This window comes from Amycolatopsis lexingtonensis (assembly GCF_014873755.1).
Lineage (GTDB): Bacteria > Actinomycetota > Actinomycetes > Mycobacteriales > Pseudonocardiaceae > Amycolatopsis > Amycolatopsis lexingtonensis.
Map to the genome: position 1 here is coordinate 8,908,671 of NZ_JADBEG010000001.1, position 113,549 is coordinate 9,022,219.

Consider the following 113,549-nt stretch of genomic DNA (forward strand, 5'->3'; position numbering starts at 1 on the left):
CAACTCCTGGAGTGCGGTCTTGCTGGCGTCTTTGATGGCTCCGAGGGCCTCTTCGGCCTGCGCGGGGTCCCGCCGGTGCAGCGCGGCGCCGGCCTGGACGTTGATCAGCGCGAGGTGGTGACCCAGGACGTCGTGCAGCTCGCGCGCGATCCGGAGCCGCTCGTCGGTGGCCCGCGCCCGGGCTTCGGCCTCCTTGGTCCGCTCGGCCTCGGACCGGTAGTGCGCGACGGCACCGCCCGCGACCAGCGCGACGAACCAGCCGGTCATGAGGAAGAACGCAAAGTTGTCGACGTGCCGCCCGGTCCGCGAGCTGATTTCCCCGACGGCGACGCCGGCCATCGCGGCGACGACGAGCAGCGCGGCTCCGCGGATCCGCCCGGCCGCGGCGGCGTTGAAGAGCGCGTACGCGAAGGCGAGGAGGACTAGCCCGTCCGGGTCGGTCAGCGGGTAGTAGAGGGCGCAGCTAACGAGCGTTAACCCGGCGACACTCAATGGGTACGTCCGGCGGAAGAACAGCGCGGCACAGCAGAGAACGGTGAGCACCCACCCGATCACGGCGTGGTGCGCGGGCTTGGCACCGTCGTTGAGGACGGCGAAGAGCGAGCCGACGAGCACGGCGACGGTGACCGCGAGCTCGGCCGCGTAGCGCCGCAACCAGGACATGCGCCGAGTTTAGGCGGCGTAACAAACGCTCTCGGGCCAGCGACTACGGCGGCATTGATTGCTGTTGCTAAGGAGTCGTCGTGAGCAAGAAACTGGGGTTGATACTGGCGGCCGGCCTGCTGGTCGCGGGCTGTGGCGCCGGCGCGGTGCCGCCGAGGGACACGGGGAAGATCGGGGTCCTCGACGCTCCGACGTCGACGTACCAGACGCCGGCGACCTCGGTCCCGGTCACGACCGAAGCGCCGGTGACCACTTCCGAAGCGGCCCCCGTCGCGACCGTGCCGACCACCCCGCAAGCGGCCGCGCCCAAGCCCAAGACCGCGCCGAGAACCACCACGCAGGCCGCGCCGAAGCCCGCCGAGTGCGGCGCCGACTACTACCGGAACTCCGACGGCAACTGCGTCCACCGGCCCAGCGACAACCCGTCCGGCGCGACGGCGCTCTGCAAAGACGGGACCTACAGCTACAGCCAGCACCGCTCCGGGACCTGCTCCGGACACGGCGGCGTCCGCACCTGGCTGTGACGAAACCGCCACTCGTACGGAAACCCGCCACCCCGTAGGTACAGTGCATTAAGTTGCATGATGCGTACTAACTACACACCGTGGGGGTGCTGGTGTCCCGTCCCGAGCGGTCCGGCCGCGCGATCGTCGTCGTGCTCGCTTCGTGCGGGCTCGTCGCGTCGTTCATGCAGACGCTGGTCGTGCCGCTGATCCCGGTCTTCCCGCGGCTGCTGAACGCCTCGCCGGCCGACGCGTCCTGGGTGGTCACGGTGACGCTGCTGGCCGCCGCCGTCATCACCCCGGTCAGCGGACGGCTCGGCGACCTCTACGGCAAGCGGCGGATGATCCTCGTCAGCCTCGCGCTGCTCATCGCCGGCTCGGTCGTGTCCGCGACGACGAGCGCGCTCGCGTTCCACATCATCGGGCGCGGGCTGCAGGGCTGCGCGATGGGCGTGATCCCGCTCGGCATCAGCATCATGCGCGACGAGCTCCCGCCCGAACGCGTCGGCGGCGCGATCTCGCTGATGAGCGCGACGCTCGGGGTCGGCGGCGCGATCGGGCTGCCGGTCGCGGCCATCGTCGCGGAGAACGCCGACTGGCACGTGCTGTTCTGGATGGCCGCCGGTCTCGGGCTCTTCTTCGCGCTGCTGATCGTCAAGTTCGTGCCGGAGTCGCCGCTGCGCACGCCCGCGCCGTTCGACTACTTCGGCGCCTTCGGGCTCGCCGCGGGCCTGGTCTGCCTGCTGCTGCCGGTGGTCAAGGGCGCCACGTGGGGCTGGACCAGCACGCCGACGCTGGGGTTCGCCGCGGCGGCCGTCGTCATCCTGCTGGCGTGGGGCACCTACCAGCTGCGCCGGCGCGACCCGCTGGTCGACCTGCGCGTGTCCGCGCGCCGCCCGGTGCTGTTCACGAACCTCGCGTCGATCATGGTCGGGTTCTCGATGTACGCCATGGCGTTGTCGTTCCCGCAGCTGCTGCAGGCGTCGTCGTCGACCGGGTACGGCCTGGGCCAGACGATGGTCGAGTCCGGACTGTCCCTGGCGCCGAACGGCCTCGTGATGATGCTGCTGTCGCCGGTTTCCGCGCGGCTCATCACCCGCTTCGGCCCGCGGCCGACGCTGATGACCGGCGCGCTGGTGATCGCCACCGGGTACGTCTTCGCGATCCTGCTGATGGGCAACGCCCTCGAGCTGATCACGGCGTCGGTGATCATCGGCGCCGGTGTCGGCATCGCGTACGCGGCGATGCCCGCACTGATCATGGGCTCGGTGCCGGTCACCGAAACGGCGTCGGCGAACGGCCTGAACTCCCTGATGCGCTCGGTCGGCACGGCGGTCTCCAGCGCGGTGATGGCGGCGATGCTGGCCCAGCTGACGATCACCGTCGGCGGGCTCCCGGTCCCGTCCCTGTTCGGCTTCCGGGCCACGTTCGCGGTGGCCGCGCTCGCCGCGCTGACCGGCGTGCTGCTCGCCGGGCTGGTGCCGAAGACGCGCACCGCGCCGGAGCTGGTCCCCGCCTAGTTCTTGCGCGCCACCAGCGCCAGCCCGCCGCACTCGGCCGGGTCGGCAGGCACGTCCGCGGGGTCGTCCGGCCGCCACTCGGGGATGAACACGACGCCCGGGTCGAGAATCTCGAAGCCGTCGACCAGCGCCCGCAACTCGTCGGCCGAGCGCGGGGTGACGGGGTTCGCGCTCTTCTGGTACATCGCCACGGCGCGGGCCGTGCCATCGCTCTGCTGCTCGTACGTCGCGGACGACAGCGCGAGGTAGCTGCCGGGCGCGAGCGCGTCGCGGTAGGCGGCGATCAGCCGGGCCGGGTCCCGTTCGTCCGGGATGAAGTGCACGAACAGCGCCATCACGACCATCACCGGCTGGTCCAGGTCCAGCATCATCTCGGTGATGTCATGTTCGAGGACGTCGTCGGGGAACTCGGCGTCGGCGTGCACCATCGCGGCGTTCTCGTTGTCCTCGAGGACGATCTCGCTGTGCGCGACGGCGACCGGTTCGTTGTCGACGTAGACGATCCGCGCGGTGGGGTCGACCGCGTGCGCCACCTCGTGCACGTGCCCGACGGTCGGCATGCCCGACCCGATGTCGAGGAACTGCCGGATGCCCTGGTCCATCCCGAACCGGATGACCCGGCGCAGCCACTGCCGGTTGAGCCGCGCCCGCTCCCGCGCGTTCGGCTGCACGGACAGCACCTGCTCGGCGAACATCCGGTCGACGGCGTAGTTCAGCTGGCCGCCGAGGATGTAGTCGTACACCCGCGCGGGGTTCGGCTTGTCGAGGTCGATACCCCGTCTGGCGTACTCGTCTTCGCTCACTGCGGCTCCTGTGATCAGGGTGTGCCGTGAGAATAGCCGGGCCGCGCCGCCTCGATCTTCCGCGCCACCAGCGCCAGCCCGCCCGAGCGCGCCGGCGGGTCCTCGAGCGGCTCGTCCGGGCGCCACTCCGGCGTGAACACCACGCCCGGCGGCAGGATCTCGAAGCCTTTCACGAGCGCGCTCAGCTCGTCGGAGGAGCGCAGCGTCAACGGCGTCCCGCTCTTCTCGTACAGCGAAACCGACTGCCGCGTCTCCTCGCCCTGCCCTTCCCACGTGCCCGAAGACAGCGCCAGGTAGCTGCCCGGCGCGAGCACCTCCGCGTAGCGGCCGATCAGGCTGGCCGGGTCGCGGGAGTCGGGGATGAAGTGCACGAACGCGGCCATGATGACCATCACCGGCTCGCCGAAGTCGAGCATCGCCTCGGTGGTCGGGTACTCGAGCACCTGTTCCGCGTACTCGGCGTCGGCCTGGACCATCACCGCGTTGTCGTTGTCCTCCAGGACGATCTCGCTGTGCGCGACGGCGATCGGCTCGTTGTCGACGTACACCACCCGCGACGCCGGGTCGACCGCCTGGACGACCTCGTGCACGTGCCCGACGGTCGGCATGCCCGACCCGATGTCGAGGAACTGCCGGATGCCCTGCTCCGCGCCGAACCGCGCGGCGCGGCGCAGCCACGCCCGGTTGGTCAGCGCCATGTGCCGCGCGTTCGGCAGCACCTCGAGGATCCGGTCGGCGAACATCCGGTCGACGGCGTAGTTGAGCTTCCCGCCGATCATGTAGTCGTACACGCGAGCCGCGTTCGGCCGCTCGAGGTCGATGCCCCGCCTCGCGTGTTCGTCTTCGCTCATCCGCCGCTCCCGGGCTCGGGGTGTGACGGGAGAATTACAGCAGTGGCGGCACCGCGGCGTCGATGAGGTGCGGACCGGGCTCGGCGAAGGCGCGCTGCAGCTGTTCGGCGAGCTCTTCGGCGGTGGTCGCCCGCGTCGCGGGAACACCCATGCCCTCCGCGATCTTCACGAAGTCCATGTCCGGACGCGAAAGGTCGAGCAGGTCGTTCGCCTTCGGTCCGCCCGACGCCGCGCCGACCCGCTGCAGCTCCAGCCGCAGGATCGCGTACGCGCGGTTGTTGAGCAGCACCGTCGTGACGTTCAGGTTCTCGCGCGCCTGCGTCCAGAGCGCCGAGATCGTGTACAACGCGCTGCCGTCCGATTGCAGGTTCAGGACGGGACGGTCCCGTCCCGCCACTGCCGCGCCGGTCGCGACCGGCATGCCGTAGCCGATCGCGCCGCCGGTGAGCGTCAGGACGTCGTGGCGCGGCGCACCCGCGGTCGCCGCCGGCAGCATCAGGCCGGACGTGTTGGCCTCGTCGGCGATGATCGCGTTCTCCGGCAGCAGCGCACCGATGACGTCGACCCAGTTCTGCGGAGTCAGCGGCCCGGTCGGCAGTGCGGGCCGGGACGGCTCCTGCAGCACCGGTTCGATGTCCGCGGCGACGAGTTCCGCGACTTCGTTCAGCGCGCGCGTGACGTCCTGGCCGACGGACGCGAGCGTGTGCACCTGCGCACTTTCCGGCGTAAGGTCGCTTGCCTTACCCGGGTAGGCGAAAAACGACACCGGCGCCTTCGTGCCCGCGACGACGAGGTGCTTGATCCCGTCGAGCTGGTACGCGACCTGTTCGGCGAGGTAGCCCAGACGCTCGATGTTCGGCAGGCCCGCACCGCGCTCCAGACGAGACGGGAACGTCTCGACGAAAGTCTTCGCTCCGGTCGCGGCGGCGATGCGGCTCGCCGCGCGCAGCCCCTCCTCGCGACACGCGCCACCGCCGATGAGCAGCGCGACCGGCTCGCCGGTGCCGAACACCGCGGCGACGTCCTTGACGGTCGTGGCGTCGACGGCCTGCGGCACGCGCGGCGGGATCGGCGCGCAGGTCTCGCCACCGTCACCCCACGAAGCGTCCGCGGGCAGGATCAGCGTCGCGACGCGGCCAGGCGCGTCCTGGGCCGCAGCGACCGCGGCGGCGGCGTCGGCCCCGACGTCCTTGGTGTGCTCCGAGCGCCGCACCCAGCCTTCCAGCGAGCCCGCGACGGCCTCGATGTCCGACTCCAGCGGGGCGTCGTACTGCTTGTGGTAGGTCGCGTGGTCGCCGACGACGTTGACGATCGGCGTGTGCGCGCGCCGCGCGTTGTGCAGGTTCGCCAGGCCGTTGCCCAGGCCCGGGCCGAGGTGCAGCAGCGTCGCGGCGGGCTTGTCCGCGATGCGCGCGTAGCCGTCGGCGGCACCGGTGACGACGCCTTCGAACAGCGCGAGCACGCCCCGCATCTCCGGGACGGTGTCGAGCGCTGCGACGAAGTGCATCTCCGACGTGCCGGGGTTCGCGAAGCACACCTCGACGCCGGCGTCGACCAGCGTGCGGATCAGGGACTGGGCGCCGTTCAGCTCACTCATGCTGTTCCTTCGGGGAAGAGAACGCCGGGGTTGAGGATCCCGGCGGGGTCGAAGCTCTGCTTGATCCGGCGCATCAGCTCGATCTTCGCCGGGTCTTCGAGTTCCTGGTGGTAGCTCGCCTTGGTGCGGCCGAGGCCGTGCTCGCCGGAGATCGCGCCGCCCAGCTCCATGGCGTACGCGAAGATGTCGGTTAACAGCTGCTTACGCTTGTCGGCGTCCTTGCAGAAGATCCCGAAGTGGACATTGCCGTCGCCGGCGTGGCCGCAGCCGAGCGCGCCCCCGCCCGCGGCCATCGCGAGCTCGCGCGACTTGGCGATGAACTCCGGCATCGCGGTCCGGGGCACGACGACGTCGATGATGTCGTCGGCGCCGGCCGCCTTCGCTGTCCAGAAGGCCTTCTCTCGCGCTTCGATCAGCTTCCGCGCGGCGGGGCCTTCGAGCACGTAGACGTCGGTCGCGCCGAGCTCGCCGAGCAGCTCTCCGACCGTCTCGACGTCCTCGTGCAGACGGTCGCCGTCCCGGTTCTCCAGCGCGACTACAAGGTAAGCCTCGCTGGTCTCGCGGATCTTGTCCGGGACGCCGAGCTCGAGCTTCTCGTTGTAGACGATGGCGGCCATCGTCAGGTTGTCGATGTACTCGAGGATGTGCGGCGCCAGCCCGCTGGAGAGGATCGCCGGTACGGCAGCCATCACCTGGGGGAGATTGCCGAACGGGGCGAGCACCGTGGCACCGTGGGACAGCCGCGGGTGCAGCTTGACGGTGATCTCGGTGGCCAGCGCGAGGGTGCCTTCGGAGCCGATGATCAGCTGCGTGAGGTCGTAGCCGGTGGAGATCTTCGACGTCTTGCCGCCGGTCCGGAGGATCTCGCCGGTGGGCAGGACGGCTTGCAGGCCCAGCACGTTGTTCCGGGTGACGCCGTACTTGACCGCGCGCATCCCGCCGGCGTTGGTCCCGACGTTCCCGCCGACGCTCGCGCTCAGTTCGCCGGGGTAGACGGTGTAGCTCAGGCCGGCTTCGGCGGTCTTGGCGTCGAGTTCGGCGAGCGTGACGCCGGGCTGCACGACGGCGACGTGGTTCCCGGTGTCGATCTCCAGGACGGCGTTCATGCGCTCGAACGAGATCAGCAGCCCGTCTTCGCGAGGCCGCGCGGCACCGGACAGGCCGCTCCCGGAGCCGCGCGCGGTCACGGGGATGTTGTGCTCCGAAGCCGCTTTCAGCAGCTCCGCGACTTCCTCGGCGGTTGCCGGCTTCGCGACGTACGCGGGCTTCTGCGGCTTCGCCGTCAGTGCCTCGTCGTGCGCGTAGTCCTCGGAGATCGCCTCGCCCGTGAGCAGGTTCTTGTCCCCGACGATCCCGGCCAGCTGTGCCGCCACGTCGCCCATCGAGAGTTTCTCCTCCGCGCCGTTGCTGTGGTTACCGCAGCGTAGTACGTACCGCCGGTACGCCGCTATGAAGGTTTTTCATGTTCGATGTGTGCTCGGTGATCGACTGGTTACAAGTGCCTGAATTTAGCTCAGGCTAAATCTCTGGTGGGTGACGCCGAGGGCGGCGAAGCTTCTCCCATGACCTCGACGTATACCTTCGAAGACGGCTTTTCCGTGCAGCGCCTCGGTTTCGGCGCCATGCGGCTCACCGAGTGGGAGCACGCACGCGACGGCGCCGAAGCGGTCGCCCGCCGCGCGGCCGAACTCGGCGTGACGTTCTTCGACACCGCCGACGCCTACGACCTGGGCCTGAACGAAGAGCTGCTCGCCCGCGCGCTGCACCCGTACCCGGGGCTGTTCGTGGCGACGAAGTGCGGGCACGCGCGTCCGAGCCGCGGTGAGTGGGTACCGCTCGGCCGGCCCGAATACCTGCGGCAGCAGGCCGAACTCTCGCTGCGGCGCCTGCGCGTCGAGCGCCTCGAGCTGCTGCAGCTGCACCGGCTCGACCCGCAGGTACCGCTCGCCGACCAGATCGGCGCGCTCGCCCGGCTGCGGGACGAGGGCAAGGTCGCCCGGATCGGCTTGTCGGAGGTGACGGTCGCGCAGCTGACCGAGGCGCGGGCCATCGCGCCGATCGCCAGCGTGCAGAACCGCTACAACCTGACCGACCGGGCGTCCGACGACGTCATGGAGTACTGCGAGCTCGAGGGGATCGCGTTCGTGCCGTGGCTGCCGATCGCGCGGGGTGACCACGCGACGGCCGGCGGGGTGCTCGGGAAGGTCGCGGCCGGGCTCGGCGCGACACCCGCCCAGGTGTCCCTCGCCTGGTTGCTGCGCCGTTCCCCGGTGGTGATCCCCATTCCCGGCACGTCGTCGATCGCGCACCTCGAAGAAAACTGCGGTGCCGCGGAAATCGAGCTTTCCGACGACGATTTCGCGAGGCTGGGCGAGCTGGCGTGAAAACGGCCCGGCCGCGGTTTCCCGCGGCCGGGCCGTCTGGTTCGGGCCTGGGTCAGACGAGCCAGCCGATGAGGTGCGCGAGGTGCGCCAGCGCGCCCGAGATGATGTCGTGGCAGTAGTGCGCGTGCTGGGCGAACGTCTGCATGGAATGGCTCCTTAGTGACTCAACAATGATTTCCCTGGAGATGCTCCGGTAAGAGCGGAGTCAGGTTTTCACCGTGCTGGCGAGCTGTCAAAGAGCCATTTTCGGACGTTCCCGGTATCGCGGAATCTTCCCATTCTAAACACGTAATCCCTTCGTGTTTGACGCCGGGGTGCTCATTTCGGCGGTCAGCCACTCTGGGTAGCAGGCGAGTCGATCATCACTGTCGGTGATTCCCGTCTTGATCCGGCATCCCGGGTATGCGGGTAGCTCGATCCGGTGATCACCGGCCACGAAAGGTGAGATCCCGACGATCACCCTTTCGGGTGGTGGCAAGCCGGAAAAAGGGGACGCCGGGCGCGGTGGTCCGCACCCGGCGTCCCCTTGGGGGAGAACGGAATCAGGCTCGCGCGAACGAGAGCGTCTCGCCCTCCACGCCCCGCAGCCATAGGTCCTGCGCGGCCGCCGCCATCTCGGCCAGGCCCTCCTCGATCGTGGCGAACACGTTGCCGGGCACCCAGCCCGCGTCGCCGTTGATCAGCAGGTTGTTGCGCCCGTAGAAGATCGCCAGGTCGGTCGCGCCCTGGTCGCTGTGCGCTTCGCTGTCGTCGTCGTAGCCGTACGCCGGGTTGCCGATCTCCCAGGCCTCGAACCCGAAGTAGACGACATCGCCGGGGATCGGCGTGATCGTCGGGTTCTCCCGCCCGGGCTTCGGCTCCGCGAACGGCGGCACGAGCGTGTAGACCTCGTTGCGCGCGTACTTCGCGTGGTAGGCCGAACCACTCTGCGGCAGCGCGTCCCATACCGCTTTGCACGTCCGCGGTGCCTCGTCGTCGAGCAGCCGGGCCCGGCAGGACACCCCGCGCTTGTCGAGGGTGATCGTGATGTACCGGGCCATGCTCAGCTCCCCGTGACGGACGCGACGACCTCGCCCCAGATGCGCAGCGCGTCGTCGACCTGTTCGGCGTTGACGACGAGCGGCGGCACCATGCGGACGACGTTCATGTACGGCCCGCAGGTGAGCAGCAGCAGGCCGTTCTTCGACGCGGTCTGCTGCGCGGCCGCCGCCGTCGCCGCGTCGGGTTCGCCGTCCGCGGTGGTGAACTCCGAGCCGACCAGCAGCCCGAGCCCGCGCACCTCGCCGATCGCCGGCGTCTTGTCCGCGATCACCCGCGCCCCTTCGAGCAGCTGCCGTCCGCGCTCGGCGGCGTTCTCCACCAGGTTCTCCTGCTGGATGACCTCGAGCGTCGCGATCGCGGCCGCGCACGAGACGGCGTTGCCGCCGTACGTGCCGCCCTGCGAACCCGGGAACGCCTTCGCCATCAGCTCCTGCGAAGCGGCGATGCCGGACAGCGGGAAGCCGCTCGCCAGTCCCTTCGCGATGAGCACGATGTCGGGGGAGACGCCGAAGTGGTCGTGGCCCCAGAACTTGCCGGTGCGGCCGAAGCCGGTCTGGATCTCGTCGACGACGAGCAGGATGCCGTGCCGGTCGGCGCGCTCGCGCAGACCCGCCATGAACTCGGTGTTCGCCGGGACGTACCCGCCCTCGCCGAGCACCGGCTCGACGAAGATCGCGGCGGTCTCGTTGGGCGCGCTGACCGTCTGGAACAGGAAGTCCAGCTCGCGCAGCGCGAACTTCGTCGCGGTCTGCTCGTCCCAGCCGTAGTGATAGGCGTAGGGGAACGGCGCGACGTGCACGCCCGCCATCAGCGGGCCGATGCCGGCGCTGAACCGCGTCCCGGACGTCGTCATCGACGCCGCCGCGACCGTCCGGCCGTGGAAGCCGCCCTGCATGACGATGACGTTCGGGCGCTTCGTCGCCTGCCGCGCGAGCCGCAACGCCGCTTCGACGGCTTCGCTGCCCGAGTTCGCGTAGAAGAGCGAGTCCAGCCCCTCCGGCAGGACGTCGCCGAGGCGCTTGGTGAGCTCGAGCAGGGGCTGGTGCATCACCGTCGTGTACTGCCCGTGGACGAGCTTGCCGATCTGCTCCTGCGCCGCGCGCACGACGTGCGGGTGGCAGTGCCCGGTGCTCGTGACGCCGATGCCGGCGGTGAAGTCGAGGTGGCGTTTGCCGTCGACGTCGTAGAGGTAAACCCCTTCACCGTGGTCGACCACGACGGGCGTTGCCTGCTTGAGCAGCGGAGATAGCTGGGCCATGGCAGCGTGCTCCTAGGTCGGTTGAGCGGGTTGTCGATTGTTGACAATATCCATAGCATGGCCCTCGGGACAACACGTGAGGAGCAGTCGGGATGAGCGCGAGCACCGAATCCGGCGTCGTCGACGCGGTCGGCAAGGAACTGTTCATCGGCGGCAAGTGGGTCGCCGCCGAGTCCGGGAAGACCTTCCCGGTGGTCGACCCGGCCACCGGCAAGGAGCTGTGCCAGGTCGCCGACGCCTCCCCGGCGGACGGCCTCGCCGCGCTGGACGCCGCCGTCGCCGCGCAATCGGACTTCGCGAAGATGGCGCCGCGGGAGCGCGGTGAGATCCTGCGCCGGGCGTACGAGCTGCTGATGAAGCGCCAGGAGGAGCTGGCGCTGCTCATGACGCTCGAGATGGGCAAGCCGCTCGCCGAGTCGAAGGGCGAGATCGCCTACGCCGCGGAGTTCTTCCGCTGGTTCGCCGAAGAGGCCGTCCGCATCGACGGCGGCTTCGCGACCGCCCCGAACGGCGTGGGCCGGTTCCTCATCACGAAGCAGCCGGTCGGCCCGACGCTGCTGATCACGCCGTGGAACTTCCCGATGGCGATGGGCACGCGCAAGATCGGCCCGGCGATCGCCGCGGGCTGCACGTCGGTGATCAAGCCCGCCGCGCAGACGCCGCTGTCGATGCTCGCGCTGGCCGGCATCCTCGCCGAAGCCGGGCTGCCCGAAGGCGTGCTCAACGTCATCACGACCAGCGACTCCGGCGGCGTGATGGAGCCGCTGATCCGCGACGGACGCGCCCGCAAGCTCTCGTTCACCGGCTCCACCGGCGTCGGCCGCAAGCTGCTGGAGCAGTGCGCCGACAAGATCCTCCGCACGTCGATGGAGCTGGGCGGCAACGCGCCGTTCCTGGTCTTCGACGACGCCGACATGGACGCGGCCATCGACGGCGCGATGCAGGCGAAGATGCGCAACATCGGCGAGGCGTGCACCGCGGCGAACCGGTTCTACGTGCAGCGCGGCGTCGTCGAGGAGTTCTCGCGGCGGCTGACCGAGCGCATGCAGGCGCTGCCGATGGGGCGCGGCACCGAGAAGGACGTCGTGGTCGGCCCGCTGATCGACGACAAGGCCGTCGACAAGGTCACGGAGCTGGTCAAGGACGCCACGGACCGCGGTGCGCGCGTGCTCACCGGCGGTGCCGGCGTCGACGGGCCCGGCCACTTCTACCAGGCCACGGTGCTCACCGACGTCCCGCAGGACGCGCGGCTGACGCACGAGGAGATCTTCGGGCCGGTCGCGCCGATCACCCCGTTCGACACCGAGGAAGAGGCGGTGGCGAAGGCGAACGACACCGAATTCGGGCTCGTCTCCTACGTCTTCACCAGCGACCTCAAGCGCGCGCTGCGCGTGTCCGAGGCCCTCGAAGCCGGCATGATCGGGCTCAACCAGGGCATCGTGTCGAACCCGGCGGCGCCGTTCGGCGGGATCAAGGCGTCCGGCCTCGGCCGCGAGGGCGGCACGGTCGGCATCGAGGAGTTCCTGGAGACCAAGTACATCGCGGTGGCCCTGTGACGACCTACCGCTTGGCGAGCATCCCCGGTGACGGGATCGGTGTCGACGTCACGGTCGAGGCCCGCAAGGTCCTCGACCGGGCGGCCGCCCGCTTCGGCTTTTCCTTGGAGTGGAACGAATTCGACTGGAGTTGCGAAAGGTACGCGCAACTCGGCGCGATGATGCCGGAAGACGGTGTCGCGCAGCTTTCGGCGTACGACGGGATCCTGCTCGGCGCGGTCGGCTTTCCCGGGGTGCCGGACCACGTTTCGCTGTGGGGCCTGCTGATCCCGCTGCGGCGCGCGTTCCAGCAGTACGTCAACCTGCGCCCGGTGCGGCTGCTCCCGGGCACGACGTCCGTGCTGGCCGGGCGGAAGGCCGAGGAGCTGGAGCTGGTCATCGTCCGCGAGAATTCCGAAGGCGAGTACTCCGCGATCGGCGGGCGGCACAACGCCGGGCGGCCGGACGAGTTCGTCGTGCAGGAATCGGTGTTCACGCGCGTCGGCGTCGAACGGATCATCCGGTACGCCTTCGAGCTGGCGCGTACGCGGTCTTCGCGCGTTTGCTCGGCGACGAAGTCCAACGGCCTGATCCACTCGATGCCGTTCTGGGACGAGATCTTCGCCGAGGTCGCCGCCGATTTCCCGGATGTCCACAGTGAACAGATGCACGTGGATGCACTGGCCGCGCGGATGGTTCAGGCGCCGGACCGGCTCGACGTCGTGGTGGCGTCGAACCTCTTCGGCGACATCCTGAGCGACCTGGCGGCCGCGATCACGGGTGGTCTCGGCATGGCGCCGTCCGGCAACATCAACCCATCGGGTGAATCCCCGTCGATGTTCGAGGCGGTCCACGGGAGCGCTCCGGACATCGCCGGACAGGGGATCGCGAACCCCGTGGCGCAGATCCTGGCGGCCGCGATGCTGGTCGAACACCTGGGCGAAACCGTTGCCGCACAAGCGATCCGCGCCGCCGTGGACCGCGTCCTCGACGAGGGCCGCGTGCGCACCCCCGACCTCGGCGGCACGGATACCACAGAACGGCTCGGCACGGCGGTGGCCGAAGCACTGGGCTGAGTTTTTGTCGGTGCCCTCCGGCACGGTGGCCACAAGCCCACCGAGGGGGAGGAGAAACCGATGTGCTGGCAATGTGAAAACCCGGATCGGCCACAGTCCGATTACCTGACGATGCTCCAGGAGAAGGTGGCCGACCGGGGCTGGCTCGTGCAAGGCGTGGAGGGCAACGAGCTGTATCCGCCGTGGGCCTACACGATCGGGCTCAGCGGGTACGGCCTGCCCGAACTGGTCACGACCGGCTTACCGCTCGAGGAAGCCGCCGAACTGCTCAACGACCTCGCGTCGCACGCGCTGCACGCGTCGCCACCCGAGCCGGGGGAGCGCATTCCGCTGCGGGACGGTCCGCTGGTCGAGGTCGTCCCGCTGACGGAGCCGTCGGCGCACCTGGTGTTCGCGGTCGCCCTGTACGGCCCGGAAATCCGTGCGCTGCAACTGGTCCACGCGGACGAGCAGGGCCGCTGGCCGTGGTCGCCCGACTTCCGCGACGGCAGAGGCGGCCAGCCGGTGCTGGGGGTGCGCCGTGCCGGCTGACTGCGCGTGCAGAGTGCCCAGGAACTGCTTCCCGATACCCGTGCCGGCGGTCCACGCGCGCGTGCCGTCCGGCCGGGTGGGGATGGTGACCGTCCGGCTGGACGAGCCGGCCTGGGTGGACGAGCGCGGTGCCTGGACGGACGAAACGGCCGGCCGGGCAGGGGAATCGGCCGCGTGGCGGGCCGAACCGGCGGCATCCGTGGACGAGCCGGCGGCGGCGGAACCGGCCGCGGACGAGCGGGCCGCGGCGTCGGAGGAATGGGCGGACGAGCCGGGCGACGAGGTGCGCGGGCCGTCCGTCACGGTCCGCGTGTCGCCCCTGCGGTCGCGCTTGGCGGCCTTCCGGTCACGCGTTTCCCGGTACCGGCGGCGCGTGCCCGTCCCGGAGGCTGGTGCCGGGCGCGAGCCGCTGCACCGCGTCCTCCATGTGCGCCTCGAGGAGTGCCAGCGCCGTCTCCTCGTCGCCGTCCCGCAGCGCCTGGATGAGCTTCGTGTGCTCTTCCACGCGTTCTTCGACCCGCTGGTAAGTGCCCTGCAGCGCGGTGAGGCACATCCGCGTCTCGATGAGGAGCGTCCGGGCCATCCGGACGAGCCGCTTGCTGCCGGAAGCGTCGATGAGGGCCTCGTGGAACTTGAGGTCCGCGGTGGAGAGCGCGTTCGGATCGTCTTCACTGGCGGCGGTCGCCATCTCCGCGACGGTGTGTTCGAGCAGGTCCGCGATCCGGTCACGGTCCCCGCCGCGCAGCGCGCGAAGCATGGCGGCGCGTTCGATCGCCGTGCGAGCTGCGTAAATGTCGTAGACGTCCCCGGGCTCGAGGTCGATCACGAACAGCCCGCGGTGCCGCTCGCTGCGCAGGAGTCCCTCGGAGACCAGATGCTGCATGGCCTCCCGGAGCGGCCCCCGTGACACCTGGAACCGTGCGGCCAGCTCGGTTTCGCCGAGCTGGGTCCCGGGCGGGAGGGCGCCGGTCATGATCGCGTCACGCAGCTGACGGGCGATGACGGCGGCCGTCGACTCGCGGCTGACCGGCTCGATCTCGGGCAGCATGCCCGGCGGCAGGGCCATGTCAGGCGCTCCCGTCCGGCAGATGCCGGAAGAGGGCGCCGAGCGAGCGGACGAGGCGGTGCCGCCCGGTCAGGCGCAGCCCCTCCCACACCGTGACCTGGTTGGCGGTCAGCACGGGCTTCTTCAGCGCGGCTTCGATGGCGTTGATCTCGGCGAGGGTCCGCATCGCGGTGTCCGGCACGAAGACGGCGTCGGCGTCGTCGTGGTCGTGGCGCACGGCGAGCTCGACGACGGCCTCCGGGCTCATGGCGCCGACTTCGGCGGCCGTGATGATGTCCGCGCTGGCCATGGACACGACCTCGATGCCGCCGGTCTTGAGGAAGTCGACGAACAGCCGGGCGATGTCGTCCGGGTAGCTGGCGGCCACGGCGACCCGCTTGACGCCCAGGGCGTGCGCGGCGTGCACGAACGCGAAGGAGGTGCTGGAGGCCGGGACCCCGGCGACGGCGGACAGGCGGTCGGCCTGGTCACGGGCGCCGTCCCAGCCGTAGACGAAGCTGCCGCTGGTGCAGGCCCAGATGATCGCGTCGGGCTCGTGCTTCTTGAGCAGCGCGGCGCCGTCGGCGAGGCGGCTTTCGCTGCCGAGGTCGAGCAGTTCGGCCACCGCGTGCTTGTCGGTGCCGTAGATGTGCTCGACCGCGAGCCGGATGTCGCCCTCGTCGGCGGCCATGCCGCCGAGCAGCTGCTCGGCCAGCCGGTAGTCGTCTTCGGCCGCGTGGTCGGGGTAGATGAAACCGATGGTGGTCACGGAACCTCCGGAGGGACGCAAATTGTCGACAATGCTAGAGGGGTGGTCAAGGAAAACCTTCACGACCTGCCGGGCGCTCCCCGACATGTTCGTCCACGTCGAAGTCGCTCCGGGCGCCGGGCGGGCGCGTTCTCTCAAGACACGTCACGAAGCCACTTCCCGGGTCCGACGATCGGGAGGCCCATCCGACGCAGGCACGCCCACATCGTCAGCTGGTTGGCGGTGAGCACCGGCTTGCCGAGCGCGGCCTCCAGCGGCTCGATCAGGTCGTAGGTGGGGAGGTTGGTGCAGCTGACGAAGATCGCTTCGGCCTCGCCGTGGTCGGCGGCGAGGATGCGCTCGGCGATGGTCCGGTAGCTGACCTTCCAGATGCCGCCGCCCAGCCCGAGGTGGTCGCTGGCGACCGTCTCGACGTTCAGCTCGCCCAGGAAGTCGTGCAGGGCCTGGGTGAGGTCGCCGTCGTACGGCGTAAGCACCGAGACGCGGTGCAGGTCGAGCTGGTGCAGCACCTCGGCCAGCGCGCCCGAGGTGGTGACCGCGTCCGGCGCGCCCGCGTCGCAGATCGCCTTCGTCAGCGAGCGCTCGTAGTCGACGCCGTTGACGAAGCTGCCGGACGTGCAGAGGTAGGCGACGACCTCGGGCTCGACGTGCAGGACGTCGCGGGTGGCGCTGGCCAGGTGGTGGCTGTCGCTGACGAGGCGTGCCATCTCCATGCTGACCGGCACCGGTTCGTACGGCGTGCGGGCGAGGTGGAGGGACACCTCCATCGGGACCCAGCGCCAGAGTTCGCGCTCCAGCGCGAGGTCGAACGGGGCGATCACACCGATGCCCCGCTGGGCCAGCGGGCCGTCGAACGCCAGGAAGTCGAAATCCAAGGCTCAGCCTCCGGAATACGTCTGCACTTGATGACACGTCCGGTGCTCCGGGGGTCGTTCCTCGGATTGTTGACAATCATACGAGCCGCTTTTACCGTGTCAACGTGATCGCCTCGGAAAACCAGGAAGCTCCGGTCCTGGCAGTGCTCTGTGGCGAGCACCGCCCACCGGACATGCGTGCTGTCGAATCCGGGGCGGTCGTGCGTTACACGGACGCCGCGGGTCTGGCCGAAGCGTTGTCCGGAGCGGACGCGTTGTTCGTCTACGACTTCCTCTCCACGGCCGTGCCCGGAGCCTGGCACGCGGCCGATCGCCTGCGCTGGCTGCACATCGCGAGCGCGGGCGTCGACCCGGTGCTGTTCCCCGGGCTGGTGGAAAGCGACGTGGTCCTGACGAATTCGCGGGGAGTCTTCGACGACGCCATCGCGGAGTACGTGCTCGGCGTCGTCCTCGCGTTCGCGAAGGACTTCGCGCGGTCGCACGACCTGCAGCGCGAGGGCCGCTGGCTGCACCGCGAGAGCGAGCGGATCGCCGGGCGCGAGGTGGTGGTCGTCGGCACCGGGCCGATCGGCCGGGCCATCGCGCGGCTGCTGCGCGCCGCCGGGATGCGGGTGAGCGGAGCCGGGCGCCGGGAGCGCACCGGGGACCCCGACTTCGGTGTCGTGCACGAGTCCGCGCGGCTCACCGAGGTGCTGCCGCACGCCGACTACGTCGTCGCCGTGGCGCCGCTGACCGAGCACACCAAAGGCATGTTCGACGCGCGCGCGTTCGCCGCGATGAAGCCGTCGGCGCGGTTCGTCAACGTCGGGCGGGGCGAGCTGGTCGTGACGTCCGACCTGGTCGACGCGCTCCGGAGCGGGTCCATCGCCGGCGCCGCGCTCGACGTGTTCGACACCGAGCCGCTGCCGCCGGAAAGCCCGCTGTGGACCCTGCCGGACGTGCTGGTCTCGCCGCACATGTCCGGTGACTTCGTCGGCTGGCGGAACACGCTGGTCGAAGTGTTCGCGGAGAACTTCCGCCGCTGGCGCGCCGGGGAACCGCTGCGCAATGTCGTCGACAAGACGCTCGGCTACGTGCCGTCGGGGAACCAGGGAGCCGGATGAACGACAGGATGCTGACCGCCAGTGAGCTCGTCGCCGCCTACGCGACCGGCGAGCTTTCGCCGATCGAGGCGACGCAGAACGCGCTGCAGGCCATCGAAGCCCGGGACGGCGAGTGCAACGCCTACTGCCTCGTCGACGCCGACCAGGCGCTGGAGCAGGCCAAGGCGTCCGAGATCCGCTGGCGGGACGGGAACCCGATCGGCTGGCTCGACGGCGTGCCCGCGTCGATCAAGGACATGTTCCTCACGCAGGGCTGGCCGACCGTCCGCGGCTCGCAGAGCATCAGCCCGGACCAGCCGTGGGACGTCGACAGCCCGGTCGCCGCGCGGATGCGCGAGGCGGGCCTGGTGCTGCTGGGCAAGACGACCACGCCCGAGATCGCGTGGAAGGGCGTCACGGACAGCCCGCTGTGCGGCATCACGCGCAACCCCGTCGACCCGTCCAAGACGGCCGGCGGGTCGAGCGGTGGCAGCGCCGCGGCGGTCGCGGCCGGGATGGGCGAACTGTCGGTCGGCACCGACGGCGGCGGCTCGGTGCGGATCCCGGCGTCGTTCTGCGGCATCGTCGGGCTCAAGCCGACGCACGGCCGCATCCCGCTGTACCCGGCGAGCCCGTTCGGGCCGCTCTCGCACGCCGGGCCGATGGCGCGCTCGGTGGACGACACCGCGCTGCTGCTGGACGTCCTGTCGATTCCGGACCACCGCGACCCGGCCGCGCTGGCGCCGCCGGTGGCGTCGTTCCGCGAGGCCGTCCGGCGGGACGTGCGCGGCCTGATCGCGGCGTTCTCGCCGACGCTCGGCTACGTCGACGTCGACCCGGAGGTGGCGGCGATCGTCGCCTCGGCGGTGTGCGCGCTGGGTGACGCGGGACTGCACATCGAGGAGACCGACCCCGGTTTCGCGGACCCGAAACCGGCGTTCGACATCCTGTGGTCGTCGGGCGCGGCGAAGCTGCTCGGCACGTTCCCGCCGGGCTCGGAGGAGCGGACTGACCCGGGCCTGCGCAAGGTCTGGGAGCTCGGCAAGACGTGGAGCGCGAGCGACTACCTCGACGCGACGGCCGAACGCGCGGCGCTCGGCATCCTGATGGGCGAGTTCCACACGCGCTACGACGTGCTGATCACCCCGACCCTCCCGATCGCGGCGTTCGAGGCGGGCCACAACGTGCCGCCGGGCAGCGGGCTGAGCGAGTGGCCGGAGTGGACGCCGTTCACGTACCCGTTCAACATGACGCAGCAGCCGGCGATCAGCGTCCCGGCGGGGCGGACGTCGGAGGGGCTGCCGGTGGGCCTGCAGATCGTCGGCCCGCGTCACTCGGACGACCTCGTGCTCGCCGTCGCGAAGCTGCTGGAGGAAGTGCGGCCCTGGTGACCCCCTTAGGGTGAACCGGCGGCCGGAGCGGGGAAAGCTGTGCCACTGTCGGCCGGGTGAACGCTGAAGTCTGGCGCTACGAACGGGCCATCGCGACCACCGACGCGACCGGGCAGCCCGCCCGGGTCGTGGTCGGGCTGGTCGAGCAGGGCGACCGCTTGTCGGCGGCCCTGCGCGTGGACGACGGCAAAGCCGCTCTCGTACCCCTGGAAATGGGTGGCGAGCTGCTGAAGGCGCTGCGCGAGACCCTGGAGAGCTGGTGGCGTCTCGACGGCCGCCGTGACCTGGCCCCGGAGCCCCGCGCGAGCCGTTAACCCAGGTCTGCCGGGCTCCGGCGCCGGCGGACCAGGCCACGCACCTGGGGGTTGACGGCTACGACCGCGGTCGCCGCGACGACCAGGGCCGCGCCCCCGAGGAGGGTCGCTTCGCGGCCGGCGTGCTCGGCCAGCGGGCCCGCGGCGATCTGGCCGAGCGGCATCGCGACGAACGAGCCGAGCATGTCGTAGGAGTACACCCGGGCGAGCTTCTCCGGCGGGATGTTCTCCTGCAGCGACACGTCCCACGCGACGGCGAACTGCTCGATCGCGACACCCGCGAGGAACATCGCGAGCAGCAGCGGCAGCAGGTACGGGGTCTCCCCGAGCGCGAGCATCGGCAAGGCATCGACCATGACGAGCGCGACGCCGATCAGGAGCATCCGCCGCGGCTGCCAGTGCGCCGCGATGACGCCGCCGAGCAGCGAACCGGCCGTCTGGACGGCCAGCGCGAGTCCCCAGCCGGTGCGGCCGAAGGTGTCGTCGGCGACCAGCGGGCCGATCACCAGCAGCGCGCCCGCGTTCACCGCGTTGACCACCATGAACTGCAGCACCACCAGCCACACCCACGACCGTGCGCGGAACTCCCGCCAGCCTTCGCCGAGTTCGGCGAGGGGACGGCTGCCGGGCACCCGTTCGCCGCGCGGCAGCCGGATCCGGCGGTACGCCAGCGCGGCGGCGAGGAACAGCACGGCGTTGCCGCCGAGCGCCCAGCCGGACCCGGCGAAGGCGACCAGGATCCCGGCGAGCCCGGCCCCGGCGATGCGGCCGACGTTGGAGAGCAGCCGGACCAGCGCGTTCGCCTGCGCGAGCTGCGACGCCGGGACGGTCAACGGCGTCAGCGAGGCGGCGGCGGGGAGGGAGATCGCCGAGACCGCGCCGTTGACCAGGCTGAGCCCGACCAGCAGCGGGATGGACGCGAAGCCGCAGAGGACGCTCGCGGCGATGGTGGCCTGGGTAAGCGCGGCGGCGGTCTCGGTGCCCTGCAGGATCACCGACCGCGGCAACCGGTCGGCCAGCATCCCGCCGAACAGCACGAGCAGCACGTTGGCCAGCGACCGCGCGCCGACGACGATGCCGAGGTCCACGGCCGAGCCGGTCAGGTCGACGACGGCGAAGGCGAGCGCGAAGGGCGCGACGGCGTTGGCGAAGTCGGCGAACGTCCGGCCGGTGACGAGGGCGCGGAAGCGGTCTTCGCGCAGCGGGGCGAGCAGTGGGATCACGGGACTGGTCCGATTCTGGGAGCGGGTGGTCGGGGATCGGGTGCGGAACAGTGGTTGCCGGACAGCGCGCTCATCGAGGCTCCGCCGAACCTGCCGTCAGCTCGAACAGGGCGACGCTCGCGCTGACCCGGACCGTGCCCGGCGTGCGGGGCGGCTGGGCCGCGTCGTGCAGCTCCCGGCTCAGCTCCGTCGCCTGCTTCAGCAACCGCGCCCACACCTCCGGGGCCACCCACAGCTCGGCGTCGGTCAGGGACGCCGGTCGCCGCCCGGCGCGCGAGTCCGCGCGGCGCAGCAGCTCCGTCGCGACCGCCTTCGTCAGCAGCCGCTCTTCGCCCGGGTCGCGGCTCGTGAGGCGCTTGCCCGACTCCGGGTCGTGCCGGTACCGCTTCGCGCGGCCGCCCCGGATCCGGACTTCCTCGGCCACCTCCAGCAGGCCCGCGTCGTGCAGGCGGCGGAAGTGGTAGCTGGTGTTCGCCTGCGTCTCGCCGAGTTCGCGCGCGGCTTCGGCGGCGCTCATCGCCGTACCCGTCAGGAGCGACAGGATGCGCATGCGGAGCGGGTGGGCCAGTACCCGGAGGTGGTCGTGGGGCATGGGAGCAGTCTGCCACCACTGTCAAAGAGTTATTTGGGGGTTTCGTTGGCCGGGATGAGCGGTGCAGTGGTCCGATGTCTGTGCTGTGCTGGACGCATGCGTACGACGATCTTGGGCCGCAGCGGCCTCGAAGTGTCGAAGATCGCCTTCGGCACCTGGCAGCTGGGCGGCGACTGGGGCGCGTTCGACGAGGACACCGCGTTCGCCGCGATCCACCACGCGCGCGACCTGGGCGTGAACTTCTTCGACACCGCGCAGGCCTACGGCCGCGGCCGCTCCGAGGTGCTGCTCGGACGTGCGCTCCGGCACGCGGACGACGTCGTCATCGCCACCAAGGGCGGCATCAACCCGCGCGCCGAACGGCCGCGCGACTCCCGCCGCGCGTGGCTGACCAAGGGGCTCGACGAGAGCCTGCGCAACCTCGGCGTCGAGCACATCGACCTCTACCAGGTGCACTGGCCGGACCCGGACACGCCGGCCGCGGAGGTCGCCGGGCTGCTGCAGGAGTTCGTCGACGCCGGGAAGGTCCGGCACGTCGGCGTCTCCAACTACACCGCGGAACAGCTACGCGCCTTCGACAGGACGCGGCCGGTCGAGACGCTCCAGCCGCCGTACCACCTGTTCCGGCGCGGCCTCGAGACCGATCCGCTGCCGTACGCCCGCGAGCACGACATCGGCGTCTTCGTCTACAGCCCGCTCGGCAGCGGCCTGCTCACCGGCGCGCTCACCCCGGACACGACGTTCGAGGCCACTGACTGGCGCTCGAAGTCCAGCGCCTTCCAGGGTGACAACCTGCGCCGGAACCTGAAGATCGTCGACGAGCTCAAGGCGTTCGCCACGCAGCGCGGCCTCGAAGTCGGGCAGCTCGCCATCGCCTGGGCGCTCGCCCGGCCCGGAGTGCACGCCGCCATCGTGGGCGCGCGCAGACCGGCGCACATCGAGGCGAGCATCGCCGCCGCCGATGTCGTGCTGACATCGGATGACTTGGCCGAGATCGACCGGATCGCCGCCGACGCCGTCCAGGTGGCCGGGGCCGCTCCCGAGGGCATCGTCTAGAGCGAAAACTCCGTGCCGTCCGGAGGCAGCAGGGCACCCGCGGCACGCGCGGCGGCGTGCTCCGCGGACGCCGGGTCCAGCACCGGGTTCGTGTTGTTGAGGTGGGTGAACGCCCAGGGCCGCCCGGCGATCCGGGCCAGGCTCGCGGTGATCGGCAGGTGCCCCATCGCGAGCTGGTCCGGTCCGCCGACGCCGGCCATTTCGTCCGGCGCGTAGAACGTCCCGTCCAGCAGGACGAGGTCCGCGTCCGCGACGAACGCGTCGAAGCCGGCGGGCCAGCTCTTCAGGCAGGGCGCGTAGACCAGCACGCCGCCGGTCGCGCGGTCCTCGATCCGGTAGGCGACCACCCACGGGCCGGTTTCGGTGGCGGAAACGTACTTCGGCTTCTTGTCGCTCACCGGCAGCACCCGGACCCGCAGCCCCGGCAGGTCCGCCGGGGGAGACCACGTCCAGCCGCCGTAGCCGTCGACGATCTCGCGGAACGGGGTCAGCGCCCGCAGCACCGCGTCCGGCGCCCACACCGGGAGCCCGCCCGCCTCGCGGAGCATCAGCAGGCCGAGCGAATGGTCGAGTTCGGCGTCGGTGAGCAGCACCCCGCGCAGCGGGATGTCCCGCGGGCCCGGTCCGGCGCGCAGCGCGGGCGTCCCGAGGATCTGCGCGCGGATGTCCGGCGAGCAGTTGAGCAGGAACCAGCCGTCGCCGTCCGCGCTGATCGCGACGCAGTCCTGCGTGCGCGGCGGCAGCCCGGCCGTGCACAGGCGGCACGCGCAGTTCCACTGCGGACAACCGCCGCCCGCCGCGGTGCCGAGCAGGATCACCTTCACCGGCGCATCACCATGTCCGCGACCGGAGGCCGGCTGAGCACCAGGTCGACGACGTCCCGCCGCGGCGACCGCGAGCACACCGGGTCGGTCGCCGCCGCGTCGCCGGTGAGCAGGAACGCCTGGCAGCGGCAGCCGCCGAAGTCGAGGCCGCGGCGGTCGCAGGTGCGGCACGGCTCGGTCATCCAGTCCTCGCCGCGGTAGGCGTTGAACGACTCCGAGCGGTACCAGATGTCGGCCAGCGACGTGTCCCGCACCGAGGACAACCGCAGGGTGGAGATCGCCGACGCCGCCGGGCACGGCAGCACGGTCCCGTCCGGTGCCACGGTCAGCTGCCGCGCACCCCAGCCGTACATGCACGGCTTCGGGTACGCCTCGTGGTAGTCCGCGACGACGTACACGATCTCCATGGTGCCGCGCAGCCGTGCGACGGCCGCGCGCACGATCGGCTCGGCGATGGCGAGCTGCTCGGCCGTCGGCATCAGCGCGTCTCGGTTGCGCAGTGCCCAGCCGTAGTACTGGGTGTTCGCGAGCTCCAGGCGGTCCGCGCCGATCCGCTCGGCCAGTTCGATGATCCCGGCGAGCTGGTCGTGGTTGCGCCGGTGCAGGACGACGTTGAGCGACAGCGGCAGTCCGGCGGCCTTGACCGCGGCGGCCGCGGCGAGCTTGTGGTCGAACGCCCGCGCGCCGGCCAGTTCGTCGGAACGCTCCCGTATCGACCCCTGTGCGGACAGCTGGACGTGCGCCAGTCCGCGCTCGACGAGTCCGGACAGCCGCGCGGACGTCAGCCCGAGTCCGGACGTGACCAGGTTGACGTAGCAGCCGAGCGAACTCGCGTGCGCCACCAGCTCGGGCAGGTCCGGGCGGAGCAGGGGTTCGCCGCCGGACATGTGCACCTGCAGCACGCCCAGCTCGCGTGCCTGGGACAGCACCGACAGCCAGTCCGCGGTGGACAGTTCGGCGTCCCGCTTGGTCAGCTCCAGCGGGTTGGAGCAATAAGGACAGTGCAGCGGGCAGCGGTGCGTCAGCTCGGCGAGCAGGCCCAGCGGCGGGGTCACGTCCATGCGACGACCCGCCGTTCGCCCAGCCGCGCCAAGACGTCGAGGACGTCCTGCTCGCGGACGCCGGTGTAGCGCTGCTCCAGCACCGCGGTGATGTCCGTGACGGTCCGGGCGCCGTCGCAGAGTTCGAGCACCGCGGCCGCGGTGGCGTTCGGCACGAGGACGCCTTCCGGGAACAGCAGCACGTGTGTTTCCCGGACGTGGTCGAACGACAATCGGACACCCCGCCGGAGCTGCGGCACCGCGCTCGCCGTGATCACCGCGCCGCCCGTTCGACGGCGTCCAGCATGGACCACAGGACATCGCACTTGAACGACAGTGCGGCGATCGCCCGGTCCTGCTGCTCGCGCGTCACGCAGTGGCGGACGACGATGTCGAGCGTGTCCTTGCCTTCGCCGGCGACCTTGTCGATGCGGTTGGTGAAGTAGGCGAGGTCCGCGGGCGCGATCCACGAGTAGTGCGCGAGCATGTCCGCGACGCGCTGCCGCATCAGGTGGCCGGCGAACATCTCGGTCAGTCCGGAAGCGACCGCTTCCCACCACGGCTTCGTGCGCGCGAAAGTCACGTACGCGTCGACGGCGAACCGGACCCCGGGGGCGACGTGCCGCTCGTCGAGCACCTCTTCGCGGTCGAGGCCGACCGCTTCGCAGAGCCGCAGCCAGCGTTCGGTTCCGCTGCTGCCGGCGCTCGTCCCGTCGTGGTAGACGATCCGGTCGAGCCACTGGCGCCGGATCTCCGGCAGCGGGCAGTTGCTGATGATCGCCGCGTCCTTCTGCGGCAGCACCTGCTGGTAGTACCAGCGGTTCGCGGCCCAGGTCCGCAGTTCGTGCGCGTCGAGCTCGCCCGCGTGCAGCCGGTGGTGGAACGGGTGCGCGCCCCAGTACCGGTGCGAAAGACCGCGCAGGGCCACGATGAACGCGCTTTCCGCGAGCGGCTCGACGGGCACGTCAGTCCGCCATGCGAGCCGCGTAGGCGGTGACCTCCATGGGGGTTTCGTATTCGACGAAGTCGGGAGTCGTCCACACCTCGGTCATTTTCCTGCTCCTCTCCCGGGAACTGATCGCCGTCACGGTAAGAGCGCGGCCGACCGGCTGGCCAGGGTTTGGCCCGGAGGTTCGGAAAGTTTCCTTCCGATGGCGCAGTGCGGTGCCGGTCAGCGGGCTACCGGACCGCCGCTTCCAGTTCGACCAGCGCCGTGTCGAGGTGCGTCAGGATCCGCTGCAGGTGCGGCACGCTCCGGCGGCAGCCGGTGACGCCGAAGTCGAGGTTGTCGCCGTTGCTGGTCAGCGTGATGTTCACGGCCTGGCCGTCGAGCAGCACCGACGCCGGGTAGATGCCGTCGAGCTGGGCGCCGTTCCAGTACATCTGCTTGCGCGGCCCGGGCACGTTCGAGATCACCAGGTTGAACGGCGGCCGCGTGTTGTTGACGACGCCCGGGATCGGCGAGACGCCGAGCTGCGCGACGTTAACCGCCGATAACAACAGTGTCTGCAACGGCGTCAGTTCCGAGAACAGCCGCTTGCCGTTGCGCATCGACTGGTGGATCGTGACGAGCCGCTTGCCCGCGTCCGGCAGGTCGGTGGCGAGGTTGCACAGCAGCGCACCGATGTTGTTGCCCGCCGCTTCGCCGGGATCGTTCTGGCGTCGCAACGACACCGGCACCATCGCGACGAGCGGCGCGTCCGGCAGCGCGCGCTGCTCGATGAGGTAGTCCCGCAGCGCGCCGGAGCACATCGCGAGCACGACGTCGTTGCGCGACACCCCGCCGGCGGTCGCCACCTTCCGGACCCGCTCCAGCGACCACGACTGCGCCGCGAACCGGCGCGCGCCGCCGATCGGCACGTTGAGCATCGTGCGCGGTGCCTGTCCGGGCAGCGTTAACGTGTGTTCACCGAACGCTTCGCGCGCGACCTTCATCGCGGCCGGCGCGAGGCTCGCGAGCTGGTTGGCGGTCTTGCCCGCGGTCTGCAGGAACGAGCGCGGGCGCTTGACGCGGCCTTCGCCGGGCTTGCGCCGGCTGCCCCACCACGGCGGGCAATCCAGGTCCGCGGGGTCGTCCGAGAGCGTGCCCTGCAGCTGGCGCAGCGCGGAGACGCCGTCCATCAGCGCGTGGTGGACCTTGGTGTAGACGGCGAACCGCCCGTCGGCGAGACCTTCGATGAGGTGGGTCTCCCAGAGCGGCCGGTGCCGGTCGAGCAGGGTGCTGTGCCAGCGGCTGGTGAGTTCCAGCAGTTCGCGGACCCGGCCCGGCTGGGGCAGCGCGGAGTGCCGGAAGTGGTAGTCGAGTTCGAGGTCGGCGTCGGTCGACCAGGCCACGTGTCCCATCGTGTTGACCGGACGGGCCGGGCGGCGCCGGAACACCGAGCGCATGTTGTCGGACTCGAGCAGGTTCCGGCGGATGTCGCGCAGGTAGTCCGGCCCGGCGCCGTCGGGTTTCTTGAACAGCTGCAGACCGCCCACGTGCATCGGATGCTCGCGCGTTTCGACGAGGAGGAACATCGAGTCGGTCACGGGCATCATCGCCATCGGGCATCACCTTCCGCACTCGGCAGGCCGACTCTACGCGCTCGGCCGCCGTGGGTGGATCACGTTCTACATTGGCGAGTATGACCGTCCGCGGGCCTGGGGAAACTTCGTTGCCACCGATGGCCGAATGCGTCGTGATCGGTGGCGGTGTGATCGGTGTGAGCTGTGCGTTCCGCTTGGCGGAAGCCGGCGTCGACGTCCTGCTCCTGGACCGCGGCGGGCTCGGCGAAGGCTCGACGGCGAAGGCCGCGGGCGGCATCCGGTCGTCGTTCACCAGCCGCGTGAACGTCGAACTGGGCCTGCGCGGGCTCGCCGCGTACAGCGCTTTCTCCCGCGACTTCGGCGTCGAGATCGACTTCCGCCGCGACGGGTACCTGTACCTGCTCACCGACCCCGCGGACGTCGACGCAATCGGACATTGCGCGGAGCTGCAGCGGGAGTACGGCGTCCGCAGCCACCTGCTCGACCCCGCGGAAGCGAAGGGTGTGCTCCCGCTGCTCGAAACGGACGGGATCGTCGCCGCGCTCTGGTCTCCGGACGACGCGAAGGCGACGCCGGACGCGGTCGTGCGGGGCTACGCGAAGGCGGCGCGGGCGTGCGGCGCGCGGCTGCGGGCCGGCGTCGAAGTCACCGGGATCGAACGGGACGGTGGCGTCCTGACGGGCGTCCGCACGACCGCGGGGTTCGTCCGGACCGGCGCGGTGGTGTGCGCGGCCGGCGCGTGGTCGGGGCGGATCGGCGAGCTGGCCGGTCTGGACCTGCCGGTGCGGCCGTTCCGGCGGCAGGTCGTGTTCACCGGGCCGGTGGCAGGGCTGCCGGAGTCGCTGCCGCTGACCATCGAGCTGCCGGCGGCGTTCTACTTCCACCGCGAAGGTGCGGGTCTGGCGATGTCCGTTTGCGAGGACGACGGCTTCCCGGGGTTCGACACGCGCTACGAGGCGGGCGAATGGCTGCCCCGGCTGGCCGAGGTGGCGGGCCGCCGGATCCCCGCCGTGCTCGACGCGGGGATCCGCACGGCCTGGGCCGGGTTGTACGAAGTCACGCCCGACCGCAACCAGATCGTGGGGGAAAGCGTCCTGCTGTCGCGGTTCCTCTACGCGACCGGTTTCTCCGGGCACGGGTTCCAGATGGGCCCGGCGGCCGGCGAGCTGATCCGGGACCTCTACCTGGGCCGGCCGACGGCGGTGGACATCTCGGGACTGGATGTCCGGCGGTTCGAAAGCGCCGATACCGCACCGGTCGAGCGCCACATCGTCTAGGGGTCGATTGCCAGATCGTTCAACGATCTGGCAGTATCCGCGCCGTGGCTGTGAGTGGTGCACGGGAGCTGGTGGACGCGCTGGAAGCGCTCGGGACCGAGATCGTTTTCGGCCTCCCGGGGGTGCACAACCTGCCGTTGTGGGAGGCGTTGTCCGAGACCGGCATCAAGCTCGTCGGGGTGCGCCACGAACAGACCGCGGGCTACGCCGCCGACGGGTACGCGCGCGCGACCGGGAAGCTCGGTGTCGCCCTCGTGACCACCGGGCCGGGCGCGGCCAACACGCTCGGCGCGGTCGGCGAAGCGATGGCTTCCGCGGCTCCGGTGCTCATCATCGCCACCGACATCCCGTCGACCCTGCGACGTCCCGGCGTCGTGCGCGGCGTGTTGCACGAGACCTCGGACCAGCAGGCCATGTTCGCGCCGGTGACCAAGGGCGGCTTCACCGTGCGGGCGGCCGACCAGATCGGCACCACCGTGCACCGCGCGGCGCGGCTCGCGCTGCAGCCGCAGAGCGGGCCCGTCTACCTCGGCGTGCCGACCGACTACCTGCGCGAGACGGTCCCGCACCGCCGTCCGCCGGCACCGCACCGCAAGCCCGACGTCGACGTTCCCGATCTCGCGCGGGCCGAGGCGATGCTGTCCGACGCGCGGCAGCCGCTGATCTGGGCCGGCGGTGGCGCGCTGCGTTCCGGGGCCGGCGACGCGATCGGTGTGCTCGCGGAGAAGCTCGCCGCGCCGGTGATCACCACCTTCGCCGCCCGCGGGCTGCTGCCGCTGGACCACCCGTGCCTGGCGCCGAACCCGGTGCACACGCCGGAGGTCGGCGAGCTGTGGGACGAGGCCGACGTCGTGCTCGCCATCGGCACCGACTTCGACGGCCTGATGACGCAGAACTGGCGGATGCCGAAGCCGCCCCGGTTGATCGCGGTCAACGTCGACGCCGACGACGCCGCCAAGAACTACGCGCCCGACCTGACGCTGGTCGGCGACGCGCGGTCGATCGTCGAACGGCTGCTGCCGAAGCAGCGGCCGGGGCTCGACGACATCACCCTGCGGCTGGCCGGCATCGGCCGCCGGGTGCGCCAGCGGATCCGCGACGAGGAGCCGCAGGCCTACGACTTCCTGTCCACTTTGGACGAAGTGCTGCCGACCGACGCCGTGCTGGTGTCCGACATGTGCGTCGCCGGGTACTGGGTCGGCGGCTTCCACCGGGTGCGGGCGCCGCGCAAGCTCGCCTACCCGATGGGCTGGGGCACCCTCGGCTACGGCTTCCCGGCGTCGCTCGGCGCGGCGGCGGCCGGCACCGGGCGGGCCATCTGCATCACCGGCGACGGCGGGTTCCTCTACGGCTGTGGCGACCTCGCGACGCTCGCGCAGGAGCAGCTGCCGGTCACCGTGGTGCTGGTCGACGACGGCGGCTACGGGATGCTGCGCTACGACCAGGACCGCGAGGGCGTGCCGCACCGCGGGGTCGACTGGGACAGCCCGGACTTCGTCGGTCTCGCGCGCTCTTTCGGCGTGCACGCCGACCGCGTGTCCGGCTTCGGGCGGGCGTTCCGGCGGCTGCTCGGCGAGTTCGTCGAGTCGGACGAGCCGAACGTGCTGGTGGTGAAGGCCAAGCTGAAGCCGCCGCTGAACACGTCGCCGCGGTGGTACCGGACATGAGGATCGGCGTCGACATCGGCGGCACGTTCACCGATCTCTGCGCGGTGGACGACGCCGGCATCGTCGCCGTCGGGAAGGTCCTGACCACGCACGACGGGCCCGCGCGCGCGGTCGAGGATGGACTGGCCGCGCTGCTCGCGGACGCCGGGATCGCCGCTACCGGCGTGACGCAGGTGGTGCACGGGACGACGCTGGTGACCAACGCGCTGATCGAGCGCACGGGTTCGCGCACGGCGTTGCTCGCCACCGCCGGCTTCCGCGACGTCCTGGAGATGCGCCGCGAGCACCGTTACGAGCTCTACGACCTGCACCTCGAACTGCCCGCGCCGCTGGTCCCGCGGCACCTGCGCTTCGACGTTCCGGAGCGGATCTTCGCGGACGGAGCCGTCCGGACCGCGCTCGACGAGACTTACGTTGTAAGGCTAGGGCGGGAACTGGCGGACCGCGGAATCGAAGCGGTCGCCGTCTGCTTCCTGCACGCGTTCACGAACCCCGCGCACGAACGGCGGGTGGCGGAGATCCTCGCCGAGGTCGCGCCCGGTCTGCGCGTCGCGCTCTCCTCCGACGTCGTACCCGAGATCCGCGAGTTCGAGCGCGCGTCGACGACGGTCGCGAACGTCTACGTCCAGGACCTCACCGAGCGCTACCTGCGCGACCTCGAACGCCGGTTGCGGCGGCTCGGGATCGCCGGGGCGCCGCACATCATGCTGTCCAACGGCGGCCTGGCGACCGTCGGCACCGCGGCCCGGCACCCGATCCGCATCCTGGAGTCCGGCCCGGCGGGCGGCGCGCTCGCGGCGGCCGCGGTCGGCCCGCCCGACCTGCTGGCCTTCGACATGGGCGGCACGACGGCGAAGCTGTGCCTGATCGCGGGTGGCGCGCCGCTGGTCACGCACCAGTTCGAGGTGGACCGGAAGTACCGGCTGCTGCCCGGTTCCGGCCTGCCGGTGCAGGTCCCGGTCACGGACATGATCGAGATCGGCGTCGGCGGCGGGTCGATCGCGCGCATCGACGCGCTGGGCTTGCTGACCGTCGGGCCCGACTCGGCGGGGTCCGAGCCCGGCCCGGTCTGCTACGGCCGCGGCGGCACCGCGCCCACCGTCACCGACGCCGATCTGGTGCTCGGCTACCTCGACCCGGGCTACTTCCTCGGTGGCGGCATGCCCCTGGACGCCGAGGCCGCCAGGGCGGTGCTCCGGAGGGCGATCGCCGATCCGCTCGGGGTGAGCGTCGAAGAGGCCGCCTGGGGTATCCACACCAGCGTCAACGAGGACATGGCGAACGCCGCGCGCGTGCACGCGGTCGAGCGCGGGCACGACCCCGCGAAGCTGCCGATGTACACCTTCGGCGGCGCGGGCCCGGTGCACGGCGCCGGTGTCGCACGGGCGCTCGGGGCGCCGTCGGTCGTCGCGCCGCCCGCCGCCGGCGTGCTGAGCGCGGCCGGGTTCCTCACCGCGCCGCTGGCGTTCGACTTCGTGCGCTCGGCCCGCGCGGCCGTGCACGAGCTCGCCTGGGACCAGGTCGACGCCCTGTTCGCCGAGATGGAGGCCGAGGGCGAAGCCCTGCTGGCGAAGTCCGGGGTCGCCGACGTGACGCACCGCCGGATCGCCGAGATGCGCTACGCCGGGCAGGGCTACGAGATCCGCGTTCCGGTGCACGGCGGCAGCTGGCCCGAGACGCTGATCGAGGAGTTCACCCGTACCTACCGCGCGCTCTACCGGCGGAGCGGACCCGAGGTCGGCGTCGAGGTGCTGAACTGGCGGGTCGTCTCGAGCGGGCCGGCGCCGGACGTCACCTTACGGCTTAAGGCACAGGCGACCGGGGGTGAAGCGCGCAAGGGCACCCGACCGGCGTATTTTCCGGCCGCCGGTAGATTTGTCGACACGGCGATCTTCGACCGGTACCGGCTCCGGCCGGGGACGCGGATCGACGGGCCGGCCATCGTGGAGGAACGCGAGTCCACAGTGGTCGTTCCGCCGGGAGCCCACTGCGTCGCCCGGGAAGACGCCGCGCTGGAGGTGACGGTGTGAGCGTCGACCCCATCCTGGCCGGGTTGTTCGGCAACCGGCTGCACTCGATCCTCGCCGAGCAGCAGAACGCGCTCGTCAACACGGCTTTCTCCGCCGTGGTGCGGGAATCGCTCGACCTGGCCTGCGCGGTGTTCGACTCCCGCGGCGAGATGATCGGGCAGTCCGTCGGCGGCACGCCGGGGCACATCAACGCGATGGCGACCGGCATGCACCACTTCGTCGCGGCCTACCCGCCGGAGACGCTCGAACCCGGTGACGTCCTGCTCACCAACGACCCGTGGCAGACCGCCGGGCAGATCAACGACATCACGGTGGCGACGCCGGTGTTCCGCGACGGCCGGGTGGTGGCCTGGTTCGCGTCCTGCTGCCACGCGCCCGACATCGGCGGCCGGCTGGTGTCCGCCGAAGCCCACGAGGTCTTCGAAGAGGGCCTTCGGCTGCCGATCCTGAAGTTCCTGCGCGCGGGCGAGGTCAACACCGATCTGGAACGGCTGATCCGGGCCAACGTGCGGACGCCGGAGGAGACCATCGGTGACCTGTACGCACAGGTCACCGGCAACGAGGTCGGCGCCGCCAGCCTGCTGCGGCTGCTCGACGAGCTGGGCCTCGACTCGCTCGACGAAATAGCCGCCGAGCTCATGGACCGGTCCGAAAAGGCGCTGCGGGACGCGCTGCGCGAACTGCCGGACGGCGTCTACACCAACGAAATCGCCACCGACGGCTTCGACGACGAAGAAGTCGTCCTGCGCGTGAAGGCCACTGTGGACGGCGACGAGATCCAACTCGACTTCGCGGGTTCGTCACCGCAGAGCCGGCGCGGGATCAACGTCGTGCTGAACTACACGCGGGCGTACGCGTCTTTCGCGGTCAAGGCGGCGATCTCGCCGGAGGTGCCGCACAACGCCGGGTCGTTCCGGCCGGTGCACGTCACCGCGCCCGAAGGCTCCGTGCTGAACTGCCTGCCGCCCGCGCCGGTCGCGTCGCGGCACCTCATCGGGCACTTCCTGCCCTCGCTGCTGATCGGCGCGCTGCCCGGCGCCGCGATCGCGCCGAGCGCGGACGCGCTGTGGATGACCATCTGGCGGGGCCACGGGTTCATGCTCAACGTCTTCCAGACCGGCGGCATGGGCGCCCGGGCGGGCAAGGACGGGCTCAGCACCACGGGATTTCCCAGCGGCCTGCGGTCGACGCCGACCGAGGTCATCGAGACGATGGCGCCGCTGGTCCAGTTTTCCCGGGAGCTGCGGGCGGATTCCGGCGGCGCGGGCCGGTGGCGCGGCGGACTCGGACAGGTGACCACGATGGGGTCACGCGGCGGGGATTCCTGGAGCGTGAACGGGAACGTCGACCGCGTGCGGGCCGCCGCGTCCGGAGTGGACGGCGGCGCCGCGGGGGCACCCGGACGGTTCGGGTTGCGCGAAGGTGCCGACCTGCCCGCGAAAAGCCGGGTGACACTGGCTCCCGAGTCTATTGTGGACGTCACGCTGCCCGGTGGTGGCGGCTACGGGCCGCCGCGCGAACGGCCGGTGGCGGCGGTCCTCGCCGACGTCGTCGAGGGGTACGTCTCGGTGGCGGCGGCGCGTGAGGTGTACGGCGTCGCCGTGCGGTACCTCGGGAGCCCGGACGCGCTCGTCCGGCTGCCCGAGGACTACGCGGTCGACGAAGAGCGGACAGCACGACTGAGAGCGGGGAAGTGACATGGGTCGGTTGGCCGGCAAGGTGGCGGTCGTCTTCGGCGGCGCGCGGGGCATCGGCCTCGCGACGGTCAAGGAGTTCCTCGCCGAGGGCGCGACGGTGTACGCCGCCGACATCCGCGAGCCCGCGGAAGAGATCGGCGGGTACCGGCACTCCACAGTGGACGCCACCGACGAGGCCGCCGTGGCCGCGTTCGTCGACGGCGTCCTCGCCGAGGCGGGCCGCGTCGACGTGCTGTTCAACAACGTCGGCGTCCACCTCGCCAAGCCGCTGGCCGACACGACGGTGGCCGAGTTCGACCACATCTTCGCGCTGAACGTCCGTGCCGCCTTCCTCGGCACCCGCGCCGTGCTGCCGCACATGATCGAGCAGCGGGCCGGGAGCATCATCACGACGTCGTCCAACGGCGGCGTGATGGGCCGCCCCGGCGACCCGGTGTACAACGCCACCAAGCACGCGTTGGTCGGGCTGATGAAGTCGGTCGCCGTCGCCCACGCGCACCAGGGCGTCCGGGCCAACACGGTGAACCCGGGCGCGATCGACACCGAACTGCTGCGCGGCACCCTCGCCTCGCCGGACGACTTCGAGACCAAGCAGCACCAGCTGGTCGCGAGCACGCCCGCGGCGCGCGTCGGCGAGGCTTGGGAGGTCGCGAAGGCGGTCGTGTTCCTGGCCAGCGACGAGTCGAAGTTCATCAACGGCGTCGTCCTGCCGATCGACGGCGCGAAGGCGGCGGGTGCCATGCCGGGCAACCGGTACAGCCTCGACTTCGACCTCGGCGTCGGGGTCGTGCCATGACCGTCGACGCCTCGGGGCTGGGGAGCGAGCGGCACCTGCTGGAACGCAGTGGCACCGCCGAACGGGTCGCGGCGATCCTGCGCCAGTACATCACCGACGGCGTCTTCGCCCCCGGTGAACGCCTGTCCGAGCCGGTGATCAGCTCGGCGCTGGGCGTCTCGCGCAACACGCTGCGCGAGTCGTTCCAGCTGCTGGCCCACGAACGGCTGGCCGTGCACGAGCTCAACCGCGGGGTTTTCGTGCGCGAACTGACCACCGACGACATCGAGGACCTCTACGTCGTCCGCCGCGCCACCGAGTGCGGTGCCCTGCGCCGCGCCGCCGAACTGCCCGCGGTGGACCTCTCCGGGCTGCAACGCGCGCTGGAGGACGGGCGGACCGCGGCCGAAGCCGAGGACTGGCTCGCGGTCGGCACCGCCAGCATCCACTTCCACCAGGCGCTGGCGGACCTGGCCGGCAGCGAGCGGCTGTCCGCGACGATGCGCCAGGTGCTCGCCGAGACGCGGCTGTTCTTCGTGCTCAACGAGAACACGCGGGAGTTCTACGAGCCGTTCCTCGACTACCACGAACGGATCCTGCGCGACCTGCGCCGCGGCCGGTTCGACGCCGCGGCGGCCTCGCTCGACCGCTACCTGCGCGACGCCGAAGCCCGGCTGCTGGAGCTGAGTTCGTAGGGGACGACGACGGTGACCGGGAACGGCCGCCGGTAGACCGTGACGCGGTAGATCCCGTCGGCGCCGGCCGACCAGCCGAGCCGCAGGACCGTCCGGACGACGGAACACACGGCGTACCCCGCCGGGGCGGGACGGGCTTCCGCGGGCGGCGGGACGGCGAGCAGCACGACGGCCACCGCCGCAACGGTCGTCACGCGTCCTCGGAGCACCAGCCCACTCAACCTTGAGGGCGGGCCGCACCGGAAAGGATTCGAGCCGGTTCAAATCCGCGTGAACCACTGTTAACGTCGGTCCGTGTTCACGCTGCGGGCCGATGCCGAGACGGTGGCCAGGACGCGGTTCTCGCCCTCCCTCGCCGCGGAGTCGCTGGCCTGGCTGAAGCTCACCGCCGACGCCGGCCGTCACCCGGTGTTCGGCGATCCCGGCCCGCTCGCCCGCGCGGCGCTCGCCCACCCGGACGTCGCCCTGCTGCTGGACCTGCTGCCGCGCGTCGGCGACGTCTACACCCCGGACCTGCTCACGCCGCAGCCCGGAACCGCGACCCGGCCAGGCGATCTGCTCGACGAGCAGATCGCGCGGATCGAGGCGACCACGCAGGACGTCCTCGAGGAGCAGGTCCTCGCCTACACGCAGGTCCACTGGAGCCGGCCGCTGCCGATCGGGGCCCGCCTGATCGCGGAGTCGGGCTCGATGCCGCGGCGGCTGGCCGGCGGCCTCGCCCGGTTCTGGCGGGACGTGCTGGCCGACGACTGGCCCGCCCTGCACCCGGTCGTCGACCGCGACATCGCTCATCGCGCGAAGACCATCGCCACCCACGGCGTCGGCGCGGCGCTCGCGTCACTGCACCCCACGATCGGCTGGGCCGGCGACGCGATCACCCTCGCCGCGCCGTTCGACGGCGAGGCCGACATCGCCGGCCGCGAGCTGGTCCTCGCCCCCGGCGTGCTCAGCTGGCCCGGCACGAGCATCCAGGTCGACGTGCCCGGCCAGGTCGTGCTCTGCTACCCCGCGCTCGGGGTCGGCACGGGCGCGGACCGGCCGCCCGGGCGGCTCGCGCCGGTGGTCGGCGAAGCCCGGGCGGCGCTGCTGGCCGACCTCGAAACCGCGCGGCCGACCGCCGAACTCGCCGCCCGGACCGGGTACAGCCCGGGCACCGTCTCCTACCACCTGAGCGCGCTGCACCGCGCCGGGCTCGTCAGCAAGGTCCGGGACGGGCGGTACGTGCTGTACCGGCGGACCGCGCAGGCCGTCGTCCTCGTGGAAGGGGCGCTCAGCAGGTGACGTTCGGCGCGATCCAGTCGGCGTACTCGCCGGCCGAGCCGTCGCCGGCGTCGTCGACCGCGATGGCCAGCTGCTGCACCCCGGTGACCGGGAGCGTCAGCTTCTGCGGCTTCACGCCGGGCCGGACGACCCCGGTCGCGTAGAGCTCGCGGCCGTCGCCCAGGACCCGGAACGCCACCGTCGCCTGCGGGCTCGAGACGTCGTCGACGCCGTACTGGACCGAGAACGACTTGCACGCGCCCCCGAGGTACAGCCGGATCACCGACGGCGCGTGCACGCCCACGCCGCTGTTCGGCTGGTAGCCGACCCCGCCGACCGACATCGCCCGCCCGTTGGCGACGCTGCCGCGTTCCACCGGGCCGGACCCGTTCTCGGAGTAGAGCCACGGCCGCGTCGACAGGTACGTCGTCGTGCCGGCCGGCGGCGCGGTCACCAGCGGCGCCTCGGCCGAACCGGTCGCGGTGCGCGTCCCGAGCACGCTCGTGTAGCCGCCGCTCGCGCCGACCAGCAGCTTCGCGGCCGGAGCCGCGGTCGGCCGCAGCGTGATCTCCCGCGTGACCGAACTGCCCGGCGAGACGTGCGGGACGTCGACCTCCGCGGGCCCGTCCAGCTGCCATCCGGCGGGGACGGTGAGCGCGTACCGCGCGTCGTCGATCGGGGTGTCGCCGTCGTTGGTCAGCGTGACCGTGCCGTCGACCGGCTGACCGGCCAGGAAGCCCTCCGGCAGCTGCACGTCCAGCGTCACCAGCGGATCGGCCGTCGACGGCTGTCCCGGCCACACGCGGAAGAAGACGCTGCTCAGCGCGGGCACGGACGCGCGCAGCGTGCCGGTGCTGGTCAGTTCGGTGCCGGCCCAGAGGTCGCGGACGCGGTAGGCGGGCGCCGCCGCGATGCCGGTCTCGGCGAGGTCGAACGGGATCGTCCGCGCGTACGAGCCGCGGTTGAGCAGCAGCACCGCGACCGAGCCGTCGGACATCGGCTTCGCCCAGACCTCGCCGTCGGACAGGTCGCGGACCTTGAAGCCCGGTGTGCCGGACCAGTCCTGGTCGACCGCGATCACGTCCCGGTTGGCGATCGTGTCCAGCGGGAACGACTCGTTCGGGATGAGCGGCGCGTTCATCAGCGCCCACAGCGAAAACTGCGTCCGCCGCGGGGCGAGGTCGAGGAAGCTGAAGTTGAGGTAGCCGGGATCGCTCCAGCCGCCTGGGCCGGTGAGCCCGGCGAGCGCGGGCTGCTGGTCGACCGCCTGCATCACGCTCGCGAGCGGCTCCGGGAGGTCGCTCGCGAGCTGCCAGGTGTGCGCACCCGCGCCGGGTGCCCACTCCCACTGGCGGTAGTTGTTCGACATCGTGTCGATCATCGCGAGCAGGATCGGCCGCCCGGTGCTCTTGAGCGCGTCACTCATCTTCTTGGTCGCCGCCGCGACGCCGTTCTCGCCGCCGCACGTGTCGTACGCGAGGTAGTCGACGCCCCAGGCCGCGAACGTTTGCGCGTCCTGTTCTTCGTGGCCGCGCGAGCCGGGCATCGCGCGTCCGCAGACCTGGTCGCCGGTTCCGCTGTACAGCCCGAACTTCAGCCCGTTGGCGTGCACGTACGCGATCAGCCCCGGCAGGTCCGGGTACTTCGCGGTGTCCGGGCGCAGCGCACCGTCGGCGCCGCGTGTCGGCTGCGCCCAGCACCCGGCGATGTTGACGTAGGTGTAGCCCGCGTCGCGCAGGCCGGTGCTCACCAGCATGTCGACGGCGGCGCGGACCTTGGCGTCGTCGATCCGCGGGCACTGGTTCCAGCCGCGCGACCACGAGATCCCCATCGGCGGGGTCGCGGCGATCGCGGGCTCGCCGGCGGTCGCGGGCGCGGCGACGGCGGTGGCGAGACCGAGGAGCGTGAGCAGCAGAACGCCGATTCTTCGCACGGCTTCCCTCCCCAGGAGCGTGGCAAGAGCTCCAGGGTGCATCGGGGGACGATCCGGGCATGAGGGGATAAGTGCCGTCCCCGGCCGGGTGACCGGGGACGGCGGGTGGTGCGTGATTTTCCCTTGCTCAGCAGGTGATCGCGGCGTCCGCCCAGTCGGCGTGGTCGTTGGTGTTGCCGTCGCCGCCGTCGGTCACGGCCAGCTCCAGCACCTGCACGCCGGCCAGCGCAGCTTCGAGCGGCTGAGCCTTGTCACCGGGGTGCAGGACGCCGGTCGCGGCGAGCTCCTTGCCGTCCCCGAGGATGCGGAAACCCGCGCTGCCGCCCGAATTCTCGTCGTCCAGGCCGACGAGCGCGCGGACCGACGTACAGGCCGCGCCGACGTAGACGCGCACGCTCGACGGGGCGTGCGCGCCGATCCCGTCGTCGTAGCCCACGCCGGCGATCGTGATCCGGTGCCCGTCACCCGCCGCGCTCTCGCCGTTGCTGGTCCCGCGCTCGACCGGGCCCCAGCCGTTGTCGGACGACATCCACGCGGCCTTCGACAACGCCGTCGTCCCGGCGGCCGGGCGCGTGACCAGCGGTGAGCTGCCTTCCGACGTAAGGCTGCGCTGGCCGTACAGCGTAAGGTAGCTCGCCTTCGCGACGAGCGTGACGCGCTCACCCGCGGGCGCGACCGGCTCGAACGTGACGTTCTGCTGCCACGTCCTGCCGGGCGCCACGACCGGCACGGTGAACGCGCCGGGGCCGCGCAGCCGCCAGCCTGCCGGGGCCGCGATGCTCGTGCGCACCTGCGCGATCGGCGTGCTGCCGTCGTTGGTGACCTTCAGCGTGGTGGTCAGCGGCCGGTCGGCGGGCACGTAGTCCGGGTTCGGCAGGGCGAGCGTCGTCAGCGGCGCGGCGGACGGCTTCTTCTCCGGCCGGACGCGGAACGTGGCCGAGCCGTGGGCCGGGACGGCCGCCCGGACGGTGCCCGACGTCTCGGTCTGGGTGCCGGTCCAGAGGTCGCGGACGCGGAAGCTGTGGCCCGCGAGGTTCAGCTCCTTCGCCGTCGTGGTCATCGCCGTACTCGCGGAACCGCGGTTGAACAGCACGACCGCGGCCGAACCGTCGGACATCGGCTTCGCCCAGACCTCGGTGTCGCCGTCGTCGCGGATCTTGTGGCCCTGCACGCCGGCCCAGTCCTGGTCCAGCGCGATGACGTCCTTGTTCTCGAGGATCGCCTTGGTGGCCGGGGTCATCGCGGGCAGATCGTTCCCGGCCAGCAGCGGCGCGTTCAGCAGCGCCCACAACGAGAAATGCGCGCGGTACTCGGCGTCGGTCATGCCGCCGTTGCCGACTTCGAGCATGTCCGGGTCGTTCCAGCCGCCGGGCCCGCTGTACTTCTCCAGGCCGACCTGCTGGTCGAGGATGCCGGTCAGGCTGCCCCAGTTGTCGCTGATGTCGCCGGTTGTCCGCCACAGCTGCGCGCCGGCGTCACGGCCCCACGTCCACGGGTCGTTCTCGCCCCATTCGCAGAGCGCGTAGACCATCGGACGGCCGGTCTTCTTGATGGCGTCGCCCATCTTCGTGTAGCGCTCGATCGCCGGGCGGCCCTGGTTGTTGCAGTTGTCGTACTTGAGGTAGTCGACGCCCCAGTCGGCGAACGACTGTGCGTCGGCCTCCTCGTGGTCGAGGGCGCCGGGCATCGTCTTCTGGCAGGTCAGCGTGCCCGCGCTGGTGTAGATGCCGAGCTTGAGGCCCTTGTCGTGGACGTAGTCGGCGAGCGCCTTGATGCCGTGCGGGAAGCGCTCGTGGTTCGGCTCGAGCTTGCCGTCGGCCGTGCGGTTCTGTTCGGCCCAGCAGTCGTCGATGTTGACGTACTGGTAGCCCGCGTCCTTCATGCCGGTCGACACGAGCGCGTCGGCGGCGCCGCGGATGAGGTTTTCGTCGATCTCGCAGCCGAACTTGTTCCAGCTGTTCCAGCCCATCGGCGGGCGTTCACCGACGCGCTGGGCGGCGAAGTACTGGGGTTCGGCGGCCGCGGGGGTGGCCGGTACGACCGCGACCACCGTGGTGCAGGCGGCTATCGCGGCCGCCATTCCAACAAGACGACGCATAAATACCCTCCAGGAGTGCGCAACTCTGCACAGACTCACTCAACAATCAACAGGACGGGAGTGACCGTCGTCTACGTCCGTTAGTAGGTAATCCATTTCCGGGGGTGCGCGAGGTAGAAAGGGGGCTGGCCGCCCAGTTCGACGAGGAGCCGCTGATGCCCGAAGGATTCCGCCCGCTCGACGGGATCAAGGTCGTCGACCTGTCCCGCATCCTCGCCGGCCCGTACTGCACCCAGTACCTCGGCGAGATGGGCGCGGACGTGGTGAAGGTCGAGCCCCCGGGCCACGGCGACGACACCCGCGGCTGGGGTCCGCCGTTCGTCGGCGACGAAGCCGTCTACTACCTGGCGGCGAACCGGAACAAGCGCGGGATCGTCCTCGACCTCAAGAGCGACCGCGGCCGCGAGGCGCTGCGCCGGCTGGTCGCGGACGCCGATGTGCTCGTCGAGAACTTCCGCCCGGGCACGCTGGAGAAATGGGGGATCGGCTACTCGTCGCTGGCCGAGTCGAATCCCCGGCTGATCCACGTGTCGATCACCGGGTTCGGGCAGACCGGGCCGTACCGCGACCGCGCGGGTTACGACCTGGTCGCCCAGGCCCTCGGCGGCGTGATGTCCCTGACCGGCGAGCCCGACGGCGCGCCGGCGAAGGTCGGGCTGCCGGTGGCGGACCTGAACGCGGGGACGTGGGCGATCATCGCCGTGCTGATGGCCCTGCAGGCGCGGCACACCACCGGCCGCGGGCAGTACCTCGACGTGTCCCTTTTGGACAGTCAGCTGGCGTGGCACGTTTACGCGGCGGGCGCGCACTTCTACGACGCGCCCCGCCCGCGGCGGATGGGCTCGGCGCACCCGAGCATCGTCCCGTACCAGGCGTACCACGCGGCCGACGGCTGGCTGATCATCGCGGTGGGCAGCGAGAAGCTGTGGCACGCGTTCTGCGGGGTGCTGGAGCTGGACATCGCTTCGGACCCGCGGTTTTCGTCGAACGCTTTGCGGGCCGCGCACCGCGATGAGCTGAACGCTCTTCTGGAACCGGTGTTGGTCACGCGCACGGTGGCGGAGTGGTCGAAGTCCTTTGACGCGGCGGGTATTCCGGCGGCTCCGATCAACGAGATCGACGACGTGTACGCGGATCCGTGGACGGCGGCGCGCGACCAGGTGGTGCGGCTGCCGCACCCGACGGTGGGGACGTACGTGGGGACGGGGTTTCCGGTGAAGGCGTCCGATACCCCGGCGCGGGCTTCGTCGGCGCCGCCGACGTTGGGGCAGCACACGGCGGAGGTGCTCGGGGAGCTGGGGTACTCGCCGGAGGAGATCGCGGAGTTCCTGGAGTGAGGTTCAGCTCGCCGTCGGTCTCCAGTGGAGAAAGTTCGCCCGGGCGGCGAGACCTGGACACCGGTGGGGCCGGCCTGTGCGTACCGGATCATGCGCCGGATGCCGAGCGGCTCGTCGGGAGTCCGGCGGAGCCACTTCTCGTAGCCGGTGCCGCAGCAGCGGCACCGCTGTTACGCGTTGCGGTGCCATCGCGGCCAGTCCGGCGGCTGGAACTGTGCACGATGGAGTGTTCGCGCTCACCGCTTCGCCCTGGTAGGGATGGGGGCAGGACTGAGGAGGACCGATGGCAGCACAGCACGCCCTGTGGCACCCGTTCGCCGACATGGGGGCGGTCGACGGCGACCGGATGGTCATCACGCGTGGCGAGGGGTCGTACGTCTGGGATGACGGCGGGCGGCGGTACTTCGATGCGACCGCGTCGCTCTGGTACGCGAACTTCGGGCACGGGCGGCCGGAAATCACCGACGCCGTCGCGAAGCAGCTGCGGACGCTCGACTCGTACAACCTGTTCGGCTACAACGCCAACGAACCGGCGATCGAGCTGGCGGACCGCGTCGCCGCGCTGGCGCCGGAGCCCGGCTCGAAGGTGTTCTTCGGCTCGGGTGGCGGGGACGTCATCGACACCGCCGTCAAGCTGGCGCGGGCGTACTTCGCGCACACCGGGCGGCCGGAGAAGGTGCACGTGATCGGCCGGGCGCAGGGGTACCACGGCACGCACGGCTTCGGCACCGTGGTCGGCGGCATCCCGGCCAACGCGGCCGGCTTCGGTCCGCAGCCGCCGGACTTCTCGCACGTGCCGTACGACAGTGCGGCGGCGCTGGAGGCGGAGATCGAGCGCGTCGGGGCGGCGCGCGTGGCGGCGTTCTTCTGCGAGCCGGTGATCGGCGCGGGCGGTGTGCTGCTGCCGCCGGACGGGTACATCGAGGAGGTCGCGGCGATCTGCCGCCGCCACGACGTGCTGTTCGTCGCGGACTGCGTGATCGCGGCCTGGGGCCGGCTCGGCACCTGGTTCGGCATCGACCGCTGGGCCGTCCGGCCCGACATGATCACGACGGCGAAGGGCATCACCGGCGGCACGATCCCGCTGGGCGCGCTGATCGTGGCCCCGCGGGTCGCGGAACCGTTCTTCACCGGCGCGCCGGGCGCCCCGATCTTCCGCCACGGCGCGACGTACGCGGGCCACCCGGTGGCGTGCGCGGCCGGCCTGGCGACCCTGGACATCTACGAGCGCGACGGCCTGATCCCGCGCGGCCGCGAACTCGAGAAGCCACTGGCCGACGCCGTGTCGGGCGTGAGCGGGCACCCGCTGGTGGCAGAAGTCCGCGCGGGGCTCGGCTTCCTCGCGGCCGTCGAGCTGACGGCGGAGGTCATGGACGCCGACCCGGGCGCGCCGGTGAAGCTGCAGCGTGCCTGCCGGGACGAGGGTGTGATCGTGCGGAACCTCGGGCGCGGGGTCGCGGTGTCACCGCCGCTGATCGCGGCCGAGCCGGAGCTGGACCTGCTGGCGGAGGCGCTGCCGAAGGCCTTGGACCGGTTGGCCGCCCAGCGCTGAGGGACGCGCGCCGGCGGCGGCCTCCGGTCCGCCGCCGGCCCCGCACCTCACGAAATGCAGAACTCGTTCCCCTCCGGGTCCGCCACGGTCACCCAGCTGTGCGGCCCCTGCCGCCCCCGGTGCAGGTACGTCGCCCCGCGGGACGTCAGCTTCTCCAGCGTCGCCTCGACGTTGTCCGCCCCCACCCAGACGTCGATGTGGAGCCGGTTCTTCACCGTCTTCCCCTCCGGGACCTCCTGGAAGAGGATCCGCCGTGGCGGCCCGTCGGGTGGCGAGTCCGGATGCCGGATCGCCGCGCCGGTCTTCCAGACCAGCGACCCGCGGTAAGTCCGGGTTTCCTCCTCCTTCGCGTACCCCTTCGCGATCATCTCGCGGATGAAGCCTTCGTCCGTCGGTTCCACGGACCAGCCGAGCGTCTCGGCCCACCAGTCGGCCTGCACGTGCGGGTCGGCCGAATCCACCACTACCTGGAAGTCATGCGCCATACCGGCACGTTAACGACCGAGTCCGACATTTTCCGGAGCGCCGGGTCCTCGGGGACGACCGTGAAGCGCCACTTGTCCACGCCGCCGCCCATGATTTCGGCGTACCGGCGGGCGCCGTCGGCGTTGGCGAAGCGGACCTGCTGGCCGTTCGTCAGGTGGGTGATCTTGACCGCCACAACAACCTCCCGAAGTCTGTGGGCCGGCCCGCGGAGCTTCCCCCTCCGGGACCGGCCCGCACAGTAGAACACATGTTCGACCGTGCGCGCCAGTGCATCCCCCGGCTAGGGGAGAAATCGGCAAAACTCCAGGTCAGAGCGGTCGGATCATCGCGACACGCGGCCAGGCGTCCAGGCCGCGGGCCGCCTCGGCGCCGCGGATCGCGCGCAGCCCGTCGCCGATTTCACCGTCCGGGAGGACGTGGAACCGGAGCCGCTCGTAGTAGGGCGCGTTCCACGGCACGGCGGCGAACGTCGTGAGCGTCAGCGCCGGCAGATCGCGGGCGAGCGCCCACTCGGCGAGCGCTTCGATCAACGCGCGGCCCAGCCCGCGCCGGGCGTGGGCTGGGTGGACCGAGACCTGCTCGATGTGCCCGTGCCCGTCGACGACCTCCGCGACGAGGTAGGCGACCGGCCGGTCGTGCTCGTCGACGCTCACCCACGCGCGGCCGTCGGACTGGTACACCGCCAGTTCCGCGACCGACCCGGGGTCGTCGTCGGCGATCGCCGTCATGCCGATGTCGCGGAAGAGGCTGCCCGCCTCGCGTTCGATGTCGATCAACGCGGGCAGGTCGTCGGGGCGCGCGAGCCGGATCACCCGGTCATTCCTACGGGCTCGCGCGGGATTCTCACAGCGAATAAGACGAGATCGTCCGCTGGATCCGGATCGCGTACTCCTGCAGGGCGCTGATCGCGGTGTGCCGGGCGTCCTCGGTGATCCGCGCCGCCGGGCCGGCCATGCTGAGCACCGTCGGCCGCCGTCCGTAGGCGTGTACCGGGACCGAACACGCCCAGACGCCTTCGTCGATTTCTCCCGAGCTGACCGAAAACCGGTTCTCCAGCGCGTGCTTCAGCTCGTCGCGGATGGCGGTACCGCGCTGCTCAATGATCGACGGCAGCCGCCGGTCGCGTTCCATCTCCGGCAGCAGGGCGAGCAGCATCTTGCCGGACGCACCGAGCCCGAGCGGCATCGAATGCCCCGGCTCGAACGTGAACCGCATGGCGCGGTCACACTCGACGCGGTCCGCGCACACGGCGGCGTCGCCGAACTGCTGAAACAGCATCACCGTTTCGCCCAGCTCCCGCGCGGCCTCTTCCATCGACGGCCGCGCCAGCCGGACGAGGTCGTTCGCCAGCTGCGCCGCCCGCGCCAGCGGCATCACCTGGCTGGTCAGGTGATAGTGCCCGGCCCGGCCTTCTTCGAGCAGCTGCAGCTCCTTGAGCAGCGCCACATAGCGGTAGGTCGTCGCGACCGGGCTGCCGATCGTCGCGGCGAGCTCGGCGACGCTGGCCTCCCAGCGGCTTTCGGAAAAGGCGAGCAGCAGCTGCAGGACCTTGCGGGAACTGCTGGCACCGGGGGTGCGGCGCGGCGCGGAGGTGGCGGGACCGTCGACGGCACTGACGGCAGGCGTCATCATGACCTCTCGGTGAGACAAAAACGACCTTCGCTATCACACGGGGTGAATAAATTAGCACGTTGTGTTAAACGAAAGCCAGTAATCCGCCACCCGGGGATACCGCGGTTCAGAGCGTGAGGAACTCGCCCGGTTTCGTCACGACCGGTGACTCGACGTAGAGCCCGCGGTACTCGTCCTGGATCCCGGAGTTGTGCACCTGCAGCGCCAGCGGACCGGTGCGGCCGGCGGTCTGGTCGGTGAACCGCAGGACCTCGACGCCCTTGCACGTGACGGCCGTTCCGGTGAGCGGGCAGCACACCATGCGCGCCACTCCGGTGGCCGCGTCCCCGATCAGCTCGCACTGCGCCCACTTCTTGATGTCGATCGTGGGGTGGGACAGCTGCTTGAACAGTTTCCCGCCGCCGTCGTTGTGGCCCGGCCGGTAGTCCCAGTGCCCGCCGTTCGGCGGCTGGAACTGGATGGCGCTCAGCGCGTCGCGAATCGGGTCGGTGGTGCCCCAGATCAGCACGGTCGGTTTGTGGTTGCCCTTGACCTGCCGCACATTGAATATCCACCGAAACGTGCCGACCTGCTGTTTGTTGTAGTACAACCAGCCGCGCGCGGTGCCGTTTCCGTGGATGACGCCGTTTTTCGCCGACCACAGACCGGGCTTGGACGACGTCCAGGCGGTCAAATCGGCACCGTCGAACATCGAGACCAGATTCGGGTCGCCGTACGGGTTTTCCGCGGCCGCCGCGGTGGGCGCGAACGCCGACGCCGCGACGATCCCCGCGGCGAGCACGCCGAAGAACTTCCGGAACATCCTGCCGTCCTTTCGTGAACGCGATGGACCCAGCGTTTCGGACGGCGGATTTCACGCTACGAGCCGCGGCCGCCAGGCGTCAACCGCGGTCCCGCTCACCGGTCAGGAACGGCGTCAGCAGCCCCGGGACGGCCTGGTCGGCCAGCGCCAGCCCCTCGGCCTCCCCGACGTCGAGCACGCGGTACTTCCCCTTGCCCGCGGCCACCGGCGCGATCACCGTGACGAGGCCGGCGCGGCGCTGGAAGTACGAGCGCTCGACGACGATCCCGGTCATCCCGTCGCAGCGGACGGCCGCCGTGCCGCGGTCCAGCGAGCCCGAGCGCGTCACCAGGTAGCGGCCGGTGAGCGCGTGGCCGAGGCCGCGGTAGCGGTCCCAGCCGACGAGCGCGGCGAACGGCAGCAGCACGAGCGCGGCCTGCCACGGCCAGTCCGGCAGCGCGCCGAGCCACGCGAGGCCGTAGAGGGCCGCGGCCAGGAGCAGCACCCCGACGACGGCGCGTGAGATCCGTCGGTACAACGCCCGGCGCGGGTGCGGGGTCAACGGCGTCGCGGCCGGATCCTCGCCGAGCACCTCGGCGACGACTTCGTGCGCCTTCGCCAGCGGCGCGGGCGGGAGCAACAGGCCACCGCCCTTGTCCGCGCCCTTGCCCTCGCGCAGGCCGCCGGCGATGGCGACGACGCGGGCGCCACCGGCCAGCCGCAGCGGCAGCGGCTCGCGGATTTCGACGCCCCGCAGGCGCTCCTCCTCGATCGACACCGACCGCGTCGTGATCAGCCCGCGCCGGATGTGCAGCGTGCCGGCGGGCTCGCGGGTGAGCCGGAAGTTCCAGAACGAGAGCACGTACCCGCCGACCGACAGCACCGACACGAGCACCAGCAGCCCCGCGGCGGCCAGCACCAGGCTCAGCCACGTCGGGGTGTCGGTGAAGTGCCCGACGACCGTCTGGACCAGGGAGAACTGGATCGGGTCGAAGTGCAGCTCGTGCGCGAAGTGGTAGACGGTGCCGACCACCGCGCCGACCACCGCGAGGCCCGAGAGCGTGAAGGGCGCGTACCGCAGCCACTTCTTGTCGACGGCGGCCACGAGCTGCTCCGGCGGCGCGGTGACCTCTTCGGAGGGGGCCGCGGCCTTACGATGTAAGAGCAGCGTCCGCAGCCGCTGGGCCTCGGCGACGGTGACGGCGTCGAGGACGAGTTCGTCCTTGCCCGGTCCCTTCCCGTGCGAGTGCCGCCCGGTGCCGATCCGCGCCGCGGCGAGGGAGAACAGCCGGTGCTTCGGCTCGGAGGTGACGTCGACCGTGCGGATCCGGTCGCGGGGGATCGCGCGCTGCTTGCGCAGCAGCAGCCCGGTGTGCCACTCGACCTGCGTCGCGGTGATCCGGTAGCGCGAGGTCAGCACGTGCGAGACGCCGGTGCACACGGCGATCGCGGTGAACGCCAGGCCGATCCACTGCCACGGCTCGCCGTGGCCGAACAGCAGCGCGCCGAGCAGCACCGGCAGCGACTTCGCCAGGTCCAGCACCGGCCGGATGAGCAGCATGCGCCGGTCGAGGCGGTGCCACGGCGCGTCCTGCGTGCCCTCGGCGGGTGGGGTCACGACGGTCTCGACGCTGCTCATGTCGCGTCCCCGCGCATGGCCTGGGTCGTCTTCGTCAGCTCGTCGGCCAGCTCCAGCGCGCGGCCGTGAGCCAGGCCCGAGATGCGCAGCGGCCCCGCCGCGGACGCCGTCGTCACGGTGATCTTCGCCAGCCCGAACAGCTGCTCGAACGGGTCGCGCTCGATGTCGACGGTCTGGATCCGCGAGACCGGCGCGATCCGCCACTCCTGCTTCAGCCAGCCGGCCTGGGTGTAGACGGCCTCGGCGGTGACCTCCCAGCGGTGCACGCGGTAGCGCCACTGCGGCATCACGACCAGGTGCAGCGGCGCGAGCACGCACGAGACCACCAGCGTCACGCTCAGGAACGACGGCGGGTCGTCGCTGGTCACGACGATGACGGTCTGCAGCCCGAGCAGCACGATCCAGAGGATCGCGGCGGTCGCCGTCCAGTAGCCGATGGCCCGGCGGCTCACCCGGTGTGCGGGCGGCCGCAGCCGCAGCGCCGTGTTCGTGGTGTGGTCGGTCACCCCTCAAGCGTGCCCGATCGGGGACTTGCGCGCCCAGGACACTTGTCATGATGCCGATCCGGTCCGGCCTCGATCGCATGGCGTTACGATCGGCGGCACCGTCGGAGGAATGGAATCCCCGCACGCGTGTGTTGTGCTTGAAGGATTGTCCTATAAGCAAGCAGGAGGACCCGGTGGGACTCGATCCCGACGACCTGTACGAGGTGGACTCGGACGTCCCCGACCTGACCGGTGCGGTGCTCATGCACCACTTCGAAGGGTTCATGGACGCCGGTTCGGCGGGCCGTCTGCTGGCGGAGCACCTGCTGACCGGCGAGCACCGGGTGGTCGCCCGCTTCGACGTCGACCGGCTCATCGACTACCGCTCGCGGCGGCCGACGATGACCTACGCGGTCGACCACTGGGAGGACTACGACGCGCCCGAGCTGGTCGTGCACCTGCTGCACGACACCGACGGCACGCCGTTCCTGCTGCTCTCCGGCCCGGAGCCGGACCACGACTGGGAGCGGTTCTGCCGCGCGGTCCGCAACCTCGTCGAGCGCTGGGGCGTCCGGCTGACCGCCGGCTTCCACGGCATCCCGATGGGCGCGCCGCACACCCGCCCGCTCGGCGTCACCGCGCACGCCACCCGCCGGGACCTGGTCGGCGAGCACCAGCCGCTGCCGAACCGGCTGCAGGTCCCGGGCAGCCTCGCCGCGCTGCTGGAGTACCGGCTCGGCGAGTGGGGCCACGACGCCGTCGGCTTCGCCGCGCACGTGCCGCACTACCTGGCGCAGTCGACGTACCCGGCCGCGTCTCTCATCGTGCTCGAAGCGCTGAGCCGCGCGACCGGGCTGAGCCTGGCCGAGGGCGAGCTGCGCGAGGCCGCGGAGCTCGCCGACGCCGAGATCAACCGGCAGGTCGCGGAGTCCGACGAGGTCGCCGACGTCGTCCGTGCGCTGGAGCGGCAGTACGACACGTTCGTCGAGGCTTCGGAGAAAGGCTCGCTGCTCGCCGAGTCGGTCGAGCACATGCCGACCGCGGAGGAGCTCGGCTCGCAGTTCGAGCGGTTCCTGGCCGAGCAGAACGGCGGCGACGGCCCCGAGCGCTGATGGCGCGCTACGACGAGATCGGGATCGGGTACGCGCTGGGGCGGCGCACCGACCCGCGGTGGCTCGCGCCGGTCCTCGACGCGCTGGGTGCGGCGCGTTCCGTGCTCGACGTCGGTTCCGGGACGGGGTCGTACGAGCCGCCCGGCCGCCGGGTGGTCGCCGTCGAGCCGGCGGCGGAGATGATCCGGCAACGCCGTCCCGGCGCCGCGCCGGTCGTGCGGGCGGTCGCGGAGGCGCTGCCGTTCGCGGCCGGGACGTTCGACGCCGCGCTGGCCGTGCTGACCGTGCACCACTGGCCGGACTGGCGCCGGGGCCTCGACGAGCTGCGCCGGGTCGCGCCCCGGCAGGTCGTCCTGGCCTACGACACCGCGCTGCACAACGACTTCTGGCTCGTGCGGGAGTACGTGCCGGAGGTGGCTGCGCTCGAGCGGTCGCGGCCGTCGGCGGCGGAGATCGCGGACCACCTCGGCGCGTCGTCGGTGCTCCCGCTGCCGGTGCCGTGGGACTTCACCGACGGGGTGTTCCCGGCGCACTGGCGGCGGCCGGAGGCCTACCTGGACCCGGCGGTGCGGCGGTCGTGCTCGGCGCTCGCGCAGACGTCGCCCTCGGCCGTCGAACGGGGGATGGACCGGCTGCGGGCCGACCTCGAATCCGGCCGGTGGCACGCGGACCACGCGGAGCTGCTGTCGCTGCCGGAGTGGGACGCGGGCTTCCGGCTCATGGTGGCGGCCAGCTAGCCAGCTTCCCGACGGCCTCGGCCGTCCGGCGGAAGCCGTCCTCGCCCAGTACCGCCCGCAGCCGCGCGTTGAACTCTTCGACCTCGGGCGCGACGCGGGCCAGCGCGGCCTCGCCCGCCGCGGTCAGCTCCAGGACGATCGCGCGGTGCTCGCGCGGGTGGGCCCGCTTGGCGACCAGGCCGGCGCCGGTGAGCCGGGTGACCATCGCGGTCACCGCCGACTCGCGCTGGCCGAGGCGTCCGGCGAGGTCCCGCTGGGTCAAGCCGCCTTCGCGGACCGCGAAGAGGGCACCGAGCTGGGCCGAGGTGATGCCCGCGGCGGCGGCCAGCCGGCGGTCGGCGTCCACGCGCAGGCGGTGGGCCGCCTGCTGGAGCAGGAAGAACAGGCGCTGGTCGGGTTCGGGCACGCCCCGATCTTGACAGGCGGCGGACCATCGCGCCATTCTCACTTCACTAGTGAAGTGAGGGGTCCATGCTCGACATCGAAGCCGCCCGCCGGGGTCTCGCGAGCCAGCCGTTCAGCCGCCTCCTCGGCGCCCGGTTGACCGAGTTCGGCGACGGCGCCGCCACGCTGGAGCTGGACATCCGCGACGAGCTCGAGCAGCAGAACGGTTACCTCCACGGCGGGGTGCTCGCATACGCCGCCGACAACGCGCTCACCTTCGCCGCGGGCACGGTGCTCGGCCCGGCGCTGCTCACCGCCGGCTTCACCATCGACTACCTGCGCCCGGCGGTGGGGGTCACGCTGCGGGCCCGCGCCGTCGTCGTGCAGGCCGGGCGGTCGCGGGCCACCTGCCGGTGCGAGGTGTACACAGTGGACGGCGACGGCGGGACCACGCTGTGCGCCGCCGCGCAGGGGAGTGCCCGGCTCCGCGCCGGGGCGTCAGGTATCGTCCCGGGATGAACCTCGCGAAAAACCGTTCCTCCGTAAGGAAAACCCTGGGCAAGCTGCTCCACGCGCTGGCCTCGAAAGTGCACGACCCGTACACCGATCAGCTGAACCGGATGGCTGTGGAGCTGCGCGAAGAAGTGGTCCGCCAGGGTGACCGGGTCCTCGATCGGGTGGTGGAGTTCGAGATCCGCAGCCGCCGCGACATCGTCTACGCCGGCGATCAGGACGCCGCCCTCGAGAGCAACGTCTTCGCCCGCGAGCACCTCGTCGGCTCCCGGCACTTCGGCAAGCCGAAGGAGACCCTCGAGTACGCGCTTTCCCTGGCGCCGCAAGGCGGCATGGCGCTGGAGTTCGGGGTCGCGTCCGGCAACACGCTGCGGACCATCGCCCGCGCCCGCGGCGGGCGCGAGGTCTACGGCTTCGACTCCTTCGACGGGCTGCCCGAGGCGTGGCTCAACGGCATGCCCGCCGGCGCGTTCGCCCGCGACGACCTGCCCGACGTCCCCGGCGCCGAACTGGTCGTCGGGCTCTTCCACGACAGCCTGCCCGGGTTCCTGGCCGAACACGAAGGGCACGTCGACTTCCTGCACGTCGACGGCGACCTCTACAGCTCCGCCAAGACCGTGCTCGACCTCTGCGGGCCGCGGCTGCGCGCGGGCAGCATCGTGCACTTCGACGAGTTCTTCAACTTCCCTGGCTGGAAGCGCCACGAATACCGCGCCTGGACGGAGTACGTCGAGCGCACCGGCGTCGAGTTCGAATACGTCGCCTACACCTACAGCGACAACCAGGTGACGGTGAAGATCACCAAGCCCTAGCCGTGGCAGCCTTCCTCGTTCAGCGGGCCGATCGAGGGGAGGATCAGCCCGCACAGGTAGCCGTCGACGAAGCGGCCGGTGCCGGCGATGTTGGTGCCGAGCCGGACCAGTGGCGCGAACCCCTTGATGCCGGCGGCGAGCGCGTCCTGGTTGCGCTGCAGCATCGACGTCAGCTGGTCGAGCTGGGTGAGCAGCGGGCCGACCTGGGCCTCGTTTTCGTTGATCAGCCCGGAAAGTTCGGTGGCGAGTTCACGTGAGCCGTCGAGCAGCGTGGTGATCGCCTGCTCCCGGGCACTGACTTCGGAGAGCAGCTGGTTGCCGTCGGCGAAGAGCCGCTGGACGGCGGCGTCGCGGTCGACGAGCGTCTGCGACACCGTCCTGGTGTTGGCGAGCAGCGTGGCGAGCTGGTGGTCGCGGGAGGCGAGGGAATCCGACAGCCGGGACAGCCCGGTGAGCGCGGCGCGGACGTCCTGCGGCGTGTTCGCGAGCGTCGCCGAAAGCGTGTCGAAGCTCTTCGCCAGCTGACCGGTGTCGATCTTGTCCACAGTGGACGAAAGCTCGCCGAAGGCCGCGAGGATGTCGTACGGGACGCTGGTGCGGGACCGTGGGATCGGCTGCCCGGGGTCGAGCGTGCCGTCGCCCTCCGGGTCGAGCGCGAGGTACTTCTGGCCCAGCACGGTCTTGAGCCGGATCGCCGCGCCCGTCGCGTCGCCGAGCCAGGCGTCCTTGGCCTTGAAGGAAACCAGCACGTGGTCGCCGCGCAGCTTCAGGTCCGTGACGCGGCCGACCTTGACCCCGGCGATGCGGACGTCGTTGCCCGCGAACAGGCCGGCCGCCTCACTGAACTCGGCGGAGTACGTGGTGCCGTCGCCGATCACGGGCAGGGACCGGACGTTCATCGCCGTCACGACGCCCAGCGCCAGCACGGCCAGCCCGGCGATCGCCGTCCTGACGGGGGCGTCGGCGGCCCGGCGCGGTGACATGGCGTCGAGGGTGACGCACACCACGCCGGGCCGCCAGCCGAGTCCCCCGATGAGACGAAGATCGCCGGCTCACGCGGCGGTGAGCGCGGGGTACTCGCGGTACTCGATCGCGTTGGCGGCGCGGTCGGTCATCCAGGTGAACACCTTGCCGAACAGCCGGGTGCTGATCATCCGGTAGGCGCGGTTGCGGCTGCGGATCTTCGCGACCGTCGGCGGGGCGAGGAAGTTGCCCGAGCCCTTGCCGTTCTTCTGCCCGACCGTCGCCGGCTTGCGCAGCCGCTCTTCGTACTTCGCGAACGCCGTCACGTGGTCGCCGCCCGCCGCCGCGAGCTCGCCGGCCAGCACCTGCGCGCCCATCATCCCGAGCCCGGTGCCGGAACCGCCCGGCCCGGCGCACCACGCGGCGTCGCCGAGCAGCACGACCCGGCCCTTCGCCCAGCGGTCGAGGTGGATCTGGCTGATCGAGTCGACGTAGAGGTCGTCGGCCGCGGGCAGCGCCTCGAGCAGCTTCGGCACCTCCCAGCCGGTGTTCGCGAACAGCCGCGCGACGAGGGCGCGCTGCTCGCCGGGGGAACTGCGGAACTCGACGCCGTCGGCCGCGAAGACCAGGCTGACGTGCAGCTTGCCGGCCAGCCGGTGGCTGCCGACCGTCACGCCGCGGCCGGGCTCGTTGTACATGACGCTGGTGTGGTCGAGCCCGAGGTGGTTGGGCGCGGTGAAGCCGGCGATGCCGAAGCCGAGGTCGTGCCGGAAGTCCCGCTCCGGGCCGAACGCGGCGGCGCGGACACCGGAGTGCACGCCGTCGGCGCCGACGACCAGGTCGAACTTCCGCGGCGCGCCGTGGCGGAAGGTGACCTCGACGCCGTCGGCCGTCTCGGTCAGCGCGGTGACGCGGTCACCGAAGACATATTCGGTGTCGTCCTTCGTGTGTTCGTAGAGGATCCGAGCGAGGTCGCCACGCAGGATCTCGACTTCGCCGCTCCACGCGGCGCCGGGCACGGTCAGCGCGGGCCGCGCGTCGAGGCCGAGCACGGTCTGGTCGCCCATCGCCGTTTCGCACCGGCGGATGTCGGCCAGCACGCCCATCGCGGCCAGCAGCTTGACCTGTTCGCCGCGGAAGTCGACGGCCTGGCCGCCGGGGCGCAGCGCGGGGGCGGCCTCGACGACGGTGACGCGGTAGCCGCCGCGGTGCAGCCACCAGGCGGCGGTCGGGCCGGCGATGCCGGCGCCGGAGACGAGCACGGTCTTCATCGGGGGTTCCTCTCGGTCGTGGTGACCCGAGAGTGCGCGGCGCCGCTGACGGCCCGCGCACGGTTCGCTGACCGTTCGGCCGGTGGGCCGGGGTCCGAGTGGCTAGCATGGCGCGGTGGACCGTTCCGCCGCAGACCGGATCCCGCAGGACGGCGACGAAGCCGTCGAGGCGCGCATCCTGGGTGCTGCCGCGCACCTCATCGCCGAAGAAGGGTTCGGCAGGCTGAAGATCGGTGCTGTCTGCGCGCGCTCCGGCTACGCGCGGTCCGTCATCTTCCAGCACTTCGGCGACAAGGAAGGGCTGGGGAAACGGCTGATCGAGTTCGCCGTCGAAGAGTTCACCAACTCCTACAGCGAGGCCGTCGCGGCCCGGACCGGGGCGGCCACCGCGACGCCGATGGACATGCTGCGCGCCCTGCTCGACATCATCTTCGAGCTGATCCGCACGATGCCGACGCTCAACCAGGCGTTCCTCGCGCTCTGGGGCGACGGCGCCGCGGAGTACTCGGCCCTGCGCGGCACGCTGACCGAGGCCGACCGCCGGTTCCGGTTCGCCATCGCCCAGACCGTGGCCAGCGGCGTCGCGGACGGCTCCATCACCGGCGTCCGAGACGCGGACGCGTACGCCTCGGCGCTGCTCGCCCAGCTCCGCGGCATCTCGATGCAGGCGCTGATCGACCCGGACGGCATCGACCTGCGCGGCCTGCGCGCGGAGCTGGAGAGCGGCGTCGACCGGCTTTCCGCGGGGTTCCGCGGCACGCTTTAGAGCGCGAACACGATGCTCCGCAGCACGATGACGCCGATGAAGACCAGCGTGAAGGCGAGGTCGAGCGAGATCCCGCCGATCCGCACCGGCCGCACGACCCGCCGGACGGGCCCGATCACCGGCTCGGTGGCGGCGTAGGCGAGCCCGCGCGCCCGCCGCGCCCACGGCGGCGTGTCGGCGACCGCACCGACCCAGTCCAGCACCATCCGCGCGACCAGTACCAGCAGGTACAGGCTCAGTGCGAACCCGAGCAGCGTCCACAGGGCACCCATGGTTCCTCCCGTTCTCCCTACCCCGAGAACGCACGGACGGACCCGGAAAGTGCCGGATCCGTCCGTTTCACAGCTTTTCAACAGGAACGCGTCAGCCGAAGGTGACGACCAGCCGGCCGTCCGAGGCGAAGGACCACCGCAGCGTGCCGCCGTACGACGAGCACCGGGACCCGTTCGCGCCGGTCCAGAACTGGTTCGAGCTGTCGGCGTTCCCCACGGTCTTGTCGTTCGACCCGCTGACGGCGAACCGGCACGAGGTGTTCGTGCGGAACACCGAGGTGCCGGTGTCGAAGGAGAAGTTGCGCTCGGCGTTGTCGATGCCGACGTTGTCGGAGACGGTCATCGTGCCGGGGTTGCTGTTGTAGGTGAACCCGTGGTGCCCGTTCCGGTAGGCGATGTCGCGCCGCACGATGTGGTCGACCGCGATCTTGTCCCCGCCGAGCTTGAAGCCGTTGCGGTCGCCGTTCGTGTTCACCGTGCCGTCGCTGAGGGTCCCGTTCGAATAGGCGAGGGAATCCTCGATGGTGACCGGGCCGATCGGGCCGGTGTCGGTCTTGGTGTAGAGGTCCCAGCCGTCGTCGATGTTGTTGTGCGAGACGTCGTAGCGGAAGACGTTGCCGGTGCCGGAGGTCAGCTTCGAGGCGAACCCGTCGGCGTCCTCCCCGTCGGAGTCGGCGTTGTCGTGCGATTCGGAGCTGACGACGAGGTTGTTGGACGGCCATTGTTCCTTGGGGGTGTCCGACGCGATCCGCGAGATCTGCAGCCCGGAATCGCGGTTGAAGCGAGTCACCACGCGTTCGACGACGTTGTTGCTGCCCCCGACGAAGATCCCGTTGTCCCCGGCCCGCTCGACGACGATGCCGGCGACGCGCCAGTACGACCCGTTCAGGGCGAGGCCGCGGTTGGCCGGGTCTTCGGACATGGCCGAGAAGTTGAGCACGGGCGTCTCGCCGGCGTAGGCGGAGAGGGTCTTGCGGGCGCTCGAGCTCCCGCTGTTGGCGGGCGGGATCGTGACGGTTTGCGAGTAGTTGTAGGTGCCGCCGCGCAGGGAAATCGTGCCGCCCGCGCCGATCTTGGCGATCGCGGCGGGGAGGGTCAGCGGATCGGCGAGCGTGCCGGCGGCGGAGTCCTTGCCGTTGGGGGCGACGTAGAGGGTGGTGCCCGCTTGGGTGCCGCCGGTGGTGAACTCGGCGTAGTCGATGTTGGGCAGCCCGCTCGCGGTGGTCGGGCTGAGCCGGACCGAGCTGCTGTTCGCGGGCAGTGGGATCGTCTGCGAGGCCCAGGTCGACCAGGAGCCGGTGGCGGGGAAGGTGAGGGACTGGGTTTTGACGCCGTCGACGAGGACGTCGGCGGCCCGGGCGCTCGTGGTGCCGTTGGCGAACCGGACGACGGCGCTTTCGGCGCCGGCGGTGGAGAACTGGACGTAGGCGCCGACGGCGTTGTCGCCGTTGCAGAAGCCGGTGCCGGAGTAGCCGGGCCAGTTGGTGTCGACCGTGCCGGTACAGGTGGCGGCTTCGGCTTCGACGCGTTGGGTCGCTGCTGTGGCCGGGGTGGCGGTGGCTGTCGCTGCGATGAGGGCCGCGGTGGCCGCCAGTGTTGCGTATGAACTCATGCACGCCTCCTCGTTGAGCCGGATTTCAGAGGGTGAGAGCGCTCCCGGGATACCGTCGGTTTCCGTTGGGGCGTACGGTATCACCGGGGTGGTGGGGATGGGGTGGGCCAAGTGGGTTGCGCTGGATGAAAACGCTTTCAGTGGAGTGCTGAAAGCGCTTTCTTTGTTTCGGGTTGTGTGGTGGTGGGCTTGCGAACCAGGTTGGGCTAAGGGCTGTTGTCGCCGAGGACGCGTTCGCGGCGGGCGCGGGTGTCTTCGTCCAGTTCGCGGGCCCGCCGGTGCTCGCCGAGCCTGCTGAGGGTGATGGCGAGGTTGTGGGCGGAGGTGAGGGTGTCGGGGTGGTTCTCGCCGAGGATGCGTGTGCGGCGGGCGAGGGTGTCCTCGTTCAGTTCGCGGGCTTGTTGATGCTCCCCCAAGTCGCTGAGGGTGATGGCGAGGTTGTTGGTGGAGGTGAGGGTGTCGGGGTGGTTCTCGCCGAGGATGCGTGTGCGGCGGGCGAGGGTGTCCTCGTTCAGTTCGCGGGCTTGTTGATACTCCCCCAAGTCGCTGAGGGTGATGGCGAGATTGTTGGCGGAGTTGAGGGTGTCGGGGTGGTCGTCGCCGAGGATGCGTTTGCGGTGGGCGAGGGCGTGTTCGTGCAGTTCGCGGGCTTGCTGGTGCTCGCCCAGATCCCCCAAATCGACGGCGAGGCTGTTGGTGGAGGTGAGGGTGTCGGGGTGGTCCTCGCCGAGGATGCGTTTGCGGCGGGCGAGAATGTCCTCGTCCAACTCGCGAGCCCGTTGGTGCTCGCCCAAGTTTGTGAGGTCGTTGGCGAGGTTGTTGGTGGAGTTGAGCGTGTCGGGGTGGTCCTCGCCGAGGATGCGTTTGCGGCGGGCGAGAATGTCCTCGTCCAGTTCGCGGGCTTGTCGATATTCGCCCAGCAAGCTGAGCTTGGCGGCGAGGTTGTTGGCGGAGTTGAGCGTGTCGGGGTGGTCCTCGCCGAGGATGCGCTTGTAGCGGGTGAGGGTGTCCTCGTTGAGTTCGCGGGCCCGTTGTCGGTGTTCGCTCAGCATGCTGAGCGCCATGGCGAGGCTGTTGGCGGAGGTGAGGGTGTGGGGGTGATCATCGCCGTATGCGTCTCTGGCGAGTGTGTACGCGCGTTCCTGCAGGGGCAGTGCGGCGCGGGCGTTGCCGCGGGCCTGGAGGTAGAGCCCGGCGTAGTTGAGCAGGTGCCTGATTTCCGCGGTCAGCCTGTGCGGCGCGCGTTCCGGCTCGCAAACAGTGAGCAAGTGCGGCAGGAGCGCCTGCCATTGGGGCCAGCTGGACGGGTTGTTCCACGGATCGTCGGGTACACCGTCGTACAGCAGGCGGACCGCGATGGCGGGCCAGCTGGCGTCCGGGTCGTCGCCGTCGTGGCGGGTGCGTGCCCGCAGCAGCGCGGCGGGGACACGGTGGAGCTGGATGGTCGTGGTGGTTACCTCGGCCATACCCCGGCTACGCAGCGCTGTGGTGATCTCGGCGAACGCCAGCGGGTCTCGTGCGGCCTCGCCTGCCTGATGGGTGAGCAGGGTGAGCGGTACCTGTTCGGGAGCCAGCCAGGCGACCAGGGTCAGCGTGTGCAGCGCCGCGGGATTCTCGTCAGCGAGCTGGTCGAACGACATCGTCCACGCAGCGGCCACCGAGACCGGGTAGCTGCTGCCCTTCTCGTGCCGGGCCATGAGTTCGTGGGCGCGCTGGGCATGCAGGTCGAGATAGGTATCGGCAGTCCAGCCGGTAGCCGCAAGGAGACGCGAAGCCTGGTCGACAGCCAGCGGCAGGTCGCCGAGGGTATCGGCGATGCGGTCGGCATCGGTGTCACTGAGCCGGGCACAGCGAGCTTGCAGCAGCTGGACGGACTCCGGACGGGTGAACTCCCGCACCGGCAGAGCGGCGCCAACATCGTCCCAGTCCGGGTTCCGGGACGTGATGATCACGTGCCCGTCCCCACCCGGCAGCAGCGGGCGAAGCGCAGCGGGGTCTTCGGCGTTGTCGAACACCACCAGCCACCGCCCCCGCGACTCCAAAGCCCCGCGCAACCGGGCCAGCGCGACCGCGGGCGAGTCCTGCTCGGTGGCCAGGTCCAGCGCCTGAGCGAGGTCGACCAGATGCCCGGCGACGAGATTCGGGTCTTCCGACGGGACCCACCAGGCCAGGTCGTAGTCCCCGGCGTGCCGGTGCGCGTATTCGATCGCCGTGGTGGTCTTGCCGACCCCGCCCATCCCGTTCAGCGCCTGCACCACCGCGGGCCGCCCGGAACACAGCGCCGTCCGCAGCCCGGCCAGCAGCTCGTCGCGGCCGGTGAACGTGACGCTTCGGGCAGGGATGTTCGAGATCCGCCCCGCCGGCATCGACTGCTGCCGGGGACGGGCGACGCGGGTCAGCGCCTGCAGCAGCTTGGTCTCCAGCTGACCCGGCGAAGACACCTTGGTGACGGTCAGGCCGCTGTCGTGCAGCCGCTGCCGGAACGCCTCCTGCCGAGGCCCGTACTTCAGGTCCCGGATCAGCGCCGGCGGCCCCTCGGTGTCCTCGGCCAGCACGAACACCAGCCGTTCCATCCCGGCGGCGCTGGCGATCTGGAACTCCTGCTCGGTGTAGGACACCTCCGGACGGTCCCGCACCGGCATGCCGTACCGGAACCCGGCAATCAGCACGTAGACGTCGGCCTCGGCCAGCATCTCGCGGTCCAGCTGCTCCGGTGTCGCGTCCCGGGCGGTGAAGGACGACATGTCCACCACCGCGTCGCCGGCCGCGGCCACCGCTTCCTTCGCCGCCGCCACGAAGGACCGCGGCTTCGGCCACTCGCCCAGCTCGCTGGTGTGGCTGAGGAACACCCGCCTCGCCTGCTCCTCGCCCGCCACCGCCCGCTCCCTCGCGCCGCCGCTACTCGGGAACAGTCTCCCCGATGCGCGCGGGCGTTACCGGGTCAGCTCGGACGTCGCTGGGTCGTGACGCCCCGGCGGATGTCGCCGGGCAGCGGGCGGACGCGCTGGAGGTCGCGGCGGTTGGTGGAGCTGAGCTGCCACGGGACGCTGGTGACCATGACGCCCGGCTCGAACAGCAGCCGCCCCTTCAGGCGCAGTGAGCTCTGGTTGTGGAGGATGTTCTCCCACCAGCGGCCGACGACGTACTCGGGGATGTAGATGCTGACGACGTCGCGGGGGCTGGACCGGCGGAGGCTCTTCACGTACTGCACCACCGGCCGGGTGATCTCCCGGTACGGCGACTCGAGGACCTTGAGCGGCACCTTCACCCCGCGTTTCTCCCACTGCCGCTGGAGTTCGCGGGTGTCGCTGTCGTCGACGTTGACGGTGATCGCGGTGAGGGTGTCGGGCCGGGTGGCGCGGGCGAACGCGACGGCGCGCTGGCTCGGTTTGTGCAATGTGGACACCAGCACGATCGCGTGGACGCGGCTGGGCAGCAGTTCGAACTCGTCGTCGGGCTGCAGTTCTTCGCGCACGTGGGTGTAGTGGCGGTGGACGGCGCGCATCAGCCCGTAGAGCAACGGGATCGCGATCACGACGAGGTAGGCGCCGTGGGTGAACTTGGTGACCAGGACGACGACGAGGACGATGGCGGTGAGGGCGGCGCCGAGCGCGTTGATCAGCCGTGAGCGGTGGGCGGCCCGCCGGTCGCGGGCGTCGGTGGTGTCGCCGAGCACCTGGTTCCAGTGCTTGACCATGCCGACCTGGCAGAGCGTGAACGACGTGAAGACGCCGAGGATGTAGAGCTGGATGAGCCGCGTGGTCGAGCCGTCGAAGGCGAAGATCAGGATGCCTGCCACCAGCGACAGGGCGATGATGCCGTTGGAGAAGGCGAGCCGGTCGCCGCGGGTGTGCAGCTGGCGGGGCAGGTAGCGGTCCTGGGCGAGGATCGAGGCCAGCAGCGGGAAGCCGTTGAACGCGGTGTTCGCGGCCAGGATCAGGATCAGCGCGGTGGCGGCCTGCAGGACGAAGAACAGCACCGTGTGGTCGCCGCCGAACACCGCGGCGCCGATCTGGCTGATCACCGTGCGCTGCGGGTCGTTCTCGCAGTTGCCGGCGAAACCGGTCAGGTCGCAGGTGTTCTCGGCGATGTGCACCTTGGTGATCAGGGCCAGCGCTGTGATGCCGCCGAACATGACGACGGCGATGGTGCCCATGGCGGTCATCGTGCGGGCCGCGTTCAGCGCCTTGGGCTTGCGGAACGCGGGCACGCCGTTGGAGATCGCCTCGACACCGGTCAACGCGGTGCAGCCGGACGCGAACGACCGCAGCAGCAGGAAAACCAGGGCGAAGCCGGTCAGCCCGACCTGTTCGGGGCGGACGTCGTAGCCCGCGCTCTCGGCCACCGGCGCGTGCCCGGTCACCGTCCGGGCGAGGCCGACGACGATGAGCAGCATCACCGAGGCGATGAACAGGTACGTCGGCGCGGCGAACGCCCGGCCGGACTCGCGGATGCCACGCAGGTTCATCGCCATCAGCACGACGATGAAGCCGAGGTTGAGCGCGATCCGGTGGTCGTTGAGCTCCGGGACGGCCGAGATGATGTTGTCCACGCCGGACGCGACCGAGACCGCCACCGTCATGATGTAGTCGACCATCAGCGCCCCGGCGACGACCAGCCCGGCGCGGCTGCCGAGGTTGCGGGAAGCGACTTCGTAGGACCCGCCACCGCTGGGGTAGGCGCGCACCACCTGCCGGTAGGAGATCACGACGACGGTCAGCAGCACGGCGACGCCCAAGCCGACCCACGGCGCCAAAGTGAGGTAGGCCAGGCCGCCGATCGAAAGGATCAGCAGGATCTCCTGGGTGGCGTAGGCCACCGAGGAGAGCGGGTCACTGGCGAAGATCGGCAGGGCGAGCCACTTCGGCAGAAGCGTCTCACCGAGCGTGTCGCTCCGGAACGGCCGTCCGAGTACCAGCCGTTTGAGCCATGACGTGGGTGCCGGCACACACCGCAGCGTGCCTCTTGCGGCGGGGAGCCGGCGTAGGGAAAACGTCAAGATCCCGGCATCGGCGTAGGGAAAACGTAAGTGTTTCCGGGGTTGTCGTCAGGTTCTCGTCAACGACGCCGGAACCTCGAGACGAAACGGCCTGCTTGCGAATGTGTGACGCAGCAGACCCAGATACCCCCTGGGGGTAGTTGCACTGCCGGGCTGGCGGAGCCTAAAGTCGCTCCAGCAGATACCCCCTAGGGGTACTTACTGGAGGGATGGTTCGTCATGGCTGACACCGGTTCGAGGCGGTGGTGGGCGCTCGGCCTCATCGCGCTCGCCCAGTTCGTGGTCATCATGGACACGTCGATCATCGGGGTCGCGCTCCCCGAGATGCAGCACGATCTCGGCTTCTCGCCCGGCGGTCTTTCGTGGGTGTTCAACGCCTACGTCATCGCGCTCGGCGGGTTGCTGCTGCTCGGCGGCCGGCTGTCCGACCTGTTCGGGGCGCGGCGGCTCTTCACGCTGGGCTGGGTGGTCACGCTCGCCGGCTCGGTGGTCGCGGCGTTGGCCGGGACCGCGTGGGTCGAGCTGCTGGGACGGGTGCTCCAGGGCGCGGGTGCGGCCCTCATCGCGCCGTCCGCGCTCACGTTGCTGATGGTGCTGTTCGGGTCGCGGCCGCGGGAGCTGACGAAGGCACTCGCGCTCTACGGCGCCGCCGCGCCCGCGGGCGGGACGGCCGGGGTCTTCCTCGGTGGCGTGATCACCGAATGGCTTTCGTGGCCGTGGATCTTCTGGCTGTACGTCCCGATTTCGCTGGTCGCGATCGTGGCGACCGGACGGCTGATGCCCGCGGTGCCCGGCAAGCGCGGCTCGGTCGACGTCCTCGGGGCCGCGACCGTGACGGCGGGCCTCGCGGTGACGGTCTTCGCCGTGGTCCGGGCGCCGCAGGTGGGCTGGGGTTCCTTCGAGACGCTCGGGCCGCTGGCCGGCGGTCTCGTCCTGCTCGCGCTCTTCGTCGTGCTCCAGCGGGTCCGGCGGGTGCCGCTGGTGCGGCTCGGGATCTTCCGGACGCCGAACCTGGGCGGCGCGAACCTCGCGCAGTTCCTGCTCGGCGCCGCGTGGATCCCGATGTGGTACTTCCTCAACCTGTACCTGCAGCAGGTGCTCGGTTACGGCGCCTTCGCCAGTGGCGCGGCCCTGCTGCCGATGACCGTGCTGATCGTCGTGCTCATGGTCGCGGTCGCGCCGAAGCTGATCGCGAAGCTGGGAGCGAAGACGATGATCGTCGGTGGGTTGTGGGCGCTGGCCCTCGGCCTGGTGTGGTTGTCGTTCGCCCGCCCGACCGGCACCTTCGTCGTCGACGTCCTGCCGGCTTCGCTGGTCGCGGCGCTCGGTCAGGCGCTGGCCTTCATCCCGTCGCTCGGGACGGCGATCTCCAGCGCGAAGCCCGAAGAGGGCGGTCTCGCGGCCGGCATCGTCAACACCGCCTACCAGGTCGGGTCCGCGCTCGGCCTGGCGGCGATGACCGCGGTCGGGCTGTCGTTCGGCGCCGACCGGCACGACGACCCGGTCGTGCTGACCGGCGGCTTCTCGGCGGCTTTCCTTGGCGCGGCAGGAATCGCTCTGATCGGCGGGTTCCTCGCCATGGCCGCGCTGCGCACCGGCAAGCGCCCGGCGGAAGTGCCGGCCGGGGAGGCTGTCGCGCAGTGACGGCTCGCGGACCGTTGAGGAACGATCGTTCTTGACTGATCGTTCCTCAACGGTCTACGGTCGTGTCATGGGCAGGCCGAGGGCATTCGACGAAGACGAGGCGGTGCGCGCCGCCGTGAGGCTGTTCGGCGGCCGCGCGTACGACGGGGTGTCCGTCGACGACCTCGTCACCCACCTCGGCGTGCACCGCAACAGCCTGTACAAGACGTTCGGCAGCAAGCGCGGTCTCTACCTGGCCGCCCTGCGCCGCCACCTCGCCGACGACGTCCGCCCCTTGGCCGAAGCGCTCGCCGGGGCACCGGATGCCGCGACCGCGCTGCGGCTCGTCACCTCGGCCGACCTCGGCCTGCTGCTGCTCGCGGCGGCCGAACGGGCACCGGCCGACGAGGAGGTCGCCGCCGAGGTGGCCGCCGCGTTGGCCGCCGTCGACCAGGCGATCGCCGACGCGCTCGGCATTCCCGCCGACCTGGCCGCCGCCCTGACGGCCGCCGCGCTGGGCATCCTCCTGCGCGGCAACCCCGATGGTGCCGCCTCGGCGCTGACCCAACGACTCGATCCCCTCGACTGACAAGGAAGCAACAGACATGGCACTGGTTCACATCGACGGCGACGACCTCGTTGTCGTGATCGAGGGTCTCGACAAGCTCTGGGCCCTCAAGAGCAGCCTGACCATCCCGCTGGCCAACGTCCGCGGCGCGACCGCGGACCCCGGCATCGCCGCCGATCCCAAGGGGATTCGCGCGCCGGGCGCCCGCGTGCCCGGTGTGATCACGGCTGGCACGTTCCACCTCGACGGGGAAAAGGTCTTCTGGGACGTCAGGGATGCGTCGAAGGCCGTCGTGATCGAACTCGCCGACGAGCGCTACGCCCGCCTGGTCCTCCAAGTCGACGACCCGCGCACGACCGTCGAGCTGGTCGAGAACGCCCTGCGCTGAAAGAGACGAGCCGATGCTCTCCCACCTCACCGCCGTCGTCACGTCGCTGGCCGTCGTGACCGCCACCCCGGCCCACGCGGCGCCCGGCCTCGTGCCCGCCGCCGACCGCGAGGTCGTCTTCACCGTCGACGGGACCGCGACGTACGGCACCCTGCACGTGCCCGAACACCTTGCCGGGCAACGGATGCGCGCCGCACTGCTGCTGCCCGGCAGTGGACCCACCGACCGCGACGGCAACCAGCCGCACGCGACCCCGGGCACCCTGGCGCAGGTGGCCGGCGCGCTCGGCGGCGACCGGGTCGCCACGCTGCGCTTCGACAAGTACGGCACCGGCCGCACCGGGCTCGGTGCCTACGGCGGCCACCCGGAAGACCTCGACTACCCGGCGTTCGTCCGCCAGGCGAAGGCCGCTTACGAGGTGCTGCGCGATCAGCCGGAGACCGACGCGCACGCGCTGATGGTTCTCGGGCACAGCGAAGGCGCGATGACCGCGTTGCTGCTGGGCGGCACCGTCCACCCGCGCCCGGTCGGCCTGGCGCTGCTGCAACCGCAGGCGATCCGCCTGCTGGATCTGGTCGCACTGCAACTGCACGCCCAGACCGCTGAGGCAGAGTTCACCCCGGAGCAGCAACGCGTTATCGACGCGGCGATCGACGCCGCCGTCACCGCCCTGCGCGAACACCGGCCGGTCGACACCACCGACCTGCCGCCCGCACTGGCCCAGCTTTTCACTGCCTTCCAAGGGCCGAACGGCCGGTTCGTGGAGAGCGACGACGCCGTCTACCCATCGGACACCGTCGCGGCCCTGCGGCCGGGGACCAGGGTGCTGCTGACTTGCGGCACGAACGACGTCCAGGTCCCTTGTGTCACAACGGATGCCCTGACGGCCGCCTTGCGTCGCGCGCACACCGGTGGGCCGGGCCGGGTGCGACTGTCCGAAGTAGACCACCTGTTGCACGACGCCGACCACCCGGACACCCTTGCCCCGGCCGTGCTCGACGCCCTGCACCGGTTCGCGGGGCGCTGATTTCCGGCTCCTGAGCAGTTCGATGAGGCCTCCCGCGCCATCCTGAGCGCGGGAGCCTTCTGCTGTCCGCCCCCTTGCGGGCCAGGCCGCGGTCATATACTTTACGGCCGTAAAGTTTAACGACCTGATCGATCCGCTGAAGGGAGTTCGGCGCATGATCGAGGAACGCGACACCCGGGTCACCATGCGGGACGGCACGCGGCTGGCGGTGGACGTCTACCGCCCGGACGAGCCGGGCGAGTACCCCGTTCTCTACGCGAGTGCGTTGCACAACAAGGACATCCAAGGTCCCGACATCGCGGACGTGCTGCCGCCCCAGCCCGCGCACGCGCCCCTGTGGTTCGGGCCGATCGAGGCCGGGGACACGCGGCAGTTCGTCGCCAACGGCTACGTGCACGTCATCGCGCAACCGCGTGGCTCGGCGAAGTCCGAGGGGTACTACGGCGAAGAGGACACCGACCACTACGACCTGATCGAGTGGATCACGCGGCAGCCGTGGTCCGACGGCAACGTCGGGATGGTCGGCATCTCCGGCTACGCGGGGGAGCAGTGGCGCGCCGCGGCCCAGGGGCATCCGGCGCTCAAGGCGATTTTTCCTTACGACGCTTGCAGTGCGTACGGCGGGATGTTCGGGTTCCGCGACCTCCACCCCGGCGGGGTGCTGCACACGTTCCCGTACCTGCTCGACGTGTTCAGCACCGTGCACGAGCCGCGGGACCGGCCCGGGCCGCTGCCGGACGAGGAAGAGGCGCTGTGGCGGGAGGCCATGGCGAACCCGGACTTCAAGCAGTACGTCAACCTGTACAACATCCTGACCCAGAAGGGACAGCGCACGTTCGTCATGTACCACGCCATGACCCACCCGTGGGAGGCGGACGGCGTGGTCGAGCAGGCCGAGGAGACCTTCGAGAAGATCAAGGTCCCCTTCTACACCGGCTCAGGTGCCTACGCGTACACGTACAAGCTCCACTGGCTGGGCGCGCAGCACTACTTCCGGAACGTCGACCAGCCGAAGAAGCTGATCTTCACCGGGCCGGCGCACGTCGAGCGGCCGTTCCACCAGTACCACGACGAGATCATCCGGTGGTACGACCACTGGCTCAAGGGCATCGACACCGGCATCATGGCCGAGCCGCCGGTGCGCTACTGGCTCATGGGCCGCAACGAATGGCGCACAGGCGAGGACTGGCCGCTGCCACAAACGGAATGGACGAAGTTCCACCTCGGCGCCTGGGAGTCGCTGAGCGTCGAACCCCCGCGACCCGCGGCCGAGTCCGCGCGGAAGCCCGACGTCTTCACGCAGATGCCGCTCACCAGGACGAAGACGGTCGAGCGCCTGCGTTATCTCAGCGAGCCGCTGGCAGACGACCTGACGGTGGTGGGTCCGATCAGCCTTACGCTGTACGCCGAAATCGACAAGCCGGACACGAACTGGATCGTCGTCCTGAAGGACGTGGGTCCGGACGTGTCCGTGCGCACGGCGCGTGAAGGCGAACGCGACCTGCCCGCGAACCTCCCTGAACGGGAGCTGACCCGTGGCTGGCTCAAGGCGTCGTACCGCGCGCTGGACGAGGAGCGGTCCACGCCCTGGGAGCCGTTCCACAAGCTGACCCGTGACTCCGTCGCGCCGGTCGAACCGGGCGAGGTCGTCGAGTACCGGATCCAGATCCTCGCGACCGCCAACACGTTCCGGGCCGGGCACCGGATCTGCCTCGAGATCACCAGCATGGACGTCCCGACCGGAACCGGCGCCATGAGCGGCGTCGAGTACATCCCGTACCACGTCACTCGCAGCGAGACCGTGACCCACCGGATCTACCACGACGCCGACCGGCCGTCGCACCTCCTGCTCCCCGTCATCCCCGAAACGGCCTGATACCAGTGAAGGAGCGCAGCATGAGCAGTGTTCGATTCGAGCGGCAGGGCGGCATCGGCCGGATCCTGCTCGCGGACCCGCCCCACAACCGCGTCGGCACCCGGTACGCCGCCGACCTGCGCGACGCAGTGCACGCGGCCGGAGAAAGCGCTATCCGCGTGCTCGCTGTCGTCGCGGAAGGACCGAACTTCAGCCTGGGCGGTGATGTCCGCGAGTGGCCGGGCCAGGACGGCAACTGGTTCCGCACCTTCGTCCGCGACGTCCACACGTCGTACCGGGCGATCGAAGCCTTGCGCGTGCCGACCGTGGCGGTCGTGCGCGGCCTCGCGTTCGGCGGGGGCTTCGAGCTGGCGCTCGCCTGCGACTTCCTCGTGGCCGCCGACACCGCGGTTTTCCGGTGCGTCGAGGTCACCACGGGCATGCTGCCGGTCGCCGGCGGCCTCCAGCGGCTGGCCGAACGCGCGGGCCGGGCGCGTGCTCAGCGCTTCGCCACTCTCGGCGAGCCGATTTCCGGCACCCAAGCAGGGGAACTCGGGATCGCCACGCACGTGGTCCCCGAGTCCGAACTCGACGCCGAGGCCGACGCACTCGTGCGACGCCTCGCCGTCGGACCGACGCGCTCGTACGTCGCCACCCGGACGTTGCTCAAGGTCTGGTCCGGCGGCGGCGTCGCGGCCGCGGACGAAGTGGTTCTCGACGTGGCCATGGAGCTGTACGACGGCCCGGACGTCCAGCGCGGTTTCGTCAACACGGCCAAGGCTTTCGACGCCGGCGTCGAGCCACCCGAGATCGCGTTCGACGGCCGGTAGGTTACGGGAGCCGGGCCGTCTTCGGTGTTAGGGTTCGGCATGGCATCGAGAAGCACGTCCGCCGCCAAGAAGGGGCCGGACGCTTCGACCGGGGCCGGACGACCACGCCGGCGCGCGGAGCAGCAACGGTCCCAGGCCACGCGCGTGACCATCCTCTCCGCGGCTTTCGCCGAGTTCGCCGAGAAGGGCTTCGAGACGGCCAGCATCCGCGGCATCGCCGACCGCGCGGGCGTGCAGCACCCGTTGATCACGTACCACTTCCCGAGCAAGGACCTGCTGTGGCGCGCGACGGCCGAGGCCACCTTCGCGCGGATCAGTCAAGAGTGGGACGAGCAGGCCGTCCGCGACGCGGACCTGGACCCACTGGAACGCCTGCGCGCGGAGTACGGCGTGCTGTTCCGCCACACGGTTCGCTTCCCGGATTTCCACCGCTTCATGCGCCAGGAGGCGACCACCCACAACCCGCGGCTGCGGTGGGCCGCGGACACGGTCCTCAAGCCCCTGCTCGACCGGCTGCTGCCGCAGATCGCGGCCGCCCAGGACCAGGGCCTGCTGCCCGAGGTCGAGCCGATCCTCTTCCACTACATGATGGTCAGCCTCACGGCCACCCTGTCGGAGTTCGGCCCCGAGATGCAGGTGACGAGCGGCGTGCCGGCCGACCGGCCGGACGTCGCCGACGCGTACTGGAACCTGGTGGACCGGATCGTGTTCGCGGCCGTGGACCAGTCCCGCGACTGAACCGGGAACGCTTACGCTTCCCGCACGAGCGGACGAAGCAGAAGCTCGATCAGCCGGTGCTCGAGATCGGCATCGTCCGCCACCTCACGACGCAGCGCCCTTCCTGCGACGAACGTGACGAGCGACCACGCCGTCGTCGTGGGATCGAAGTCCTCGCGCAGCTCGCCGGAACGACGGCCCTCGGCCAGTAGTCCGGCGAACTCGTCGACCACCCGCCGGACCGCGGCCCGGGCGGCGGTCCGGACGACCGGATCGGCGCCCGACGTGGTGCCTTCGGTGAACAGGACCCCGACCGATCCCGGTGCGTGCATCGCGTCGAGGTGTTCGGGTGCCAGGAGGTGCCGAAGGGTCTCGGCGACGGGTTGCCGGGTGGCCCGGATGCCGTCCAGCATGGCGACCGCCACGGTGGTGGCGCGTTCCAGCACGGCCGCGAACAGCTCTGCCTTCGAGCCGAAGTTCTGGAAGATCACGGGCTCGCTGACCCCGACGGCCGCGGCGATCTCGGCGGTTTTCGTGCGCTGGTAACCGCGTTCGGCGAACACCGCGGTCGCCGCGGCGAGGATCGTCTCCCGGCGCTGCTCGGCGGTCAGCCGGGTCCGGCCTGCACTGCGAATCACCCGGTCATCGTATCGGCCTTGCCGAGCGGACTTAGTTGCGACTAAGTTGTGGGCATAACTTAGTCGTCACTAAGTAGCGAGGTGTGCGGATGAAACTCCGAGAAGCTCTGATCCATGGCGGACGTCGTGAAGAGGGTGTGGTCGTCACCCGGCCACGGCTGTACGAGGCCGCGCTCCGCGTCGCGTTCGTCGGACGTGCTCGCGTGTTCCGGACGTTGGTGGCCAACTCCGGAGCGCGGCCGGGTGACCGCGTTCTCGACGTCGGCAGCGGCAGCGGGTACCTGGCCCGGATCGCGGCGAAGGAGGTCGGCGCGGGCGGATCCGTCCTCGGGGTCGACGCGTCGGCCGAGATGGTCGCCTACTCCCGCCGCACCGTGCCGGCGCCCTCATGCCGGTTCGAAGTCGGAACGGCGCAGTCGCTGCCGTGCGCCGACGACGAATTCGACGTCGTGCTGTCCAGCTTCGTCATCCACCACCTGCCGGACGAGGACCAGGTCGCCGCCATCGGCGAAATGCGCCGCGTGCTGCGGCCCGGCGGACGGCTGCTCCTGGCCGATTTCAGGCCGCCGCGCTCGCGGCTCGCCCGGCACCTCGTCGGCGCCCTCACCGGCTCCCGCATGCTGGACAACCCCGACGGGCGGCTGGCCGGGCTCGTCCGCGCCGCCGGGTTCACGGTCCTGGACGCGGGTGATCTCCGGATGATCCACTACGTCCTGGCCACGACCTGACGACTCGCGGCGCGAACATGAAAGAGGAATGAAGAGGAAAGTGTGCCCTCGGCAGGATTCGAACCTGCGACACCTGCCTCCGGAGGGCAGTGCTCTATCCCCTGAGCTACGAGGGCCCATCGCTGGGCGACTTCGAAAGCTTAGCGCATCCCCCGAGCCCCTCGCGCGCAGGTTCCCCGACCCGCGTTCTCCCAGGTCAACGCGATGAAGTTGATCGGCTCCGCGGACCGTCGCTAGCGTGGGAACCCCACCCGAAGGAGCCGTGATGGCCGAGCCGTTCCAGGTAGCTCTCGACGAGAGTGATATCGCCGATCTGCGGGAGCGGCTGCGGCGGACCCGGTGGCCCGAGGCCGAAACCGTGACCGACTGGTCGCAGGGGGTGCCGCTGGCCTACGTCAAGGAGCTCTGCCGGGACTGGGGTGAGGAGTACGACTTCGGGTTCGCCCGGCGGCTGAACGTCTTCCCGCAGTTCCGGGCCACCGTCGACGGGGTCGGGGTGCACTTCCTGCACGTCCGGTCCGAGGTGCCCGGCGCGCTGCCGCTCGTGCTCACCCACGGGTGGCCCGGGTCCGTGGTGGAGTTCCTCGACGTGATCGGGCCGCTCACCGACCCCGAGGCGCACGGGGGTGATCCGGCCGACGCGTTCCACGTGGTCGTGCCGTCGCTGCCCGGGTTCGGGTGGAGCGACAAGCCCGCGCTGAAGATCCCGCGCGTCGCGGCGCTGTGGGACGAACTGATGGTGTCGCTCGGCTACGACCGCTACGGCGCACAGGGCGGCGACTGGGGTGCCGCCATCACCAACTCGCTCGCGCAGGTCGCGCCGCCAGGGCGGGTGGCCGGCGTGCACGTCAACTTCGCGCCCGTGCGGATTGACCAGGGCGACCTGACGCCCACCGAGGAGCGGGCGCTCGCCGACCTCCAGGAGTTCCGGCGGACCGGGAGCGGCTACTCCGCCGAGCAGGGCACGCGGCCGCAGACGCTCGGCTACGGGCTCACCGACTCGCCCGCCGGCCAGGCCGCCTGGATCGTCGAGAAGTTCTGGGCCTGGACCGACCACAAGGGGCACCCCGAGGACGCCGTCGACCGGCAGAAGATCCTCGACGACATCTCCGTTTACTGGTTCACCGCGACGGCGGCGTCCTCGGCGCGGATGTACTGGGAGAACAACGACCGCGATCCGTCCACGGTGGACGTGCCGGCCGGGGTTTCGGTGTTCCCCAAGGAGATCGTGCGGCCGTCGCGGCGGCAGGCCGAGCAGCGCTACACCGATCTGCGCTGGTTCGAGGAGCTGCCCGTCGGCGGGCACTTCGCCGCGCTCGAGCAGCCGCGGCTGTTCGTCGAGCAGGTTCGCGGGTTCTTCCGGCTGGTTCGCGAAGTGTGACGAATCCACCAGGCGGGAAGCCCCGCCTGGTGGATTGGTCGTGACCGTCCTCCGGGGTAGCTTTCCGAGTGGGTGAACTTAGGCTGCCCTCTGTTGCACATATGCGCATCTCACTATATGTTTGCGGCGACGGTGAACCGGGAACGGAGGCGGTATGGGGCAGGGACACGGCCACGGGCACGCGATCGCGCCGGCGAGCGCGTCGGGCCGGTACGTGCGGAGCCTGACCATCGCCCTGTCCATCGGCGCCGGCTTCATGGTCCTGGAGTTCGTCGTCGGCTTCGCGACCGGCTCACTGGCCCTGATCTCGGACGCGGCGCACATGTTCACCGACGTCCTCGGCGTCGGCATGGCCCTGACCGCGATCATCCTGGCGCGCCGCAGCGGCCCCACGGTCAGCCGCACCTTCGGCCTCTACCGCGCGGAGGTGCTGGCGGCGCTCGGCAACGCCGTCCTGCTCTTCGGGGTCGCCGGGTACGTGCTGATCGAGGCCTTCGGCCGCATCGGCGACCCACCGGCTGTCCCGGGCCTCCCCGTCCTGCTCGCCGCCGCGGCGGGCCTGGTCGCCAACATCGTGTCGTTCACCGTGCTGCGCGCGGGCGCGAAGGAGAGCCTCAACGTCCGCGGCGCGTACCTCGAGGTCGTCGCCGACCTGATCGGCTCGGTCGGCGTCCTGATCAGCGGCGCGCTGACGCTGCTGACGGGCTGGCGCTACGCCGACCCGATCATCGGCGTCGCGATCGGCCTGTTCGTGCTGCCCCGCACGTGGGTGCTGGCCCGCCGCGCCCTGCGCATCCTCTTCCAGCACGCACCGCGGGGCGTGGACGTCGGGGCGATCAACGCGGAGCTGGCGGCGTTGCCGGGCGTGGCGGACGTGCACGACCTGCACGTCTGGACGCTCACGTCGGGCATGGAGGTGGCGTCGGCGCACTTGACGCTGGCGCCGCCCGCGCAGCAGTCGGACGTGCTGACGGAGGCGCAGAATCTGCTGGCGTCGCGGTATGCGATCGAGCACGCGACCTTGCAGGTGGAGGCGCCGCAGTGTGCGCGGCGCTGCCAGGAGCTTTCCTGGTAGCGCAGTAACGCCCGCGCGGACCGTGGAGACTGTTCCAGGGTATTGGCGGCGCGAGAGGGGTGCGGGCGTTGGTGGTCGGGGAGTCTGCCGAGCAGCACGTTCGGCCGCCTGCGCGTCGGGTGTTCCTGAGCCACACCAGTGAGCTTGCTGAGTGGCCGAAGCCGCGGTCGTTCGTCGCAGCGGCGAAGGACGCGGTGGCTGCGGCCGGGGACGCGGTGGTGGACATGTCGGCGTTCACCGCTCGGGACGCGACACCGGAGCAGCTGGACCGCGAGATGCTGGCCGAGGCTGACATCTATGTCCTGATTGCGGGGTTCCGCTACGGCACGCCGGTGCGGGACCGCTCGGAGGTGTCCTACACCGAGCAGGAATTCCAGATCGCCACCACCGCCGGCATGCCGCGGCTGGTGTTCGTGCTGGCCGAGGACGCCGAAGGGCCGCCGGCGCTGATCCGGGACCTGGAGTACGGGGCCAGGCAGGAGGCGTTCCGCAAACGGCTGCCGGACAGCGGCCTCACCATCACCATGGTGTCCTCGCCCGCCGAACTGGCGACCAAGCTGGAGCGGGCCCTGACTCGGGTCCCCCGCTCTCGGCGGGAGTCAAAGCTTGTCGGCCGGATCTCCAACATCCCCGCTCGCACAGTCACCTTCACCGGCCGCGACGAGCTGCTGACCAGCCTGCGGGATGCGTTGTGTTCCGGGCAGCCGGCGGTGGTTCAGGCGCTCAACGGGATGGGCGGGGTCGGCAAGACCACCACCGCGATCGAGTACGCCCACCGCCACGCCGAGGACTACGACATGGCCTGGTGGGTCCCATCCGAGGATCCTGACCTCGTCATCGGTCACCTCGCTGACCTAGCCCAAGCCCTAGACCTGGCCACCGGGCAGGACTCACCCGCGGTCGCGGTGGCCCGGTTGCGCGGGGCACTCCAGCTCCGCAGCCGGTGGCTGGTGGTGTTCGACAACGCCGTAGACCCCGCCGCTCTGCGACCGTTGCTGCCCGTCGGCAATGGGCACGTGATCATCACCTCCCGCAACCCCGAATGGCACGACATCGGCGCCGCGCTGTCGGTGCGGGAATTCAGCAGGCCCGAGTCGGTCCAGCTGCTGCAAACCCGCTGCCCCCAGCTCACTGAGTCCGACTCGGACCGCATCGCTGAGGCCCTGGGCGACCTGCCCCTGGCTGTCAGCCAGGCGGCGCGGCTCCTGGCGACAACCAACCTGACCGCCGAGGGCTATCTCGAGCTGGTTGCTGAGCGCGTCCATGACCTGATGGCCCGCCACGAGGAGGGCGGCAGCTATCCTGTCTCGCTGGCCGCGGCGTGGACGGTGTCGTTCGACCAGCTGGCCTGTGACCACCCCGCCGCATTCAAGACGCTGACGATGGTGGCATGGCTCGCTCCCGAACCGGTGCCGCTGACCTTGCTCACCCACCAGCAGGGCGACGCTGAGGCCACTGCGCGGGATCCATTGGCCTTCGCCGACGTCACTGCCGCCCTGCGCAGTCGGGGGATGGCCGAGGTCACCACAACGACCATTCAGCTCCACCGGGTCCCCGCCGCACTCCTGCGGGAACGCGCCCACGACGACCTCACCACTGCGGACGACCCAGACTCGACCTGGCCAGTCACCGCGGTCCGGTTGCTACACGCGGGTCTGCCCGACGATCCGTGGAGCAACCCGCCGAGCTGGCCGCGCTGGCGGGAGCTACTACCGCATCTGCTCTTCGTGTGTGATCCCCAACGCGCATGGCAGCCGGTTGCCGAGGACGTCGCCGAACTGCTCGACCGCACCGCGACCTACCTCCAGACCCGCGGTGACCTCCGCGCCGCACTGCCGCTGTTTCAGCGGGCCTACGCACTTCGCAGGGATAGCCTCGGCGAGGACGATCCCGACACCCTTATCTCGGCCTGCAATCTCGCGCTCAACCTTCGGGAGTTGGGTGAGTATCAGCGCGCCCGTGAGCTGGACGAGAGCACCTATGCCCGCTACAAGCGCGTTCTTGGTGACGACCACCCCCACACCCTCGTCTCCGCCAGCCATTTTGCCGCCGACCTCCGGGAGTTGGGCGAGTATCAGCGCGCCCGCGAGCTGGACGAGGAAACCCACGCCCACTTCAAGCGCGTCCTCGGCGATGACAACCGCGACACCCTCACCTCAGCCTGCAATCTCGCCGCGGGCCTCCGGGCGTTGGGTGAGTATCAGCGCGCCCGCGAGCTGAATGAGGACGCCTATGCCCGCTACAAGCGAGTTCTCGGTGACGACCACCCCCACACCCTCATCTCCGCCAGCAATCTCGCTGGCGACCTCCGGGCACTGGGTGAGTATCAGCGCGCCCGCGAGCTGAATGAGGACACCTACGCCCACTTCAAGCGGGTCCTTGGTGACGACCACCCCGATACCCTTATCTCGGCCAGCAATCTTGCCGGCAGCCTTCGGGAGTTGGGTGAGTATCAGCGCGCCCGCGAGCTGGACGAGGACACCCACGCCCGCCGCAAGCGCGTCCTCGGAGATCACCACCCCGACACCCTCGTCTCGGCCGGCAATCTCGCCGCTGACCTCCGGGCACTGGGCGAGTATCGGCGCGCCCGTGAGCAATAGGTGCTCCAACAGATACTTTGAGCAGACTGAGGTGCCCAACGGACACGTTCAATGCGTGCCCAAACGCCTCCGGCCATGAGTTCCGGAGCCGACACCCACGCAGGCCAGGGGTTGAGTCCTGACCTCGCAGAGTGCTGCCTTCCGGAGGCAGGTGTCGCAGCCCGCCAGTCGATGAGCGCCGGTCTCCAGCGGCCGGGCTGCACCGCGCCCGGCGCTGATCAAGGAGCCCGGGAACGTCCCGCGGGGTGCGCACGTCGTTGCCGTGAACTATCCTCGCAGCGGAATCCGCACTTTGCTTGATCACCCATCCTCCAGAATGCAAGACCTCGGCCGAAATGCGCAACAATGAGGAATAGCTCGGCCTAATGGCGGTACTACCGTCTTTTCATGACGCAAACCGTGACGAAGAGCACGACGGTCAGAACGCGGGCGATGGGGGTGCTGTTCACCGGGGCCGCCGCGTTGAACACCGCGGTCACCGGTGCGACGACGGTCAGTACCCTGATCGCCTCCGATTCGCACGGGGACGGGTGGAGCGGCATTCCCAACGCGGCGGTCGTCGCCGGGACCGCCTTCGGGGCCGTTTACCTCGGGGTGCTCATCGGGAAAAAGGGTGCGCGGACCTCGTTGAAACTGGTTTACGGCGTGGCCGCGTTCGGGGGGCTCGTCGCTTTCCTCGGCGGGGTGTTCGCCAATCTTCTTCTCCTGCTGCCCGGCCTCGCCATGCTCGGGGTCGGGAACGGCGCCGCCGGGCTGGTCCGGTACACCGCCGCCGAGCTTTATCCGGCCAACCGGAAGGGGCTCGCGCTCTCCATCATCGTTTGGGCCGGCACCATCGGCGCGATCGCCGGGCCCGCGCTGCTCGAGCCGGCCGCCGCCACCGCCGGGTTCTTCGGGCTGCCGAGCACCTCCGGGGCGATCGGTTTCGCCGCGCTGCTGTGCACCATCGCGCTCCTCGCCAGTGCGACCATGCCGAAGACGGCCTTCCCCGCCCAGGGGCCGCAGCGGCCGCGGCTGACGCTCGCCCGTGTGGCCGCCGCGCTGAAGCGGCGGGTCGTGCTGGTTCCGCTGGTGTCGATGACCGCGGCGCACGTGACCATGGTGACCGTCATGACGATGACGCCGCTGCAGCTGCACCGGCAGGGGCACGGCCTCGAGGTCGTCGGCTACGTGCTCAGCGCGCACATGATCGGCATGTTCGCACTGGCCCCGCTGTCCGGGAAGATCGCCGACCGGATCGGCGGCCGGGCCACGATCACCGCCGGCGTGGGCGTGCTGGTGCTCGCCGCGGTGACGGTGATCGCCGCGCCGACGTCGCACACCGCCGGGCTGCCGCTGGCGCTGTTCCTGCTGGGCTACGGCTGGAACCTGGTGTTCGTCGGGTCGAGCGCCCTGCTGAGCCGCAGCCTCCAGGACGACGAGCGCACCCAGCTGCAGGGGGTCATCGACGCGCTGGTGTGGAGCGCCTCCGGGCTCGGCGGCATCATCGCCGGCGGCTTGTTCGGCCTCGGCGGGTACGCGCTCGTGGCCGGCGTCGCGGCCGTGCTCGCGCTCACCCCGCTCACCCTGGTGGCCCGGCGGAGCTGAGTCAGGGGAGCGGCTGCGCGCCCCGGGCGGAAAGCATCAGCTTCATCTGGTCCATCTCCGCGCCCTGCGAAGTCAGAATGCTCCGCACCAGAGCCTGCAACGCCGTCAGGTTCGAATGCGCCGCCGCGTACTGGGCCATCGACGTGCCGCCCTGGTGGTGGCGGAGCATCAGCTGGAGGAAGTACACGTCCAGCTGCTTGCCCGACAGCGAACGCAGCTTCGTCAGCTCCGCCTCGGTCGCCATGCCCGGCATCAGCGGGCCGGCGCCGGGGTTGAGCGACGACGTGCCCATCGACATGCCGTCGTGGCCCTGCATCGGCTCCGTCATCCACTTCATCGGGGCGCCGATCGGCTGCTCGGGCTGGTCCCACAGCATGAGCCAGCCCTTCATGCGGCCGACCTGCTCCAGCTGGGTGCGCTCGACGTCGAACGCCAGCTGGCGGATCTCCGGGTCGGTCGAGTGGTCGCGGGCCCAGCCGGCCATCGTGACGGCCTGCAGGTGGTGCGTCGACATGTCCTGGGCGAAGCCGACCTCGACGGACCCGGCTGCCGGGGTGGCAGCCGGGGTGTCGTCGATCGCGCGGGTCAGGAACATGCCCGCCGTCGCGCCGATCAGCAGGACCGCGAGGAGCGTCCCGCCGATGATCACCCAGCGCGACCAGGTGGGCTGCTCCTCGGCCTCTTCGGAACTCACTTGGTGGGCGTGCCCGACGCGGGTGCGGACGGCTGCTGGCCCATGCCGCCGTTCTGGTCGGCCTGGGCGTTCGGCGTGCCCTTGTAGTCCATCGGCTTGGCGTCCGGGCCCGGCTTCGACGGGTCGAACGGCGGCGGGTTGTCCGGGTCGAACTGGCCCGCGCCGAGCGCGTCGCAGGAAGCGCCGACCTCGGGGTAGACGCCGTTCGGGTTGCTCCGCAGCGCCGCGATGAACTCGTCGATGCGCGCGTCGTCGGCCTTGTCCACCTTCAGCTGGTGGCCCCACGACTGCAGCGAGATCGGCTTGTCCAGGCCCGGGTACGGCGACAGCATCGTGTACGGCTTGCCCTCGACGCGGACCTTGAGCAGGTTCAGCGCGTCACCGGTGACCTGCTGCGGGTTGTAGGCGATCCAGACGGCGCCGTGCTCGAGGGCGTGCACCATGTTCTCGGTGCGGACGGCGTTCGGGTACACCGTGCCGGTGCAGGTGGCCCAGTACCCGTCGTGCGGGCCGCCGAACGGCGGGGTCTTGTCGTAGGCGACGCGCTCGGTCGGGAGCACGTGCACGCTGCCGGTGTAGTTCGCGGTCACCACGCCGGGGATGCGCTTGGAGGGGTCCGGGTCCGACGCCGTCGGCGCGAAGGACGCGGCGGCCTCCTCGCGGCCGGACTGCTCGCGCTTCGGCGCCGACGCCACCATGTAATAGGTGATCACGGCGGCGGCCAGTGCGACGATGGCCACGACGGCGATGATCGTGCCCCAGGGCGTGCCCTTCTTGCTCACCACGGAACCGCGGGCCGCCTTCACCGCCGACCCCTTTTTCCGAGTTGTCCCGTTCGCCATGGTCCCGCGTTCTCCCTCTGGTGGCTGCGGACGGATTCCCGCCCGGGCCAGTGTAGAGACCACGCGTCTGATCACCGTTAACGCCTCACGTACCCACCCGCCGTGACGTGGCCGAGACCGATGAAAGCTCCCCACCAGGGCACACCTAGAATTCGACGAGTGACTCCCGCCGCTCTCGCCGACCTGGTCCGCAGCTCCGCCGTGCAGGTGCTCGCCGCACGCGGCATCGACGACGCCGTGCTGCCGGAGCAGGTGACCATCGAACGCCCGCGCAACCCCGAACACGGCGATTACGCGACGAACATCGCCCTCCAGGTGGCCAAGAAGGCCGGGCTGAAGCCGCGCGACTTCGCCGAGGCGCTGGCCGAGGCGGTCTCGGCGGACGACGGCGTCGCCTCGGCCGAGGTGGCCGGGCCCGGCTTCCTCAACTTCCGGCTCGCCGCGGCCGCGCAGGGCGACATCGTGCGCCAGGTGCTCGAGGCCGGCGCCGCGTTCGGCCGCGGCGACGCGCTGGCCGGGACCAAGATCAACCTGGAGTTCGTCTCGGCGAACCCGACCGGCCCGATCCACCTCGGCGGCACCCGCTGGGCCGCGGTCGGCGACGCGCTGGGCCGGGTGCTGGGCGCGCAGGGCGGCGAGGTCACCCGCGAGTACTACTTCAACGACGCCGGTGCCCAGATCGACCGGTTCGTCCGGTCCCTGATCGCCGCCGCGAAGGGTGAGCCCGCGCCGGAGGACGGCTACGCGGGCGGCTACATCAACGACATCGCCGCCGAGGTCATCAAGGCCGAGCCGAGCGCGCTGTCGCTGCCGGAAGAGCAGCGGCACGAGACGTTCCGCCGGATCGGCATCGAGCTGATGTTCTCCGAGATCAAGCAGAGCCTGCACGAGTTCGGCACCGACTTCGACGTCTACTTCCACGAGAACTCGCTGCACGAGTCGGGCGCGGTCGACGCCGCCGTCCAGCAGCTGAAGGACTCCGGGAACCTGTACTTCGACGAGGGCGCCTGGTGGCTCAAGTCGTCGGAGTACGGCGACGACAAGGACCGCGTCGTCATCAAGCAGGACGGCAACCCGGCCTACATCGCCGGCGACCTGGCCTACTTCAAGGACAAGCGCAACCGCGGCTTCGACCTGTGCATCTACATGCTCGGCGCGGACCACCACGGCTACATCGCCCGCCTCAAGGCCGCGGCCGCGGCGTTCGGCGACGACCCGGCCACGGTCGAGGTGCTGATCGGCCAGATGGTCAACCTGGTCAGCGACGGCAAGCCGGTGCGGATGTCCAAGCGCGCGGGCACCGTGATCACCATGGAGGACCTCGTCGAGGCCGTGGGCGTCGACCCGGCCCGCTACGAGCTGATCCGCTACTCGGTGGACTCCACTTTGGACGTCGACCTGGACCTGCTGCGCAAGCACTCCAACGACAACCCCGTCTACTACGTCCAGTACGCGCACGCGCGGCTGGCGTCCCTGCAGCGCAACGCCGCCGATCTCGGCCTCAAGTCCACTTCGGACGTCGACTTCGGACTGCTGACCCTGCCCGCCGAGGGCGACCTGATCCGCACCATCGGCGAGTTCCCGGAAACCGTGCGCCGCGCCGCCGAAATGCGGGAGCCGCACCGGATCGCGCGCTACCTCGAAGAACTCGCGGGCGCCTACCACAAGTTCTACACCGTGGGCCGCGTGCTGCCCATGGGCGACGAAGAGGCGACCCCTCTGACGTACGCCCGGCTCGCGCTGTGCGAGGCCGCCCGCCAGGTGCTGGCGAACGGCCTCGCCCTCCTCGGTGTCTCCGCTCCGGAACGGATGTAAGAAATGGCGCACCCCGCGGGCCCACGGCACGCCGACGTCTACACCCACGCCGACACCTCCGGGCTCCAGCCGTCCGGGGTCGAAGAGCTCGACAAGCTGCCCGCGAAAGTGTGGCCGCGCAACACCTTCCGCGCCGCCGACGGCGTTGTCCGGATCGCCGGCGTCGACGTCCGCGAGCTGGCCGAGCAGCACGGCACGCCGCTGTTCGTGGTCGACGAAGCCGACTTCAAATCCCGGTGCGCGGACTACGCCGAAGCGTTCGACGACCCCTCGCTCGTGCACTACGCGTCCAAGGCGTTCCTCTCCATCGAGATCGCCCGCTGGGTGGCCGAGCAGGGGCTGAGCCTGGACGTCTGCAGCGGCGGCGAGCTCGCCGTGGCGCAGCGCGCGAACTTCCCGGCCGAGCGGATCACCTTCCACGGCAACAACAAGTCGCCCGCGGAGCTGGAAGCCGCGGTCGTCGCGGGCGTCGGCACGGTCGTGCTCGACTCCTACTACGAGATCGCGCGGCTGAGCGACATCGCCGCGCGCCACGACGTGGTGCAGCCGGTGCTGATCCGGGTGACCGTCGGCGTCGAGGCGCACACCCACGAGTTCATCGCGACCGCGCACGAGGACCAGAAGTTCGGCTTCTCGCTGGCGTCGGGCGACGCCGCCGAGGCGGTCCGCCGGGTGCTCAACGCGCCTTCGCTCAAGCTGGTCGGCCTGCACAGCCACATCGGTTCGCAGATCTTCGACGCCGACGGCTTCGAGGTGGCCGCCCGCCGCGTCGTCGGGCTGCTCGCCGACCTGGCCAAGGAGCACGGCACCGAGCTGCTCGACCAGCTGAGCCTGGTCGACCTCGGCGGCGGGTTCGGCATCGCCTACACCGAGAAGGACAACCCGCCGCCGCCGGCGCAGATGATCACGCAGATCCGCGAGATCGTCCGCAAGGAGTGCGCGTACGCGGGCCTGCCGGTGCCGCGCATCGCCGGCGAGCCGGGCCGCGCGATCGCCGGTCCGGGCACGATCACGCTCTACGAGGTCGGCACCATCAAGGACGTCTCGCTCGGCGACGAGTCGGCGCGGCGGTACGTCAGCGTCGACGGCGGGATGAGCGACAACATCCGGACCGCCCTCTACGACGCGGTGTACGACGTCCGCGTGGTGTCCCGGTCCGCTGGCGACAACGAGCAGCCGGTGCAGGCCGTACTGTCCCGGGTGGTGGGAAAACACTGTGAGTCCGGCGACATCGTCGTACGAGACTGCTGGCTGCCCGACACCCTGGCTCCCGGCGACCTGCTGGCGGTCGCGGCGACCGGCGCCTACTGCTACTCGATGGCGAGCAGCTACAACCGGCAGCCGCGCCCGGCCGTGGTCGCGGTGCGCAACGGCAGCTCCCGGCTGCTGCTGCGGCGGGAGACGACCGACGACATGCTCCGCCTGGAGGTCTGAACACAGTGGCTGCCCCTGAGGAACGCCCGGCCATCCGCGTCGCCCTGCTCGGCTGCGGGACGGTCGGCGGCGAGGTCGCCCGGCTGCTCACCGAGCAGGCCGGCGAGCTGGCCGCGCGAGCGGGCGCGCCGGTCGAACTGGCCGGCATCGCCGTGCGCCGCCCGGACAAGCACCCCGAGCTGCCGCCGGAGCTGCTGACCGCCGACGCCGAGCAGCTCGTCACGTCCGACGACGTCGACGTCGTGGTCGAGCTGGTCGGCGGGATCGAGCCGGTGCGCGGCTGGCTGCTGGCCGCGCTGAAGGCCGGGAAGTCCGTGGTCACCGCGAACAAGGCGCTGCTCGCCGAGCACTCGGCCGACCTGTTCGAGGCCGCCGACGCGGCGGGCGCCGACCTCTACTTCGAGGCCGCGGTGGCCGGCGCCATCCCGCTGCTGCGCCCGCTGCGCGAATCGCTGGCCGGTGACCGCATCACGCGCGTGATGGGCATCGTCAACGGCACCACGAACTACATCCTGTCCGCGATGGACTCCACCGGCGCCGGCTACGCCGAGACGCTCGACGAGGCCAGCCGCCTCGGGTACGCCGAGGCCGACCCGACCGCCGACGTCGACGGCTACGACGCCGCGTCGAAGGCCGCGATCCTCGCGTCGCTGGCGTTCCACACCCGCGTGACGGCCTCGGACGTGCACCGCGAGGGCATCGCCGACGTCACCGCCTCCGACCTCGCGGCGGCCCGCGGGCTCGGCCGCACGGTGAAGCTGCTGGCCATCTGTGAGCGCGTGATCGACGACGACGGCGTCGAGTCCGTCTCGGCGCGCGTGCACCCGGTGATGATCCCGCGCAGCCACCAGCTGGCGGGCGTCGGCGGCGCGTTCAACGCCGTCTACGTCGAGGCGGACGCGGCCGGCGAGCTGATGTTCTACGGCCAGGGCGCGGGCGGCGCGCCGACCGCGAGCGCGGTGCTCGGCGACCTCGTCGCGGTGGCCCGCAACCGGGTCGCCGGCGGCCGCGGCCCGCGCGAATCCGCGCACGCGGCGCTGCCGGTGCGGCCGATGGGCCAGACGCCGACCCGTTACCACGTAAGCCTTTCCGTCGCCGACCGCGCCGGCGTGCTCGCGCAGGTGGCGCAGGCGTTCGCCGGGCACGGGGTGAGCATCGCGGCCGTGCGGCAGAGCGACGTCGGCGACCGCGCGAGCCTGGTCGTCGTGACGCACCAGGCCCCCGACGCGGCCCTGCAGTCCACTGTGGACGAGATCGCGAAGCTCGACGTCGTCCACGAAGTTGTCAGTGTCATGCGGGTGGAAGGCGAAGACCAGTGAGCAGCCAGGCCTGGCCGGGGATCATCGAGGCGTACCGGGACCGCGTCCCGGTCCCGGACGGGGCGCGGGTCGTCACGCTCGGGGAGGGCAACACGCCGCTGCTCCCGGCGCACCACCTGTCCGAGCTGACCGGCTGCGAGGTGCACCTCAAGGTCGAGGGCGCGAACCCGACCGGCTCGTTCAAGGACCGCGGGATGACCGTGGCCATCACGCACGCGCTGGCCAGCGGCCTCAAGGCGGTGATCTGCGCGTCGACCGGCAACACGTCCGCCTCGGCCGCCGCCTACGCCGCCCGCGCGGGCCTCACCTGCGCCGTGCTGGTGCCCCAGGGCAAGATCGCGATGGGCAAGCTCGCCCAGGCCGTGCTGCACGGCGCGCGGATCCTGCAGGTCGACGGCAACTTCGACGACTGCCTCGAACTGGCACGCAAGACCGCGGCCGACTACCCGGTCACGCTGGTCAACTCGGTCAACCCGGTGCGCATCGCCGGCCAGAAGACCGCGGCCTTCGAGATCTGCGACGTGCTCGGCACCGCGCCGGACATCCACTGCCTGCCGGTCGGCAACGCGGGCAACATCACCGCCTACTGGGCGGGGTATTCGGAGTACGCGGCCGACGGTGTGGTGAAGAACACGCCGCGGATGTTCGGCTTCCAGGCGGCCGGTGCGGCGCCGCTCGTGCACGGCGAGCCGGTGGCCGACCCGGAGACGGTCGCGACCGCGATCCGGATCGGCAGCCCGGCGTCGTGGACGGCCGCGGTGAAGGCGAAGGAAGCGTCCGACGGGCTGTTCGAGGCCGTCACGGACGAGAAGATCCTCGAGGCCTACCGGCTGCTGGCCGGGCGCGAGGGCGTGTTCGTCGAGCCGGCGTCCGCCACGAGCGTGGCCGGCCTGCTGGCCACCGCCGCCGACGGCAGGCTCCCGAAGGGGTCCCGCGTGGTGTGCACCGTCACCGGGCACGGCCTGAAGGACCCGCAGACGGCGCTGGCGGGCAACGTCGAGGTCGAGCCGCTGGCGGTGGACCCCTCGGCCGTGGCGGCGGCGCTGGACCTGCGGTGAGCACCGGCTTCAAGGTCACCGTCCCGGCGTCCACAGCCAACCTCGGGCCGGGTTTCGACGCCTTCGGCATGGCGCTGGGCCTGCACGACGTCGTCGAGGTGTCGGTCACCGGCAGCGGGCTGAAGGTCGAGGTCGTCGACGCCGGTGCCGGCGGGGTCGCGGACGTCCCCACCGACGAGACCCACCTCGTGTACCGCGCGATCGAGCGGACCTGCGGGCACCTCGGCGTCGAGGTCCCCGGCCTGCACCTGCGCTGCTTCAACGCGATCCCGCACGCCCGCGGCCTCGGCTCGTCCGCGGCCGCGGTGGTGTCCGGGGTGGCCGCCGGGTACGCGCTGGCGGGTCGCGAACTCGACGCGTTCGAGGCGCTGCAGCTGGCCGCGGGCTTCGAAGGCCACGCCGACAACGCCGCCGCGAGCCTGTTCGGCGGGCTCGTCCTGGCCTGGTGCGAGGGCGGCGTGTTCCACGCCGAGACGCTCACGCCGCACCCGTCGATCCGCCCGGTCGTGGCGGTCCCGTCGGTGCGCTCGGCCACCGCGACCACCCGCGGCCTGCTGCCCGCGGTCGTGCCGCACGCGGACGCGGCGCACAACGCCGGCCGCGCCGCGCTCGCCGTGCACGCCTTGACGGCCAAGCCGGAGCTCCTGCTCGCGGCCACCGACGACCGGCTGCACCAGAGCTACCGGGCCCCCGCGTACCCGGCCACCACCGAGCTGGTGGCGACGCTGCGTGCACAGGGAGTGGCCGCCGCGGTGTCCGGCGCCGGTCCGACGGTGCTCGCGCTGACCACCGCGGGAATACTCCCGGCGGGGACCGGCGTTGAGGGTTTCGACGTCTTCGAGCTGCCCGTGGATCTCGCGGGTGTGCAGGTTGCGGCTCAGTAAAGGGTGGGTCACGTGCCTGCCGCCGGGGCCGCCACGCGGGGGGTGGTTGTTGCACCCGGCACCCGCGCGGTCTACCCTCGGGGGCGTTCGATCACCGTGCGTTTCCGCACCCGATGCCGGTCCTCTGGGATCGCATCCTTCGTTGATCCGCCGAATCCGCACCGCCTGGCGAGCGGGGTAACGCGGATGAACGCAGGCGGGTTCTCGGTTTCGGCGGTGCCGAATTCCGTGTCCTCCGTTTGGAGGACGCAAACCCCTTTGGTGGAGGCGCTCCAGCTGTGTTCCGCACGGCCGAAGAGCTCGTCTCGCGTATCGGGGAGCAGATACGCCGGTTCGCGATCAGAAGCGAGCGGCAGTCCGCTGATCCACCTGGAGGCGTGGATCGGTCAGGAAGGACATGTGTGAGCAACACCGATCTTTTGAGCGACGTGAGCGGCACGGCCGAGACGAACGGCACCGCCCCCGCTCCCAAGCGGACGGTCGGCGGGCTGACCGGTAAGACCGTCGCCGAGCTGCGTTCGCTGGCTGGGGAACTCGGCGTCGGCGAGACGACGGGCATGCGCAAGGGCGACTTGATCGCCGCGATCCGCGAGCGCCAGGGCAAGTCGCGCAAGCCGCGTGCGGCGGCCGAGACGCTGCCACTGGAGGGCGTCGGCGACGCTCCCAAGGCCGCGGCCCCGAAGGCCGAGGCGCCCGCCGCCCCGGCCGAGACCAAGCCGGAGCCGAAGGCCGAAGCGCCGTCCGCGCCATCGTCGGACGCGCAGCCGCAGGCCGAGCGCCCGCAGCAGGACAAGCAGGACGCTCCGCAGGGCCAGGACGGCCAGCCCGAGGAGGGCGGCCGCAGCCGGCGTCGCCGCGGCTCCAACCGCGCCGCCGGAGCCCCGGACGGCCAGCAGCAGGGCGACCGCCAGCAGGGTGGCGACCGCCAGCAGGGTGGCGACCGGCAGCAGGGTGGCGACCGCCAGGGCCAGGGCGGTGACCGCCAGCAGGGCGGCAACCGCGACCAGCAGCGCCAGGGCGGCGGCAACCGCAACGACAACCGCCAGGACGGCAACCGCCAGCGCAACCAGCAGCAGGACGGCGGCAACCGCGGCGGCCAGGACAACCGCGACAACCGCGCGCAGCAGCAGGACGACGACGAGGAAGGCGGCCGTCGCGGCCGTCGTTTCCGCGACCGTCGTCGCCGCGGCAGTGGCGGTGGCCAGCGTGACGGCGGTTCGCCGGACACCGAGATCCGCGAGGACGACGTCCTGCTGCCCGTGGCGGGCATCCTGGACGTGCTCGACAACTACGCGTTCGTGCGGACCTCCGGCTACCTCGCCGGCCCGAACGACGTGTACGTCTCGCTGTCACTGGTCCGCAAGTACGGCCTGCGCCGCGGTGACGCCATCACCGGTGTCGTGCGCCAGCCGCGCGAGGGCGAGCAGCAGCGGCAGAAGTTCAACCCGCTGGTGCGCGTCGACTCGATCAACGGCCTGGAGCCCGACGAGGCCAAGCGGCGCCCGGACTTCACCAAGCTGACCCCGCTGTACCCGAACGAGCGGCTGCGCCTCGAGACCGAGTCGCACAAGCTCACCACCCGCGTGATCGACCTGATCATGCCGGTCGGCAAGGGGCAGCGCGCCCTGATCGTGTCGCCGCCGAAGGCCGGCAAGACCACGATCATGCAGGACATCGCGAACGCGATCTCCACGAACAACCCCGAGTGCCACCTGATGGTCGTCCTGGTCGACGAGCGTCCGGAAGAGGTCACCGACATGCAGCGCTCGGTGAAGGGCGAGGTCATCGCCTCGACCTTCGACCGGCCGCCGTCCGACCACACGTCGGTCGCGGAGCTGTCGATCGAGCGGGCCAAGCGCCTGGTCGAGATGGGCCACGACGTCGTCGTGCTGCTCGACTCGATCACGCGGCTGGGCCGCGCGTACAACCTGGCGGCCCCGGCGTCCGGCCGGATCCTGTCCGGTGGTGTCGACTCGACCGCGCTGTACCCGCCGAAGCGGTTCCTGGGCGCGGCGCGCAACATCGAGAACGGCGGCTCGCTGACCATCTTCGCCACGGCGATGGTCGAGACCGGCTCGACGATGGACACGGTCATCTTCGAGGAGTTCAAGGGCACCGGTAACGCGGAGCTCAAGCTCGACCGGAAGATCGCCGAGCGCCGCGTGTTCCCGGCCGTCGACGTCAACCCGTCGGGTACCCGCAAGGACGAGCTGCTGCTCTCGCCGGACGAGCTCGCGGTCACGGTGAAGCTGAGCCGGGTGCTGCACGCGCTCGACTCGCAGCAGGCGATCGACCTGCTGATCTCGCGGCTGCGGAAGACGAAGACGAACGTCGAGTTCCTCATGCAGGTCTCGAAGACCGCCCTCGGCGGCAACGAAGACGACTGAGCTGTCCGTGAAGGCCTCCTTACCGGCGCCGGAAGCCGGTAAGGAGGCCTTCACGGCGTTCGGAATACCTGGTCAGCGGGGTGCGTTCCAGTGAGCGTCTGCCCGTCTGGCAGAATTACCCGCTGAAGTCCGGCACCGGTTCACCCCGCGAGAACGACTGGGGACCCGGAGCCAACGAGAGAGGACACCATGAAGAGCGGTATTCACCCCGAGTACGTGGTCACCGAAGTGAACTGCGACTGCGGCAACAGCTTCACCACGCGCAGCACCAAGACCAGCGGCAACATCCACGTCGAGATCTGCTCGAACTGCCACCCGTTCTACACGGGCAAGCAGAAGATCATGGACACCGGTGGCCGGGTCGCGCGCTTCGAGGCTCGCTACGGCAAGCGGCAGAAGAAGGACGCCGACGCCAAGTAGCTTTTCCGACGACGCCCACCTGCCTGAGCGGGTGGGCGTCGTTTTTTGTCTTTTACCCGGCCTGAGAGGTGGCAGAGGTGGATTCGAGCTCGCTCAAGGGGCTGCTCGCCGAACACGCGGAGCTGGAGCGGCAGCTGGCGGACCCGGCGGTGCACGCCGACCAGGCGCGCGCCCGCAAGCTCGGCCGCCGCTACGCCGAGCTGACGCCGGTCGTCCGCGCGGTCCACGAACTCGACACCACCCGCGACGACCTCGCGGCCGCCCGGGAGATGGCTTCGGAGGACGCGGAGTTCGCCGCCGAGGCCGAAGAGCTCAGCGCGAAGATCCCCGACCTGGAGTCGAAGCTCACGGAGCTGCTGCTCCCGCGCGACCCGTACGACGGCTCCGACGTCGTGATGGAGATCAAGTCCGGCGAGGGCGGCGAGGAGTCGGCCCTGTTCGCCGGCGACCTCCTGCGCATGTACTTGCGCTACGCCGAGCGCCACGGCTGGAAGGCGGAGGTCCTCGACTCGGTCGACTCCGACCTGGGCGGCTTCAAGGACGTCACGCTGTCGATCAAGACGAAGGCCGCCGACGTCGACGGCGTCTGGTCCCGCCTGAAGTTCGAGGGCGGCGTCCACCGCGTCCAGCGCGTGCCGGCGACCGAGTCCCAGGGCCGCATCCACACCTCCGCGTCCGGCGTGCTGATCTACCCGGAGCCCGAGGAGGTCGAGGTCGAGATCGACCCGAACGACCTGCGCATCGACGTCTTCCGGTCGTCGGGCCCCGGCGGCCAGAGCGTCAACACGACCGACTCCGCGGTGCGGATCACCCACCTGCCGACCGGCATCGTCGTGTCGTGCCAGAACGAGAAGTCCCAGATCCAGAACCGCGCGCGTGCCCTGCAGGTCCTGCAGGCGCGGCTGCAGGCGATGGCGGAGGAAGAGGCGGCGGCGAAGGCCTCGGACGCCCGGCGGTCGCAGGTGCGGACGGTGGACCGCTCGGAGCGGATCCGGACGTACAACTTCCCCGAGAACCGGATTTCGGACCACCGGGTGAACTACAAGGCGTACAACCTGGACCAGGTCCTGGACGGCGACCTGGACGGGGTGCTGGACGCGCTGGCGACCGCGGACCGCGAAGAGCGCCTGGCGGCTCAGTCGGGCTGAGGTCCGCGCACCAGCCAGCACAGGCAGAACGGGTGCCCGGCCGGGTCGGCGTACACCTGGAAGTCGTCCCCGCTCGTGGCCCCGCTCGCCTGCTTCAACACCCGCGCGCCCAACGCCATCACGTGGTCGTGCGCCTCGGCGAAGTCTTCGACCCACAGGTCCAGGTGCACCTGCTGCTTCGTCCCGCCGTCGGGCCACTCCGGCGCGACGTGGTCGGGCGCGAGCTGCACCCCGATCCGCGGGGCGCCGTCGACCATGACCATGTGCCAGTCGCCGTCTTCGTCGACCTCGCCGCCCAGCACGCCCGCCCAGAAACGGCTCTCGGGCGCGAGGTCGGCGGCGTCGAACGTGACGACCTGGTACTTGATCCGCATCAGCCGGCCCAGAAGCCGGTGATGAAGCGGAGGTAGATCGCTGCGCAGATCAGCGCGTTCGCGTACAGGACCACGTGCACCGCGCCGCGCAGCCGCGGGCGGCGCTCGCCGAACAGGACCAGCGCCACGTACATGACCAGGCACGGCAGCAGGTAGCGGTGCACCGACACCACGTTGCTGTTCACCGTCAGCAGCACGATCGACGCGAACCCGAACAGCGCGAGCGGGACGCCCTTCGACCGCAGGGCCACCAGGACGTAGACCGAGGACGCGAACAGCAGCCCCAGGCCGATCATCGGCAGCACGTGGCTCATCAGCGTCCACTCGCTCATCGGGGCGTCCCCGAGCAGCGCGTGCCCGGTGATCTTGGCTTCGCCCCAGAGCGTGGCGAGGAAGTTCGGGGCGAACTTGTGGTACGCCCAGCTCTTCGCGCCGTCGAGGGCGTGGAAGCTCGCCAGCGCGTCCCCGGTCTGGAGCTTCATGTAGAGCATCACGCCGCCGAGGCCGAGGAAGGCCGCCGGGAACCACAGCAGGTGCCACGACAGCAGCCCGCGGGGCTTCCAGCCCTTCGACCGCCAGAACTCCAGGAAGCACAGGCCGACGAACAGCACCGCGGTGACGCGGGACGCCGTCAGCGGGACGAGCGTCAGGCCCATCCACAGCCATTGGCGGCGCAGCGCGAACAGGTAGGCCCAGAAGCCCAGCGCGCAGAACACCGCCTCGCTGTAGAACGAGTGCAGGAAGAAGGCGGCGGGCGCGGTGAGGAACGCCGCGACGACCAGCCACGGGGCCCGCTCGCCGTCGAAGAAGTGCCGGGCGATCTTCAGCAGCGCCACCGCGGCCAGCCAGGTCGCCGCCAGGTTGACCACGAAACCGGCGACGAGCAGGCCGAGCGCGCCGAAGCTGACGGTCTGCACCAGCCAGACCAGGATCGGGAACACCGGGTAGAAGGCCCGCGTCGGGACGTAGTCGCCGGTGTAGGCGTGCCGGGCGATCTCGCCGTAGTCGCCGGCGTCCCAGCGGTAGGTGTGCGACAGGAGGCTCAGCGTCGAGCCGATGCCGGTCTTCGGGAGGCCTTCGCTGGTGGGGCCGGACGACCCGAACAGCCAGGCCACGGCGATCAGCACGACGTTCCAGGCCAGCACGATCGCGAAGACGCGGGCGTAGTCGCCGTTCACCCAGGCCCAGCGGTCGTGGCGGGCCACCTCGGAGCGTTCGGGCGCCACCTCGCCGGTCGTCTGCGGTGGGACGGCGGTGCTAGTCATGGGAAACCTCCGGGACCGGCGTCCCGGCCCGCTGCCGGAAGACGATTTTGTGGTAGAGCACGTAGTTCCAGACGAGGCCGACCGCGATCCCGGCGAACTTCGGGACCAGCACGGGCACCCCGGGGAGTGCCTTCGTGACGGCCAGGATGACCAGCGCCTGCACGACCCAGAGGCCGAACGCGGTGACGCCGAAGAACAGCAGTGCCTGGCGGCGGACGTCGCCGTCCTTCGCCCGGAACGTGAAGGTGCGGTTGAGCGTGAACGACAGCAGCATGCCGGCCGTCGTCGAGGCGAAGTTCGCCGCGAACAGCGGGACGCCCAGGGAGACCAGCAGCGCGTAGCCGAGGGCGTCGACGAGCGTGTTGCCGATCCCGACGATGCCGAACCGCAGCTGGGTGGGGGTGATGAGCTTCATCGGGCGACGCTCCGGCTGTCCTCGGGGACCCCGGTCCGCACCGCCGCCACGGTGTACAGCGGCCGGTTCTGCACCTGCGAATACGTGCGCCCGATGTAGCTGCCGAGCACGCCGAGCATGATGATCTGGATGCCGCCGAGGAAGAACATGGCGATGGTGATGAACGCCCAGCCGGGCACGGCGGTTTGGGGAGCGAGCAGCTTGACGCCGACGACGTAGAGCACGCCGAGGAAGCTCAGCAGCGAGATCAGCGAACCCATTCGCGTGATCATCCGCAGCGGTGTGGTGGAGAAGCCGAGGATGCCGTCGGCGGCGAAGCGCAGCATTTTGGTCAAGGGGTAGCCGGTGACTCCGGCGTGGCGTTTGTCGCGGTCGAAGAGAACGGCGGTCTGGCGGAACCCGACGTAGCTGACCAGCCCCCGAAGGAATCGATCGCGCTCGCGGTACTTGCGCAGCTCGTCGACGACCTTGCGGTCGATCAGCCGGAAGTCCCCGGTGTTCTTCGGGATGTCGACCGCGGCCATCTTCCGCAGGAACCAGTAGAAGGCGCTCGCGGTGAACTTCTTGAACGGCGAATCCCGGCGGGATCGGCGTTGGGCGTAGACGACGTCGTAGCCCCGCTCCCATTCCTCGAGCAGTTCGAGCGCGACTCGCGGCGGGTCCTGGAGGTCGCTGTCCATGATCACCACGGCGTCCGCGTCGACCAGGTCGAGCCCGGCGGTCACGGCCATCTGGTGCCCGAAGTTGCGGGACAGCTCGACGACGGTGACCCGGGCGTCGCGGGCGGCCAGCTCGGTCAGCCGCTCCAGCGAACCGTCGCGGCTGCCGTCGTCGACGTAGAGGAAGCTGAAGTCGTACCGCTCCGCCAGGGGTGCGGTGACGTCGTCGACCGTGCGGTGGAGCAGGTCGATGTTCGCTTCCTCGTTGTAGATCGGGAAGACGAACGCGACCCGGCGGCGCACAATCGGCTCGATGGCCACTGCGGGACTCCCGTGGGTTCGGCGCGGGCGGCCCGTCGATCAGCCGAAAGCCCCGCTGTGGAGCTCGTATCGTAGAGAGGACGGCTGGGGCGCCCCGCCGTTGCCCGCCCGCATCACCGGACCGCCGGCTCCTCGGGCTCGCGGAACGCCTCGAACACCTCGGTCGCCGGCTCCTCGTCCGGGGCGGGCTCGACGGCCGGCCGGGCGGGACGCGGGAAGAAGCTCAGGACCCCGAACACGAACGCCAGCACCGTCGGGAACAGCGTCAGCAGCTGGTGCTTCACGCCCTCGACGCCTTCGCCGAGCGCCGACAGCCCGAACTGGCCCACCGCGAACAGCAGCAGGAAGAACACCACGATCCCGTACTCGCGTCGCGACCGCCGGAACGCCCGCACGCCGGCCCAGCCGATCAGCAGCCAGAACGGGACCAGCACGAACAGCCCCAGCGGCGCCGCCAGCGCGGACAGGCCCGAGAACACCGGGACGCGGAACTCCTGCGCCATCGGCGGCAGCCCGGACGTGTCGGCGAAGCTGCCCAGCCGCTCCGGGCGGGCCGTCAGCGTGTCGACCGCGCCCTGCTGGAGGATCTGCAGCGTGCGCTGCGGGTGCGAGGCGTAGTAGCTCACCACGTTGCGGCGGCTGATCTTGTCGCGGAAGCCGTTGTAGTCCGCGTCCTTCCACGGGCTCGCTTCCCACCAGCCGGTGCCGATGAACTTCTTCGCGCTCGGCGGCAGGCCCAGGGCGGCCAGGTCGGCGTCCGTGTCGTGCTTGCCGTCCACGATGCTGTCGAACACCACGTGGTACATGTTCGCTTCGCGGTACTCGGCGTTGGCCGGGTCGCCGTGGGACTGCACCGCCGCCGTCCCCGCGCCCACGACCACCAGCACGCCCAGCGGCAGCAGCCACCGCGCCCGTCCCCGGGCCCCGAGCGGCTTGACCAGCACCAGCGCCAGCACGAACAGCGGGATCAGCAGCAGCGTCTGCGACTTCGCGTTGATGCCGATCAGCGCGCCCACGACGGTCAGCGCCGCACCCCAGTACCGCCACGCGCCCGTGCGGTGCATCAGCAGCAGCCCGCCGGCCATCAGGAGCATCCCCAGGAAGCCGGCGCCCTCGCTGAGCACCGAGGCGAAGTAGCCGAAGAACGCCGAGTCTGCCATCACGAGCAGCAGCAGGAGAGTGGCGATGAGGCGGTTGCGGGCGCTGAGGTCGAGCGCCAGAACGGTCGCCGCGACGCCCACCGCGACCAGTACGGCCGTGATGGCGCCGAGCACCAGCAGGTTGAGCTCCGCCGACGAGCCGAGCACCTTCCCGAGCTTGCTCGCGAACCAGTCGAGCCACGCCTGGCTCGAGATGTAGTCGCTCTTGCAGCCCTGGCCCGGCCCGTAGCTGAAGTGCACGTAGAACTCGGGCTTGATTTCGGGGTGCCGGCCGCCGAGGTCGCACAGCAGGCGCCAGCCGTCGCCGTTGTCGGCCATCCCGACCGGCCTCGGCACGAGGAACCGGATCAGCAGGACGCCCAGGGAAAGGACGAAGACGCCCAGGCCGAAGCGCAGTTCACGGGTTCGCACCCGGAACAGCGTACGAGATCACGCAGAGTCGGCGGGTGCTGCACCGGGAACGGGCGAAACCGGGCGGTTCCGGAACACGACGTAGTGGTAGAGCAGGTAGTTCCAGAACAGCCCGACGACGATCGCCGCGCCCTTCGGCACCAGCAGGTTGATGCCCGGGAACAGGCGTCCGACCAGCCAGATCACGAAGAACTGCACCACCCAGAGCCCGAACGCCGTCACGCCGAAGAACAGCAACGCCTGTTTCCGGATGTCGCCGTCCTTCGCCCGGAACGTGAAGTTCCGGTTCAGCGTGAACGACAGCAGCATGCCCGCCGTCGTCGAAATGAAGTTGGCGACGAACGTCGGGACGCCGAGCGTCGCCAGCAGCGCGTAGCCGAGGGCGTCGACCAGGGTGTTGCCGATCCCGACGATCCCGAAGCGGACCTGCGTGGCCGTGACGAACCTCATCGGACGGCGCTCCGGTCGGCGGCGCCGGTGCGCACCGACGCCACCGTGTACAGCGGCCGGTTCTGCACCTGCGAATACGTGCGGCCGATGTAGCTGCCGAGCACGCCGAGCATGATGATCTGGATGCCGCCGAGGAAGAACATCGCGATGGTGATGAACGCCCAGCCGGGCACCGCGGTCTCCGGCGCGAACAGCTTCACGCCGACGACGTAGAGCACGCCGAAGAAGCTCAGCAGCGAGATCAGGTACCCCATCCGCGTGATCATCCGCAGCGGCGTCGTCGAGAACCCGAGGATGCCGTCGGCGGCGAAGCGCAGCATCTTCGTCAGCGGGTAGCCGGTGACGCCGGCGTGGCGCTTGTCGCGGTCGAAGAGAACGGCGGTCTGCCGGAACCCGACGTAGCTCACGAGGCCGCGCAGGAACCGGTCGCGTTCGCGGTACTTGCGCAGCTCGTCGACGACCTTGCGGTCGACCAGCCGGAAGTCCCCGGTGTTCTTCGGGATGTCGACCGCGGCCATCTTCCGCAGGAACCAGTAGAACGCGCTCGCGGTGTACCGCTTGAACGGCGGGTCCTGCCGCGACCGGCGCTGCGCGTAGACGACCTCGTAGCCCTCTTCCCACTTCTCCAGCAGCTCGAGCGCGACTCGCGGCGGGTCCTGGAGGTCGCTGTCCATGATCACCACGGCGTCCGCGTCGACCAGGTCGAGCCCGGCGGTCACGGCCATCTGGTGCCCGAAGTTGCGGGACAGCTCGACGACGGTGACCCGGGCGTCGCGGGCGGCCAGCTCGGTCAGCCGCTCCAGCGAACCGTCGCGGCTGCCGTCGTCGACGTATAGGAAGCTGAAGTCGTACCGCCCGGCCAGCGGCGCGGTGACCTCGTCGACCGTGCGGTGCAGCAGGTCGATGTTCGCTTCCTCGTTGTAGATCGGGAAGACGAACGCGACCCGGTGGCGCGTGGTCGGCTCGGTCGGCACTGGCGCTCCCGTGGGTCGGCGTCTCGGGCATCCTAGGGTTCGGCGACGGCCTCGGCGAACGTGGTCATCCGCTGCTCGAAGGTCTCCGCCGGGCCGAAGTGGACGGCCACCGCGTCCGCCCCCGCCAGGATATACGCGCGGAATCGCGCGGTCGCGGAGTCGAGATCGGTCCCGTCCCAATCCATTCTGGCGGTGACCCGTGTTTCGCGGCCGTTTGTCATGGCCGTGAGCTTTCCGGCGCGCTCGCCGACCTCGGCGGGGGAGAGCCCGGCGCTGAACCAGCCCGCGCCGACCCGCACGGCCCGGCGCAGCGCCGCCGCGGAGTTGCCGCCGACGGTGAGGGGCACCGGCTGGCCCGGTCGCGGCTCGAAGTAGCCGCCGCCGGGGCCGCGGCCGGTGCGGAACAGCTCGGCGAGCAGGTCCAGTGACTCGTCGGTCCGCTTGCCGCGGGTGCCGAAGTCGACGCCGACCTCGGCGAACTCCGGTTCGTTCCAGCCGGCGCCGACCCCGAGGTCGAACCGGTTCCCCGACAGCCTCGCCAGCGTCGCGGCCTGCTTGGCCAGCGCGAACGGCTCCCGCAGCGGCAGGATGAGCACCGCCGTCCCGAGCCGGATCCGGCTGGTCACGGCGGCGAGGTGGGCGAGGGTGACCAGCGGCTCGTGGACCCCGCCGAACACCTCGCCGAAGGGGCCGGGCGGGATCAGGTGGTCGGGCAGCCAGGCGGCGCGGAAGCCGAGCTCTTCGGCGCGCCGGGCCAGGCTGGCGATCCGGTCGGGCCCGACGTGCGGCTGTTCGTTCGGCAGGACGACTTCGAGGTCCCGGAAATGTTCGGTCATGCCGCCGACGTTAGGCATTCACATCGGTGTGAAGGTCAACCTTTCAGGGGGTGGGAGTGCGGATCGGCGAGCTCGCGGAACGCACCGGCGTCAGCACGCGGCTGCTGCGCTACTACGAGGAGCAGGGCCTGCTCGCGGCGTCGCGCGACGGCAACGGCTACCGCGCCTACGACGAGGGCGCCGTCGTGCGGGTCCGGCAGATCCGCCGCCTGCTCGCGGCGGGGCTGAACACCGAGGTGATTTCGTCGGCGCTGCAGTGCGCGAGCGGCGAGGAGGCGCACCTGGACCTGTGCCCGGAGCTGGCCGGCCTGCTGCACCGCGAGCTGAGCGCGATGGACGACCGGATCAGCGCGCTGCAGCGGCGGCGCGGCGAGCTGGCCGGGTACTTGTCCGCCGAGCGCTGAGGGCGCCTCGATACGCTGGACGGCGTAGGACCGGCGCGTGTCCTCACGGGGGAGTTCCGCCTGGTGTGCCAGGCTTGACGAGGTGAAGGACGACGAGTGAACCGGCAGCCGCTGCGCCTGGCCATCATCGAGGCCACCCGCATCCTCGAGCGCGCGGGCGTCGCCTCGCCGCGGTTCGACGCCGAGGTGATCGCCGCGCACGTGCTCGGGGTCGAACGCGGCCGGCTGCCGATGGTGCCGCTGGTCGACCCGCCGGTCATCGAGGCCATCGGCCAGCTCGTCCAGCAGCGCGCGAAGCGGATCCCGCTGCAGTACCTGACCGGCTGGGCCGCACTCGGCGAGATCACCGTCGCGGTCGGCGCCGGGGTGTTCGTGCCGCGGCCGGAGACCGAGCTGCTGCTCGAATGGGGCGTCAAGTTCCTGCAGGGCCGGGAGTTCCCGGTGGTGGTCGACCTGTGCACCGGGTCCGCGGCGCTGGCGCTGGCGGTCGCGCACGCCCGGCCGGACGCGGTGGTCTACGCGGTGGACGTCGACCCGCAGGCGCTGGCCTGGGCCCGGCACAACGCCGACGTCCACGCCGACGCGGGCAACACCCCGATCCGGCTGTACTCGGGCGACATCAGCGACCCGACGATGTTCGCCGAGCTCGACGGCCTGGTCGACCTGGTGCTGTGCAACCCGCCATACGTCCCGGAGGGCACGCCGGTGCCCCCGGAGGTGGCCGAGCACGACCCGCCGCGTGCGGTGTTCGCCGAGGAGAGCGGCCTGGCGGTGATCCGCCACGCGATCGCGGCGGGCGCCCGCCTCCTGCGCCCCGGCGGCGGCCTGGCCATCGAACACGACGACACGCACGGCTCGGCGGTCCCGGCGCTGGTGCGGGCGCGGCGGGTGCTGACGGGGGTCGAAGACCACGCGGACCTGACGGGACGGGCCCGGTTCGTCACCGCGCGCCGGCTGGGCTGAGCGGTGCGGCGAAGGTCTTGAATGAGTCATTCAGGACCTCCGAAGACCTGAATGACTCATTCAAGACGCCACCGGCGCCGCAGTCCGGAGGGGACCCACCCAGCCGGGTGAGCCCCCTCCGGAGCGTCGTCAGAAGCCGAACGCCGTGCAGCTCGCCGTCGCCGTCTTCGACGGGTCGCTGATCGAGGTCGCCGTCAGCTTCACCCGGGCCGCGAGGTCGCCGCCCTGGTCCCGCTTCGCGTACGCCGGGACCTTCACGTGGCCGCCGAACTTCGCCGTCGTCAGCTCGTTCGGGAGGCGGACCGCCCAGCCGCGGGCGTCCGTCGAGACGCTCAGCCGGTAGGTGTCCGTGTCGTACGGCGCCTGCGCCCCGCGGGACGAGCCCGTGTTGAGCAGGCCGAAGTCGCAGGTCGCGAGCCCGCCGCGGGCGAACGCCGGCGGGGCCGGGGTCACGGCGGCGCCGCGCGCCTGGCTGCCCGAGCCGTCCAGCGAAGCGACCGTGACCGTGTACGACAGGATGCCCTGGCGGTCCCGGGCGAGATCGGTGATCAGGAACCGCAGCCGGTTGGCCTGGTCGGTGTACTCGTACGGGCTCGACGCCTCCGTGCCCGCCTTGAACAGGGCGTCGTTGAGCTGCCGGTAGTCGCCGATGGTGATCTTCACCGGCGTGCCGTCCGGCTTCGTGTAGTCGGTGATGCCGATGTCCTGCGGGTTCGCGTCGATCACCCAGTCGAAGGGGGCGTTGTCCTTGTTCTTCGTCTTGGTGATCATGACGCCGGAGTCCGGGGCGAACGAGTCCGCGCCCATCCGGTCGACGACCTCGACGGTGTAGTTGTCGTAGCCGCCGCCGTCGCAGAACGGGTCCGTCGCCCGGTCGCACTTCGGCGCCTTGTCCCCGCCGGTGAGCTTGATGTTCAGCCCCGTGAACGCGCCCGGCTGCGCTTCGGCCTCCCGCGCGGTGATGCGCGCGGACACCGGACCCGTCTTGGCGAGGTCGTTCCGGTCGAGCTGCAGGACGTCCGCCGGGTCGACGATGCCGAGCTTCAGCTTGTTGCGCAGCTGGTGCTGGGCACCCATCGAGCTGCCCTGCGTCGCCGGGATCTGCCAGCGCGTGTGCGGGCCGCCGGGACCGTTGAACGTGCCGCGCGACAGCATGTCCCACGGTCCGCTGTAGCTGCGTGACGGCGGGACGCCGAACGGGTTGTTGTAGTTGTCGCCGATGCCCAGGATGTGGCTGAACTCGTGGGCGTAGGTCGACTGGCCAGAGCTTTCCGCCTGCACCGAGCTGCCGTCCTGGGCGTTGGGCCAGATGCTGGCGGCCGACGCCCACGACGTCCACGGCACGTACCGCGTCGCCGCGTAGTTGGGCAGGTCGTGGTTCGGCGGTCCGAACGCGTCGGGCACGTTCTCCTTGGTGCCGAACTTCATCTCGCCGAACTCCTGCCAGGTCGAGCTCTCGTCCTGGCCGGCGGAGAGGTAGAAGACGAAGTCGAACTGCTTCGCGGTGTCGCCGACGTCGGCGCGCCAGGCGTCCCCGGCGTCCTTGCGGATGTCCCGCGCGCAGTTCGCGCCGGGCGGGCAGGCGCCCGGCTGGAACTCCATGCCGTACTCGTAGGACTTCCCGGGCATCCGGTACGGCCCGAACGCGGTCAGCTGCACGCCGAACCGGCCGCCGGAGTCCTCCATCCAGTACTCGTTGATCGTGTGCCCGTTGTTGAGGGCTTCGGGCTTGTTGAGGAAGTCCTGGTAGTACTGCGCGACGTTCGCCCGCGGGATGTCGGCCGCGGTGGGCGCGGGGTTGCCGAACACGGTCGAGCGGGCGGGGCGCGTGACGACGAAGTCCTGGTCCGGGTAGTCGGCGAGGACGACGGCGCCCTTGAAGGTGCGCTGGGTGGGCTTCAGCGAGGGATCGGCCCAGTTCGTGCCGGGGACCTTCTTGTAGTCGGACCAGGTCATGTGGTCCTGGTTCTCCCACTGCGCGGCGTCGATGGGGGCGGGCCAGCCACGGGTGAGCGGCTCGGCCGCGGCGGTGCCCGCGCCGAGCCCGGTCAGCAGGGCGGCCGCGGCGAGCAGGGCGAGCGCCTTCGGGGTTCTGGAACGCATCTGCGGCTCCTTCACTGGGAACCCACGGGGTTGGAAGGTTCCCGGTGATCGACCGTATTGAGCCACGCTGTCCCGGTTCTGCCTCGCGGCGAGGTTTACCCGCTTGCCCCACGACGAAAGTCTGGCCGGTTGTCAGGGCCGGAGCCGGAGGTCGTGAACGACCCTTTCCTGTCGTTCGGCGAGGTGAACGACTCGTTCACCGCGGCAGGGCCGGCGTCTTGAATGAGTCATTCAGGACCTCCGAAGACCTGAATGACTCATTCAAGACGTGGGGCGAGCGAGTCACCGGCGGCAGGGTGGCCTGGCCGCGCGACTTTGCCGGGCCCGTCGTCCGGCGAGGTGAACGACTCGTTCATGACGCACGGACCGGGGTGCGCCGAGCCGGGACCCGGACGGCAGGCGCTGTGGACAACTCCGGCCGCGCGGACCGGGAGCCCCGGAAACTGTCGGTGCCCACCGGTAGCGTGGAAGACGGGGGCGCCCCCGGCGGCCGGTGTGACGCGGCGAACGTCCCCGTCGGCGGCCGGACTACTCTTGGGCGCCATGAGCGTGGTCTACGACTGCAGCAAGCGCGACACCCGGGCCGACGGGCTGGCCGCCGCGGCGGGTGCGGTGCGGTCGAGCAGGCTGGTCGTCCTGCCGACCGACACGGTCTACGGCATCGGGGCCGACGCGTTCGACGCCGGCGCCGTCCAGGCGCTGCTGCGCGCGAAGAACCGGGGCCCGGACATGCCGGTCGGCGTGCTCGTCGGCTCGTGGTCCACTGTGGACGGCCTGGTGCTGGGCGTGCCGCCGCAGGCGCGTGCGCTCATCGAAGCCTTCTGGCCCGGGGACCTGTCCATCGTGCTGCCGCACGCGCCGAGCCTGCAGTGGAACCTCGGCGACGCCCGCGGCACCGTCATGCTCCGGATGCCGCTGCACCCGGTGGCGCTGGAGCTGCTGCGCGACGTTGGCCCGATGGCCGTCTCGAGCGCGAACGTCTCCGGGCGGCCGCCGGCGAGCACCGCGCAGGAGGCGCAGGAACAGCTCGGCGATTCGGTCGCGGTGTACCTCGACGGCGGGTCGAGCGGCGAGCCCGTCGCATCGACCATTGTGGATCTCACCGGCACCGAACCGGTGGTGCTGCGCGAAGGCTCGGTCTCGAAGACGGCGGTCGCGGAGGTGCTCGGTGTGCCCGCGGAATCGTTGGCGTGAAGCCGGATCAAGGTCCCAGCCGCGGCACGATAGCGTGTCGCGGGTGACCCCGACCCCGCGAGCGTGACGCACCCGTGCCGCCCACATCCGGTCTCCTCCCCATCCGGGAATACATCCTCGTCGCGCTGACCGCGACGGCCGTGACCTACCTGCTGACCGGCCTCGTCCGCCGGCTCGCCATCCGCGTCGGCGCGATCGCCAACCCGCGGGCGCGCGACGTCCACGTCGCCCCGATCCCGCGGATGGGCGGCGTCGGCATCTACCTCGGCGTCGCCGGCGCGATGGGCCTCGCCCACCAGCTGCCCGCGCTGTCGCACGGGTTCGACGCCTCGTTCGACTCGGTCGGCGTGCTGCTCGCGGCGGGCGTGATCTCGCTGATCGGCGCGCTCGACGACCGGTTCGAACTGGACGCCTGGACGAAGCTGGCCGGCCAGGTGATGTGCGCCGGGATCCTGGTCATCTTCGGCGTGCAGTGGGTGTCGTTCTGGGTGCCGTGGGGCGGCAGCGGCGACTCGTTCGGCTCGGTGCTGGTGCTCGACAAGAACCAGGGCGCGCTGCTGACGGTCGTGATGGTCGTGGTGATGGTCAACGCGATGAACTTCGTCGACGGTCTCGACGGCCTGGCTGGCGGCCTCGGCTTCATCGCGGCGGCGGCGACGTGCGCGTTCTCGCTGGGCCTGCTGGACAGCTCCGGCGGCGACGTCGGCACCTACCCGCCCGCGCTGATCGCGGCCACGCTCGCCGGGGCCTGTCTGGGCTTCCTGCCGTACAACTTCCAGCCCGCCAAGATATTCATGGGCGACTCCGGGTCGATGATGATCGGCCTGATGCTCGCGGGCGCGACGACGTCGGCGTCCGGCCGCGTGCCGTACCCGCAGTTCAGCGGCAAGGACGCGATCGCGCTGCTGTCGCCGCTGGTGGTCGTGGCGGCGGTGCTGTTCGTGCCGCTGCTGGACCTGATCATGGCGGTCGTGCGCCGCACGCGCCGCGGCGAAAGCCCGTTCGCGGCCGACAAGATGCACCTGCACCACCGCCTGCTGGAGATCGGCCACTCCCAGCGCCGCGCGGTCCTGCTGATCTACTTGTGGGCGGGGATCCTGGCGTTCGGCGCGGTGTCGGTGACGCTGTTCGACGACGCCGCGGCGCTGTGGATCATCGGGGCCGGGCTGGTGTTCGCGGTGGTCGTTTCGATCGTGCCGAGGCTGCGCTCGCGCAACCAGCCGGGTACCTGACCGGCGGGGTTCTCTACACTCGGTGCCGAACCGAGCAGGGAGTCAGCTGTGAGCGAGTCCGAAACGCAGGACCAGGAGAACCCGCACGCCAAGGTGGTGCTGCAGGCGGCCCGCGCGATGACGAAGGCCTCGTTGCTGATCACCCCGCCCGCGGTGCTGGTGTGCATCGTGTTGTTCAGCGTGCTCTTCGGGCTGCACGGCTTCCTCGGCTCGCTCGTCGGCGGCGTGCTCGCCATGATCGCGTCGCTGTCCACGCTGGGCCTGATGCGCTTCAGCGCGGGGCAGGACCCGATGTTCGTCATGGTCATCGCGCTCGGCGGGTACGTCGTGAAGATCGTCCTGCTGTTCGGCGCGCTGACGCTGCTCAAGGGCGTCACCGCGCTGCACCCGCTTTCGCTCGGCATCACCATGATCGTCGCCATCCTGCTGGCCGCCGCGGCCGAGTTCGCGGCCTTCCGCAAGACCAAGATCCCGACGATCATCCCCTCCTGACGCCGTCCGTTTTGCCGGACAGTTCCGTTACGCTCGGTGAACCCCGACGCGGCCGCCAGAGTGTGACCGGCGCCACATGACATGGCGGCCGAGCCTCGGCCCGGGACCCGTCAACTGGGCCGTTCCGGAGCAGGTCCCGTACCGGTCCGGACCTCGGTCCCGGGTGGACCCGGGACCTAAGTCCTGGGCTGATCGGTGGGTATGGAGTACGCGTGTACGGCACTGATTGACCTGCTGGTATGGTCCGCGTCAAGGGTGGCGGCTCGGCCGCGCACTCCCTAAGACGAACCGCGATCAGCAGTGTGGCGACCGTGTAGTTCCGCCTCGTCCACCTCTGGTCCGAAGTAGACCGCAGGGCAGTGTTCACGCGAGAAACCCCGTGTGCAGAACGTGAAGTCGTGTTCTGCGGACGGTGGGGTAGCCGCCTCCGACGTCCCGATACGTATCGGGTACGTTAAGTCCAGATCGTGACGATTCCCCCGGCGGAGTGAACGCCGGCCGGGAGAACCGGAAGGAGCCCAGTGGGCGCGCTGGTTTTGGCCGAGGGTGCGGTATTCGCGCCGCCCGGCGCCGAAAGCTTCGAGTTGCCGGCGTTGTTCGGCGGGGTCACCAAGCCGATGCTGCTCGTCGTGGCTTCGGTGGTCATCATCGCGACGTACTTCCTGCTGGCGACCCGCAAACTCCAGGTCGTACCGAGCAAGGGGCAGTTCGTGGCGGAGTCGATCTACGACTTCAGCCGCAACAACATCGCGCGCGAGCAGATCGGCTCGAAGGACTTCAAGCCGTTCGTACCCCTCGTTTTCGCACTGTTCACCTTCGTGCTGGTGAACAACCTCTACGGGATCATCCCCGTCCTGCAGTTCCCGACCATGGCGCGCTTCGGTTTCCCGGTCGCCCTGTCGGTCCTCGTCGTCTACCCGGTCTACCACTTCGTCGGGTTCAAGCGGCACGGTTTCGCGGGCTACTTCAAGAAGGAACTGGCCCCGCCGGGCGTGCCGAAGGCGGTGCTGCCGCTCTTCTCGCTGATCGAGTTCGCGGAGAAGTTCTTCCTCAACCCGCTGACGCTCGCCATCCGTGTTTTCGCCGCCATGTTCGCGGGTCACCTGATCCTGGCGGTGTTCACCCTCGGCGGCACCTTCCTGCTGACCGAGACGTCGAGCTGGGCGCTGAAGCCGGTCTCGCTGGTGGCGTGGATCTTCGCCATCGGGATGACCTTCCTCGAGGCCTTCATCCAGGTGCTGCAGGCCTACATCTTCGCCCTGCTGTCGGCTGGGTACATCGGCGCCGCGCTGGCGTCGGAGCACTGAGAACACAAGCCCCCGATCCACGCGAGCGCGTGGACCGAAGTGAAGGGAAATGCACGTGAGCAACATCGTTCTGGCCCAGGCCGCCGAGCAGGCCGCCAACATCAACCCCGGTCTCGCCGCCATCGGTTACGGCCTGGGCGCGATCGGCCCGGGCATCGGTGTGGGTCTGATCTTCGCCGCCGTCATCAACGGCACCGCGCGTCAGCCGGAGGCGCAGGGCAAGCTGCAGGGCATCGGCTTCTCGACCTTCGTTCTGACCGAGGTGCTCGCCCTGATCGGCATCGTCATCTACTTCATCGCCTCCGCCGCCTGAGTCCTCGGCTCATCGCTTTAAGGAGACGCCGTGCTGAACAGTGCCTTGGTCCTCGCCGCAGAGGGCGAAACGCACAACCCGATCATCCCCGACATCTCGGAGCTGATCCTCGGCATCGTCGCCTTCCTCATCCTGCTGTTCATCCTCAAGAAGTACGTCGTCCCTCGCTTCGAGGCCGCGTACGAAGAGCGTGCGCAGAAGATCGAGGGTGGCATCGAGAAGGCCGAGAAGGCCCAGGCCGAGGCCGAGGAAGCGCTGGCCAAGTACAAGGCGCAGCTGGCCGAGGCCCGCACCGAGGCCGCGAAGATCCGTGACGACGCCCGGCTCGAAGCCGAGCAGATCAAGGCGGAGCTGCGAGCCGAGGCCGAGGCCGAGTCCCAGCGCATCGTCGCCCAGGGGCAGGCCCAGCTGCAGGCCCAGAAGGCGCAGATCATCGCCGAGCTGCGGGCCGACATGGGCCGCAACGCCGTCGAGCTGGCGAGCCGCATCGTCGGCGAGTCGCTCGAGGACGAGGCGCGCCGCCGCGGCACCGTCGACCGGTTCCTGGCGGAGCTGGAGACCGCCGGTGCCTCCAACGGAGCGGGGAAGTAGACCAGAATGACGCTGCATGCTGCGAGCCGTGAAGCGCTCGGCCTCGCCGAGGAACGCCTCGGCGAGGTTCTGGCCGACGCGGGAGCCGACGCGGCCACGGTCGGCGACGAGCTGCTCTCGGTCGTCGACCTGCTGGACCGGGAAATCGGCCTGCGCCGGGCGGTGAGCGACGCCTCGGCGACATCGGAGGCGCGCACCGCGCTGGTGCGCCGGCTGTTCGACGGCAAGCTGTCCGAACCGGCCCTGAAGGTGCTCGACGCCGTGGCGGGCAGCCGCTGGTCCAGCCCCCGCGAGCTGACCGACGGGCTCGAGTCGCTCGGTCGTTCGGCCCTGCTGACCGCGGCCGAGAAGACCGGGAACGTCGACACCGTCGAGTCCCAGCTCTTCCAGGTCGCGCGGGTCGTGGCCAACCACCCCGAGCTCGAGAAGGCGCTGTCGGACCTGACCGGTTCCGCCGACGCGAAGCGCACCCTGGTGCGCGGGCTGTTCGCCGACAAGGTGGACGTGATCACCGAGACCCTCGTCGAGCAGGTCGTCCGCCGGGCCAAGGGCCGCGGCGTCGGCGTCGGGCTCGACAAGCTGGTCAAGCTGGCCGCGGAGCGGCGTCAGCGCTCGGTGGCCTACGTGACCAGCGCGAACCCCCTGTCCGACGAGCAGACCGCCCAGCTGGGCGCGAAGCTCGACGCCATCTACGGGCGGCCGATCGCGCTGCACGTCGAGGTCGACCCCCGGCTCGGCGGCGGGCTCGTCGTCCGGGTCGGCGACGAGGTCATCGACGGGAGCGCCGCGGGCCAGCTGGCGGCGCTGCGCAGGCGGCTGGCCCGGGCATAGCCCCAGGTCACACAAGACTTTGCATACTGGCAAGAACGAAGCGAGAGCGGGAAAGACATGGCCGAGCTGACGATCTCCTCGGATGAGATCCGTAGCGCGATCGAGAACTACGTCTCGAGTTACGCCCCGGACGTGAGCCGGGAAGAAGTTGGCGTCGTGATCGACGCGGGTGACGGTATCGCCCACGTCGAGGGCCTCCCCTCGGCCATGGCCAACGAGCTGCTCGAGTTCCCCGGCGGCGTCCTGGGCGTCGCCCTGAACCTGGACGCGCGCTCCATCGGTGCCGCGATCCTCGGTGACTTCGAGAGCATCGAAGAGGGCCAGCAGGTCAAGCGCACCGGCCAGGTCCTGTCGGTGCCGGTCGGCGACGGCTACCTCGGCCGCGTCGTCAACCCGCTGGGCCAGGCGATCGACGGCCTCGGCGAGATCGAGACCACCGAGCGCCGCGCGCTGGAGCTGAAGGCCGCCTCGGTGGTCGAGCGCCAGCCGGTGTCGGAGCCGCTGCAGACCGGCATCACCGCCATCGACGCGATGACGCCGATCGGGCGCGGCCAGCGCCAGCTGATCATCGGTGACCGCAAGACGGGCAAGACCGCCGTCGCGGTGGACACGATCATCAACCAGAAGGCCAACTGGGAGACCGGCGACCCGAAGAAGCAGGTCCGCTGCATCTACGTCGCCGTCGGCCAGAAGGGCTCGACGATCGCCGCGGTCAAGAAGTCCCTCGAGGACTCGGGCGCGATGGAGTACACCACCATCGTCGCCGCCCCGGCGTCCGACTCCGCCGGCTTCAAGTGGATCGCGCCGTACACCGGCTCGGCCATCGGCCAGCACTGGATGTACGAGGGCAAGCACGTCCTCATCGTGTTCGACGACCTGACCAAGCAGGCCGACGCCTACCGCGCGATCTCGCTGCTGCTGCGCCGCCCGCCGGGCCGCGAGGCGTTCCCCGGCGACGTCTTCTACTTGCACTCCCGCCTGCTGGAGCGGTGCGCGAAGCTGTCGGACGAGCTGGGCGCCGGCTCGCTGACCGGTCTCCCGATCATCGAGACCAAGGCGAACGACGTGTCGGCCTACATCCCGACGAACGTCATCTCGATCACCGACGGCCAGTGCTTCTTCCAGTCGGACCTGTTCAACGCCGGCCAGCGCCCGGCCATCGACGTGGGCATCTCGGTGTCCCGCGTGGGTGGTGCCGCGCAGGTCAAGGCGATGAAGTCGGTTTCGGGCTCGCTCCGGATCGACCTGTCGCAGTACCGCGAGCTGGAGGCCTTCGCGGCCTTCGCCTCGGACCTCGACGACGCGTCGAAGGCGCAGCTCGAGCGTGGTGCCCGCCTGTACGAGGTGCTCAAGCAGCCGCAGTACTCGCCGATCCCGGTCGAGGAGCAGGTCTGCACGGTGTGGCTCGGCACGAACGGCCACTACGACTCGGTCCCGACCGAGGACGTCCGCCGCTTCAACCACGAGTTCCTCGACTCGGCCCGCCGCAAGCACGACGACATCCTGGGCGCGATCCGCGACTCCGGGAAGTTCGAGGACGAGACGGCCGACAAGCTGGTCGCCGCGGTGAACGAGTTCAAGAAGGAGTTCACGACCTCCGAGGGCAAGCCGCTCGAGGAGAACGCGGACGCCATGGAAGCCGACAAGGTCGGGCAGGAGACCGTCAAGGTCAACAAGCCCGCCCCGAAGAAGTGAGCTGGTAGCTCATGGCCGCACAACTCCGGGAACTCCGGTCGCGCATCAAGGCGACCAAGTCGATCGGCAAGATCACCAAGGCGATGGAGCTCATCGCCACCGCGCGCATCACCAAGGCGCGGGCTCGGGTCGCCGCTTCCCGGCCGTACGCGGACGAGATCACCAAGGTGCTCTCGGCGCTGGCCGGCGCGGCCACCACGCTCGACCACCCCATGCTGGTCGAGCGCCCGAACCCGAAGCGGGCCGCCGTCCTGGTCGTGACCAGTGACAAGGGCCAGTGCGGTGGGTACAACTCCAACGTGCTGCGCGCGACCGAAGAGCTGCTCGCCCTCCTCCGCGAGGAGGGCAAGGAGCCGCAGGTCTACGTCACCGGCAACAAGGGGCTGAACTACTACCGGTTCCGGGGCCGCGAGGTCGTGGACGGCTGGACGGGCTTCTCCGACCAGCCGGGCTACGCCAACGCGGTCGCGGCCGGTGATGCCCTGGTCGAGTCGTTCATGCGGGGCGTCGACGACGAGCACGGCAACGCCGACGGCATCACGGGTGTCGACGAGATCCACATCGTCTACACCGAGTTCGTGTCGATGCTGACGCAGCGGCCGACGGCCAAGCGCGTCGCGCCGCTCGAGGTCGAGTACTCCGAGGGCGAAGAGGAGAAGCCCGCCGGGCTGCTCCCCAGCTACGAGTTCGAGCCGAGTGCCGACAAGCTGCTGGACGCGATCCTGCCGAAGTACATCAACACGCGGCTCTACGCGGCCTTCCTCGAGTCTGCGGCGTCCGAGCTGGCCGCCCGCCGGACCGCGATGAAGGCCGCGTCGGACAACGCGAACGAGCTGGTGGGGAACCTGACGCGGGAGATGAACCAGGCCCGCCAGGCGCAGATCACCCAGGAGATCTCCGAAATCGTCGGTGGCGCGAACGCGCTCACCGCAGCAGGAAGTGATGATTGATGACCAGTACTGAAGCCCCGCGCGCCAAGGGGCGCATCGTCTCGGTGACCGGGCCGGTCGTCGACGTCGAGTTCCCGCGCGGTTCCGTGCCCGACCAGTTCAACGCGCTCAAGGTCGAGATCGAGTTCGAGCAGCTGCGCAAGACGGTCACCCTCGAGGTCGCCAGCCACCTGGGTGACAACCTCGTCCGCACCATCTCCCTGCAGCCGCAGGACGGCCTGGTGCGCGGCGCCGAGGTCACCGACACCGGCGGCCCGATCACGGTCCCGGTCGGCGACAAGGTCAAGGGCCACGTCTACAACGCCCTCGGCGAGTGCCTCGACGAGCCCGGCTACGGCGAGGACCTCGAGCGCTGGGGCATCCACCGCAGCGCCCCGTCCTTCGACCAGCTCGAGGGCAAGACGAAGATGCTGGAGACCGGCCTCAAGGTCGTCGACCTGCTGACCCCGTACGTCGAGGGCGGCAAGATCGGCCTGTTCGGCGGTGCCGGCGTCGGCAAGACGGTGCTCATCAAGGAGATGATCACCCGTGTCGCCCGGAACTTCGGTGGTACGTCGGTGTTCGCCGGGGTCGGCGAGCGCACCCGTGAGGGCAACGACCTCTTCCTGGAGATGTCCGAGGACGGCGTCATCAACGACACCGCCCTCATCTTCGGCCAGATGGACGAGCCGCCGGGCACGCGTATGCGCGTCGCGCTGTCGGCGCTGACCATGGCGGAGTACTTCCGCGACGTCCAGAACCAGGACGTGCTGCTGTTCATCGACAACATCTTCCGGTTCACCCAGGCCGGTTCCGAGGTGTCGACCCTGCTGGGCCGCATGCCTTCGGCCGTGGGTTACCAGCCGACGCTGGCCGACGAGATGGGGCAGCTGCAGGAGCGGATCACCTCGACCCGAGGCCGTTCGATCACCTCGATGCAGGCGATCTACGTCCCCGCGGACGACTACACCGACCCGGCCCCGGCCGCGACGTTCGCCCACCTGGACGCCACCACCGAGCTCTCGCGTGGTGTCTTCCAGAAGGGCATCTTCCCGGCGGTGGACCCGCTGGCGTCGACGTCGACGATCCTCGACCCGGCCATCGTCGGTGAGGACCACTACCGCGTGGCTTCCGAGGTCATCCGGATCCTGCAGAAGTACAAGGAACTGCAGGACATCATCGCGATCCTCGGTATGGACGAGCTCTCGGAAGAGGACAAGCTGACCGTTCAGCGCGCGCGCCGCATCGAGCGGTTCCTGTCCCAGAACATGCTGGTCGCCGAGGCGTTCACGCAGATCCCGGGCTCGACGGTGCCGCTGTCGGAGACCATCGAGTCGTTCGACCGCATCACCAAGGGTGACTTCGACCACTACCCAGAGCAGGCGTTCCTGGGTATCGGTGGCCTCGAGGACCTCGAGAAGAAGTACAAGGAAATCACCAAGAAGTGACGTCCTGAGCGCGGCGGGGGCAGTGTCCTATGTGGACTCGGGCCCCCGCCGTTCTCATAGCTTGAGTCAGACCTATTACACTCGGTGGTAACACCCCGAGCGAAGGAGTGCTACGTGGCTGAGATGTCCGTGGAGCTGGTGGCCGTCGAGCGCCGTCTCTGGTCGGGTACCGCCACTTTCGTGGTGGCCCAGACCACCGAGGGTGAAATCGGCATCATGGCCGGCCACGAACCCGTGCTCGGGCAGCTCGTCGAGGGTGGCGTGGTCAAGGTGACGACCACCGACGGCGAGACGGTCTGCGCGGCCGTGCACGGCGGGTTCCTGTCGGTCACCGCCACCGGGGTCAGCATCCTCGCCGAGAGCGCCGAACTGTCCGACGAGATCGACGTCGACGCGGCGAAGGCGGCCTTGAACGCCGACGACGAGACCGAGCGGACGAGGGCCACGGCCCAGCTCCGCGCGGCAGGTCAGTCGGCCTGAGCGCGAGACGGGCAGGAGCCGGGCCGTGAAGATCACCGTGGTCGTAGTCGGGCTCCTGATCGTGCTCGCCGTGCTGGCCGCCTGGTACGGCCAGCGGTGGATCCGGATGCGCCGCGGTGGGGGCGTGAGCGTCGCGCTGCGGTGGCGTCCGGACGCCGCGCGGTCCAGCTGGCACCTGGGGCTGGGCCGTTACGAGGGCGACGAGTTCGTCTGGTACCGCGTGTGGAGCCTGCGGACCGGCCCGGACCGCGTCTTCCAGCGTGAGAGCATGCAGATCGCCGACCGGCGGGACCCGTCCGGGAGCGAGGCCTACGCCGTTCCCGAAGGCTCGACCGTCCTGCGCTGCGAGTCGGAGACCCAGGAGGCGATCGAGATCGCCATGGGCCCGGGCGCGCTGACCGGCTTCCTCTCCTGGCTCGAATCCGCCCCGCCGGGGCGACGCCTCCCGCGCGCGTCCTGACGCTGTCTCAAACTGGGACAGCCACAGCCGCTGTTCTGGCTTACGGTTGAGCGCATGATCCTCATCGTGGTCAAGTTCCCGGTCAAGCCCGAGCACGCGGAAAACTGGCCGGACATCGTCGCGGACTACACCAGGAACACCCGGGCCGAAGCGGGCAACCGGTTCTTCGAATGGTCCCGCAGCCTCGAGGACACGAACACCTACGTGCTGGTCGAGGGCTTCGACGGCCAGGACGCGGCCGTCGCGCACGTCGGGTCGGACCACTTCAAGTGGGCCGTCGAAAACCTGGGTGCCTACATCAGCGACAACCCCCGGATCATCAACGTCCAGGACGCCTCCGACTGGGGCCCGATGGCCGAGATCCAGCCCCACTAAACTGGGGTTCGTGACCCTCGTCGAGATCCCCGGTTCCAAGTCCGTCACCGCCCGCGGCCTGTTCCTGGCCGCCGCCGCGCACGGCACCACGACCCTCGGCCGTCCGCTGCACTCGGACGACACCGAGGGCTTCGCCGAGGGCCTCGTCAAGCTCGGGTACCGCGTCGACCGGCAGCCGGGCGCGTGGACGATCGAGGGCCGTCCTTCGGGCCCCGGGGTCGCCGAGGCGGACGTCTTCTGCCGCGACGGCGCCACCACCGCCCGGTTCCTCCCCGCCCTGGCCGCGGCCGGCACCGGGACGTTCCGCTTCGACGCCTCCGACCAGATGCGCCGGCGCCCGCTCGGGCCGCTGACCGACGCGCTGCAGGAGCTGGGCGTCGACCTGTCCTTCGAGGGCGAGCCCGGGCACCACCCGCTGACGGTCCGCGCGGACGGCGTCAAGGGCGGCGAGCTGACCCTCGACGCGGGGCTGTCCTCGCAGTTCCTGACCGCGTTGCTGCTGCTCGGGCCGCTGACCGCAGAGGGGCTGCGGATCACGGTGACCGACCTGGTGTCGGTGCCCTACGTCGAGATCACGCTCGAGATGATGCGCCGCTTCGGCGTCGACGTCCGGCGCGAGGGGAAGACGTTCGTCGTCCCGCCGGCGCCGTACCAGGCCTGCGAGTACCCGGTCGAGCCGGACGCGTCGACGGCGAGCTACTTCCTCGCCGCGGCGGCGGTCACCGGCCGCACGGTGACCATCCCGGGCCTCGGTTCGGCGGCGCTGCAGGGCGACGTGCGCTTCGTCGACGTCCTGGAGCAGATGGGTGCCCACGTCGAGCTGGCCGAGGACTCGGTGACGGTCGCGGGGCCCTCGGACGGCCTGCGCGGCGTCACGGTGAATATGCGCGACATCTCGGACACCGTCCCGACGCTGGCGGCGATCGCCCCGTTCGCTTCGGGGCCGGTGCGCATCGAGGACGTCTACAACACCCGCATCAAGGAGTGCGACCGCCTCGACGCGTGCGAGGAGAACCTGCGCGCGCTGGGCATCGAGGTCGAGACGGGCCGCGACTGGATCGAGATCCAGCCGGGTACGCCCACCGGTGCGCTGATCAAGTGCCGCCGGGACCACCGGATCGCGATGGCGTTCAGCATCACCGGCCTGCGCGCGGACGGCATTACGCTCGACGACCCCGAGTGCGTGAAAAAGACGTTCCCCGGCTTCCACCAGGCGCTGGCGGCGCTGCGGGGTAACTGGGGGATCTAGGGCTGCCCGCCCGGCTGCCACAGCACGTCACCCTCGGGGTTCGCCAGCCGGGCGAGGATGAACAGCAGGTCCGACAGCCGGTTCAGGTACTTCACCGCGATCGGGTTCGTCGTCTCCGGCTCGGCCTCGTACAGCGCCCACGCGCTCCGCTCGGCGCGGCGGGACACCGTCCGCGCCTGGTGCAGGAAGGCCGCGCCCGGCGTGCCGCCCGGCAGGATGAACGACGTCAGCTTCGGCAGGCGCTCGTTGAACTCGTCGCACCAGCCCTCGAGCCGCTCGACGTACTTCTCCGTGATCCGCAGCGGCGGGTACGGCGGGTCGTCGGAGATCGGCAGGCACAGGTCGGCGCCGACGTCGAAGAGATCGTTCTGCACCACACGCAGGACGTCCGCGACTTCATCGGTCAGCTGCCCGACGGCGATCGCGAGGCCCAGCACGGAGTTCGTCTCGTCGGTGTCCGCGTACGCGCCCAGCCGGGCGGACGTCTTGGGCACGCGGGACCCGTCGCCGAGCGCGGTCGTGCCGTTGTCGCCGACCTTCGTGTAGACGCGGTTGATGCGAACGACCATGAACCCACCATAGCGGCCCCCGCCCGGGCCGAATCCGGGCGAGAGGGCATGATTGGCGGCCATGAGCGAGCACTTCGACGTGCATGGCGGAGCCCGGCTGGTCGGCGAGGTCGACGTGGTCGGCGCCAAGAACAGCGTGCTGAAGCTGATGGCCGCGGCACTGCTGGCCGAGGGCACCACGACCATCACGAACTGCCCGCAGATCCTCGACGTCCCGCTGATGGGCGACGTGCTGCGGAGCGTCGGCTGCGAGGTCGTCATCGAGGGCGACACCGCCACCATCACGACGCCGGCCGAGCTGTCGCACCGCGCGGACTCGGCGGCGATGGGCAAGCTGCGCGCGTCCGTCTGCGTGCTGGGGCCGCTGGTCGGCCGGCTGAAGCAGGCCGTCGTAGCACTGCCGGGCGGCGACGCGATCGGCTCGCGCCCGCTGGACATGCACCAGAACGGCCTGCGCAAGCTGGGCGCGACGAGCACGATCGAGCACGGCTGCGTCGTCGCGAAGGCCGAGACGCTGGTCGGCGCGCAGATCTGGCTGGACTTCCCGAGCGTCGGCGCGACCGAGAACATCCTGATGGCGGCCGTGCTGGCCGAGGGCACCACGGTCATCGACAACTGCGCGCGCGAGCCCGAGATCGCCGACATCTGCACGATGCTCATCGAGATGGGCGCGAAGATCGAAGGCGCGGGGACGTCGACGCTGACGGTGCACGGCGTCGAGAAGCTGCACCCGACCGAGCACAGCGTGATCGGCGACCGGATCGTCGGTGCGACCTGGGCGTTCGCTGCCTCGATGACCCGCGGCGACATCACCGTCCGCGGCGTCAACCCGCACCACCTCGACCTGGTGCTGAACAAGCTGGAACTGGCCGGCGCCGAGGTCGAGACGTTCGACGACAAGGGCTTCCGCGTGATCCAGCCGGAGCGCCCGAAGGCGGTCGACTGGGTGACGCTGCCGTACCCCGGCTTCGCGACCGACCTCCAGCCTTTCGCGGTGGCGCTGTCGGCGGTGTCCGAGGGCACGTCGATGATCACGGAGAACGTCTACGAGGCGCGGTTCCGCTTCATCGAGGAGATGGTCCGCCTCTCCGGCGACGCCCGCACGGACGGCCACCACGCGGTGGTCCGCGGCGTTCCGCAGCTGTCGAGCGCCCCGGTCTGGGCCTCCGACATCCGCGCGGGCGCCGGCCTGGTGCTGGCGGGCCTGTGCGCGGATGGCGTCACGGAGGTCTGGGACGTCTTCCACATCGACCGCGGCTACCCGCACTTCGTCGAGAACCTGAACCGGCTGGGCGCGAACATCGAGCGGGTGAGCGGCGAACCCGAGCGGAACTGACTGGACCCGGCTCCGCGCCGTCCACACCAGAAGATCGTCCGGCGGATGTCCTACGCGCTCGAAGAGGCGTGCGGAGCCGAACTGGCGGTGGAGTTCGACGTCGATCTCCGTCTGCGGGACGTGCCGCTGCTCAACCGCCGCCCCGACCTCGTGGTCTACGACGCGTCGCTGGACGCCGACACCGTGCTGCGGCCCGAGCACTGCTCGCTGGTGATCGAAGTGATGTCGCCCCGCTCGATCACCGCGGACCAGACGGACAAGCCCGCGGAGTACGCCGGCGCCGGGATCCCGCACTTCTGGCGCGTGGAGAACGAGACCGACGACGTCCGCGGGCTCACGGTCTTCTGCTACCGGCTCGACCCGACGACCCGGGTGTACACCTCGTCCGGCGCGCACAAGGGCAAGCCGGCG

At 70.6% G+C, this 113,549-nt stretch carries 110 protein-coding genes and 1 tRNA gene (2 of these 111 cut by a window edge); 62 read left to right on the plus strand and 49 right to left on the minus strand.

Annotated features, from left to right (window positions below):
* Nucleotides 1–663 carry the 5' portion of a sensor histidine kinase gene (locus H4696_RS41535; protein WP_192782812.1) on the minus strand. It extends 402 nt beyond the left edge of the window, so only the first 663 of its 1,065 coding nucleotides appear in the window; the start codon lies at nt 661–663; its stop codon lies beyond the left edge, outside the window.
* Between the two features lie 80 nt (nt 664–743).
* Between H4696_RS41535 and H4696_RS41540 the strand changes: the two genes are divergently transcribed.
* Entirely contained in the window at nt 744–1,187 is a 444-nt protein-coding gene (locus tag H4696_RS41540; RefSeq protein ID WP_086858085.1) for a DUF3761 domain-containing protein, read from the plus strand.
* Nucleotides 1,188–1,273: 86 nt separating this feature from the next.
* The gene (locus H4696_RS41545; protein ID WP_086858087.1) at nt 1,274–2,686 is read left to right on the plus strand and encodes an MFS transporter; all 1,413 of its coding nucleotides are present in this window, start codon (nt 1,274–1,276) and stop codon (nt 2,684–2,686) included.
* On the opposite strand, the gene H4696_RS41550 is transcribed toward H4696_RS41545, so the two are convergent.
* Genes H4696_RS41550 through H4696_RS41565 form a run of 4 tightly spaced genes read right to left on the minus strand, consistent with a single transcriptional unit; the run spans nt 2,683 to nt 7,319 of the window.
* The gene (locus tag H4696_RS41550; RefSeq protein WP_086858084.1) at nt 2,683–3,489 is read right to left on the minus strand and encodes an SAM-dependent methyltransferase; all 807 of its coding nucleotides are present in this window, start codon (nt 3,487–3,489) and stop codon (nt 2,683–2,685) included. The genes H4696_RS41545 and H4696_RS41550 overlap by 4 nt on opposite strands.
* 14 nt (nt 3,490–3,503) lie before the next feature.
* Nucleotides 3,504–4,340 carry an SAM-dependent methyltransferase gene (locus H4696_RS41555; protein ID WP_086858083.1) on the minus strand — a complete coding sequence of 279 codons (837 nt, stop codon included), beginning with the start codon at nt 4,338–4,340 and terminating at the stop codon, nt 3,504–3,506.
* A 34-nt stretch (nt 4,341–4,374) separates the two neighbouring features.
* Entirely contained in the window at nt 4,375–5,937 is a 1,563-nt protein-coding gene (locus H4696_RS41560) for an acetolactate synthase large subunit (protein WP_086858082.1), read from the minus strand.
* Nucleotides 5,934–7,319, minus strand: coding sequence for an FAD-binding oxidoreductase (locus H4696_RS41565; protein ID WP_086858081.1), 1,386 nt, complete (start codon nt 7,317–7,319; stop codon nt 5,934–5,936). The genes H4696_RS41560 and H4696_RS41565 overlap by 4 nt, the downstream gene beginning before the upstream one ends.
* Nucleotides 7,320–7,499: 180 nt before the next feature.
* Between H4696_RS41565 and H4696_RS41570 the strand changes: the two genes are divergently transcribed.
* Complete coding sequence (locus H4696_RS41570) at nt 7,500–8,321, plus strand: aldo/keto reductase (RefSeq protein ID WP_086858080.1); 822 nt, start codon at nt 7,500–7,502, stop codon at nt 8,319–8,321.
* A gap of 542 nt (nt 8,322–8,863) precedes the next feature.
* Here the strand turns inward: H4696_RS41570 and H4696_RS41575 are convergent.
* Both H4696_RS41575 and H4696_RS41580 read right to left on the minus strand, forming a co-directional pair.
* Nucleotides 8,864–9,361: a DUF3830 family protein gene (locus tag H4696_RS41575; RefSeq protein WP_086858079.1), complete on the minus strand. Its 498-nt coding sequence runs from the start codon at nt 9,359–9,361 to the stop codon at nt 8,864–8,866.
* A gap of 2 nt (nt 9,362–9,363) precedes the next feature.
* Complete coding sequence (locus H4696_RS41580) at nt 9,364–10,620, minus strand: aspartate aminotransferase family protein (RefSeq protein WP_086858078.1); 1,257 nt, start codon at nt 10,618–10,620, stop codon at nt 9,364–9,366.
* 92 nt (nt 10,621–10,712) lie between these two features.
* Here H4696_RS41580 and H4696_RS41585 point away from each other — a divergent pair, with 92 nt between their 5' ends.
* The 3 genes from H4696_RS41585 to H4696_RS41595 are packed head-to-tail and all read left to right on the plus strand — an operon-like array spanning nt 10,713 to nt 13,762.
* Nucleotides 10,713–12,176, plus strand: a complete 1,464-nt coding sequence (locus H4696_RS41585; protein WP_086858077.1) for an NAD-dependent succinate-semialdehyde dehydrogenase — start codon at nt 10,713–10,715, stop codon at nt 12,174–12,176.
* Nucleotides 12,173–13,231, plus strand: coding sequence for a tartrate dehydrogenase (locus H4696_RS41590; protein WP_086858076.1), 1,059 nt, complete (start codon nt 12,173–12,175; stop codon nt 13,229–13,231). Before H4696_RS41585 ends, H4696_RS41590 begins: the two co-directional genes overlap by 4 nt.
* A 60-nt stretch (nt 13,232–13,291) precedes the next feature.
* Nucleotides 13,292–13,762 (plus strand): DUF4262 domain-containing protein, encoded by a 471-nt coding sequence (locus tag H4696_RS41595; protein ID WP_086858075.1) that lies wholly within the window; start codon nt 13,292–13,294, stop codon nt 13,760–13,762.
* A gap of 346 nt (nt 13,763–14,108) precedes the next feature.
* Here the strand turns inward: H4696_RS41595 and H4696_RS41600 are convergent, their stop codons facing one another.
* The 3 genes from H4696_RS41600 to H4696_RS41610 all read right to left on the minus strand — a co-directional run bounded on the left by H4696_RS41600 (nt 14,109) and on the right by H4696_RS41610 (nt 16,451).
* Nucleotides 14,109–14,828 carry a GntR family transcriptional regulator gene (locus H4696_RS41600; protein ID WP_086858074.1) on the minus strand — a complete coding sequence of 240 codons (720 nt, stop codon included), beginning with the start codon at nt 14,826–14,828 and terminating at the stop codon, nt 14,109–14,111.
* A 1-nt stretch (nt 14,829) separates the two neighbouring features.
* Nucleotides 14,830–15,576 carry an aspartate racemase/maleate isomerase family protein gene (locus tag H4696_RS41605; RefSeq protein ID WP_192782813.1) on the minus strand — a complete coding sequence of 249 codons (747 nt, stop codon included), beginning with the start codon at nt 15,574–15,576 and terminating at the stop codon, nt 14,830–14,832.
* A 134-nt stretch (nt 15,577–15,710) separates the two neighbouring features.
* Nucleotides 15,711–16,451, minus strand: coding sequence for a maleate cis-trans isomerase family protein (locus tag H4696_RS41610; RefSeq protein ID WP_086865617.1), 741 nt, complete (start codon nt 16,449–16,451; stop codon nt 15,711–15,713).
* 104 nt (nt 16,452–16,555) lie between these two features.
* On the opposite strand from H4696_RS41610, the gene H4696_RS41615 reads away from it, so the two are divergent.
* The 3 genes from H4696_RS41615 to H4696_RS41625 are packed head-to-tail and all read left to right on the plus strand — an operon-like array spanning nt 16,556 to nt 19,238.
* Nucleotides 16,556–17,554: a D-2-hydroxyacid dehydrogenase gene (locus H4696_RS41615; RefSeq protein WP_086865616.1), complete on the plus strand. Its 999-nt coding sequence runs from the start codon at nt 16,556–16,558 to the stop codon at nt 17,552–17,554.
* Nucleotides 17,551–18,924, plus strand: a complete 1,374-nt coding sequence (locus tag H4696_RS41620) for an amidase (RefSeq protein WP_192782814.1) — start codon at nt 17,551–17,553, stop codon at nt 18,922–18,924. Before H4696_RS41615 ends, H4696_RS41620 begins: the two co-directional genes overlap by 4 nt.
* A gap of 56 nt (nt 18,925–18,980) precedes the next feature.
* Nucleotides 18,981–19,238, plus strand: a complete 258-nt coding sequence (locus H4696_RS41625; RefSeq protein WP_086864051.1) for a hypothetical protein — start codon at nt 18,981–18,983, stop codon at nt 19,236–19,238.
* Here the strand turns inward: H4696_RS41625 and H4696_RS41630 are convergent.
* Nucleotides 19,235–20,461, minus strand: a complete 1,227-nt coding sequence (locus H4696_RS41630) for an MFS transporter (RefSeq protein ID WP_086864052.1) — start codon at nt 20,459–20,461, stop codon at nt 19,235–19,237. The genes H4696_RS41625 and H4696_RS41630 overlap by 4 nt on opposite strands.
* Nucleotides 20,462–20,531: 70 nt before the next feature.
* Nucleotides 20,532–21,053: an ArsR/SmtB family transcription factor gene (locus tag H4696_RS41635; RefSeq protein ID WP_086864053.1), complete on the minus strand. Its 522-nt coding sequence runs from the start codon at nt 21,051–21,053 to the stop codon at nt 20,532–20,534.
* A 96-nt stretch (nt 21,054–21,149) separates the two neighbouring features.
* On the opposite strand from H4696_RS41635, the gene H4696_RS41640 reads away from it, so the two are divergent.
* Nucleotides 21,150–22,109, plus strand: coding sequence for an aldo/keto reductase (locus H4696_RS41640; protein WP_086864054.1), 960 nt, complete (start codon nt 21,150–21,152; stop codon nt 22,107–22,109).
* On the opposite strand, the gene pqqB is transcribed toward H4696_RS41640, so the two are convergent.
* The 6 genes from pqqB to H4696_RS41670 form a co-directional block, all read right to left on the minus strand.
* Nucleotides 22,106–22,933: a pyrroloquinoline quinone biosynthesis protein PqqB gene (gene pqqB, locus H4696_RS41645; protein ID WP_086864055.1), complete on the minus strand. Its 828-nt coding sequence runs from the start codon at nt 22,931–22,933 to the stop codon at nt 22,106–22,108. The two genes, H4696_RS41640 and pqqB, sit on opposite strands and share 4 nt — an antisense overlap.
* On the minus strand, nt 22,930–23,994 hold the full coding sequence (gene pqqE, locus H4696_RS41650; RefSeq protein ID WP_086864056.1) for a pyrroloquinoline quinone biosynthesis protein PqqE: 1,065 nt from the start codon (nt 23,992–23,994) through the stop codon (nt 22,930–22,932). The genes pqqB and pqqE overlap by 4 nt, the downstream gene beginning before the upstream one ends.
* Nucleotides 23,985–24,251, minus strand: a complete 267-nt coding sequence (pqqD, locus tag H4696_RS41655; RefSeq protein ID WP_086864057.1) for a pyrroloquinoline quinone biosynthesis peptide chaperone PqqD — start codon at nt 24,249–24,251, stop codon at nt 23,985–23,987. Before pqqD ends, pqqE begins: the two co-directional genes overlap by 10 nt.
* Entirely contained in the window at nt 24,248–24,937 is a 690-nt protein-coding gene (gene pqqC, locus H4696_RS41660) for a pyrroloquinoline-quinone synthase PqqC (protein WP_086864058.1), read from the minus strand. Before pqqC ends, pqqD begins: the two co-directional genes overlap by 4 nt.
* A 1-nt stretch (nt 24,938) precedes the next feature.
* A complete protein-coding gene (pqqA, locus tag H4696_RS41665; RefSeq protein ID WP_086864059.1) occupies nt 24,939–25,025 on the minus strand; it encodes a pyrroloquinoline quinone precursor peptide PqqA in 87 nt (28 codons plus the stop codon).
* Nucleotides 25,026–25,152: 127 nt separating this feature from the next.
* Nucleotides 25,153–26,517, minus strand: a complete 1,365-nt coding sequence (locus H4696_RS41670; RefSeq protein WP_086864060.1) for a WS/DGAT/MGAT family O-acyltransferase — start codon at nt 26,515–26,517, stop codon at nt 25,153–25,155.
* Between the two features lie 119 nt (nt 26,518–26,636).
* Here H4696_RS41670 and H4696_RS41675 point away from each other — a divergent pair, with 119 nt between their 5' ends.
* From H4696_RS41675 to H4696_RS41700, 6 genes are read left to right on the plus strand one after another with little or no spacing between them, the layout of a single operon-like run.
* Complete coding sequence (locus tag H4696_RS41675) at nt 26,637–27,776, plus strand: NAD(P)/FAD-dependent oxidoreductase (protein WP_086864061.1); 1,140 nt, start codon at nt 26,637–26,639, stop codon at nt 27,774–27,776.
* A gap of 44 nt (nt 27,777–27,820) precedes the next feature.
* A complete protein-coding gene (locus tag H4696_RS41680) occupies nt 27,821–29,443 on the plus strand; it encodes a thiamine pyrophosphate-binding protein (RefSeq protein ID WP_276328956.1) in 1,623 nt (540 codons plus the stop codon).
* Nucleotides 29,440–31,473 carry a hydantoinase/oxoprolinase family protein gene (locus H4696_RS41685; protein WP_086864063.1) on the plus strand — a complete coding sequence of 678 codons (2,034 nt, stop codon included), beginning with the start codon at nt 29,440–29,442 and terminating at the stop codon, nt 31,471–31,473. Before H4696_RS41680 ends, H4696_RS41685 begins: the two co-directional genes overlap by 4 nt.
* Entirely contained in the window at nt 31,470–33,170 is a 1,701-nt protein-coding gene (locus H4696_RS41690; RefSeq protein WP_086864064.1) for a hydantoinase B/oxoprolinase family protein, read from the plus strand. The genes H4696_RS41685 and H4696_RS41690 overlap by 4 nt, the downstream gene beginning before the upstream one ends.
* Nucleotide 33,171: 1 nt before the next feature.
* Nucleotides 33,172–33,966 carry an SDR family NAD(P)-dependent oxidoreductase gene (locus H4696_RS41695; RefSeq protein ID WP_086864065.1) on the plus strand — a complete coding sequence of 265 codons (795 nt, stop codon included), beginning with the start codon at nt 33,172–33,174 and terminating at the stop codon, nt 33,964–33,966.
* The gene (locus H4696_RS41700) at nt 33,963–34,640 is read left to right on the plus strand and encodes a GntR family transcriptional regulator (protein ID WP_086864066.1); all 678 of its coding nucleotides are present in this window, start codon (nt 33,963–33,965) and stop codon (nt 34,638–34,640) included. Before H4696_RS41695 ends, H4696_RS41700 begins: the two co-directional genes overlap by 4 nt.
* Here the strand turns inward: H4696_RS41700 and H4696_RS41705 are convergent.
* Nucleotides 34,595–34,834, minus strand: coding sequence for a hypothetical protein (locus tag H4696_RS41705; RefSeq protein WP_249027188.1), 240 nt, complete (start codon nt 34,832–34,834; stop codon nt 34,595–34,597). The genes H4696_RS41700 and H4696_RS41705 overlap by 46 nt on opposite strands.
* 100 nt (nt 34,835–34,934) lie before the next feature.
* Here H4696_RS41705 and H4696_RS41710 point away from each other — a divergent pair, with 100 nt between their 5' ends.
* Complete coding sequence (locus H4696_RS41710; RefSeq protein WP_086864067.1) at nt 34,935–35,921, plus strand: ArsR/SmtB family transcription factor; 987 nt, start codon at nt 34,935–34,937, stop codon at nt 35,919–35,921.
* On the opposite strand, the gene H4696_RS41715 is transcribed toward H4696_RS41710, so the two are convergent.
* Both H4696_RS41715 and H4696_RS41720 read right to left on the minus strand, forming a co-directional pair.
* On the minus strand, nt 35,911–37,833 hold the full coding sequence (locus tag H4696_RS41715) for an NPCBM/NEW2 domain-containing protein (protein WP_158104408.1): 1,923 nt from the start codon (nt 37,831–37,833) through the stop codon (nt 35,911–35,913). The genes H4696_RS41710 and H4696_RS41715 overlap by 11 nt on opposite strands.
* Nucleotides 37,834–37,960: 127 nt before the next feature.
* The gene (locus H4696_RS41720; protein WP_192782815.1) at nt 37,961–39,913 is read right to left on the minus strand and encodes an NPCBM/NEW2 domain-containing protein; all 1,953 of its coding nucleotides are present in this window, start codon (nt 39,911–39,913) and stop codon (nt 37,961–37,963) included.
* A 173-nt stretch (nt 39,914–40,086) separates the two neighbouring features.
* Between H4696_RS41720 and H4696_RS41725 the strand changes: the two genes are divergently transcribed.
* Together H4696_RS41725 and H4696_RS41730 are read left to right on the plus strand one after the other, a co-directional pair.
* Complete coding sequence (locus H4696_RS41725; protein WP_086858890.1) at nt 40,087–41,268, plus strand: CaiB/BaiF CoA transferase family protein; 1,182 nt, start codon at nt 40,087–40,089, stop codon at nt 41,266–41,268.
* A gap of 283 nt (nt 41,269–41,551) precedes the next feature.
* Nucleotides 41,552–42,820 carry an aminotransferase family protein gene (locus tag H4696_RS41730; protein WP_192782816.1) on the plus strand — a complete coding sequence of 423 codons (1,269 nt, stop codon included), beginning with the start codon at nt 41,552–41,554 and terminating at the stop codon, nt 42,818–42,820.
* A 47-nt stretch (nt 42,821–42,867) separates the two neighbouring features.
* On the opposite strand, the gene H4696_RS41735 is transcribed toward H4696_RS41730, so the two are convergent.
* The 7 genes from H4696_RS41735 to H4696_RS41765 all read right to left on the minus strand — a co-directional run bounded on the left by H4696_RS41735 (nt 42,868) and on the right by H4696_RS41765 (nt 47,864).
* The gene (locus H4696_RS41735; RefSeq protein ID WP_192782817.1) at nt 42,868–43,305 is read right to left on the minus strand and encodes a VOC family protein; all 438 of its coding nucleotides are present in this window, start codon (nt 43,303–43,305) and stop codon (nt 42,868–42,870) included.
* The gene (locus tag H4696_RS41740) at nt 43,284–43,481 is read right to left on the minus strand and encodes a hypothetical protein (protein ID WP_072476601.1); all 198 of its coding nucleotides are present in this window, start codon (nt 43,479–43,481) and stop codon (nt 43,284–43,286) included. Before H4696_RS41740 ends, H4696_RS41735 begins: the two co-directional genes overlap by 22 nt.
* Before the next feature lie 133 nt (nt 43,482–43,614).
* A complete protein-coding gene (locus tag H4696_RS41745) occupies nt 43,615–44,118 on the minus strand; it encodes a GNAT family N-acetyltransferase (protein ID WP_086863402.1) in 504 nt (167 codons plus the stop codon).
* A 31-nt stretch (nt 44,119–44,149) separates the two neighbouring features.
* Nucleotides 44,150–44,935 carry an IclR family transcriptional regulator domain-containing protein gene (locus tag H4696_RS41750; protein ID WP_192783122.1) on the minus strand — a complete coding sequence of 262 codons (786 nt, stop codon included), beginning with the start codon at nt 44,933–44,935 and terminating at the stop codon, nt 44,150–44,152.
* Nucleotides 44,936–45,044: 109 nt separating this feature from the next.
* On the minus strand, nt 45,045–45,740 hold the full coding sequence (locus H4696_RS41755) for a 3-keto-alpha-glucoside-1,2-lyase-like domain-containing protein (RefSeq protein WP_086863403.1): 696 nt from the start codon (nt 45,738–45,740) through the stop codon (nt 45,045–45,047).
* Nucleotides 45,741–45,819: 79 nt separating this feature from the next.
* Nucleotides 45,820–47,358 carry a PH domain-containing protein gene (locus H4696_RS41760; RefSeq protein WP_086863404.1) on the minus strand — a complete coding sequence of 513 codons (1,539 nt, stop codon included), beginning with the start codon at nt 47,356–47,358 and terminating at the stop codon, nt 45,820–45,822.
* Nucleotides 47,355–47,864 carry a PH domain-containing protein gene (locus H4696_RS41765; RefSeq protein WP_086863405.1) on the minus strand — a complete coding sequence of 170 codons (510 nt, stop codon included), beginning with the start codon at nt 47,862–47,864 and terminating at the stop codon, nt 47,355–47,357. The genes H4696_RS41760 and H4696_RS41765 overlap by 4 nt, the downstream gene beginning before the upstream one ends.
* Before the next feature lie 173 nt (nt 47,865–48,037).
* Here H4696_RS41765 and H4696_RS41770 point away from each other — a divergent pair, with 173 nt between their 5' ends.
* Nucleotides 48,038–48,955, plus strand: coding sequence for a proteasome assembly chaperone family protein (locus H4696_RS41770; RefSeq protein ID WP_086863406.1), 918 nt, complete (start codon nt 48,038–48,040; stop codon nt 48,953–48,955).
* The gene (locus H4696_RS41775) at nt 48,955–49,692 is read left to right on the plus strand and encodes a class I SAM-dependent methyltransferase (RefSeq protein ID WP_086863407.1); all 738 of its coding nucleotides are present in this window, start codon (nt 48,955–48,957) and stop codon (nt 49,690–49,692) included. The genes H4696_RS41770 and H4696_RS41775 overlap by 1 nt, the downstream gene beginning before the upstream one ends.
* Here H4696_RS41775 and H4696_RS41780 read toward each other — a convergent pair.
* Nucleotides 49,673–50,098, minus strand: coding sequence for a MarR family winged helix-turn-helix transcriptional regulator (locus H4696_RS41780; protein ID WP_086863408.1), 426 nt, complete (start codon nt 50,096–50,098; stop codon nt 49,673–49,675). The genes H4696_RS41775 and H4696_RS41780 overlap by 20 nt on opposite strands.
* Before the next feature lie 65 nt (nt 50,099–50,163).
* On the opposite strand from H4696_RS41780, the gene H4696_RS41785 reads away from it, so the two are divergent.
* Nucleotides 50,164–50,595, plus strand: coding sequence for a PaaI family thioesterase (locus H4696_RS41785; protein WP_086863409.1), 432 nt, complete (start codon nt 50,164–50,166; stop codon nt 50,593–50,595).
* Nucleotides 50,592–51,401 carry a class I SAM-dependent methyltransferase gene (locus H4696_RS41790; protein ID WP_086863410.1) on the plus strand — a complete coding sequence of 270 codons (810 nt, stop codon included), beginning with the start codon at nt 50,592–50,594 and terminating at the stop codon, nt 51,399–51,401. Before H4696_RS41785 ends, H4696_RS41790 begins: the two co-directional genes overlap by 4 nt.
* On the opposite strand, the gene H4696_RS41795 is transcribed toward H4696_RS41790, so the two are convergent.
* Together H4696_RS41795 and H4696_RS41800 are read right to left on the minus strand one after the other, a co-directional pair.
* A complete protein-coding gene (locus H4696_RS41795) occupies nt 51,398–52,384 on the minus strand; it encodes an MCE family protein (RefSeq protein WP_086863415.1) in 987 nt (328 codons plus the stop codon). The genes H4696_RS41790 and H4696_RS41795 overlap by 4 nt on opposite strands.
* Before the next feature lie 69 nt (nt 52,385–52,453).
* Nucleotides 52,454–53,635 (minus strand): FAD-dependent monooxygenase, encoded by a 1,182-nt coding sequence (locus tag H4696_RS41800; RefSeq protein ID WP_086863411.1) that lies wholly within the window; start codon nt 53,633–53,635, stop codon nt 52,454–52,456.
* Nucleotides 53,636–53,750: 115 nt separating this feature from the next.
* Here H4696_RS41800 and H4696_RS41805 point away from each other — a divergent pair, with 115 nt between their 5' ends.
* Nucleotides 53,751–54,401 (plus strand): TetR/AcrR family transcriptional regulator, encoded by a 651-nt coding sequence (locus H4696_RS41805; RefSeq protein ID WP_086863412.1) that lies wholly within the window; start codon nt 53,751–53,753, stop codon nt 54,399–54,401.
* On the opposite strand, the gene H4696_RS41810 is transcribed toward H4696_RS41805, so the two are convergent.
* The 4 genes from H4696_RS41810 to H4696_RS41825 all read right to left on the minus strand — a co-directional run bounded on the left by H4696_RS41810 (nt 54,398) and on the right by H4696_RS41825 (nt 61,233).
* Nucleotides 54,398–54,673 (minus strand): YggT family protein, encoded by a 276-nt coding sequence (locus tag H4696_RS41810; protein WP_086863413.1) that lies wholly within the window; start codon nt 54,671–54,673, stop codon nt 54,398–54,400. The two genes, H4696_RS41805 and H4696_RS41810, sit on opposite strands and share 4 nt — an antisense overlap.
* 91 nt (nt 54,674–54,764) lie before the next feature.
* A complete protein-coding gene (locus H4696_RS41815; protein WP_086863414.1) occupies nt 54,765–56,285 on the minus strand; it encodes a carbohydrate-binding protein in 1,521 nt (506 codons plus the stop codon).
* A gap of 206 nt (nt 56,286–56,491) precedes the next feature.
* Nucleotides 56,492–59,161 (minus strand): FxSxx-COOH system tetratricopeptide repeat protein, encoded by a 2,670-nt coding sequence (gene fxsT, locus H4696_RS41820; RefSeq protein WP_192782818.1) that lies wholly within the window; start codon nt 59,159–59,161, stop codon nt 56,492–56,494.
* 65 nt (nt 59,162–59,226) lie between these two features.
* Nucleotides 59,227–61,233, minus strand: coding sequence for an APC family permease (locus H4696_RS41825; protein WP_086863493.1), 2,007 nt, complete (start codon nt 61,231–61,233; stop codon nt 59,227–59,229).
* A 270-nt stretch (nt 61,234–61,503) separates the two neighbouring features.
* Here H4696_RS41825 and H4696_RS41830 point away from each other — a divergent pair, with 270 nt between their 5' ends.
* The 7 genes from H4696_RS41830 to H4696_RS41860 all read left to right on the plus strand — a co-directional run bounded on the left by H4696_RS41830 (nt 61,504) and on the right by H4696_RS41860 (nt 68,313).
* Nucleotides 61,504–62,928, plus strand: a complete 1,425-nt coding sequence (locus H4696_RS41830) for an MFS transporter (protein ID WP_086863494.1) — start codon at nt 61,504–61,506, stop codon at nt 62,926–62,928.
* Between the two features lie 67 nt (nt 62,929–62,995).
* Entirely contained in the window at nt 62,996–63,496 is a 501-nt protein-coding gene (locus H4696_RS41835; RefSeq protein WP_169735113.1) for a TetR/AcrR family transcriptional regulator, read from the plus strand.
* 16 nt (nt 63,497–63,512) lie between these two features.
* Complete coding sequence (locus H4696_RS41840; protein ID WP_086863496.1) at nt 63,513–63,863, plus strand: hypothetical protein; 351 nt, start codon at nt 63,513–63,515, stop codon at nt 63,861–63,863.
* 13 nt (nt 63,864–63,876) lie between these two features.
* Entirely contained in the window at nt 63,877–64,890 is a 1,014-nt protein-coding gene (locus H4696_RS41845; RefSeq protein ID WP_086863497.1) for an alpha/beta hydrolase family protein, read from the plus strand.
* 154 nt (nt 64,891–65,044) lie between these two features.
* Entirely contained in the window at nt 65,045–66,766 is a 1,722-nt protein-coding gene (locus tag H4696_RS41850; protein WP_086863498.1) for a CocE/NonD family hydrolase, read from the plus strand.
* A gap of 20 nt (nt 66,767–66,786) precedes the next feature.
* Nucleotides 66,787–67,575, plus strand: a complete 789-nt coding sequence (locus tag H4696_RS41855; RefSeq protein WP_086863499.1) for an enoyl-CoA hydratase/isomerase family protein — start codon at nt 66,787–66,789, stop codon at nt 67,573–67,575.
* Between the two features lie 39 nt (nt 67,576–67,614).
* Nucleotides 67,615–68,313: a TetR/AcrR family transcriptional regulator gene (locus H4696_RS41860; protein WP_086863500.1), complete on the plus strand. Its 699-nt coding sequence runs from the start codon at nt 67,615–67,617 to the stop codon at nt 68,311–68,313.
* An 11-nt stretch (nt 68,314–68,324) separates the two neighbouring features.
* Here H4696_RS41860 and H4696_RS41865 read toward each other — a convergent pair whose 3' ends face one another.
* On the minus strand, nt 68,325–68,930 hold the full coding sequence (locus H4696_RS41865; protein WP_086863501.1) for a TetR/AcrR family transcriptional regulator: 606 nt from the start codon (nt 68,928–68,930) through the stop codon (nt 68,325–68,327).
* A gap of 89 nt (nt 68,931–69,019) precedes the next feature.
* On the opposite strand from H4696_RS41865, the gene H4696_RS41870 reads away from it, so the two are divergent.
* The gene (locus H4696_RS41870) at nt 69,020–69,658 is read left to right on the plus strand and encodes a class I SAM-dependent methyltransferase (protein ID WP_086863502.1); all 639 of its coding nucleotides are present in this window, start codon (nt 69,020–69,022) and stop codon (nt 69,656–69,658) included.
* Nucleotides 69,659–69,701: 43 nt separating this feature from the next.
* On the opposite strand, the gene H4696_RS41875 is transcribed toward H4696_RS41870, so the two are convergent.
* Nucleotides 69,702–69,774, minus strand: a tRNA-Arg gene (locus H4696_RS41875).
* 149 nt (nt 69,775–69,923) lie between these two features.
* Here H4696_RS41875 and H4696_RS41880 point away from each other — a divergent pair.
* The 4 genes from H4696_RS41880 (at nt 69,924) to H4696_RS41895 (ending at nt 76,301) form a co-directional block, all read left to right on the plus strand.
* Nucleotides 69,924–71,039 carry an epoxide hydrolase family protein gene (locus H4696_RS41880; protein WP_086863503.1) on the plus strand — a complete coding sequence of 372 codons (1,116 nt, stop codon included), beginning with the start codon at nt 69,924–69,926 and terminating at the stop codon, nt 71,037–71,039.
* Between the two features lie 154 nt (nt 71,040–71,193).
* On the plus strand, nt 71,194–72,114 hold the full coding sequence (locus H4696_RS41885; protein ID WP_086863504.1) for a cation diffusion facilitator family transporter: 921 nt from the start codon (nt 71,194–71,196) through the stop codon (nt 72,112–72,114).
* A 59-nt stretch (nt 72,115–72,173) separates the two neighbouring features.
* Nucleotides 72,174–74,714: an FxSxx-COOH system tetratricopeptide repeat protein gene (fxsT, locus tag H4696_RS41890; protein ID WP_086863505.1), complete on the plus strand. Its 2,541-nt coding sequence runs from the start codon at nt 72,174–72,176 to the stop codon at nt 74,712–74,714.
* 387 nt (nt 74,715–75,101) lie between these two features.
* Entirely contained in the window at nt 75,102–76,301 is a 1,200-nt protein-coding gene (locus tag H4696_RS41895) for an MFS transporter (protein WP_086863506.1), read from the plus strand.
* A gap of 1 nt (nt 76,302) precedes the next feature.
* On the opposite strand, the gene H4696_RS41900 is transcribed toward H4696_RS41895, so the two are convergent.
* Nucleotides 76,303–76,995, minus strand: coding sequence for a DUF305 domain-containing protein (locus H4696_RS41900; protein ID WP_086863507.1), 693 nt, complete (start codon nt 76,993–76,995; stop codon nt 76,303–76,305).
* Nucleotides 76,992–77,801, minus strand: coding sequence for a DUF3105 domain-containing protein (locus tag H4696_RS41905; RefSeq protein ID WP_086863508.1), 810 nt, complete (start codon nt 77,799–77,801; stop codon nt 76,992–76,994). The genes H4696_RS41900 and H4696_RS41905 overlap by 4 nt, the downstream gene beginning before the upstream one ends.
* Before the next feature lie 195 nt (nt 77,802–77,996).
* Between H4696_RS41905 and argS the strand changes: the two genes are divergently transcribed.
* The 8 genes from argS to prfA all read left to right on the plus strand — a co-directional run bounded on the left by argS (nt 77,997) and on the right by prfA (nt 88,302).
* Nucleotides 77,997–79,652, plus strand: coding sequence for an arginine--tRNA ligase (argS, locus tag H4696_RS41910; protein ID WP_086863509.1), 1,656 nt, complete (start codon nt 77,997–77,999; stop codon nt 79,650–79,652).
* A gap of 3 nt (nt 79,653–79,655) precedes the next feature.
* Nucleotides 79,656–81,086, plus strand: coding sequence for a diaminopimelate decarboxylase (gene lysA / locus H4696_RS41915; protein WP_086863510.1), 1,431 nt, complete (start codon nt 79,656–79,658; stop codon nt 81,084–81,086).
* Between the two features lie 5 nt (nt 81,087–81,091).
* Entirely contained in the window at nt 81,092–82,405 is a 1,314-nt protein-coding gene (locus H4696_RS41920; RefSeq protein ID WP_169735115.1) for a homoserine dehydrogenase, read from the plus strand.
* Entirely contained in the window at nt 82,402–83,463 is a 1,062-nt protein-coding gene (gene thrC, locus H4696_RS41925; RefSeq protein ID WP_086863512.1) for a threonine synthase, read from the plus strand. Before H4696_RS41920 ends, thrC begins: the two co-directional genes overlap by 4 nt.
* A complete protein-coding gene (gene thrB / locus H4696_RS41930; protein WP_086863513.1) occupies nt 83,460–84,347 on the plus strand; it encodes a homoserine kinase in 888 nt (295 codons plus the stop codon). Before thrC ends, thrB begins: the two co-directional genes overlap by 4 nt.
* A gap of 401 nt (nt 84,348–84,748) precedes the next feature.
* On the plus strand, nt 84,749–86,734 hold the full coding sequence (gene rho / locus H4696_RS41935; protein WP_086863514.1) for a transcription termination factor Rho: 1,986 nt from the start codon (nt 84,749–84,751) through the stop codon (nt 86,732–86,734).
* Between the two features lie 189 nt (nt 86,735–86,923).
* A complete protein-coding gene (rpmE, locus tag H4696_RS41940) occupies nt 86,924–87,154 on the plus strand; it encodes a 50S ribosomal protein L31 (protein WP_086863515.1) in 231 nt (76 codons plus the stop codon).
* A gap of 77 nt (nt 87,155–87,231) precedes the next feature.
* Nucleotides 87,232–88,302, plus strand: coding sequence for a peptide chain release factor 1 (gene prfA / locus H4696_RS41945; RefSeq protein WP_086863516.1), 1,071 nt, complete (start codon nt 87,232–87,234; stop codon nt 88,300–88,302).
* Here the strand turns inward: prfA and H4696_RS41950 are convergent.
* From H4696_RS41950 to H4696_RS41985, 8 genes are all read right to left on the minus strand, one after another.
* A complete protein-coding gene (locus H4696_RS41950; RefSeq protein ID WP_086863517.1) occupies nt 88,290–88,676 on the minus strand; it encodes a VOC family protein in 387 nt (128 codons plus the stop codon). The two genes, prfA and H4696_RS41950, sit on opposite strands and share 13 nt — an antisense overlap.
* A complete protein-coding gene (locus tag H4696_RS41955) occupies nt 88,676–89,941 on the minus strand; it encodes a mannosyltransferase family protein (RefSeq protein WP_086863518.1) in 1,266 nt (421 codons plus the stop codon). The genes H4696_RS41950 and H4696_RS41955 overlap by 1 nt, the downstream gene beginning before the upstream one ends.
* Nucleotides 89,934–90,356 carry a GtrA family protein gene (locus H4696_RS41960; protein ID WP_086863519.1) on the minus strand — a complete coding sequence of 141 codons (423 nt, stop codon included), beginning with the start codon at nt 90,354–90,356 and terminating at the stop codon, nt 89,934–89,936. Before H4696_RS41960 ends, H4696_RS41955 begins: the two co-directional genes overlap by 8 nt.
* Nucleotides 90,353–91,336, minus strand: coding sequence for a glycosyltransferase family 2 protein (locus H4696_RS41965; protein WP_086863520.1), 984 nt, complete (start codon nt 91,334–91,336; stop codon nt 90,353–90,355). Before H4696_RS41965 ends, H4696_RS41960 begins: the two co-directional genes overlap by 4 nt.
* A gap of 113 nt (nt 91,337–91,449) precedes the next feature.
* Nucleotides 91,450–92,907 (minus strand): glycan biosynthesis hexose transferase WsfD, encoded by a 1,458-nt coding sequence (wsfD, locus tag H4696_RS41970; protein ID WP_086863521.1) that lies wholly within the window; start codon nt 92,905–92,907, stop codon nt 91,450–91,452.
* A gap of 18 nt (nt 92,908–92,925) precedes the next feature.
* Complete coding sequence (locus tag H4696_RS41975; protein ID WP_086863522.1) at nt 92,926–93,357, minus strand: GtrA family protein; 432 nt, start codon at nt 93,355–93,357, stop codon at nt 92,926–92,928.
* On the minus strand, nt 93,354–94,331 hold the full coding sequence (locus H4696_RS41980) for a glycosyltransferase (RefSeq protein ID WP_086863523.1): 978 nt from the start codon (nt 94,329–94,331) through the stop codon (nt 93,354–93,356). The genes H4696_RS41975 and H4696_RS41980 overlap by 4 nt, the downstream gene beginning before the upstream one ends.
* A 32-nt stretch (nt 94,332–94,363) precedes the next feature.
* Nucleotides 94,364–95,167 carry a TIGR03619 family F420-dependent LLM class oxidoreductase gene (locus H4696_RS41985; protein WP_192782819.1) on the minus strand — a complete coding sequence of 268 codons (804 nt, stop codon included), beginning with the start codon at nt 95,165–95,167 and terminating at the stop codon, nt 94,364–94,366.
* Between the two features lie 56 nt (nt 95,168–95,223).
* On the opposite strand from H4696_RS41985, the gene H4696_RS41990 reads away from it, so the two are divergent.
* Entirely contained in the window at nt 95,224–95,571 is a 348-nt protein-coding gene (locus H4696_RS41990; protein ID WP_086861251.1) for a MerR family transcriptional regulator, read from the plus strand.
* 96 nt (nt 95,572–95,667) lie between these two features.
* Nucleotides 95,668–96,534, plus strand: a complete 867-nt coding sequence (gene prmC, locus H4696_RS41995) for a peptide chain release factor N(5)-glutamine methyltransferase (RefSeq protein ID WP_086861252.1) — start codon at nt 95,668–95,670, stop codon at nt 96,532–96,534.
* A 129-nt stretch (nt 96,535–96,663) separates the two neighbouring features.
* On the opposite strand, the gene H4696_RS42000 is transcribed toward prmC, so the two are convergent.
* Nucleotides 96,664–98,637, minus strand: a complete 1,974-nt coding sequence (locus H4696_RS42000) for a M6 family metalloprotease domain-containing protein (RefSeq protein ID WP_086861266.1) — start codon at nt 98,635–98,637, stop codon at nt 96,664–96,666.
* Nucleotides 98,638–99,180: 543 nt separating this feature from the next.
* Between H4696_RS42000 and H4696_RS42005 the strand changes: the two genes are divergently transcribed.
* The 14 genes from H4696_RS42005 to aroA all read left to right on the plus strand — a co-directional run bounded on the left by H4696_RS42005 (nt 99,181) and on the right by aroA (nt 111,233).
* A complete protein-coding gene (locus H4696_RS42005; protein WP_086861254.1) occupies nt 99,181–99,831 on the plus strand; it encodes an L-threonylcarbamoyladenylate synthase in 651 nt (216 codons plus the stop codon).
* A 74-nt stretch (nt 99,832–99,905) separates the two neighbouring features.
* Entirely contained in the window at nt 99,906–101,063 is a 1,158-nt protein-coding gene (locus H4696_RS42010) for a glycosyltransferase family 4 protein (RefSeq protein ID WP_086861256.1), read from the plus strand.
* Nucleotides 101,064–101,111: 48 nt separating this feature from the next.
* Nucleotides 101,112–101,555: a Cg1360 family ATP-synthase-associated protein gene (locus H4696_RS42015; RefSeq protein ID WP_086861258.1), complete on the plus strand. Its 444-nt coding sequence runs from the start codon at nt 101,112–101,114 to the stop codon at nt 101,553–101,555.
* 521 nt (nt 101,556–102,076) lie between these two features.
* On the plus strand, nt 102,077–102,862 hold the full coding sequence (gene atpB, locus H4696_RS42020) for a F0F1 ATP synthase subunit A (protein WP_086861260.1): 786 nt from the start codon (nt 102,077–102,079) through the stop codon (nt 102,860–102,862).
* Between the two features lie 55 nt (nt 102,863–102,917).
* Nucleotides 102,918–103,175, plus strand: a complete 258-nt coding sequence (locus tag H4696_RS42025) for an ATP synthase subunit c family protein (protein ID WP_033261340.1) — start codon at nt 102,918–102,920, stop codon at nt 103,173–103,175.
* Between the two features lie 30 nt (nt 103,176–103,205).
* A complete protein-coding gene (locus H4696_RS42030; protein WP_086861262.1) occupies nt 103,206–103,766 on the plus strand; it encodes a F0F1 ATP synthase subunit B in 561 nt (186 codons plus the stop codon).
* 6 nt (nt 103,767–103,772) lie between these two features.
* Nucleotides 103,773–104,597, plus strand: a complete 825-nt coding sequence (locus H4696_RS42035; protein WP_192782820.1) for a F0F1 ATP synthase subunit delta — start codon at nt 103,773–103,775, stop codon at nt 104,595–104,597.
* 57 nt (nt 104,598–104,654) lie between these two features.
* Nucleotides 104,655–106,292, plus strand: coding sequence for a F0F1 ATP synthase subunit alpha (gene atpA, locus H4696_RS42040; RefSeq protein ID WP_086865361.1), 1,638 nt, complete (start codon nt 104,655–104,657; stop codon nt 106,290–106,292).
* 11 nt (nt 106,293–106,303) lie between these two features.
* Nucleotides 106,304–107,242, plus strand: a complete 939-nt coding sequence (locus tag H4696_RS42045) for a F0F1 ATP synthase subunit gamma (protein ID WP_086865362.1) — start codon at nt 106,304–106,306, stop codon at nt 107,240–107,242.
* The gene (gene atpD / locus H4696_RS42050) at nt 107,242–108,669 is read left to right on the plus strand and encodes a F0F1 ATP synthase subunit beta (RefSeq protein ID WP_086865363.1); all 1,428 of its coding nucleotides are present in this window, start codon (nt 107,242–107,244) and stop codon (nt 108,667–108,669) included. Before H4696_RS42045 ends, atpD begins: the two co-directional genes overlap by 1 nt.
* 114 nt (nt 108,670–108,783) lie before the next feature.
* Entirely contained in the window at nt 108,784–109,149 is a 366-nt protein-coding gene (locus H4696_RS42055) for a F0F1 ATP synthase subunit epsilon (protein WP_086865364.1), read from the plus strand.
* 25 nt (nt 109,150–109,174) lie between these two features.
* Nucleotides 109,175–109,609, plus strand: a complete 435-nt coding sequence (locus H4696_RS42060) for a DUF2550 domain-containing protein (protein WP_125312947.1) — start codon at nt 109,175–109,177, stop codon at nt 109,607–109,609.
* Between the two features lie 54 nt (nt 109,610–109,663).
* Nucleotides 109,664–109,984: a putative quinol monooxygenase gene (locus H4696_RS42065; RefSeq protein WP_086865186.1), complete on the plus strand. Its 321-nt coding sequence runs from the start codon at nt 109,664–109,666 to the stop codon at nt 109,982–109,984.
* Between the two features lie 10 nt (nt 109,985–109,994).
* Entirely contained in the window at nt 109,995–111,233 is a 1,239-nt protein-coding gene (gene aroA, locus H4696_RS42070; protein WP_086865187.1) for a 3-phosphoshikimate 1-carboxyvinyltransferase, read from the plus strand.
* Here aroA and H4696_RS42075 read toward each other — a convergent pair.
* A complete protein-coding gene (locus H4696_RS42075) occupies nt 111,230–111,802 on the minus strand; it encodes a cob(I)yrinic acid a,c-diamide adenosyltransferase (RefSeq protein WP_086865188.1) in 573 nt (190 codons plus the stop codon). The two genes, aroA and H4696_RS42075, sit on opposite strands and share 4 nt — an antisense overlap.
* 61 nt (nt 111,803–111,863) lie before the next feature.
* On the opposite strand from H4696_RS42075, the gene murA reads away from it, so the two are divergent.
* Both murA and H4696_RS42085 read left to right on the plus strand, forming a co-directional pair.
* Entirely contained in the window at nt 111,864–113,138 is a 1,275-nt protein-coding gene (gene murA / locus H4696_RS42080) for a UDP-N-acetylglucosamine 1-carboxyvinyltransferase (RefSeq protein WP_086865189.1), read from the plus strand.
* Nucleotides 113,139–113,549, plus strand: the 5' portion of a protein-coding gene (locus tag H4696_RS42085) for a Uma2 family endonuclease (RefSeq protein ID WP_225958024.1). It continues 48 nt past the right edge of the window; only the first 411 of its 459 coding nucleotides appear in the window; its start codon is at nt 113,139–113,141; its stop codon lies off the right edge, out of view.

Coding starts and splice junctions, on each gene's coding strand:
- H4696_RS41555 (WP_086858083.1), bottom strand. CDS start 4,340: ATGAGCGAAGACGAACACGCGAGGCGGGGCATCGACCTCGAGCGGCCG.
- H4696_RS41560 (WP_086858082.1), bottom strand. CDS start 5,937: ATGAGTGAGCTGAACGGCGCCCAGTCCCTGATCCGCACGCTGGTCGAC.
- H4696_RS41565 (WP_086858081.1), bottom strand. CDS start 7,319: ATGGGCGACGTGGCGGCACAGCTGGCCGGGATCGTCGGGGACAAGAAC.
- H4696_RS41570 (WP_086858080.1), top strand. CDS start 7,500: ATGACCTCGACGTATACCTTCGAAGACGGCTTTTCCGTGCAGCGCCTC.
- H4696_RS41575 (WP_086858079.1), bottom strand. CDS start 9,361: ATGGCCCGGTACATCACGATCACCCTCGACAAGCGCGGGGTGTCCTGC.
- H4696_RS41580 (WP_086858078.1), bottom strand. CDS start 10,620: ATGGCCCAGCTATCTCCGCTGCTCAAGCAGGCAACGCCCGTCGTGGTC.
- H4696_RS41585 (WP_086858077.1), top strand. CDS start 10,713: ATGAGCGCGAGCACCGAATCCGGCGTCGTCGACGCGGTCGGCAAGGAA.
- H4696_RS41595 (WP_086858075.1), top strand. CDS start 13,292: ATGTGCTGGCAATGTGAAAACCCGGATCGGCCACAGTCCGATTACCTG.
- H4696_RS41600 (WP_086858074.1), bottom strand. CDS start 14,828: ATGGCCCTGCCGCCGGGCATGCTGCCCGAGATCGAGCCGGTCAGCCGC.
- H4696_RS41620 (WP_192782814.1), top strand. CDS start 17,551: ATGAACGACAGGATGCTGACCGCCAGTGAGCTCGTCGCCGCCTACGCG.
- H4696_RS41635 (WP_086864053.1), bottom strand. CDS start 21,053: ATGCCCCACGACCACCTCCGGGTACTGGCCCACCCGCTCCGCATGCGC.
- H4696_RS41640 (WP_086864054.1), top strand. CDS start 21,150: ATGCGTACGACGATCTTGGGCCGCAGCGGCCTCGAAGTGTCGAAGATC.
- pqqE (WP_086864056.1), bottom strand. CDS start 23,994: ATGGACGTGACCCCGCCGCTGGGCCTGCTCGCCGAGCTGACGCACCGC.
- pqqA (WP_086864059.1), bottom strand. CDS start 25,025: ATGACCGAGGTGTGGACGACTCCCGACTTCGTCGAATACGAAACCCCC.
- H4696_RS41670 (WP_086864060.1), bottom strand. CDS start 26,517: ATGGCGATGATGCCCGTGACCGACTCGATGTTCCTCCTCGTCGAAACG.
- H4696_RS41675 (WP_086864061.1), top strand. CDS start 26,637: ATGGCCGAATGCGTCGTGATCGGTGGCGGTGTGATCGGTGTGAGCTGT.
- H4696_RS41685 (WP_086864063.1), top strand. CDS start 29,440: ATGAGGATCGGCGTCGACATCGGCGGCACGTTCACCGATCTCTGCGCG.
- H4696_RS41695 (WP_086864065.1), top strand. CDS start 33,172: ATGGGTCGGTTGGCCGGCAAGGTGGCGGTCGTCTTCGGCGGCGCGCGG.
- H4696_RS41700 (WP_086864066.1), top strand. CDS start 33,963: ATGACCGTCGACGCCTCGGGGCTGGGGAGCGAGCGGCACCTGCTGGAA.
- H4696_RS41720 (WP_192782815.1), bottom strand. CDS start 39,913: ATGGCGGCCGCGATAGCCGCCTGCACCACGGTGGTCGCGGTCGTACCG.
- H4696_RS41725 (WP_086858890.1), top strand. CDS start 40,087: ATGCCCGAAGGATTCCGCCCGCTCGACGGGATCAAGGTCGTCGACCTG.
- H4696_RS41730 (WP_192782816.1), top strand. CDS start 41,552: ATGGCAGCACAGCACGCCCTGTGGCACCCGTTCGCCGACATGGGGGCG.
- H4696_RS41735 (WP_192782817.1), bottom strand. CDS start 43,305: ATGGCGCATGACTTCCAGGTAGTGGTGGATTCGGCCGACCCGCACGTG.
- H4696_RS41750 (WP_192783122.1), bottom strand. CDS start 44,935: ATGACGCCTGCCGTCAGTGCCGTCGACGGTCCCGCCACCTCCGCGCCG.
- H4696_RS41755 (WP_086863403.1), bottom strand. CDS start 45,740: ATGTTCCGGAAGTTCTTCGGCGTGCTCGCCGCGGGGATCGTCGCGGCG.
- H4696_RS41760 (WP_086863404.1), bottom strand. CDS start 47,358: ATGAGCAGCGTCGAGACCGTCGTGACCCCACCCGCCGAGGGCACGCAG.
- H4696_RS41775 (WP_086863407.1), top strand. CDS start 48,955: ATGGCGCGCTACGACGAGATCGGGATCGGGTACGCGCTGGGGCGGCGC.
- H4696_RS41785 (WP_086863409.1), top strand. CDS start 50,164: ATGCTCGACATCGAAGCCGCCCGCCGGGGTCTCGCGAGCCAGCCGTTC.
- H4696_RS41790 (WP_086863410.1), top strand. CDS start 50,592: ATGAACCTCGCGAAAAACCGTTCCTCCGTAAGGAAAACCCTGGGCAAG.
- H4696_RS41795 (WP_086863415.1), bottom strand. CDS start 52,384: ATGTCACCGCGCCGGGCCGCCGACGCCCCCGTCAGGACGGCGATCGCC.
- H4696_RS41800 (WP_086863411.1), bottom strand. CDS start 53,635: ATGAAGACCGTGCTCGTCTCCGGCGCCGGCATCGCCGGCCCGACCGCC.
- H4696_RS41810 (WP_086863413.1), bottom strand. CDS start 54,673: ATGGGTGCCCTGTGGACGCTGCTCGGGTTCGCACTGAGCCTGTACCTG.
- H4696_RS41815 (WP_086863414.1), bottom strand. CDS start 56,285: ATGAGTTCATACGCAACACTGGCGGCCACCGCGGCCCTCATCGCAGCG.
- H4696_RS41830 (WP_086863494.1), top strand. CDS start 61,504: ATGGCTGACACCGGTTCGAGGCGGTGGTGGGCGCTCGGCCTCATCGCG.
- H4696_RS41835 (WP_169735113.1), top strand. CDS start 62,996: ATGGGCAGGCCGAGGGCATTCGACGAAGACGAGGCGGTGCGCGCCGCC.
- H4696_RS41840 (WP_086863496.1), top strand. CDS start 63,513: ATGGCACTGGTTCACATCGACGGCGACGACCTCGTTGTCGTGATCGAG.
- H4696_RS41845 (WP_086863497.1), top strand. CDS start 63,877: ATGCTCTCCCACCTCACCGCCGTCGTCACGTCGCTGGCCGTCGTGACC.
- H4696_RS41850 (WP_086863498.1), top strand. CDS start 65,045: ATGATCGAGGAACGCGACACCCGGGTCACCATGCGGGACGGCACGCGG.
- H4696_RS41855 (WP_086863499.1), top strand. CDS start 66,787: ATGAGCAGTGTTCGATTCGAGCGGCAGGGCGGCATCGGCCGGATCCTG.
- H4696_RS41860 (WP_086863500.1), top strand. CDS start 67,615: ATGGCATCGAGAAGCACGTCCGCCGCCAAGAAGGGGCCGGACGCTTCG.
- H4696_RS41870 (WP_086863502.1), top strand. CDS start 69,020: ATGAAACTCCGAGAAGCTCTGATCCATGGCGGACGTCGTGAAGAGGGT.
- H4696_RS41880 (WP_086863503.1), top strand. CDS start 69,924: ATGGCCGAGCCGTTCCAGGTAGCTCTCGACGAGAGTGATATCGCCGAT.
- H4696_RS41885 (WP_086863504.1), top strand. CDS start 71,194: ATGGGGCAGGGACACGGCCACGGGCACGCGATCGCGCCGGCGAGCGCG.
- H4696_RS41895 (WP_086863506.1), top strand. CDS start 75,102: ATGACGCAAACCGTGACGAAGAGCACGACGGTCAGAACGCGGGCGATG.
- lysA (WP_086863510.1), top strand. CDS start 79,656: ATGGCGCACCCCGCGGGCCCACGGCACGCCGACGTCTACACCCACGCC.
- rpmE (WP_086863515.1), top strand. CDS start 86,924: ATGAAGAGCGGTATTCACCCCGAGTACGTGGTCACCGAAGTGAACTGC.
- H4696_RS41950 (WP_086863517.1), bottom strand. CDS start 88,676: ATGCGGATCAAGTACCAGGTCGTCACGTTCGACGCCGCCGACCTCGCG.
- H4696_RS41955 (WP_086863518.1), bottom strand. CDS start 89,941: ATGACTAGCACCGCCGTCCCACCGCAGACGACCGGCGAGGTGGCGCCC.
- H4696_RS41960 (WP_086863519.1), bottom strand. CDS start 90,356: ATGAAGCTCATCACCCCCACCCAGCTGCGGTTCGGCATCGTCGGGATC.
- H4696_RS41975 (WP_086863522.1), bottom strand. CDS start 93,357: ATGAGGTTCGTCACGGCCACGCAGGTCCGCTTCGGGATCGTCGGGATC.
- H4696_RS41985 (WP_192782819.1), bottom strand. CDS start 95,167: ATGACCGAACATTTCCGGGACCTCGAAGTCGTCCTGCCGAACGAACAG.
- H4696_RS42000 (WP_086861266.1), bottom strand. CDS start 98,637: ATGCGTTCCAGAACCCCGAAGGCGCTCGCCCTGCTCGCCGCGGCCGCC.
- H4696_RS42005 (WP_086861254.1), top strand. CDS start 99,181: ATGAGCGTGGTCTACGACTGCAGCAAGCGCGACACCCGGGCCGACGGG.
- H4696_RS42035 (WP_192782820.1), top strand. CDS start 103,773: ATGACGCTGCATGCTGCGAGCCGTGAAGCGCTCGGCCTCGCCGAGGAA.
- atpA (WP_086865361.1), top strand. CDS start 104,655: ATGGCCGAGCTGACGATCTCCTCGGATGAGATCCGTAGCGCGATCGAG.
- H4696_RS42045 (WP_086865362.1), top strand. CDS start 106,304: ATGGCCGCACAACTCCGGGAACTCCGGTCGCGCATCAAGGCGACCAAG.
- atpD (WP_086865363.1), top strand. CDS start 107,242: ATGACCAGTACTGAAGCCCCGCGCGCCAAGGGGCGCATCGTCTCGGTG.
- H4696_RS42065 (WP_086865186.1), top strand. CDS start 109,664: ATGATCCTCATCGTGGTCAAGTTCCCGGTCAAGCCCGAGCACGCGGAA.
- H4696_RS42075 (WP_086865188.1), bottom strand. CDS start 111,802: ATGGTCGTTCGCATCAACCGCGTCTACACGAAGGTCGGCGACAACGGC.
- murA (WP_086865189.1), top strand. CDS start 111,864: ATGAGCGAGCACTTCGACGTGCATGGCGGAGCCCGGCTGGTCGGCGAG.